General features: G+C 37.4%; 110 protein-coding genes, 6 pseudogenes and 2 riboswitches (2 of these 118 only partly in view). Of the genes and pseudogenes, 42 read left to right on the top strand and 74 right to left on the bottom strand.

Going from position 1 to position 115343, the window contains the following annotated elements:
* The 4 genes from NSU19_RS16265 to NSU19_RS16280 all read left to right on the top strand — a co-directional run.
* On the top strand, window positions 1–835 hold the 3' portion of the coding sequence (locus tag NSU19_RS16265) for an alpha-glucoside-specific PTS transporter subunit IIBC (protein ID WP_130157209.1). 782 nt of this gene lie to the left of the window's left edge; the window shows 835 of its 1617 coding nt (coding positions 783–1617); its start codon lies off the left edge, out of view; it ends in the stop codon at window positions 833–835.
* 188 nt (window positions 836–1023) lie between these two features.
* A complete protein-coding gene (locus tag NSU19_RS16270; RefSeq protein WP_066250754.1) occupies window positions 1024–2382 on the top strand; it encodes a 6-phospho-alpha-glucosidase in 1359 nt (452 codons plus the stop codon).
* A 404-nt stretch (window positions 2383–2786) separates the two neighbouring features.
* Window positions 2787–3578 (top strand): MurR/RpiR family transcriptional regulator, encoded by a 792-nt coding sequence (locus NSU19_RS16275; RefSeq protein ID WP_094244504.1) that lies wholly within the window; start codon window positions 2787–2789, stop codon window positions 3576–3578.
* Window positions 3579–4104: 526 nt separating this feature from the next.
* Window positions 4105–4605: a PTS glucose transporter subunit IIA gene (locus NSU19_RS16280; RefSeq protein WP_066250760.1), complete on the top strand. Its 501-nt coding sequence runs from the start codon at window positions 4105–4107 to the stop codon at window positions 4603–4605.
* Between the two features lie 310 nt (window positions 4606–4915).
* On the opposite strand, the gene NSU19_RS16285 is transcribed toward NSU19_RS16280, so the two are convergent.
* The 5 genes and pseudogenes from NSU19_RS16285 to NSU19_RS16305 all read right to left on the bottom strand — a co-directional run bounded on the left by NSU19_RS16285 (window position 4916) and on the right by NSU19_RS16305 (window position 10281).
* A protein-coding gene (locus NSU19_RS16285; RefSeq protein WP_339200035.1) for an IS3 family transposase occupies window positions 4916–6090 on the bottom strand; the annotation gives its coding sequence in 2 pieces (ribosomal slippage) (window positions 4916–5823 and window positions 5823–6090; 1176 coding nt in all).
* 406 nt (window positions 6091–6496) lie between these two features.
* Window positions 6497–7102 carry an IS1634 family transposase gene (locus NSU19_RS16290; protein ID WP_094244503.1) on the bottom strand — a complete coding sequence of 202 codons (606 nt, stop codon included), beginning with the start codon at window positions 7100–7102 and terminating at the stop codon, window positions 6497–6499.
* Between the two features lie 224 nt (window positions 7103–7326).
* Window positions 7327–7787, bottom strand: a pseudogene (locus NSU19_RS16295) (transposase); the annotation flags it as partial.
* A 764-nt stretch (window positions 7788–8551) separates the two neighbouring features.
* The gene (locus NSU19_RS16300) at window positions 8552–9040 is read right to left on the bottom strand and encodes a hypothetical protein (protein WP_062678576.1); all 489 of its coding nucleotides are present in this window, start codon (window positions 9038–9040) and stop codon (window positions 8552–8554) included.
* Between the two features lie 83 nt (window positions 9041–9123).
* Complete coding sequence (locus NSU19_RS16305) at window positions 9124–10281, bottom strand: S8 family peptidase (RefSeq protein WP_066251638.1); 1158 nt, start codon at window positions 10279–10281, stop codon at window positions 9124–9126.
* Between the two features lie 102 nt (window positions 10282–10383).
* On the opposite strand from NSU19_RS16305, the gene NSU19_RS16310 reads away from it, so the two are divergent.
* From NSU19_RS16310 to NSU19_RS16335, 6 genes and pseudogenes are all read left to right on the top strand, one after another.
* On the top strand, window positions 10384–10623 hold the full coding sequence (locus NSU19_RS16310; RefSeq protein WP_062678573.1) for a hypothetical protein: 240 nt from the start codon (window positions 10384–10386) through the stop codon (window positions 10621–10623).
* A gap of 190 nt (window positions 10624–10813) precedes the next feature.
* Window positions 10814–12357: pseudogene (locus NSU19_RS16315) on the top strand (transposase).
* Window positions 12350–13153 (top strand): AAA family ATPase, encoded by an 804-nt coding sequence (locus tag NSU19_RS16320; protein WP_044748971.1) that lies wholly within the window; start codon window positions 12350–12352, stop codon window positions 13151–13153. The pseudogene NSU19_RS16315 and the gene NSU19_RS16320 overlap by 8 nt, the downstream one beginning before the upstream one ends.
* A gap of 84 nt (window positions 13154–13237) precedes the next feature.
* Window positions 13238–13558 carry a hypothetical protein gene (locus NSU19_RS16325; RefSeq protein ID WP_003352856.1) on the top strand — a complete coding sequence of 107 codons (321 nt, stop codon included), beginning with the start codon at window positions 13238–13240 and terminating at the stop codon, window positions 13556–13558.
* Window positions 13552–13908, top strand: coding sequence for an IS66 family insertion sequence element accessory protein TnpB (gene tnpB, locus NSU19_RS16330; RefSeq protein ID WP_003352857.1), 357 nt, complete (start codon window positions 13552–13554; stop codon window positions 13906–13908). The genes NSU19_RS16325 and tnpB overlap by 7 nt, the downstream gene beginning before the upstream one ends.
* Before the next feature lie 61 nt (window positions 13909–13969).
* On the top strand, window positions 13970–15547 hold the full coding sequence (locus NSU19_RS16335; protein ID WP_094245431.1) for an IS66 family transposase: 1578 nt from the start codon (window positions 13970–13972) through the stop codon (window positions 15545–15547).
* 555 nt (window positions 15548–16102) lie between these two features.
* On the opposite strand, the gene NSU19_RS16340 is transcribed toward NSU19_RS16335, so the two are convergent.
* The 22 genes from NSU19_RS16340 to NSU19_RS16445 all read right to left on the bottom strand — a co-directional run bounded on the left by NSU19_RS16340 (window position 16103) and on the right by NSU19_RS16445 (window position 39294).
* Window positions 16103–16273, bottom strand: coding sequence for a hypothetical protein (locus tag NSU19_RS16340; RefSeq protein WP_157727863.1), 171 nt, complete (start codon window positions 16271–16273; stop codon window positions 16103–16105).
* Window positions 16274–16449: 176 nt separating this feature from the next.
* On the bottom strand, window positions 16450–16806 hold the full coding sequence (locus NSU19_RS16345) for a hypothetical protein (protein WP_094244501.1): 357 nt from the start codon (window positions 16804–16806) through the stop codon (window positions 16450–16452).
* A gap of 402 nt (window positions 16807–17208) precedes the next feature.
* Entirely contained in the window at window positions 17209–17850 is a 642-nt protein-coding gene (locus NSU19_RS16350; protein WP_066251020.1) for a hypothetical protein, read from the bottom strand.
* Window positions 17847–18569: a TNT domain-containing protein gene (locus NSU19_RS16355; RefSeq protein ID WP_066251017.1), complete on the bottom strand. Its 723-nt coding sequence runs from the start codon at window positions 18567–18569 to the stop codon at window positions 17847–17849. The genes NSU19_RS16350 and NSU19_RS16355 overlap by 4 nt, the downstream gene beginning before the upstream one ends.
* Before the next feature lie 54 nt (window positions 18570–18623).
* Complete coding sequence (locus NSU19_RS16360) at window positions 18624–19028, bottom strand: hypothetical protein (RefSeq protein WP_066251015.1); 405 nt, start codon at window positions 19026–19028, stop codon at window positions 18624–18626.
* A gap of 17 nt (window positions 19029–19045) precedes the next feature.
* On the bottom strand, window positions 19046–19183 hold the full coding sequence (locus tag NSU19_RS16365) for a hypothetical protein (RefSeq protein WP_158640224.1): 138 nt from the start codon (window positions 19181–19183) through the stop codon (window positions 19046–19048).
* Window positions 19184–19851: 668 nt separating this feature from the next.
* The gene (locus NSU19_RS16370; RefSeq protein ID WP_066251013.1) at window positions 19852–20091 is read right to left on the bottom strand and encodes a hypothetical protein; all 240 of its coding nucleotides are present in this window, start codon (window positions 20089–20091) and stop codon (window positions 19852–19854) included.
* 3 nt (window positions 20092–20094) lie between these two features.
* Entirely contained in the window at window positions 20095–22236 is a 2142-nt protein-coding gene (locus NSU19_RS16375) for a hypothetical protein (RefSeq protein WP_339197405.1), read from the bottom strand.
* A 4-nt stretch (window positions 22237–22240) separates the two neighbouring features.
* A complete protein-coding gene (locus tag NSU19_RS16380) occupies window positions 22241–22570 on the bottom strand; it encodes a hypothetical protein (RefSeq protein ID WP_066249523.1) in 330 nt (109 codons plus the stop codon).
* Window positions 22563–23267: a DUF5081 family protein gene (locus NSU19_RS16385; protein WP_066249519.1), complete on the bottom strand. Its 705-nt coding sequence runs from the start codon at window positions 23265–23267 to the stop codon at window positions 22563–22565. The genes NSU19_RS16380 and NSU19_RS16385 overlap by 8 nt, the downstream gene beginning before the upstream one ends.
* Complete coding sequence (locus tag NSU19_RS16390; protein ID WP_066249517.1) at window positions 23264–23563, bottom strand: WXG100 family type VII secretion target; 300 nt, start codon at window positions 23561–23563, stop codon at window positions 23264–23266. The genes NSU19_RS16385 and NSU19_RS16390 overlap by 4 nt, the downstream gene beginning before the upstream one ends.
* The gene (locus NSU19_RS16395; protein WP_339193342.1) at window positions 23550–23942 is read right to left on the bottom strand and encodes a chorismate synthase; all 393 of its coding nucleotides are present in this window, start codon (window positions 23940–23942) and stop codon (window positions 23550–23552) included. Before NSU19_RS16395 ends, NSU19_RS16390 begins: the two co-directional genes overlap by 14 nt.
* Complete coding sequence (gene essC, locus NSU19_RS16400) at window positions 23935–28470, bottom strand: type VII secretion protein EssC (RefSeq protein ID WP_339197407.1); 4536 nt, start codon at window positions 28468–28470, stop codon at window positions 23935–23937. Before essC ends, NSU19_RS16395 begins: the two co-directional genes overlap by 8 nt.
* Before the next feature lie 160 nt (window positions 28471–28630).
* Window positions 28631–29953, bottom strand: a complete 1323-nt coding sequence (gene essB, locus NSU19_RS16405) for a type VII secretion protein EssB (RefSeq protein WP_339197410.1) — start codon at window positions 29951–29953, stop codon at window positions 28631–28633.
* A gap of 57 nt (window positions 29954–30010) precedes the next feature.
* Window positions 30011–30262 (bottom strand): EsaB/YukD family protein, encoded by a 252-nt coding sequence (locus NSU19_RS16410; protein ID WP_066249503.1) that lies wholly within the window; start codon window positions 30260–30262, stop codon window positions 30011–30013.
* A 14-nt stretch (window positions 30263–30276) separates the two neighbouring features.
* Window positions 30277–30789, bottom strand: coding sequence for a type VII secretion protein EssA (gene essA, locus NSU19_RS16415; protein WP_339197413.1), 513 nt, complete (start codon window positions 30787–30789; stop codon window positions 30277–30279).
* On the bottom strand, window positions 30767–34024 hold the full coding sequence (esaA, locus tag NSU19_RS16420) for a type VII secretion protein EsaA (protein WP_339197416.1): 3258 nt from the start codon (window positions 34022–34024) through the stop codon (window positions 30767–30769). Before esaA ends, essA begins: the two co-directional genes overlap by 23 nt.
* Window positions 34025–34265: 241 nt before the next feature.
* Window positions 34266–34562: a WXG100 family type VII secretion target gene (locus NSU19_RS16425; RefSeq protein ID WP_066249497.1), complete on the bottom strand. Its 297-nt coding sequence runs from the start codon at window positions 34560–34562 to the stop codon at window positions 34266–34268.
* Window positions 34563–35196: 634 nt separating this feature from the next.
* Window positions 35197–37347: an NEAT domain-containing protein gene (locus NSU19_RS16430; protein WP_339197418.1), complete on the bottom strand. Its 2151-nt coding sequence runs from the start codon at window positions 37345–37347 to the stop codon at window positions 35197–35199.
* Window positions 37348–37429: 82 nt separating this feature from the next.
* Window positions 37430–37831, bottom strand: coding sequence for a hypothetical protein (locus NSU19_RS16435; protein ID WP_066247764.1), 402 nt, complete (start codon window positions 37829–37831; stop codon window positions 37430–37432).
* Window positions 37832–38417: 586 nt separating this feature from the next.
* A complete protein-coding gene (locus NSU19_RS16440; protein ID WP_339197421.1) occupies window positions 38418–38960 on the bottom strand; it encodes a hypothetical protein in 543 nt (180 codons plus the stop codon).
* Window positions 38961–39039: 79 nt separating this feature from the next.
* Window positions 39040–39294 carry a hypothetical protein gene (locus NSU19_RS16445; RefSeq protein ID WP_094244488.1) on the bottom strand — a complete coding sequence of 85 codons (255 nt, stop codon included), beginning with the start codon at window positions 39292–39294 and terminating at the stop codon, window positions 39040–39042.
* 613 nt (window positions 39295–39907) lie between these two features.
* Here NSU19_RS16445 and NSU19_RS16450 point away from each other — a divergent pair.
* Together NSU19_RS16450 and NSU19_RS16455 are read left to right on the top strand one after the other, a co-directional pair.
* Window positions 39908–40372: pseudogene (locus NSU19_RS16450) on the top strand (transposase); the annotation flags it as partial.
* 184 nt (window positions 40373–40556) lie between these two features.
* The gene (locus NSU19_RS16455) at window positions 40557–40913 is read left to right on the top strand and encodes a cupin domain-containing protein (RefSeq protein WP_339197425.1); all 357 of its coding nucleotides are present in this window, start codon (window positions 40557–40559) and stop codon (window positions 40911–40913) included.
* A 363-nt stretch (window positions 40914–41276) separates the two neighbouring features.
* Here NSU19_RS16455 and NSU19_RS16460 read toward each other — a convergent pair whose 3' ends face one another.
* The 3 genes and pseudogenes from NSU19_RS16460 to NSU19_RS16470 form a co-directional block, all read right to left on the bottom strand.
* Entirely contained in the window at window positions 41277–41672 is a 396-nt protein-coding gene (locus NSU19_RS16460; RefSeq protein ID WP_063389150.1) for an HI0074 family nucleotidyltransferase substrate-binding subunit, read from the bottom strand.
* Entirely contained in the window at window positions 41660–41971 is a 312-nt protein-coding gene (locus tag NSU19_RS16465) for a nucleotidyltransferase domain-containing protein (protein WP_130158900.1), read from the bottom strand. The genes NSU19_RS16460 and NSU19_RS16465 overlap by 13 nt, the downstream gene beginning before the upstream one ends.
* 313 nt (window positions 41972–42284) lie before the next feature.
* Window positions 42285–43453 (bottom strand): annotated as a pseudogene (locus tag NSU19_RS16470) (IS3 family transposase).
* Between the two features lie 442 nt (window positions 43454–43895).
* On the opposite strand from NSU19_RS16470, the gene NSU19_RS16475 reads away from it, so the two are divergent.
* The 4 genes and pseudogenes from NSU19_RS16475 to NSU19_RS16490 form a co-directional block, all read left to right on the top strand.
* Window positions 43896–44720 carry a S8 family serine peptidase gene (locus NSU19_RS16475; RefSeq protein ID WP_157727859.1) on the top strand — a complete coding sequence of 275 codons (825 nt, stop codon included), beginning with the start codon at window positions 43896–43898 and terminating at the stop codon, window positions 44718–44720.
* A 1-nt stretch (window position 44721) separates the two neighbouring features.
* Window positions 44722–45639, top strand: coding sequence for an SAR2788 family putative toxin (locus tag NSU19_RS16480; protein WP_063388929.1), 918 nt, complete (start codon window positions 44722–44724; stop codon window positions 45637–45639).
* A 327-nt stretch (window positions 45640–45966) separates the two neighbouring features.
* Window positions 45967–46443, top strand: a complete 477-nt coding sequence (locus NSU19_RS16485) for a hypothetical protein (RefSeq protein WP_066247761.1) — start codon at window positions 45967–45969, stop codon at window positions 46441–46443.
* A gap of 146 nt (window positions 46444–46589) precedes the next feature.
* A pseudogene (locus tag NSU19_RS16490) lies at window positions 46590–46935 on the top strand (transposase); the annotation flags it as partial.
* 234 nt (window positions 46936–47169) lie between these two features.
* On the opposite strand, the gene NSU19_RS16495 reads toward NSU19_RS16490, so the two are convergent.
* The 6 genes from NSU19_RS16495 to NSU19_RS16520 form a co-directional block, all read right to left on the bottom strand.
* The gene (locus NSU19_RS16495; protein ID WP_339197429.1) at window positions 47170–47724 is read right to left on the bottom strand and encodes a hypothetical protein; all 555 of its coding nucleotides are present in this window, start codon (window positions 47722–47724) and stop codon (window positions 47170–47172) included.
* Between the two features lie 374 nt (window positions 47725–48098).
* Window positions 48099–49211: an SEC-C domain-containing protein gene (locus NSU19_RS16500; protein WP_095309790.1), complete on the bottom strand. Its 1113-nt coding sequence runs from the start codon at window positions 49209–49211 to the stop codon at window positions 48099–48101.
* A 648-nt stretch (window positions 49212–49859) separates the two neighbouring features.
* Complete coding sequence (locus NSU19_RS16505) at window positions 49860–51563, bottom strand: DUF2326 domain-containing protein (RefSeq protein ID WP_339197435.1); 1704 nt, start codon at window positions 51561–51563, stop codon at window positions 49860–49862.
* The gene (locus tag NSU19_RS16510; RefSeq protein WP_095309794.1) at window positions 51550–51792 is read right to left on the bottom strand and encodes an ABC-three component system middle component 6; all 243 of its coding nucleotides are present in this window, start codon (window positions 51790–51792) and stop codon (window positions 51550–51552) included. Before NSU19_RS16510 ends, NSU19_RS16505 begins: the two co-directional genes overlap by 14 nt.
* Entirely contained in the window at window positions 51789–52388 is a 600-nt protein-coding gene (locus NSU19_RS16515; protein WP_095309797.1) for an ABC-three component system protein, read from the bottom strand. The genes NSU19_RS16510 and NSU19_RS16515 overlap by 4 nt, the downstream gene beginning before the upstream one ends.
* On the bottom strand, window positions 52378–52617 hold the full coding sequence (locus NSU19_RS16520; RefSeq protein WP_095309799.1) for a hypothetical protein: 240 nt from the start codon (window positions 52615–52617) through the stop codon (window positions 52378–52380). The genes NSU19_RS16515 and NSU19_RS16520 overlap by 11 nt, the downstream gene beginning before the upstream one ends.
* A 616-nt stretch (window positions 52618–53233) precedes the next feature.
* On the opposite strand from NSU19_RS16520, the gene NSU19_RS16525 reads away from it, so the two are divergent.
* From NSU19_RS16525 to NSU19_RS16535, 3 genes are read left to right on the top strand one after another with little or no spacing between them, the layout of a single operon-like run.
* Window positions 53234–53368: a hypothetical protein gene (locus NSU19_RS16525; RefSeq protein ID WP_263061633.1), complete on the top strand. Its 135-nt coding sequence runs from the start codon at window positions 53234–53236 to the stop codon at window positions 53366–53368.
* Window positions 53369–53427: 59 nt separating this feature from the next.
* Window positions 53428–53598 carry a hypothetical protein gene (locus tag NSU19_RS16530; RefSeq protein ID WP_216408873.1) on the top strand — a complete coding sequence of 57 codons (171 nt, stop codon included), beginning with the start codon at window positions 53428–53430 and terminating at the stop codon, window positions 53596–53598.
* Window positions 53599–53604: 6 nt separating this feature from the next.
* Window positions 53605–54282, top strand: a complete 678-nt coding sequence (locus NSU19_RS16535; RefSeq protein ID WP_339197447.1) for a recombinase family protein — start codon at window positions 53605–53607, stop codon at window positions 54280–54282.
* A 236-nt stretch (window positions 54283–54518) separates the two neighbouring features.
* On the opposite strand, the gene NSU19_RS16540 is transcribed toward NSU19_RS16535, so the two are convergent.
* The 5 genes from NSU19_RS16540 to NSU19_RS16560 are packed head-to-tail and all read right to left on the bottom strand — an operon-like array spanning window position 54519 to window position 58741.
* Window positions 54519–56096, bottom strand: a complete 1578-nt coding sequence (locus NSU19_RS16540; protein WP_034770137.1) for a hypothetical protein — start codon at window positions 56094–56096, stop codon at window positions 54519–54521.
* Between the two features lie 4 nt (window positions 56097–56100).
* Window positions 56101–56784, bottom strand: a complete 684-nt coding sequence (locus NSU19_RS16545) for an ABC transporter ATP-binding protein (protein ID WP_052514553.1) — start codon at window positions 56782–56784, stop codon at window positions 56101–56103.
* Between the two features lie 33 nt (window positions 56785–56817).
* Window positions 56818–57606, bottom strand: a complete 789-nt coding sequence (locus NSU19_RS16550) for an ABC transporter permease (protein WP_034770142.1) — start codon at window positions 57604–57606, stop codon at window positions 56818–56820.
* Window positions 57603–58508 carry an ABC transporter ATP-binding protein gene (locus NSU19_RS16555; RefSeq protein ID WP_034770145.1) on the bottom strand — a complete coding sequence of 302 codons (906 nt, stop codon included), beginning with the start codon at window positions 58506–58508 and terminating at the stop codon, window positions 57603–57605. Before NSU19_RS16555 ends, NSU19_RS16550 begins: the two co-directional genes overlap by 4 nt.
* Window positions 58505–58741 (bottom strand): PLD nuclease N-terminal domain-containing protein, encoded by a 237-nt coding sequence (locus NSU19_RS16560; protein ID WP_173659802.1) that lies wholly within the window; start codon window positions 58739–58741, stop codon window positions 58505–58507. The genes NSU19_RS16555 and NSU19_RS16560 overlap by 4 nt, the downstream gene beginning before the upstream one ends.
* A gap of 100 nt (window positions 58742–58841) precedes the next feature.
* On the opposite strand from NSU19_RS16560, the gene NSU19_RS16565 reads away from it, so the two are divergent.
* Both NSU19_RS16565 and NSU19_RS16570 read left to right on the top strand, forming a co-directional pair.
* A complete protein-coding gene (locus NSU19_RS16565) occupies window positions 58842–59387 on the top strand; it encodes a helix-turn-helix domain-containing protein (protein ID WP_339197459.1) in 546 nt (181 codons plus the stop codon).
* Between the two features lie 644 nt (window positions 59388–60031).
* Complete coding sequence (locus NSU19_RS16570; RefSeq protein ID WP_339196453.1) at window positions 60032–60910, top strand: IS982 family transposase; 879 nt, start codon at window positions 60032–60034, stop codon at window positions 60908–60910.
* Window positions 60911–60942: 32 nt separating this feature from the next.
* On the opposite strand, the gene NSU19_RS16575 is transcribed toward NSU19_RS16570, so the two are convergent.
* From NSU19_RS16575 to NSU19_RS16590, 4 genes are all read right to left on the bottom strand, one after another.
* On the bottom strand, window positions 60943–61650 hold the full coding sequence (locus tag NSU19_RS16575) for a lantibiotic protection ABC transporter ATP-binding protein (protein WP_339197462.1): 708 nt from the start codon (window positions 61648–61650) through the stop codon (window positions 60943–60945).
* Window positions 61651–62196: 546 nt separating this feature from the next.
* Complete coding sequence (locus NSU19_RS16580; protein WP_339197465.1) at window positions 62197–63762, bottom strand: recombinase family protein; 1566 nt, start codon at window positions 63760–63762, stop codon at window positions 62197–62199.
* A 3-nt stretch (window positions 63763–63765) separates the two neighbouring features.
* On the bottom strand, window positions 63766–64179 hold the full coding sequence (locus NSU19_RS16585) for a recombinase family protein (protein ID WP_339197468.1): 414 nt from the start codon (window positions 64177–64179) through the stop codon (window positions 63766–63768).
* Entirely contained in the window at window positions 64180–65313 is a 1134-nt protein-coding gene (locus tag NSU19_RS16590) for a recombinase family protein (protein ID WP_339197470.1), read from the bottom strand. It abuts the gene before it with no gap.
* Window positions 65314–65360: 47 nt separating this feature from the next.
* Here NSU19_RS16590 and NSU19_RS16595 point away from each other — a divergent pair, with 47 nt between their 5' ends.
* From NSU19_RS16595 to NSU19_RS16605, 3 genes are all read left to right on the top strand, one after another.
* Window positions 65361–67019 carry a DEAD/DEAH box helicase family protein gene (locus NSU19_RS16595; RefSeq protein WP_339197472.1) on the top strand — a complete coding sequence of 553 codons (1659 nt, stop codon included), beginning with the start codon at window positions 65361–65363 and terminating at the stop codon, window positions 67017–67019.
* 63 nt (window positions 67020–67082) lie between these two features.
* A complete protein-coding gene (locus NSU19_RS16600; RefSeq protein WP_339197474.1) occupies window positions 67083–67580 on the top strand; it encodes a hypothetical protein in 498 nt (165 codons plus the stop codon).
* Between the two features lie 26 nt (window positions 67581–67606).
* Window positions 67607–68506 carry a GIY-YIG nuclease family protein gene (locus NSU19_RS16605; protein WP_339197476.1) on the top strand — a complete coding sequence of 300 codons (900 nt, stop codon included), beginning with the start codon at window positions 67607–67609 and terminating at the stop codon, window positions 68504–68506.
* Window positions 68507–68717: 211 nt separating this feature from the next.
* Here the strand turns inward: NSU19_RS16605 and rlmD are convergent, their stop codons facing one another.
* From rlmD to NSU19_RS16630, 5 genes are all read right to left on the bottom strand, one after another.
* Complete coding sequence (gene rlmD / locus NSU19_RS16610; protein ID WP_339197478.1) at window positions 68718–70112, bottom strand: 23S rRNA (uracil(1939)-C(5))-methyltransferase RlmD; 1395 nt, start codon at window positions 70110–70112, stop codon at window positions 68718–68720.
* A complete protein-coding gene (locus NSU19_RS16615; RefSeq protein ID WP_339197481.1) occupies window positions 70109–70999 on the bottom strand; it encodes a DNA-3-methyladenine glycosylase in 891 nt (296 codons plus the stop codon). The genes rlmD and NSU19_RS16615 overlap by 4 nt, the downstream gene beginning before the upstream one ends.
* 59 nt (window positions 71000–71058) lie before the next feature.
* Window positions 71059–71856: a delta-lactam-biosynthetic de-N-acetylase gene (gene pdaA, locus NSU19_RS16620; RefSeq protein WP_232515601.1), complete on the bottom strand. Its 798-nt coding sequence runs from the start codon at window positions 71854–71856 to the stop codon at window positions 71059–71061.
* 123 nt (window positions 71857–71979) lie between these two features.
* Window positions 71980–73524, bottom strand: a complete 1545-nt coding sequence (locus NSU19_RS16625) for a fumarate hydratase (RefSeq protein WP_327863747.1) — start codon at window positions 73522–73524, stop codon at window positions 71980–71982.
* A gap of 147 nt (window positions 73525–73671) precedes the next feature.
* On the bottom strand, window positions 73672–74835 hold the full coding sequence (locus NSU19_RS16630; RefSeq protein WP_339197483.1) for a pyridoxal phosphate-dependent aminotransferase: 1164 nt from the start codon (window positions 74833–74835) through the stop codon (window positions 73672–73674).
* Between the two features lie 87 nt (window positions 74836–74922).
* Here NSU19_RS16630 and NSU19_RS16635 point away from each other — a divergent pair, with 87 nt between their 5' ends.
* Window positions 74923–75705 carry a carbon-nitrogen family hydrolase gene (locus NSU19_RS16635; protein ID WP_311066503.1) on the top strand — a complete coding sequence of 261 codons (783 nt, stop codon included), beginning with the start codon at window positions 74923–74925 and terminating at the stop codon, window positions 75703–75705.
* 66 nt (window positions 75706–75771) lie between these two features.
* On the opposite strand, the gene mtnA is transcribed toward NSU19_RS16635, so the two are convergent.
* From mtnA to NSU19_RS16665, 6 genes are all read right to left on the bottom strand, one after another.
* On the bottom strand, window positions 75772–76833 hold the full coding sequence (gene mtnA / locus NSU19_RS16640) for an S-methyl-5-thioribose-1-phosphate isomerase (protein WP_063386758.1): 1062 nt from the start codon (window positions 76831–76833) through the stop codon (window positions 75772–75774).
* Window positions 76793–78070, bottom strand: a complete 1278-nt coding sequence (mtnK, locus tag NSU19_RS16645) for an S-methyl-5-thioribose kinase (RefSeq protein WP_144598482.1) — start codon at window positions 78068–78070, stop codon at window positions 76793–76795. Before mtnK ends, mtnA begins: the two co-directional genes overlap by 41 nt.
* A 671-nt stretch (window positions 78071–78741) precedes the next feature.
* Window positions 78742–79272, bottom strand: coding sequence for a cupin domain-containing protein (locus NSU19_RS16650; protein WP_063386759.1), 531 nt, complete (start codon window positions 79270–79272; stop codon window positions 78742–78744).
* Window positions 79273–79294: 22 nt separating this feature from the next.
* Window positions 79295–79942: a methylthioribulose 1-phosphate dehydratase gene (locus tag NSU19_RS16655; protein ID WP_339197486.1), complete on the bottom strand. Its 648-nt coding sequence runs from the start codon at window positions 79940–79942 to the stop codon at window positions 79295–79297.
* Entirely contained in the window at window positions 79939–80649 is a 711-nt protein-coding gene (locus NSU19_RS16660; RefSeq protein WP_063386761.1) for a 2-hydroxy-3-keto-5-methylthiopentenyl-1-phosphate phosphatase, read from the bottom strand. The genes NSU19_RS16655 and NSU19_RS16660 overlap by 4 nt, the downstream gene beginning before the upstream one ends.
* Window positions 80625–81848, bottom strand: a complete 1224-nt coding sequence (locus NSU19_RS16665) for a 2,3-diketo-5-methylthiopentyl-1-phosphate enolase (protein ID WP_339197488.1) — start codon at window positions 81846–81848, stop codon at window positions 80625–80627. Before NSU19_RS16665 ends, NSU19_RS16660 begins: the two co-directional genes overlap by 25 nt.
* 78 nt (window positions 81849–81926) lie before the next feature.
* Window positions 81927–82032, bottom strand: a riboswitch (SAM riboswitch).
* Window positions 82033–82396: 364 nt separating this feature from the next.
* Between NSU19_RS16665 and NSU19_RS16670 the strand changes: the two genes are divergently transcribed.
* Entirely contained in the window at window positions 82397–82939 is a 543-nt protein-coding gene (locus tag NSU19_RS16670) for a hypothetical protein (protein ID WP_339193357.1), read from the top strand.
* Window positions 82940–82965: 26 nt separating this feature from the next.
* Entirely contained in the window at window positions 82966–83337 is a 372-nt protein-coding gene (locus NSU19_RS16675; RefSeq protein WP_094244471.1) for a hypothetical protein, read from the top strand.
* A gap of 21 nt (window positions 83338–83358) precedes the next feature.
* On the opposite strand, the gene NSU19_RS16680 is transcribed toward NSU19_RS16675, so the two are convergent.
* Window positions 83359–83949, bottom strand: a complete 591-nt coding sequence (locus tag NSU19_RS16680; RefSeq protein ID WP_157727857.1) for a UPF0236 family protein — start codon at window positions 83947–83949, stop codon at window positions 83359–83361.
* A 915-nt stretch (window positions 83950–84864) separates the two neighbouring features.
* On the opposite strand from NSU19_RS16680, the gene yfkAB reads away from it, so the two are divergent.
* Complete coding sequence (gene yfkAB / locus NSU19_RS16685; protein ID WP_063386763.1) at window positions 84865–85986, top strand: radical SAM/CxCxxxxC motif protein YfkAB; 1122 nt, start codon at window positions 84865–84867, stop codon at window positions 85984–85986.
* Between the two features lie 56 nt (window positions 85987–86042).
* Here the strand turns inward: yfkAB and NSU19_RS16690 are convergent, their stop codons facing one another.
* A complete protein-coding gene (locus NSU19_RS16690; RefSeq protein ID WP_339197491.1) occupies window positions 86043–86825 on the bottom strand; it encodes a YfkD family protein in 783 nt (260 codons plus the stop codon).
* 75 nt (window positions 86826–86900) lie between these two features.
* On the bottom strand, window positions 86901–87956 hold the full coding sequence (cax, locus tag NSU19_RS16695; RefSeq protein WP_130156871.1) for a calcium/proton exchanger: 1056 nt from the start codon (window positions 87954–87956) through the stop codon (window positions 86901–86903).
* A 399-nt stretch (window positions 87957–88355) separates the two neighbouring features.
* Between cax and NSU19_RS16700 the strand changes: the two genes are divergently transcribed.
* Together NSU19_RS16700 and NSU19_RS16705 are read left to right on the top strand one after the other, a co-directional pair.
* Window positions 88356–88484 carry a hypothetical protein gene (locus NSU19_RS16700; protein WP_277874815.1) on the top strand — a complete coding sequence of 43 codons (129 nt, stop codon included), beginning with the start codon at window positions 88356–88358 and terminating at the stop codon, window positions 88482–88484.
* 400 nt (window positions 88485–88884) lie between these two features.
* On the top strand, window positions 88885–89157 hold the full coding sequence (locus tag NSU19_RS16705; protein WP_339197495.1) for a hypothetical protein: 273 nt from the start codon (window positions 88885–88887) through the stop codon (window positions 89155–89157).
* Between the two features lie 475 nt (window positions 89158–89632).
* Here NSU19_RS16705 and NSU19_RS16710 read toward each other — a convergent pair.
* Window positions 89633–90970, bottom strand: a pseudogene (locus NSU19_RS16710) (transposase).
* Between the two features lie 318 nt (window positions 90971–91288).
* Between NSU19_RS16710 and NSU19_RS16715 the strand changes: the two are divergent.
* Window positions 91289–91861, top strand: coding sequence for a TetR/AcrR family transcriptional regulator (locus NSU19_RS16715; RefSeq protein WP_066247743.1), 573 nt, complete (start codon window positions 91289–91291; stop codon window positions 91859–91861).
* A gap of 77 nt (window positions 91862–91938) precedes the next feature.
* A complete protein-coding gene (locus NSU19_RS16720) occupies window positions 91939–94314 on the top strand; it encodes a YhgE/Pip domain-containing protein (RefSeq protein ID WP_327848585.1) in 2376 nt (791 codons plus the stop codon).
* A 174-nt stretch (window positions 94315–94488) separates the two neighbouring features.
* Here the strand turns inward: NSU19_RS16720 and NSU19_RS16725 are convergent, their stop codons facing one another.
* Window positions 94489–95079 (bottom strand): nitroreductase family protein, encoded by a 591-nt coding sequence (locus tag NSU19_RS16725; RefSeq protein WP_063386768.1) that lies wholly within the window; start codon window positions 95077–95079, stop codon window positions 94489–94491.
* 90 nt (window positions 95080–95169) lie between these two features.
* On the bottom strand, window positions 95170–95556 hold the full coding sequence (locus NSU19_RS16730) for an OsmC family protein (RefSeq protein WP_063386769.1): 387 nt from the start codon (window positions 95554–95556) through the stop codon (window positions 95170–95172).
* A gap of 185 nt (window positions 95557–95741) precedes the next feature.
* On the opposite strand from NSU19_RS16730, the gene NSU19_RS16735 reads away from it, so the two are divergent.
* On the top strand, window positions 95742–95888 hold the full coding sequence (locus NSU19_RS16735; RefSeq protein WP_063386837.1) for a BH0509 family protein: 147 nt from the start codon (window positions 95742–95744) through the stop codon (window positions 95886–95888).
* 424 nt (window positions 95889–96312) lie between these two features.
* On the opposite strand, the gene NSU19_RS16740 is transcribed toward NSU19_RS16735, so the two are convergent.
* Genes NSU19_RS16740 through NSU19_RS16750 form a run of 3 tightly spaced genes read right to left on the bottom strand, consistent with a single transcriptional unit; the run spans window position 96313 to window position 97983 of the window.
* Window positions 96313–97140, bottom strand: coding sequence for a YihY/virulence factor BrkB family protein (locus tag NSU19_RS16740; protein WP_063386771.1), 828 nt, complete (start codon window positions 97138–97140; stop codon window positions 96313–96315).
* Window positions 97141–97169: 29 nt separating this feature from the next.
* Entirely contained in the window at window positions 97170–97493 is a 324-nt protein-coding gene (locus NSU19_RS16745; protein WP_063386772.1) for a YtxH domain-containing protein, read from the bottom strand.
* Between the two features lie 16 nt (window positions 97494–97509).
* Window positions 97510–97983: a low molecular weight protein-tyrosine-phosphatase gene (locus tag NSU19_RS16750; RefSeq protein WP_130156865.1), complete on the bottom strand. Its 474-nt coding sequence runs from the start codon at window positions 97981–97983 to the stop codon at window positions 97510–97512.
* Window positions 97984–98133: 150 nt separating this feature from the next.
* Between NSU19_RS16750 and NSU19_RS16755 the strand changes: the two genes are divergently transcribed.
* Together NSU19_RS16755 and NSU19_RS16760 are read left to right on the top strand one after the other, a co-directional pair.
* Entirely contained in the window at window positions 98134–98364 is a 231-nt protein-coding gene (locus NSU19_RS16755; protein ID WP_063386774.1) for a DUF1128 domain-containing protein, read from the top strand.
* 508 nt (window positions 98365–98872) lie between these two features.
* Window positions 98873–99055, top strand: a complete 183-nt coding sequence (locus NSU19_RS16760) for a hypothetical protein (protein ID WP_063386775.1) — start codon at window positions 98873–98875, stop codon at window positions 99053–99055.
* A 41-nt stretch (window positions 99056–99096) separates the two neighbouring features.
* Here the strand turns inward: NSU19_RS16760 and NSU19_RS16765 are convergent, their stop codons facing one another.
* The 3 genes from NSU19_RS16765 to NSU19_RS16775 form a co-directional block, all read right to left on the bottom strand.
* The gene (locus NSU19_RS16765; protein ID WP_339193364.1) at window positions 99097–99468 is read right to left on the bottom strand and encodes a DUF1992 domain-containing protein; all 372 of its coding nucleotides are present in this window, start codon (window positions 99466–99468) and stop codon (window positions 99097–99099) included.
* Window positions 99469–99489: 21 nt separating this feature from the next.
* Entirely contained in the window at window positions 99490–100035 is a 546-nt protein-coding gene (locus tag NSU19_RS16770) for a DUF2179 domain-containing protein (RefSeq protein ID WP_327863655.1), read from the bottom strand.
* Between the two features lie 103 nt (window positions 100036–100138).
* Entirely contained in the window at window positions 100139–101374 is a 1236-nt protein-coding gene (locus NSU19_RS16775) for a DUF418 domain-containing protein (protein WP_339197498.1), read from the bottom strand.
* Between the two features lie 172 nt (window positions 101375–101546).
* Window positions 101547–101650: riboswitch (TPP riboswitch) on the top strand.
* A gap of 69 nt (window positions 101651–101719) precedes the next feature.
* Here NSU19_RS16775 and thiT point away from each other — a divergent pair.
* A complete protein-coding gene (thiT, locus tag NSU19_RS16780) occupies window positions 101720–102280 on the top strand; it encodes an energy-coupled thiamine transporter ThiT (protein ID WP_066247732.1) in 561 nt (186 codons plus the stop codon).
* A 41-nt stretch (window positions 102281–102321) separates the two neighbouring features.
* Here thiT and menC read toward each other — a convergent pair whose 3' ends face one another.
* A complete protein-coding gene (menC, locus tag NSU19_RS16785; protein ID WP_327873290.1) occupies window positions 102322–103431 on the bottom strand; it encodes an o-succinylbenzoate synthase in 1110 nt (369 codons plus the stop codon).
* Between the two features lie 264 nt (window positions 103432–103695).
* Window positions 103696–104652 carry a carbon-nitrogen hydrolase family protein gene (locus NSU19_RS16790; protein ID WP_063386780.1) on the bottom strand — a complete coding sequence of 319 codons (957 nt, stop codon included), beginning with the start codon at window positions 104650–104652 and terminating at the stop codon, window positions 103696–103698.
* Window positions 104653–105510: 858 nt separating this feature from the next.
* On the opposite strand from NSU19_RS16790, the gene NSU19_RS16795 reads away from it, so the two are divergent.
* The 4 genes from NSU19_RS16795 to NSU19_RS16810 all read left to right on the top strand — a co-directional run bounded on the left by NSU19_RS16795 (window position 105511) and on the right by NSU19_RS16810 (window position 108539).
* A complete protein-coding gene (locus tag NSU19_RS16795) occupies window positions 105511–106950 on the top strand; it encodes a PLP-dependent aminotransferase family protein (protein WP_339197502.1) in 1440 nt (479 codons plus the stop codon).
* A gap of 65 nt (window positions 106951–107015) precedes the next feature.
* Window positions 107016–107264, top strand: coding sequence for a hypothetical protein (locus NSU19_RS16800; protein ID WP_339197505.1), 249 nt, complete (start codon window positions 107016–107018; stop codon window positions 107262–107264).
* Window positions 107265–107513: 249 nt separating this feature from the next.
* Window positions 107514–108356, top strand: a complete 843-nt coding sequence (locus NSU19_RS16805) for an SPFH domain-containing protein (protein WP_339197507.1) — start codon at window positions 107514–107516, stop codon at window positions 108354–108356.
* 15 nt (window positions 108357–108371) lie between these two features.
* Window positions 108372–108539, top strand: coding sequence for an Arc family DNA-binding protein (locus tag NSU19_RS16810; RefSeq protein WP_065095528.1), 168 nt, complete (start codon window positions 108372–108374; stop codon window positions 108537–108539).
* A 169-nt stretch (window positions 108540–108708) separates the two neighbouring features.
* Here NSU19_RS16810 and NSU19_RS16815 read toward each other — a convergent pair whose 3' ends face one another.
* Together NSU19_RS16815 and NSU19_RS16820 are read right to left on the bottom strand one after the other, a co-directional pair.
* The gene (locus NSU19_RS16815; RefSeq protein WP_311066519.1) at window positions 108709–109764 is read right to left on the bottom strand and encodes an acyl-CoA dehydrogenase family protein; all 1056 of its coding nucleotides are present in this window, start codon (window positions 109762–109764) and stop codon (window positions 108709–108711) included.
* Window positions 109765–110788: 1024 nt separating this feature from the next.
* A complete protein-coding gene (locus tag NSU19_RS16820; RefSeq protein WP_063386785.1) occupies window positions 110789–111322 on the bottom strand; it encodes a DUF4242 domain-containing protein in 534 nt (177 codons plus the stop codon).
* A 126-nt stretch (window positions 111323–111448) separates the two neighbouring features.
* Here NSU19_RS16820 and NSU19_RS16825 point away from each other — a divergent pair, with 126 nt between their 5' ends.
* The gene (locus tag NSU19_RS16825; RefSeq protein ID WP_066247718.1) at window positions 111449–111895 is read left to right on the top strand and encodes a helix-turn-helix domain-containing protein; all 447 of its coding nucleotides are present in this window, start codon (window positions 111449–111451) and stop codon (window positions 111893–111895) included.
* A 621-nt stretch (window positions 111896–112516) separates the two neighbouring features.
* Window positions 112517–113707 carry an ISL3 family transposase gene (locus NSU19_RS16830; RefSeq protein ID WP_339197512.1) on the top strand — a complete coding sequence of 397 codons (1191 nt, stop codon included), beginning with the start codon at window positions 112517–112519 and terminating at the stop codon, window positions 113705–113707.
* A gap of 242 nt (window positions 113708–113949) precedes the next feature.
* Here NSU19_RS16830 and NSU19_RS16835 read toward each other — a convergent pair whose 3' ends face one another.
* Complete coding sequence (locus tag NSU19_RS16835) at window positions 113950–114237, bottom strand: diguanylate cyclase (RefSeq protein WP_048622530.1); 288 nt, start codon at window positions 114235–114237, stop codon at window positions 113950–113952.
* Between the two features lie 340 nt (window positions 114238–114577).
* Window positions 114578–115343, bottom strand: partial view of a BCCT family transporter gene (locus NSU19_RS16840; RefSeq protein ID WP_339197516.1) — the 3' portion only. 830 nt of this gene lie beyond the right edge of the window; only the last 766 of its 1596 coding nucleotides appear in the window; the start codon falls outside the window, past its right edge; it ends in the stop codon at window positions 114578–114580.

The raw sequence follows: 115343 nt of genomic DNA on the forward strand, positions 1-115343 counted from the left end.
AACAAGTGCTCATTCATTAAAAGAAATGTTCCCGGAAGGCGGTTTTGCTTTGCATGGTATGCCCAAAATTTTTGGAATCCCTGGCATTGCATTAGCGATATACGTAACAGCAAAACCTGAGAAAAAGAAAATCGTATCAGGTATGTTGATTGCAGCAACTTTAACATCTGTTGTAGCTGGGATCACAGAACCGATAGAGTTCACATTTTTATTTGTTGCTCCTCTTCTATTTGCTGTACATGCATTTTTAGCAGCTTCTATGGCTGCGGTGATGTATGCGTTTGGTGCAGTTGGTAATATGGGTGGTGGATTGTTAGAAATTGCCAGCTCTAACTGGATTCCGTTATTCAAATACCATACTTCCACTTATATCACTCAGTGGATAATTGGATTGGCATTTACGGTTATCTATTTTTTCACGTTTCGTTATTTAATTGTAAAGCTAAATGTAGCTACCCCAGGTCGTGAAGCAGATGACCAAAAAGAAGTAAAACTGTATACAAAAGCAGACTACAAAGCTAAAAAGCAAGCAGAAAATAAAAATAGTGCAAATAAAGAAAATGCTTATTTTGTTCAAGCTAGTGAATTTTTAGAAGCTCTAGGCGGATCTTCTAATATTGCCGATGTAACAAACTGTGCTACAAGACTCCGCGTAACAGTAGTAGATGAATCAAAAATAGCGCCTGATAGCCGATTTAGATCAGCTGGAGCCCACGGAATTGTTAAGAATGGGAAAGCAATTCAAGTGATAGTCGGTTTATCGGTTCCACAAGTAAGGGAACAATTTGAGAATTTATTGAGTGATTCTAGCAAAAAACAATATAAAGAAAACTGAAAGGCTCCACATTTACTTGCAAATTCTAAAATGTTGTTTATTTGACAAGCGGGAAAATTCCCTTCTTATGGGAAATAGAACTGAACTTGAGATAGCGACCAGAATGGTTAAGAAATATTGTTTTCATACAAATGAATTGTTATAACTTGGATGAAAGAGGATATTGCATTAAAGGAGGAAACCTAAAAATGAAAAAATTCTCGGTATTAATTGCAGGCGGGGGAAGTACTTTTACTCCAGGGATTGTTTTGATGTTATTAGATAATTTATATAAGTTTCCAATTCGGAAATTAAAACTTTATGATAATGATGAGGAACGTCAAGCAACAATTGCAGGAGCTTGCGAAATAATTCTCAAAGAAAGAGCTCCGGAAATAGAATTTTTGGCAACAACAAATCCTGAAGAAGCCTTTACAGATGTTGATTTTGTCATGGCGCATATTCGTGTAGGAAAATATGCAATGCGTGAATTAGATGAAAAAATACCTTTGAAACATGGTGTAGTTGGTCAAGAAACATGCGGGCCAGGTGGAATTGCATATGGAATGCGTTCTATTGGAGGAGTATTAGAATTAATTGATTATATGGAAAAATACTCTCCTAATGCATGGATGCTCAATTATTCCAACCCAGCAGCGATTGTAGCTGAAGCGACGCGCCGTCTCCGTCCTCATTCGAAAGTACTTAACATTTGTGATATGCCTGTCGGGATTGAAGAACGTATGGCGCGAATTTTAGGGTTAAAATCTCGCAAAGAAATGACGGTAAGATATTATGGATTGAACCATTTTGGATGGTGGACGGATATTCGCGACAAAGAAGGAAATGATTTAATGCCTAAATTAAAGGAGCATGTTGCAAAGTACGGGTATGTTGTCAATGATAGCGGAGACAATCAGCATGTTGATGCTAGCTGGCAAGATACATTCTTAAAAGCGAGAGACGTATATGCATTAGACCCAGATACGTTGCCAAACACATATTTAAAATACTATTTATTCCCGGATGAAGTAGTGGCAAATTCTAACCCGAATTATACAAGAGCAAATGAAGTAATGGAAGGCCGTGAAAAATTTGTTTTCGGCGAATGTAGAAAAATAATTGAAAATCAATCCACAGAAGGCAGTAAACTTCATATAGATGAACATGCAGCATATATTGTAGATTTGGCGCGTGCCATTGCTTATAACACTCATGAAAGAATGTTGCTTATTGTAGAAAATAAAGGGGCTATTTCCAATTTTGATCCGACCGCAATGGTGGAAATTCCATGCATTGTCGGCAGCAATGGTCCTGAACCGCTATCGATCGGGGAAATCCCGCAATTCCAAAAAGGATTAATGGAACAACAAGTATCTGTGGAAAAGCTAGTGGTAGAAGCATGGATAACAAGGTCTTACCAAAAATTATGGCAAGCAATAACATTATCAAAAACAGTACCGAGTGCAAAAGTTGCTAAAGAAATATTGGATGATTTAATTGAAGCAAATAAAGATTTCTGGCCTGAACTTCATAAAGATGATGTGGTAGTGAGCGAATTTTTTTAAGATGATCGATTTTATCAAATAAAAAGGGGCTGTCCAGAAAGTCAGATCCCCATTGAAAACAAAAAATCATAAACACCGATATATCAACGTTTCTAAAACATTAATGGGGGCGTCAATAAGCCGTAAAAACGAATTATTAGACACCCCCTTTTTTTGTTTCACTCCTCCTTCTGTTAATGAAAAATTATTTTTTGCCAAGCAGCAGACTTACACCTTTTTTTCCTTTAAACTAAGTATTGTAGTGTTCTGGCATTACATTTGGCTGCTTCCGAAGGAATGTAAAGGATAATAATCCAGTACAGTTCCATATAGTTCTGCCAGCGAATTTATTCGCAGTTAACGGCACGGCCATTTGGAGATGACAAGAGCAAACATAAATTATTTATTGAAGGAGGGGATATGGCTTGAGATTAGAAGAACTTATTAATAAACATTATAAAAAATTAAATGAGACAGATTTACACATCTTAAAGTACATTATGAATAATAAAAATACTTGTTATTCGTTAGGGATTAATAATCTAGCTGAAAAATGCAATGTTTCCCGCTCTTCAATATTGCGGTTGGCACAGAAATTGGAATTTAGTGGATATAGTGAATTCCGAGTGTTCTTAAAATGGCAAGGTCGAGAGGATCCGGTAGAAGAAAAAAGCGGTGTAGAAATTTTGCAGGAAGATCTTCATGAAACAATCAAATATATTCAAACCAAAGATTTTTCGGATGTTTGTGAATTGATATATAATGCCAATCAAGTATTTGTTTTTGGGACGGGCACTGCACAATTACATTGTGCATTAGAGTTGCAAAGAATGTTTCTGCCGCTTCAAAAGTATTTGAATGTTATCCACTCTCAATTGGAGTTTGAAATAATTGTAAAGGATTTGCAGAAAAACGATGTTGTGATCATTTTTTCTTTATCAGGAGATACACCAACAATTTTTCCTGCAGTGCAAAATTTAGTTGCCAAAGGAATTCCTTTTATCTCTATAACAAATTTAGTAAATAATCGTTTGGCTAGAATGACTCCGTATAATTTATATGCCAGGAGTTCAAATCTCGCAAGCCATAACGGAACAAAATTGAAAACATTTGCCCCTTTTTTTATTATTGGAGAAGCTATTTTTAGCCATTATGTTGACTACCTGAAAGAGAAAAAAGAAACAATTGAAAGGGCGGGAAAAGATGAAGACGCATAATACAACGTGCCAACAAAAACATTCGAATGATTCCCCTTCCATATTACAAAGTTTGCGCATTTTTAAAATATCGGTCATCTTTTTTATACGTCCCATTTCTCTTTCTTAATTATTTATATATAATGTCGCTGCAGGCAAACCAACCTTTTTTTGCTCAAGTAAAAGAGGATCCTTTCATTAAAATTTGTTTGTGTTTGCCATGTTAAATCTTTTTTTGGTGTATTGACAAGAATGGTGTTGTCAGATTTATAAAACAGATCCAGTTAGAAATAGGAAGGTTGGCGATTTCATTATTGCTGGTTGAAATATATTTGGCAGTATGTTGCTTCTTTTAGCTATTAGCAAATACCGGAAAGCACATAAAGAATTCATAAAAAATAGTACGTTGAACCGGAAGGAAAAAGGAGCAAATTTAAGATTTGTCGGAAGTACCATTATTGTTGGATTGCTGTCTGTTCTTTGTCTTGTCTTTATTATTAAAATACAATTTTCATAAAATTATTATAGATAGAAAGAAGGAATTAGTATGTTAAAAAAAATATTTGCGAAAAATCCCAAAACTATTATAGAAGAAATTTTTTCACCTATGTATGGCGAAGTAATTTCATTATCAGAAGTACCGGATCCCGTGTTTGCCCAAAAGATGATGGGGGATGGGATAGCGGTTATTCCTAAAGACGGAAAGGTGGTGTCCCCTGTAAAAGGACAAATTATTCAAGTATTTCCTACTAAGCACGCAATAGGTATTCGAACAAAACATGGGTTAGAAGTATTAATTCACGTTGGACTAGATACGGTTGAATTAAATGGTGAAGGTTATGAAGTAACTGTGAGTGAAGGGCAAAAAGTAAAAATTGGAGATCCCATAATGAATGTTGATATAGAATTTATTGAAAAAAATAATAAAGAAATCGTAACGCCAATTATTATTACAAATAGCGCTGAAAAGACTGAGAAAATAGTTGTGCGGGAAGCTGGTGAAATACAAAGGGGAGAGTATATATTGAAATGCTATGTTGTAAATTAGGGCAATTTCATTCTAACATCCGAAATACCGCGAAAAATTTTGCGAATCCCCTAGATGATGCACATTCTTACCAAGCATTTGTGCATTTTCCAATGGATTTAAGTCAATATTTTGGACACCAATAAGTGAAATTTAATTTTGATCTCATGCCATATTTTTCATGACATCGCTGGTCGCTTGACATGGAGCCTCTGCGGGCGTGGTGTTATGCGAAGGGCGAAAGGGGCAATGATTTCTTTCGCATGGCAAACAAGCCTACCACGCCCCGCCACTCCATGTAAAGCGGATGCTTGTAAAATTGTGAAGAGCACTACGCTGCCCCTTTGATACTGTCTTCTGTTTCTTGTGGCGTCATATAGCCCAGGCAGCTATGAATCCGTTTCCGATTGTACCAGCCTTCTATAAATTCGAATAAGGCTCTTCTGGCAGCTTGAAAGTTCAAATAGTTGACTCTGTAGATCTCTTCCTTTTTCAGAATTGCATGGAAAGACTCCATGCAGGCGTTATCGTATGGGCAACCTTTTTTACTGAAGGAGTGTTTGAACTGCTTCTTTTCCATGTATTCTGCAAATTTCTCGCTTGTATACTGGGATCCCAAATCAGAATGCAAGATCAATCCCGGACCTGGACGTTGTGCCTGATAAGCGTTTTCTACTGCCTTTAAAGCCAGTTCAGTCGTCATGTGGCGGTCAAAAGCGTAACCGACAATCTTTCTGGAATGTAAATCCATTACGGAAGCCAGGTAGCACCAACCGTCTCTCAAAGTATGAATGTACGTAATATCCGTAACCCATTTCTCGTTGATGGTTGTCGTTGAGAAGTCCTGGTTCAGCAGGTTATCGTGTTCTTCCATCTTGCCCTTATTGGAATGGGGGCGGTACTTTTTTCTGATAATGGAATAAATGCCTGCAGCCTTCATCAAACGCTGAACCCGTTTCAGGCTGACTTTGAGCCCTTCTTTTTCAAGCATATGGTGGATCTTCGGTGCTCCGTATCTCTGCTTGCTTTCCGTATGGATTTTTCGTATTCTGTCTGTCAGCTCCCGGTTTTCCCGTTTTGTTTTTGACTCTGTTTTTTGTTTGGATTGATAGTAGGTACTTCTCGGCACGCCAAGGACCGTACACATGGTTTTAAGGTCATAATGGTGTTTGGCTCTTATCTCGTCAATCATGGATATAACAGTGGTTTGATCTACTTCTTTGCGAATATGGCCATAGCTTTTTTTAAGATTTCGTTTTCCTCTTTCAGCCGGTGCAATTCTTTTTGCAGGTTCAGAAATTCTTCCGGGGTAAAAGAGCCCCCGTCATCCACCTTAACCGGTTTTTGTTTTCTGATCCATTTGTAGAATGTCGTTTCAGACAGGCCATATTCGATCAAGATCTGTTTTACTAGTGTTCCAGTTTGATAAAGCTCAACCACCATTTCCTTAAATTCAGCATGATAACGTTTACGTTTTTCGCTTGTGTTACCTATATCAGGACACATCCCTTCGTTAATATTATATTTCACTAAAGGGTGTCCATGAAACTATACTAGCATCACCAAATATATTTCTGTAAAATGATGCAAGGTATTTTCTGCAAGAAGAAAATTCAGAGTGTTGCAGTATACCTTTATCAAATTTTTGTATAAATATACATATATGTGATCTATCCATCAAGGGCTTGACATGGATCTTCTGTAGCCATGATTCTTTAGCCAAGCGCCAGCTTCAACAGTTTTGGCAAAACCAAAAAAGGTTATCATGGCTCCTCCTCCATGTAAAGCTCCTTTGCATATCACTGCATAAGGATTTTGCAATTCTCTGCACTTTTATTTTCAAAAAACAATCCTATTGTAATTAAGTTTATTATAATCTCCCTGTTCTCCGTGTCTAATTTTTAGACTAACATCACTCTTGGGCTTTCTTCGACTTTCGTAATTTGACACCCACAATATATTCCATGCCCAGTTCACGAATTTGATCTAAGTTGGCTTCACTAACCATTCCGCGGTCTCCCACTAGAATGACTTTCTGAATAGGATAGCGCTTCTTCAGATCTCCAACCACCATGCCAAATGTCTTCGTATCATGCATGTTTCCAGGGAAGACTTGATGCCCAATCGGAATCCCTGTTTTGGTCATTAATAAGCCAATCACGACTTGTTTTCGATCTCCACGATGATCTTTGGAGTAACCATAGTGAGCCAGCAGTTCGTCTGCTTCCTCTCCTTCGAAATAGGTGCTTGTCGTGTCGTAAAACACGATATCTACTTCTAATGAGGTTAAATCGGTTAAATGTCCATAAAGTTGTTCCTCAATTTTTTCTTTTTGTTCACTTAAGAAGTCTAATGCACGATAGTAGTGATGGAGTTGAATGTCTGAAAGACCTTCTGCATAAATCGTGTCGATCCATTGTTTGAAGATATAATGCTTACTATTGGGATCCATGAGACGGTTTAACACCATAGCAAAAATGGCTTCGTCATACTGAGAAGCAGCCTCGGAATCATCCATGATTTTACGTAATAGCCGACCAAGCCCTAACTTTTCCCATACCTTTCGGAACAGATAAACCGGCCCAAACTCTTTTGTCCAAAGCACGGAGACAGAAGAGGAAGAGCCTTGCCCGTGAATTCGGTCAAAGTAACGCTCTGAAAATTTGGCTAATCCCTCGATTATGTTATCGACAGAGCCATTCTCTAATAAATGTTCTAACCTCCCTAGATTACTAATTCATGTTTGATTTTACGTGTACCATAGTTTTTGCGGCTTTTCTGGAAAATTTCCAGAATGGCAGCTGTCAGTTCATCTTCTGCATTACTTTTTTCTTTTACTTCGTAATAATAGGTACTTCTTGGAAGTTGTAGGACATCGCACATTGCTGATATCGAGTATTTGTGTCTGTTATTCTTGATCACATTTACTTTTGTCCTAGTATCAGCGCGGCTTGCTTTAAACTATCATTCTCCATCAATAAACGCTTGTTTTCTTTTCGAAGCTGGATCAATTCATTTTCTTCTGGAGAACGATTGTCCTTTTCCTTAAATGAACCGGATGTTTTGCTTTGTTTGATCCATTTGTCCAAGGCTGAAGGCGTTAAATCATATTCACGAATAATATCTTTTCTTGGTTTCCCATTTTCATAAAGCTTGACCATTTGAGCCTTGAATTCTACAGTGAATGTTCGTCTGTTTCTCATTTTTAAACTCTCCTTAACTGTGGTAGTGTTGAAGTAGACCACCAAAACAGTGGGTTTGCGACGAAACTTGACATGGAGCCTCTGCGGGCATGCTTTCCCAGCCAAGAAGTCAGATGATGTGTTCATCTGTCTCGCCGACAAGGCTAGCATACCCGCCACTCCAAGTAAAGTTTCTAGTACGGATCCTTTATGTTTAATAAGCAGTATACCCAAATTTGGTGTTTAGTCTACTTGACCTTAATTTTATTGTCCAGTTAAGTGTAGCCGATTCAATCAATTATAATTCTTTTTAGAGTATTACTTAACCAAGTTGTGTCCATAAATCTATACTACAACTACTTAGTTATATTATTTCGGTATTTATTGTTTTACTTATATAATAAAACCAAGTCTTATATCTTCAGATGATTATGTAAATGCTTTAGAAATGGGTATTCAACCAGAGGAAGGTAGTCAATATAATGTTGCACCATTTATAAAAAACTTTATAGATACTTATGTATTAAAATTACATCCTGAAATAAAAGTGTTTTTAAAAGATCAAGTGTATATGAATTTTGATTGAGTGAATAAATATTTTAATTTAAATACCATCATTAGATTAGTGTTTCCAACAGCCAATGGACCAACTAGCAGTTGTTCTAGATGCATTGCTAAATGTGGCACTTGCTGACCTAGATAAATAAAAATGGAGAAAAGAGAATCGGTGTGAATTCAAATTCTCTTTTCTCCTTATTTTTAAACTAGTTTTGTCCGAACAATTCCTAAATTAAAAACATAACTGCAGCTGCAATCGCATCTCCGATTGGAACAGCATATGATTTTGGAACTCCCATATTAGAAAGTGATTGTTGAAGTATTGCACTTAAACGGGATTGTGTATAATCCTCAAGTTCGTTAATTTTCTTTTGTGCATCTGCAATACCTTTTGCGATTTTACTGCTATTATTCTTTAAATATTTCGCTGTATCAGCATCAAGATATTTTGTGATTTTTGATAATGCAGAACCACCATATCTTACAATTTGTTCGGCTACTTCTAAGCCCATTTTAATTAGCCATCCTGTTTTTCCTGCAGCTTCAACCTCATCCCCAATTTCATCGTCAGTAGTTACTGAATTTTGGATGTATTCTTCAGTAACAACTGAATTATTACTTTGTTGACTTTTTGGAGCTGCAAGACTAGCACTTGGAAGAGTGAATGTTACTAGTAGTGAAAATACTAATAAACATGCAAGAAATTTTCTTGACATTAAAACCACCCCTTCAAGATTATTACAAGATTATTAAATTATGAGTTTATAATCCCATAATTTGTATTATTTGTAAACTATTTTTAATTTTTACTAAATTTAATTGCCTTCGGAACATCAATAATCCCTTTGCCATAAAGTTTAGGGTTTCCAAAAGGTTTTTTAGATTTTAATAATATTTTTCTTAACTCCTCTACATCAAGATTAGGTTGACACTCCAATACTAATGCAGCGACACCACTAACATGTGGAGCAGCCATAGAAGTTCCGGTAGCTAAAAAATATAATCCACTTTGAACAGTTGTATAAACGTAATCTCCAGGAGCTGATATATCTATTCGTTTTCCTGTACTAGAATAAGACGCCCTTTCTCCATTCTTATCTACTGCCGCTACAGCAATTACCTCGTCATATGCTGCTGGATACGTAACAGTATCCACTTTTTTTGTTCCTCCCATATTCCCCGCAGAAGCAACCAACAATATATTATTTTCATATGCTTTTTGAATAGCATTTCTTAATACACTATTATCTATTGTTGTTTGTAAGCTAAAGTTTAGTATATCTATATCATTTTCAATAGCCCATTCTATACCAGCTACTACATCGCTTATTGACCCTTTTCCGTTTGATTTCAAAACTTTAATTGAATATAATTCCACATCTGGTGCAACACCTATAATTCCATAAGAATTATCTAAAGCTGCTATAATTCCAGCGACTTTAGTGCCGTGTCCATAGTCATCATAATAATTCCCATTATTACCCACTATGTTGATTCCACCGCTAACTTTCAAATCTTTATGAGGATTTATCCCTGAATCTATAATGCCGACTTTAACATTTTTACCAGTAATATCTATTTGATGAGCATAAGTAGAACCGATATAATCAATATTCCAAGGAATCAATTGTTCTTGAGGATCAATATCAATGAGCCCCCAATCAGTTTCATAAGCTTCATCAATTTCCACTTCGACATCTAACTCTATACTTACGATCTCGTTATTATCTTTAATTCTTTGTATAGTTTCTGAAGAAGCCTCTATTAATACTGAAGATGAAGTATTAAACTGCCGAATAATTTTTCCCTCTTTTTCTTTAATGTAATCCGTATCCACTTCTTCTTTAAAAGTCACAAAATATCGTTGCTCATGGTTATTATCAGCAAATGTTTTGGGTATATTAAAAGTAAAAAATATTAGTGACATTATAATTACAAGTAGCATCTTATTATTCATTTTTTACATCCCTTCCAATTTAATGTAAAAGTAGTATATCGTTACAGTTTTTTTGTTATATAATAATAACCGATAAAAGAAAAAAATTAAAGGAGGAGTATGATGTTTGAAAATAAATTAGCCGATGAAAATGCGGTAAAGCAATATGATGAAGTTTTAAAAAGTATTGATTCTTTGACAGAAGATGAGGCTAAAACTGTATTAAAACAGATTTATATGAGATTAGATATTGTTAAGAACGGAAACAAAGAATATAAAAGCGAACAATGTGTAAAAGATTTAATATCCCAATTTAAAGATTTTGTTAGAATTGAAAAAATAAAAAAAGAAAATAATAAATAAAACAAATAAAATTCGCATAATTTAATAACTCAGCTTTCGCAGTCCAAAATCTTGTTTAAATGCTTGATGTAAATGGTTTTGGGAAGTACAAAATTATCATTTGACATTTTTTAAAACATAAAGAAAGACACCTATTCTTTTGGTAAAATATTGGTGACGAAACCAAATCCAAAAGAAAGGTGTCACCACTATGATAACGAATAAAGACTACTTTGCGCAATTACCAAAAGAAATTAAACAAGGATTTTCCGAATTAAATATTGGATATCATTTAAGAAAAGCGAATATTACGAAACTTTCCGGGTATTCTTGTCTTACTGTTTTCAAACTGATTTTTCTTTTAGTCTTCCAATATAAGAACTGGTTTCGTGCTTTTATGAGTAAACGATCTCAGGATCTGCCCGGAAAGGATACAGTCTATCGCTTTTTAAATACACCAACCTATCATTGGAGAAAGTTTCTGCTTTCATTAAGCAGTGAAATGATCCGTCTGCTTCAACCATTAACTTCAAAAGATCGTGTCACAGCTTTTGTGATTGATGATTCTGTCTTTTCAAGAAACCGTAGTAAGTCGGTTGAACTGTTGGCTAAGGTTTTTGATCACTCTACCCATCAGTACTTGAAAGGGTTTCAAATGCTTACCCTTGGCTGGACCGATAGTTTTACTTTTATTCCCGTTGATTTTGCTCTTCTAAGTTCACCGAAAAAGGAAAATCGCCTGCAAGAAATCAATACCAATATTGATAAACGAACATCTGGCTATAAGCGTCGCCAGGAAGCTCTGAAATCAAAACCGGACGTGGCTTCAGCTTTACTTGATCATGCGCTTGAAAAAGGGATTATAGCTGACTATGTTCTCATGGATTCCTGGTTTACACAAGCGCCTTTAATTGAAATTTTACCGATGCCGGAGAGAAAACGTTTTGCGCATGATCAAGTGAACGCCTTATGGCAAGGAGACCTTTCTTACGGTCCGTATGTTCCAATCAATGGGAAGAAGAAAAGAACGTTTCTCATCGCTTACATCGATGATTGTTCACGCATCGTGCCATACGCTCAATTTTTCTCTTCCGAGAAATTTGATGGGCTGCGAGTCGTCACCAAAGAAGCGCTCATTCGGTATGGAAAGCCGAAAATGATTTACTCGGATAACGGAAAGATTTATCGTTCCGAAACTCTTCAGTATGCGTGTGCACAGTTAGGAATCACCCTCGTTCATACGCAGCCATATGACCCGCAAAGCAAGGGCAAAATTGAGCGCTTTTTCAAGACGGTGCAGACGCGTTTTTATCCGTTATTGGACATGAATCCGGTTCATTCACTCGAAGAGTTGAATGAACGATTTTGGAGATGGCTGGAGGAAGATTATCATCGTAACCCCCATGCATCGCTCAATGGAAAAACGCCTCATGAAATCTTTCTGTCTCAAAACCATACGGTTCAATTTCTAGAAGATCCGACGGTGTTGGATTCAATGTTTCTGAAACGCGAGTTTCGGAAAGTGAAGGCCGATGGAACGATTTCGCTCAACAATTGTACGAAGTGCCTCCTCGTTTCATTGGCCAATCCGTCGATATTCGTTACGATGACCATGGTGTATATGTATATGAAGATGGCAAGGAAGTCGCTCAAGCCAAACCTGTATGCCTGCATGATAACGCCCATGTGAAACGAAATCGGTCCCCGTTTTCGTTGAATACAGAATGGGCAAAGGGGGAAGAAGATCATGTATAAAACCTTCTACTCCCTTTCTCATGAACCCTTTTCGAAAGAAATGAAGCCGTCGGATGCCTATCTCGCTACTTCGTATCGAGAAGCATTGGCGGGATTGGATTATATCAAACGAACGAGAGGAATCGGTCTATTCATTGGTGAACCTGGATCTGGAAAAACGTTTACGTTACGAACGTTTAAAGAGTCGTTGAATCCATCGTTGTATCATGTCGTCTATTTTCCTCTTTCCACAGGAGGAGTGATGGATTTTTACCGAGGGCTTGCACTTGGGTTGGGAGAAGAGCCAAAATACCGGAAGGTCGATTTGTTTTATCAAATTCAGCAAGGAATCGAACGATTGTACACCGAACGAAGAATCACTCCTGTCTTGATTTTGGATGAGATGCATCTGGCTAAAGATGCCTTTCTGCAAGATCTTGCGATTTTGTTTAATTTTCAAATGGATTCGACGAATCCATTTGTCTTGATTTTAGCTGGCCTTCCGCATTTACAAACGCGACTTCGGCTCAACCAGCATCGGCCGTTGAATCAACGTATCATCATGCGATATCAAATGGGGCCATTGACGAAAGAAGAAGTTGGTCAATATATAGAACAGCGAATGAAAATGGCGGGAGCGAAGATTCCGATTTTTACTCCAGCAGCGCTAGAGGCCATCGCTTTACAATCTCAAGGATGGCCAAGAGTGATCAATACCCTAGCCACGACTTGCCTCTTGTATGGATACCAAATGAAAAAAGAACAGATCGATGAAGAAATCGTTCGAATGGCGGCAGAGGAACATCATCTTTACTAAGTAAGCGTCAAATCTTGCACACCTTCTTGATGTGCTAATTTCATGAGATAATCTCCTCAAGATGAAATTGAAGGAGGTTTTTTTATGCCTAAGAATCCTGAATTACGAAAGGTTTGGGAACAACGAATCGCTGACTATCGTAAAAGCGGTCAAACTCAAGTAAACTGGTGCAAGGAAAATCAATGGAGTATTCACCAGTTTAAATACTGGTTAAGAAAAATTGAAAATCCAATAAAAAATCAAGGAAAGTCTACAAAATGGGCATCCGTTACCCTAGAAGATCATTCACAAACAGTTGAAAATTCATTACGGATTGAAATTAGTGGGATTTCAATTGAAGTAAAACCTGGTTTCGATCCGGCCTTTCTTTCAGAAGTGGTTAGGACGTTGAAATCAACATGTTAGTTGGTACAAGAGCTGAACGAGTTTACTTGGCAAAAGGAAGTACTGATTTGAGAAAATCCATTGATGGATTAGCTGCTTTGGTGAAAGAGGGATTTGATTTAGATCCCTTTTCATCAAGCTATTTTGTGTTCTGTAATCGAAAGCGAGATAAATTAAAAATTCTTCACTGGGACTATAATGGTTTTTGGCTTTATTATCGTCGATTGGAAAAAGGAAAATTTCAATGGCCAAATGAAAATGACACTGGAACGATACAAATTAGTTATCGGCAATTACGCTGGTTATTGGATGGTCTTGCAATGGAGCAAAAGAAAGCACACCCAGAAGTAAAGGCTAGAACAGTTATATGAATTTTTTACTTTTAACAAAAACCTTGGAGGAAAATAGCTAAAACCGTCGAATTATTACTACATGATGAAAAATTTAAAGAATCCTAACCAAAACCCATTTGAATTAATTGAAAAACTTCAACAGCAAATCGTTGAATTGACGGCGAAATTACAATGGTATGAAGAACAGTATCGTCTTAGTCAAAAACGAAAATTTGGCTCTTCAAGCGAAAAAACAAATCCTAATCAATTAGAACTACCTTTATTCAATGAAGCAGAGGTAGAGTCTAATGTAAAAGCCGAAGAGCCAACTGTTGAAACAATTACATATCGTCGTAAAAAGAAACGTGGTCAACGTCAAGCTACGTTTGAAAACCTGCCTATGGAAACGATTGAATATCGTTTACCCGAAGAAGAGCAGGTCTGTTCGTGTTGCGGTGAAAAAACACACGAAATGAGCACAGAAGTACGACAAGAATTAGTGATTATTCCGGCTCAAGTCAAAGTTTTAAAACACGTTCGATATGTCTATGGATGCCGTCATTGTGAGCGTAATGAAATAGAGACACCAATCGTTACAGCACCTGCCCCAAAATCTGTGTATCCAAAAAGTTTAGCTTCACCGTCAAGCATGGCATATATTATGAATCAAAAATATGTAGAGGGGCTACCTCTATATCGCCAAGAACAACAGTTCAAACGATTAGGTGTGATCTTATCCAGGCAAACCATGGCCAATTGGATGCTTTATGGTGCCGAAAAATGGCTTGCGCCAATTTATCAACGAATGAAAGAGCATCTCCTCTCTAAAGACATTCTACATGCGGATGAAACAACTGTTCAGGTTTTACATGAACCTGGAAGGTCAAGCACATCGAAATCTTACATGTGGCTTTATCGGACTGGAAGAGAGGATCCACCACTTGTCCTTTATGACTATCAGGAAACTAGAGCAGGAGAACATGCCAAAGAATTCCTAAAAGGGTTTAAAGGATACCTGCATGTCGATGGATATGCAGGATACCATAAGGTATCCGGCGTAACATTAGTTGGATGTTGGGCTCATGCCCGCAGAAAGTTCGATGAGGCTTTAAACGTACTTCCTGAATCCAAACGTCATTCAGCAGTCACAGCTCGGGAAGGACTCAATTTCTGTAATCAGCTATTTGCCATCGAGCGTGATTTGAAAGAATGTACACCAGAAGAACGATATAAAAAACGACTTAAACACAGCCAACCATTGTTGGAGGCTTTTTCAGCATGGCTAAAAACAGAGAAAAGCAATGTTTTACCAAAGAGTCTATTAGGTCAAGCCATTACATACTGCCTCAACCAATGGGAAAAACTCGTGGCATTTTTAGAGGATGGACGATTAGAAATCGATAATAATCGAAGTGAACGATCCATTAAACCATTTGTGATCGGAAGGAAGAACTGGATTTTTAGCAATACTCCGAAAGGAGCTAAGGCCAGCTCAATCATTTACAGTATTGTGGAGACAGCAAAAGAGAATAAATTAAATCCATTTTATTATCTTCGCTACTTATTTGAAAGGCTTCCCAATATGGATATAAGCAATATGGATGAGCTTGATCAACTACTTCCTTGGTCCAAAACAATTCCTTTGAATTGTCGGGTTTTTAATAACTTATCACAATAATAGTATTTAATCCCTATCATTAAAAGGTGGGGATTATTTTACGCTTACTTTACTAAGCGATCGGAGCTCTTTGTACGGAGGGTTCCATTTTTTTCGAAGAGGGGCGGAAAAATCATCGAAAAACGACCGGAAAAATGTGCAAAGAACCTGGGGAAAATCGCAAAATCTAAAATAATCCGCAAAAAAAATTGCACATTATTTCAGAAAACGAACCAAAATAATTTGAAAAAGTCAGCCTGAAATAATGTGCAAATTTACATGTACAGGTAAAACTTATAAAAATCAGGTTGCTTAACCATGCCCTTCATCAGCTTTCCGCATTGTAGTTGGTAGAATGAAATCCGTCAAGGAAAGCACTTGACCGCTTCCATCTACCAACTTAGTGGTCTGCAAGCTGACGAAGGAGCTACTCTAGATTGAGTATCAATCTCGCTAACTTATTTCCGGAATTGTGTGAACATCACAGAATATGGTGATGAGACTAACAATATTCAATTCTTCCAAATCTATGCCTAACTCTTTTATTTTATTTTCATATTCAGTTCGTGTCATTTTTTACCAACCTCCTTTATTTTGTAATATACCGATATCCTCTAAAGCTTTCACATTTATTGGAGTGTTAATTTGTTTCGCACCACCCGTAGTTATTATTTCACCGTTTTTTTCCCATGGAGCTGCTTCCCCCATAACACCATATGTTGAGTCTATTTCTTTTTCTTTACACAAAGCTACCAATTTAGGATTTGATTGAAAAGCTTTATATTGAGAATACCAATTGGCAATAACATTTTCAGTAATATGAGGATTATTTGTTCCATTCTTTATATTTAATTTATCAATAATAGAATTTATTTTGTTAACAGAATATTCTGGATGGTCAATACTAAAATTTTTAATAGCATCTATTGCATCTTTATAGTACGTTTTATCAAAATAATAGGTGTTCCTCGCATACTCATTTCAATATAACAAATAGAACGTTCACTTTGTGTACTATGATAACCATTTTCTACCACACCTAAATTGTTGCCAAAAGGACTTCCAATTCTATCTAGTTCACTTGGAATTAATATTTCTCCAGTTTCTTTATTAAATACACCAATTGCAGTATCTTTATTCAAATCTGGAAAACTTGGCCAGTCAATATCTGGCCATTCTCCCCAATTAGAATAATCAGCATTTTTTATCACTCTAACATCATTTAAAACATTAAAATTTATTTTTTGTTCCGGTGTTAACTTATTGAAGTTAGCTTTCATAATTTCAATCTTTTCAGCATTAGATAACGTTTCATTACACCAAACATTATCTCTGAGATATTTATTGAAATTATCTTGTGCCTCTTTCCCTATACCTTCAAATGATTCACAAACATATTTTTCTAATTTAGGATCTATAGTACTTTCGCCTTTTCCCGTACCCTTAATGTTATATTCGAAGCCATCGTTGTTAACTTTATTCCCCCCAACATTTTTTACAAAGAAGTGCTATTTTTCAAAGTCTTTCGTTGCTCATTCCGTCATCAACCCTTAGACCGATTGGGACCGGCCCATGTCGAGATACCGCGATAATAAAGAAAAAGCTGAGGTTCTATGAATTAAGACTTCATATTTTAGTGTTTATGATAAATTAAATCAGTTTCGTAACTATCACCGCTGTAATTATTTTTTTAAATACAATCTCTTTAATTCTTCTGTTTCTTCTTTCTTTAATTTTAAATTGTAATGTGAAATGATCTTTTTCATTAAGGAGTCAAATTGCTTTAAATAAAAGCCATAATTATAAATTATCACAAATGCACTTGTCAATCTTTTGTTTCGGACAATTGGGATTATATTATTCTCAAGAGACAAGTAAAAAACATCACAACGATCGTCATTTATTTTATCAATATTTATTTTTCCAATTTCTTTTCTATACAAAGAAAAATAATTTTTCCCTATATGATCTTCAAGGATTTTATTTGCTTTATTAACATCTTCTCCTATATTTCGCAGCATTTTTCTTACGCTATTACTTGGTTTATCTTGATTAAAGTAACTATACACAACTATATAAAATGCCAATTGGCCAAATTCCGAATCGGCATATTGTCCAATCAAAAATTCTTTATTTCTTTGGACTTCATATAATCTCATTTTTTTGTTGACAATATCAGTTTTACATCTTATAGACATATCGAAATACACATTGTCTTTATCATAATTTTTTTGATAGACAGAAACTTCTTTTAACGATTGGTTATCATTTTCAACGATAAAAAGATTAGGATCCTTCTTTAAGAGTTCAAGCACATTCATCATGGACTCCACTTCCTTACAGAAACAAGTTCAATTAAATCTTCTTCAATTAATTCATTAATTGTATAAGGTTTCCCATTTTCATGGTATTTTACAAATTGTGTTCCCCCGCCTGGTCTGCCAAACCAAGGCGCAGCTTTACCAGATTTAACACTAAAGTCTTCCAATACTCTATAAACGTAATAGTTTGCTTCGTCACTATGCAATGCGAGCGCTCTCTCTTCATACGGAACACCCTTTGGAGAAAAGAAGCCTCCAGTTGGTTCTCCATATCTATCTATTAACATTCCTTCTTTCAGGATTGTGTCAACCGGTTCTTCTGCGAATCCATCATTTGGAGGCCATATTACTTCTCCAGTTTCTTGATTATAATATTTTGGATTATCATATACATCTTTATATTTAAGGTACTTTTCCTCACTGGGTGGATACATCCATTTTTCAATTTTCGCTTTATCACCTGGACTTAAACCTTTTGAATTATCTTTAATTTCTTTTATGTCCTCCAAATTCACCCCATCGACCTTGCTCAAGTATGCCCGGATTTTGTTTTCCACCGCATGCGTATTTTCCGCCGGAACCTTAACATCCCCAACCCCTTCCATGGCGAATCCCATTTGCCGGTCAGGGATCGCATTTTTCAGATTTGTTATGGCGTTGTCTACGAATCGGCCGACTTGCAACGCACCGTTTGCTGCGCCGATTTTCAAATGCTGCGGCACTTCTAATTCATTAGCCTCCTACTCGATGTTTAGTAAATTCCCACCTTGTGAAAATCAGAGTATGACTGATTTCTTATGTGTTATAGTTTTAACTCTACTTTTTGGCACCCAATCCATAAATGTATCTCGATCTTTTCTGTCTAGATCTAACTCAACTCCTATTGTAACATCAGATGTAGCAACAAGATATTCATTAACATTTTCATTTAATATTTGCACCTCTAGTCCATCAATCACTCCAATAAGTTCTATTTCATAAATATCTTCTATCTCATTCTGTTCAACTTCTTTAATATACACTCTAGGGAGATTACTAATGTCATAATTATCTGGATATTTTTTTTCGTTAAACCCCTTATCTAAATTTGTTGCATTATAGCTAATTAACCTAACTTTATTCTCTATTAATCTAGCCTTATAGTCCTCACCTTTATATTTGGCATATAATCCTTTTTTCAAAATAATCCCTCCAGTAATTATTGTATCGGAACAAATCTACCAACGTCTTCATCATATATAGCGCGTAAAAATTCTTTTCCATTGATTACTTCATACAATTCAGCCCCATCTTTTGGAGCAAAGTAACCTTTAAATTTCCATTCAGGAACTCTCATTTATCCACAAATCCCAACTTTAACGATTCTGGATCCTACTTATTATTATTAGATTTCCATCCATATTACGAGTCATTTCATATTCTTTTCCCTTATAAGTGGCGAAACGGCCTTTTCTGATCATGTTTATTCACCTCGGTAATTTGATAGGATTGTCTATTTATGGAAAAAAGGGGTGTCTAATAAGTCGTTTTTACGGCTTATTGACACCCCCATTAATGTTTTAGAAAAGTTGATATATCGGTGTTTATGATTTTTTGTTTTCAATGGCGATTTGACTTTCTGGACAGCCCTTCAAAAATTCTGTCGATCCCTCTATTAAAAAATTTTATGCTCTACCACATTTATTGACAGAAAATATTTTATGTTTCTATTACTTAAATACCTTATTGTTCTTGCTAATCTTAAAATAACAACTTTACTGTTATAAACCTTTTTATAAAGTTATCAAGGGCATCACTTTCATTATTAAATATTACTTCCGAACCTGTTACAATATTGGCTCTTTATTATCATGGATAACATAAAAAGGATTCAAAAGCCCCTCTTCTCTGAACCATTTATTACGGTCAAATTTAATTTCCATTAATTATTAATTTTATTTCAACGACATGGAATAGCTTAGAAGCTTTGGATAAGTAGTGCGGTCAAATTAAAATGTTTATTTTCTATCTACCTATTTTTCCCATCGTTATCATATATAAAAATTTGAAAATTTGATTCTCATTTCCCCTTTCGATAATTGAAAAATTTTGTCTTTCATCCACATTATATAAGATCCAATTATCACCTTCTAAGTAGCAACCTGTTGAAAATGGTACATTGGTTTTTCTACCAATAACAATATTCAATTCTTCCAAATCTATGCCTAACTCTTTTATTTTATTTTCATATTCAGTTCGTGTCATTTTTTACCAACCTCCTTTATTTTGTAATATACCGATATCCTCTAAAGCTTTCACATTTATTGGAGTGTTAATTTGTTTCGCACCACCCGTAGTTATTATTTCACCGTTTTTTTCCCATGGAGCTGCTTCCCCCATAACACCATATGTTGAGTCTATTTCTTTTTCTTTACACAAAGCTACCAATTCAGGATTTGATTGAAAAGCTTTATATTGAGAATACCAATTGGCAATAACATTTTCAGTAATATGAGGATTATTTGTTCCATTCTTTATATTTAATTTATCAATAATAGAATTTATTTTGTTAACAGAATATTCTGGATGGTCAATACTAAAATTTTTAATAGCATCTATTGCATCTTTATAGTACGTTTTATCAAAATAATAGGTGTTCCTCGCATACTCATTTTCAATATAACAAATAGAACGTTCACTTTGTGTACTATGATAACCATTTTCTACCACACCTAAATTGTTACCAAAAGGACTTCCAATTCTATCTAATTCACTTGGAATTAATATTTCTCCAGTTTCTTTATTAAATACACCAATTGCAGTATCTTTATTCAAACCTGGAAAACTTGGCCAGTCAATATCTGGCCATTCTCCCCAATTAGAATAATCAGCATTTTTTATCACTCTAACATCATTTAAAACATTAAAATTTATTTTTTGTTCCGGTGTTAACTTATTAAAGTTAGCTTTCATAATTTCAATCTTTTCAGCATTAGATAACGTTTCATCACACCAAACATTATCTCTGAGATATTTATTGAAATTATCTTGTGCCTCTTTCCCTATACCTTCAAATGATTCACAAACATATTTTTCTAATTTAGGATCTATAGTACTTTCGCCTGTTCCCATATCCTTAATGTTATATTCGAAGCCATCGTTGTTAACTTTATTCCCCCCAACATTCACCCCATCGACCTTACTCAAGTATGCCCGGATTTTATTCTCCACCGCATGCGTATTTTCCGCCGGAACCTTAACATCCCCAACCCCTTCCATGGCGAATCCCATTTGCCGGTCAGGGATCGCATTTTTCAGATTTGTTATGGCGTTGTCTACGAATCGGCCGACTTGCAACGCACCGTTTGCTGCGCCGGTTTTCAAATGCTGAGGCATTTCCTTCGCCCATGCTTTCGCATTTCGAATGCGGGCAACGATGTCTTTTTCAGCATGGACAACCATGTCGCAGGCACGTAGTGATTTTTGCTGGAAGCCCGTTTTTAACCCCGTTAATAATTGAAGATCACTTGCTTCTCTTAGAGGTGAAAAGCGGGCGGCGCTGCTGAATCTAGAAAGCGCGCTGACGCCAGGGACGATATCCAATGGAGCGAGGACACCACGGAATACTCTTTCGCCTGTTTCTAGTTCCCTCCCTGAAATCCAGTCTTTTCCGGAAACGGCCGAGCTTAATTCCAGTGTACCATAGGCCATGCCCAATGCCATCCCTGCTGGCGGACAAATAAATGAGACGCCGACAATCACGACGAGCGCCGCTATTTGCCCCCAGAATTCTTTGTTCATTTGCCCGTCTTTGATCGATTCATACTGAAAGGCGTAGGAATTCAATGCATTCTTTATGTATTCTTTTTCCGAAAAGTCCTGGTGGGGATTCAGTTCTTTCCATGAGGCGTATTCCCGTTCCATCAGCCTGGCATAGTAGTTGCTGCCGCTGAACAGATCTTCTAGTCCGACCTCGGCTTTTGGCACTTCGATCGTCTCTTGTGTGCCATAAGTTCCTGGAACGACGATTATTTCTTTAACACCGATGTGGTTTTTCGTCTTGATCTCTGATATCGATAAGTTGCGCATCGCTTCGACAAAAGCATCGATATCTTGATAAAACGGCTCATCGATCGTACGGTCGACAATATCTCCGACACGGCCGCTAAAGCGGTGCAGGACGAGATAATCTTCATATAATTGTTGATATTGGCTTTTGCGGTCCGTGTGGGTGAAAGAGATGACACCGTCGCTATCATATTTGGCGATGTCTGATTGGGCGTCTTCCAAAAGATCACTGATATCTTTTAAGTTGTCGATCATGCCTTTTCCCCATGCACCGAGGCCGATCAGATCGCCAATGCCTTTCTTGGTCCTTTCCCATTCGGAAGGTATATATTTGACATCCATCCGATTATACCTCCAATTTTGCTATAATCTGTTCCGCAATTTGTTGGTCCACTTCCATCATGGTTAATAAAATGTCCATTACTAACGTTGCTGCACGACTGTAATGATCGTACAAATCCATGATCTTTTCATTCGCTTCATCGTATACAGCCATCGCTTTCATCGCTTTGCCCGCCGTATAGTAATCAAGGCTGCTTAGTTTTTTTATATTGGGAATTGCCGTTTCCTCTAATTCCGAAAGAATTCTGTTCAAATAATTAAAAACAGTCGTGATTTCATCCGGATTGACATCAATGGTGCCGGATCCTCCTCCGCCCATATTCGCGTTAGCCATGCGCTTTTGCCTCCTTATAAGGAAATTCCAATTCGTCAAAGAGCAGTTTCAGAAACCAATATTGGCTTGCATGGTAGTATTTCTTTTGTGGGATATCCACCATAATCAGATTTTGATCTTTCGTAAAAATCATCCACTGCTGATAGAATTTCGGATTGTCAGGCTCCATCGGCCGTTCAGTCATATGAAAGAATTCAAGATTCATAAACATTTTTTCCGGTTCAAAACTTTCTACTTCTCGCCTTTCTTCATGGGTTAGTTCACGCTTTAAAAAAGTTTTTTCAAGCGGCGCCGGTTCTCTTGACATTAACGGAAACTGTTCGCTTAGCAATTTGAGAACAAAAGCTTTGGCCATGATCCTTAATTGGTATAAGTTATTTTCTAGTTCCACCAAAACGATCAGCTTGTCATTTGTTTTCTCGAAGAAAGCAAACATTAAATTATTAATTCGCACATATTTTTCACTTTGAGCATAATGTTCCAGTGCTTGAATGACCAAGGCCCCCGCCTCTGTGATTTTGCCGGCAGAATCTAATATTTGTTTTTCTTTTAAGCGTTCGTGAGCTTCTTTAAAAACTTCTTCTCCCTTTAATTGGTAAATTTGTTTATCCGGGAGGCCGAATATCGTATTGCATCCAAAAGCCGCAGCCAACAAATATAATTCCGGTACGTTAAAAGCATCGCGAGCAACGTTCATAAGTTTCTCACTTCTTTAACTGATGGATCGTTCAAAAAGTCATGGAAATAACTTTCCAAATTATTCAGGGCTTTTGTCTGTTTCGCTGCAGCCTTTTCCATCTCTTGATGATATTTGTGTATAATCTCGAGATAGGTAAGAAATGCGTCTCGTGATTTTCCACTCCACCCCGCCGAGTGAATATAGGAAATTAATTGGCTGCATGTGTTCTTCGTGTTTCTAATCGACTCTTCAAGCGCTTTTGCCGTTTCTTTCGCTTCATTTACTTTGGCACCGTTGATTTTAACGCTTCCCATATAACCGCTCCATCCTTTCTTTCCGTTCTCTTTCCTCTCTTTCCGCTCTCTCCCTCGCTTCTTTAATGGCTAAGTTTTTATAGTAAATGTATCTTTCGTATGCCTTATTTTTGGCGGACACAAGAGAGCTTCTTTTCTGCTTTTCCAGTTGGAAATATTTATTCAGCTTCTGATTGAGTTCTTGCCGCTTAGGTTCGAAGTCGTTTGATGGAATGTCTGAGATGGATAAATGAGCTGCTTTTCCTACATAGCTTTCGTAGATTCCTTCTGCTTCCAAAACATTTTGATCATAATCCGAAAGTGCATCATGAAGTTTTTCGTAAAGCTTATGGTAATCATCTCTTTTTTTCTCCGTCGCCGTTTTGAACCAATCAAACATGTTCGCTCACTTCCTCCTTTGTACGATATGGCGCGGCGATTTTAATTTTTACCGCTTTTCCATATCGGATATAATAAGCTTCGTAAGGCGGCAGGTTCTTTTCCTTATACGGCCGATTCATCACTTCCAAAATATTTTGGTCGGCAACCCTGCCAATCAACACACCCGTTTTTTGTTTTTTGATCATAGTGGAAATGTCATCATACATTCTTTCAATTCTTCCCGGGATTCCGCCAATAATGAAATAGATTCCAAGTCTTGCTCCCGTTTCCATCAGCTTTGCAAGCGTTGACTGCGACAGCGCCGACATCGTTTCAACGACAAAGGAGGCATCGGTGATTAAAACAACGAGCGGACGGATTTGGTTCTTAAAATCGCGTATGGTCGCTCGCCCGTTTGTTTCCAACTGGATTTGGCGAAATGCGTCTTCCCTTGCCTCGTATAGTTCTTGAATTTTGGCTACAAACAAATCCATTGAAGCTCCATTATCCGCATACAAATTGACATGGTTTTGATACAATTGGAATGCTGCTGCAGCATTATCCAACAAACCGACATCAATGTGCTCATTGAGCGAAATGCTGGATAGAAGAGTTAAATACGTTTGTTCCACTGCATCAGCCATTTCTCCTAAAATTAATGTATTTTGGTCTTCAACAACCTGTAGTGCTACAGGCTCTACTTCTTCAAAATCCACCGCAAATGGAATGCCTCCTGACGCCAACATATCTTTTGCCTTCGGATGTTTAATGAATACAGAAAATTCAACCACTTCTGGAACCATTGGAATTGGAGCCGGCGTTTTGCCTTTCCACGCTTCACGCATACCTTTGCTCTCCGTTTGGATTCCCTCAATGATTTGCAGCGTATCTTCGCCTTTTACAGGCAAAGCTGTTTGAAAAGCAGTTGGCTGATCCAATTTGATTAGGCCGCGGCCTGGTATTTCCTCAATCGATAAATCCGTTCTCCCTACAATATTGCGAACTTCTGTAGCATCTATCATAAACAAGGCAATCTGATGTTTAATATTGGCGAGGAGAGGCGCTCTTAACGCGCTTTGCCTTCCTGCGCTGATGGCAAGATGTATACCGACGCTGACGCCTTCCCTTGCAACTTGCGCGACCATATTCTCAAAATCATCCTTATAAGAAGAGTCTAAAACGGAATCATACGTATCGATTATGAGTAGAATCGCCGGAACGTTTTCGCCGATTGCCTTTTCGTACATGCGAATGTTGGCAACTCCGTATTTACTTAATTTCTGCTTGCGCTCCTTCATCTCGTTTCGTAAGCGGCGAATAAGCTTAGCCATTTTCACTTCGTCATCTGCCATAATGGTGTCGGCGACATGGGGCAAATCTTTCAATGGCAACAAACCGTTAGTTCCTAAATCGATTAAATACATATGAACTCTTTCGGGGTTATACTGTCTGGCAATATCCACTGCCAAAGTCTGCAAAAAGGTTGATTTCCCATAGCCTGGGCTGGAATAAACAGCTAAATGTCCATCCTTCTCCAAATTCAAGGTTAATGGCTTTTGCTCTTGCATTTCCGGCAAATCTAAAAAGCCGATGGTCGCTTCAAGCCCTTGCTTCTCTTGATACCAAGCTTCTGTATATTCTACTTGATGCAGCTCCGTTAAATAGATCTTCTCTTCTAACGGCGGCAGCCACGGTCTTGGCAATTCTTCCACACCGATTTTTTCAGCGTAGGCGTTGATCCAGTCGACGACAGCTTCGAGTTCAGTCGGGACTTTTACTATTTCTTTGCGGTTGGAAAGGCCGCTTAAATCCTGAGAAATCGGCTCATATTGGCCAAGCTCGTTTATCGCGTAAATCGTCGTGTCCAAAAGGTCTTGGTCCTCCTGATCCGGAACATAATTTGCGCCGCTCCATGCGCTTTGAAATAGTTCGTAAATTTCATTGTTGCCGACTTGCAGGTAGGCGCGTCCCGGCAAGGTGATTTCAGCGGCGTCCGGTGTTTTTAAAATTTCCATCGAGTCGCTTGTGTTTTGGACTTTGAGTGCCAGTTTAAATTTCGAGTTGGACCAAATTTGATCGTCGACAACCCCGCTCGGTTTTTGCGTTGCCAATATCAGATGGATGCCGAGCGAACGACCGATGCGGGCGGTCGAGACAAGTTCTTTCATGAAATCCGGCTGCTCCGCTTTCAGTTCGGCAAATTCGTCTGAGATCAGGAATAAATGCGGCATCGGCTCTTTCGCTTCGCCCGTTTTATATAACTTCTGGTATTGGTTGATATGGTTGACGTTATGCTCTCCAAACAAGCGCTGGCGCTTCTTTAGTTCGGCTTTGATCGAGGCAAGCGCGCGCATCGACTGGACACCGTCAAGGTTTGTGATGGTGCCGAGCAGGTGCGGCAGCTTCCGGAACAGATTCGCCATCCCGCCGCCTTTATAGTCGATCAGCAAAAATGCAACTTCATGCGGATGGAAATTAACGGCAAGCGAGAGAATATAAGATTGAATGATTTCAGATTTCCCCGAACCCGTCGTCCCGGCGATCAGCCCGTGCGGTCCGTGCGCTTTTTCATGGAGGTTCAACTGGACAATATCCTCTTTTCCCCGCAGTCCGATCGGTACTGCCAGGCTTTTATATGCTTCGTTTCGTGCCCAGCGTTCTTCAATCCCGAGCTCCTCAACCTTTTCCACGCCGTACATTTCAAGGAAAGTCACGCTTTCCGGAATGGAATTTTTCAAGTTTTGCAGGTGGTTTAAAGGAGCCAAAGCACGGGAAATGTCTTCTTTGTTAAAACCGTCCGGGAAGTGATCTGGAACAAACCGTTTGTTTACCAATTCGCCGTTTTCGATAATGATGTTGCCATAGTGGGCATCGCGTATATCAATCACCGTTTTTACATGCTCAGGCAATGACTGCATGACATCTTCCACAAACACGAGCGAAACACCAAGTTCGATTGGATCTTCATTAAAAAACTCCATGATCGTATGGTCTAAAATCAGCTTTTCATCTGTAATAAAAATGACAAAATGCGGTGAAAAATAGATATTCTCATTTTTGTTCGCTTTCTCATCAATTGTTAATTTTCTTTCCTTTAAAATTTGATAGAGCGAATTGAGAACCTGGTCGCGAGATCGCTCGTGGTATATAAAACCTCTAATATTTAAATCACGCAAACTGGCATGCGGCAGCCAGCGCATCCAAGCCCATTGTTGCTTTTCTTCCTCCGGGAATATCGTCACAAATTGAACATCGTGATAACTGTGAAATAAGGCTGTTTGCATGACGAGCATTTGCAGCTGTTCCAACACAAGACGGCGCTGACCAATATATCCCACTGGCCCATTTAACAAGGACGTTACAATCGGAACATCATGCAATTTTAAAAATTGTGATCGAAGGCTGCGCGCCTCCTCGACCAGTTCATCTTTATCCTGTGTAAATTCTTCCATGCTGAATTCGATGTCAAAGCTGGCATCCACTGTCCCTGTTCCAACGCGATACATTAAAAAGTCATGGTGAAACCTCGTCTTTTCGTAAATCCGCGAGTCCACCCTTAAGGCCATATCACGGATTTGCTCCACACTTGGGTAGTGATAGTTTAAGGCATGGCGCTGTTCTTCACTTGCTTGATACAATTCATGTGTTTTTTGCTTCAAATAATCCCGGTAGCTCTCCTCCCGTTCTTTCATATCCAATCGATATTGCCGCAAGCTTTTCACATAAGAGGTGATGGAAAAAATAACTGTGACAATCGTCATAGACAGCATCACAATTAAATAAATGCCGCTTCGCTGAAAAAAGGAAACGAGTACGAAGGCTGCAATCATGACTAGCGGCGGAACAATGACACGGGCAAGTTGTTCACTCGGTTTGCTTGGCTTGCTGGATGGTTTAGCAATTTTCCGTTTATCTTCCGGAACACGGTAAATAATGCGCGGTGAACGGTGATAATCAGGATAATCCGCGTTATACTTGCTTTGTGCGCTATATAATGGCACCAATTTAGATATATAGGGTTCGGAGGCCAATATCTCCAAACGATCTCTGGTCACTCTGACCATTACACCGGCAAAAAAAAGCTCATCCCCCGCTTCAATCTTCACTTCTTCTCCATCCACAAATGTATAGTTATGATAGACAGTGCCCTGATAGACAGCCATTTGAAAAGAGTCTCCCAATTGATCACGGAACAATACGAAATCAATAGCAGTATTGGGAATCTGCACATCATCATACGTATTTTTGCCAAAGGTAATGTTCAATTTATTGGAAATGTCATAGTAGTGCCAATCATTATGCTCCGTAAGGTATATTTCCAGCGGAATATTGTTTATCTGTAATGAAATGGCACCATTTATCAATGATTTATTTTCAACCTTGCATGTTTCACCATCCCAATCCACCCAAATGGTGTCGGATAAACCGCGAAAGGTAATAGTGTCAGACCATTGGCCGCCGATTGATACTCTTTTCGGTTCATGGTCATGTAAATGGCATTTATGCAATTGTTTATCATAACTCACCAGTAATAATCGTTGTGCCATCTCTTTCTCCCTCTCTACATGCAATTAAGAAAGACGCATGCCTTTTTTTCCAGTAAGCGAAATGATTGGGGTACATGAATCGTAACGTTTAATTCTTTAAAACTAAAAATCAGCTGAACTATTAAAATGATAGCCGCTCATAAATGCAGGCAAGATCCCCTCATTTCGTTTCTTCTGTTTGGTTTTGTTCAGGAACCTTTTTCTCCGTTCGATCTGTCTGTGTCCCCTTTGCTTGATCGGTTACTTGTTGTTCTGCAGCTGCCGGCGCGGATCCACCCGTTTCTTCAGTTGGATTGGCTTTCTCCGGATCCGTCACAAACAAAGATTCCAGACCATATTTTTCTCCATACGATTTTAACTTCTCTTCATATTGTTGCACCTGGTTTTGCCGTTCGGTTCCACTTAAGTTTGGATCATTTTTTGCCTTCTCAATTTTTTTAATATAGCCGTACATGATTAACACCGGATCATCGAGATACATCGCTAAATCAAGTGATTTATCCAAATCTCCGCGGCCATTGTAAATCCAATACAATAAGTAGTTAGGATCGCTTTTTAAGCTAATATTATTCATAATGGTGTCTTTTTCTTCATCGCCCAGATTTTCGGATTTAACATATGAATAGGCCAATATATATTTTCCCGAATCTGGCAATTTTTCAGGATTGACACTTTCGAGATCTGAAATGACTTCTGAATAATCCTTGGATAAAAAAGCCCTATGCGCTTCCAAAAGGTGCTGCTGAAACGGCAGCTTAAAAAAGCCGAAGTATACAACAGGAACAGCCAAAATGACTGCAGCTGCGATCATGGCAATGGATAAACGTTTAAATAGCTGAAATCTTTTTTTTGGAACGATTTGCATATTTTTCTCTGTTTCGCGCTTTTCCTTGCGATACTGATTGTGTAAAAATTCAACAAAGTCATCAAAATGATCAATTTCACTGATTTGACGTTCAAACTCGGTATCTTTTGCATTTTTCCATGAACCTGCATATAGTTCATCGAAATTATATTTTTTTGAAAATAGGGCGATACTCAAGCATTTATATTGCAGCAGGAAGGTTTCGTCGTTGATCTCATAGGGGGGTAGCACCTGTCGAATGCCTCTGTAAACCAAAAAAGGTATAAGATTATCGTCAAATATGAGATTATGTGGATGCAGGAAGAACGTAATTCGCGTATCTAAAATTTTTCTGAAACGGGCCAGATTGCACAGCAATCGCAACTTGTCACTTCGCCCCAAGCTTTGAATGGTTTCCCAATGGTTCATATTGGAATCAACTATAAATTGGAAAGTGAGAACCTCTTCCCCGTCCTCCACTTCTACCGGAACAAACTGGTCTGTATTCTCCTTCATCAGAGCCAATTCACGAATATCTTTCACGCGGGTCTGCGATTTTGCCAGTTCTAATTTCCATTGATTGTTTTCAATAAAAAAATGATAAGACACGGAATCCATTTTAATTGTTTTTTCCTTCATGATTTCTGACTCCTTTTCAACGTTACACAGGCTATAATAAAAAGCATGGTTCTTGTTCTATAAAACAAGTAAAATATCTCCATTCGCCACTGGGAACTCGCTAATCTGGTCGTCATCCGCCAGTAAAAGTTCTTTAGTCGGGATTTTTACCGCAAAAAGGGAATAATTAGGGAGTTCGAGCCTTAAAGATTCATTCAAGTTCGACAGCAGCTGTTTTATCGGCTGATGTGCCGGTATCCTCACATCATATCGGCCTTTCCCCCATTTACTAAAATCAACGGTCACATTGATATGCGTTTCAACGGGCATTCCTGATCTCCCCTTTACTCCATTATTTTTCTTATAAGAGCCAAAATTCCGCCGACCAACATAACAGCAAATCCGCTCAGAAATCCAATGGCTATCTGATTTACCCTTTCCTTCTTCTCTGCATGATCCGCAGTGCTTTGGCTAGCGGGAGAAGAATGCTGCGTAAAAAAATGTTGTGAAAATAATGTCTTTTTCGCATCGTAAAAGCTTGTTTTTGCATCGCTCGCCACCGAATCGGCAAAAATTTCTTCTTTTAGATGATTCACTGCATGATCCAGCTCTTTTTGCTTTTTCTGGACCGCAGCCCGAGTTTGTTTTTTAAACAAACCGGGCGCGATTTTTTCCAGTTCAGTTTCACTCTCACTTTGGGATTCTTGTGTTTTTATGTCATCGCTGATACGGTCTACTTGTAAATCAAGCTTCCCACTGTGATCCAAATGTTCATCTGCCAACGAATGTGCAGAAAGCAAAGGCTGGACGCCTATAGCTGCAGCAACTAAAATACTAATTCGGATTAGCTGCTTCATCCCTTGCCTCCTTATTTTGTGTAAACCCATTTATCACAAATAAATGTCCGACAAGACTTAAAAATGCTGTCCCCACTAATATGGTGATGATCAATGGATCGTACTTTGTATCGTCAACAAAACCTAATAGCAGTTTCTCAATATATTGCAGTGGCGACAATTCTTGCAATGTAGATGCTAAAGACTGTTTGTCGAAATTCAGCCCAAGAGTTTCTGTCAACAATACATAAAGGCTTAACATGCCAAGAAGCAAAAACATCCCGATCATTTTAAGCTGTCTTAGCAAATAAGCTCCTGCCAGCACCATGGTGAACATAATCAGGGAGATCAGGCCAATCCATTGAAAATATTTTTCTTGTGGAATATCGATAAAAGAACCTGACAGCAAACCGATGATGATTCCTTCGATAACGCCAATTCCTGCTGTCACCCATGTGATCGGAGTATTTTTCCAAACCAATGTTCTGTTTTCTGAGAAATCATCCTTTATCAATCTTTTTCTTTCAGACGTTGCAATGACGTATGCAGTAAATAAAGCCAAAATAAAACAGATTAACACCAAATAATAAGGGATAAAGGTATCTTTAACTACTTTCACTTCGCTGTTTTTTGTCTGCACCGGATTTGATAGAAAATTCAACAAGTTTTCATTTGGACGGTCGCCTATGCGGCTGTTGGCTAACACTTGTCCAAAGTTATCAGCAAACTCTTGATCCTTCAGCAGCTTATTGGTCAAATCATTTGAAAGCTTTTGAGCCTTTTTCACTAATGTGTCGCCGCTGTTTACAATATTGTCAGCCTGTTTATCAATCGCATCAAAAGTTTTATAGACGCTGTCTGTTGAAATCAATACATTTTCAGATTGATCTGCCAAGGATTGGCTTGTAACCAGCAATGTTTGAAGTTGATCGTCTAAGGACAGAACAGCGCTTTGTTCTTTATTTTGACCGGCTTGTATCTCACTATTTGCGTTTTGCAGCTTCAAACTGGCTTCCCGCCATGCTTCCAACCGCTGTAATGTATTGGTAATGCCATGATTCAATTCTTCTGCTTGTATCGTCGCTTGTTGGACTAATAAAGCCATTTCGTCAGAATGATTTTGAGTTTTCTGAACTAGCTGCTTATAACCTGCTATCTTATTTTTAAGGTCTTCCGTTTCAGCTCTGACATCCTCAGTTATTTTCCCGGCCATATAGTCGGATATGGCTTCTACAATATCTTGTTTATGGAACAGGTAATAAAGAGAATCCTCTGCAGCCATATCCCCCAAGCTACGTTGTTCCAATCCATTGGCTAAATCGGAAATACTTTTCCCAAAATATAATTCATATAACATCGCTGTTTTTTGATAATCTCTGATACTTTCATTAAGGCTTTTCATGAAAGTATTAGCCGGATCACTTATCAGCTGAGACATTACTTTATGATAGATAACATTGTTAATATCTTCTCTTTCAACAGGAGGTTCATTTGTATTCTCATCATTTGAATCGTCCTGTTTCGATTCGGAATTACTGTTTTCATTCATATTTAGAGCTTCAGGATCAGGCTGTTGCTCTTCTGGCGGCAATGGATCAGATGGATCAGACGGCTCTGGCGCCTCTGTATTTTTATGCTTTTGAATAATCTTCCATTCCCATGCAACAGGCTGAAATAAATCAATTTTCGCATTTTCGTCCTTCAAGCTTATTTTTATGTTGACTGTAATATTTCCTTTTTCAGTGACAGGAAGATCAAATGTAACGTTGTTCTGATCTCCATCCACTTTAAAAACATTTGTTTGCCCATTAGGAAGAGTCAATGTCACTTCATGAATACGAAAAAGTTCAGGAACTGCCGCATTTATATTTTGACTCTCAATATTTCCGCCTAGAATAGCTGCATTGTCTGAAAAAACGGTCCCTGATTCCGTTAAATCCTTTTTCACTTTGTTTATTAAATTTGCTAAAGGAAGCCCCGTACCGTTGGATGGTTGTGGCTGATATTGAAATTCCCGATTAAATTGGTTTGTCACCTTGATAACCATTTTGATGTCGCTCTTCACCGACTCATCGATGTTTAAATCATCAATTTCTTCCCGTTTTAACGTTTGAAGTTTATCAATTTGGCTTTTAATCGTTTTTTGGACAATTTTATCGGGAGTATCAAATATTTGATTTAACGAAACGTAACTGTTTCCGACACCATCTTTCATTTGTTTTGCCAGTTTTTTCGCAATATTTTCCTCTGTTTCATTTTCTAGCTTTTTCGATAATTCTTGCTCATAGCTGTCTATTGTTTCCAATGTTGATTTTAACGACATCTTCAGCGCTTCAGACTTCAAGAAAATATTTTGGTTCTCCATGGAATTGAAATGGAACTGATTATAAATTGCCTGATTGGTTTCAACCAGTCGGTTAATATTTTGCTGAACGTCTGCAGCGTTTAGACTGCTGTCGAATGCTGTTAGCTGATCTGCAAAACCTTTTGCCAAAGTTTCATGAGCATTTTTCATTTGTTGGAAATCTAAAAAATTTGTTTGATAAGCATTTGTTGCTTTTGCCCCTTCAACAAAGGAGCTCTGGTAATTTTGCAAGATATCCTCCAGACCTTTGAAAGCATCGGTTGATACCTTTGTTTGATCCTTTACTGTCGCAAACTGATTAGTGAAACCAGATAATGGTTGATGAATATCATGATTATATATATTGGTATGATTCCGTTCCTCCCTGACAAGTTCAGCAACATTGTCTTGGGCCTTTTGTAAGTTTCCTATTACACTAGCGAAGTAAACATCAATAATTCGACGATTAAAATCCTCTAAAATTGAACTAGCCGTTTTTTCTGCCCGGGCTTTCATGCTGCTGTTGCCCGATGCATTAATCTTATAGTTTAAAGTGATTTTCTCCGGATTTTTATCATTCATTGATAGTGCTTTTTCTGTAAAATCATTTGGAATGATAATAATCATGTTGTACAAATTGTTTTTAAAGCCGCTTTCAGCAACACCACGGCTGACAATATACCAATCATGTTCATTATCTTTTTCAATACTTTTCACAAATTCATTGCCAAATGCGTATTTTTTGCCATTAAAGGTGCCGCCTTGATCTTCATTTACTAAAGCAACAGTCATTTTTTGCTCATCATCATTTGTACTTTTCGATACTTGGTTTAATGCTAAGTAGGAACTTCCTGAGGAAAGCATGAGCACCAGTCCAAGAAACAAGAAAGAATTGAGCACAAATCTCTTCATTCCATTCACCTCCTTTTATGTGAATGACATACAGATATGTTGGGATGAAAACCAAACATGACAAACATCCTCAAAGGCACTGCCTTCTTGCCAACGCCTCATTTTTCCTTGCACATCCATTCCGAAAATATTTATGTATTAAGAAAAAAGCCACACAACATCGTCGCGTGGCTTTTTTGACAACACGGAAGTCGTCCAACCATCTAAGCCTGGTATTAGACATGAAGTCAACGCGGATTGATTATTGAAGCCCAAAATTGCGTGATAGCTGCTCATCATGTTGAGCTACTGCTTCCGCTGTTCTATTCAATTGCGTATTAATATCATGCATAAGCTGGGCAAAGTTTTGCACCTTCGGTTTTAGTTGATTAAATTGATCATCGAATCCTTGGAAAGCACGGCCTTCCCACTCAGCACGAAGTTCATTTTGTAAATTTGTTAAATCTCTTAAAATTTGCTCAATTTGCAAACCAGCTTGCCCATAACGCTGAGCCTTCGCTTTTAGCTCCTCTGGGGTCATTCGAATTTGTCCTGCCAAAATATCCATCTCCTTCAAAATAGTTTTGTGGCATTCGTTTCTTTAAATAATATCGAATGCTTAATAAATATTTTCCTATAAATGTATTTATCAATAGTTGGAAAAACAGTCAAACGCCCGATGAAAGATGTCAAATTTCACACAGTACTTTTTGCCCAAAATTATCTCGAACCTATGATTTTTTCTAAAAACAATTGATGGCATACAATTCCATTTAACCAGTAATTCGGAATTCTAAAATTGGTTATTTGTGGTTTTTATGTTACATTTTATGGTGCATATAACTTATTTTTTGTAAAAAAATCTAGGTAATGGAAATTGTTTATATTGCGCTTTCATAATTGAGGATTTTTTGTTAGGAGGATGCCGATTGTAGTTAAAAATGCTGTCTTTTTTTGAAATTTTGATAACCCTAAGGACCTGTTCTTTGATGCAAACGCGGAAAAGTATGCTTACAACAGTTAATCCCGTATAACATCTAATACCCTTGCCTATATTGGCAAGAAAAAAGGAAGCAATTACCTCTAAATAAGACAATTACTTCCGGGATTTTTCTTCATTTCTACTTTTTTTGGACTAGACCATTGCAAGGCAAGGCTATCAATTTTTTGGATCTTCACTTGGCATTCTCTTTTTAGTTATATTTTTTTCTTACAACAGCAAAACATATACTCCCCATTCCAAGTAAAATAATGCCAATCAGTAGGAAATTAAATTGATTGGTAGCTGTATTTGGCAATTTTTTACCTTCTAGTTCCTTCTTTTCTTCTGCTAACTGTTCAGATTTTGTTGGTTGTCCGATTTTTTCTTCCGGCTGTTCAGGTTCTGCTGGTTGCTCAGGATCTTCTCCCGGCTGTTCAGGCTCTGCTGGTTGCTCAGGATTTTCTCCCGGCTGTTCAGGCTCTGCTGGTTGTTCAGGATTTTCTCCCGGCTGTTCAGGTTCTGCTGGTTGTTCAGGATTTTCTCCCGGCTGTTCAGGTTCTGCTGGTTGCTCAGGATCTTCTCCCGGCTGTTCAGGTTCTGCTGGTTGCTCAGGATTTTCTCCCGGCTGTTCAGGCTCTGCTGGTTGCTCAGGATTTCCTCCCGGCTGTTCAGGCTCTGCTAACAATTCGGCTGTGATAAGCGCAAAATATACAGAGTAAGCAGCAGTTTCCCCATTATTTGAAATCTCTATAGTATACGGTATGGATGGATCAATATCTTTAAAAATATGTGAAGAATCAGCTGCTATTTCCTCACCCGTTTCTTGATTTTGTAAGCTAACTTCGACATTAGCTTTCGGAATGATTTGTAAGCTTAATTGACCATTTTCATCAACAATTAAATGGCTTTTTTCAACAAAATTCGCAAAATCCGCTCCAAAATCTGCTAAACTGAGAACATATGTGCCTGCATCATAGTGTTTCGTTTTTAGAATATTTGTTACTGCTTCTTTCAATGCTTGCGTAGCAGATAAAATTTCCACTCTTGTTGCGGCTAATTTGTTACTAACCTTCTCAGCTTCATTAAGTGACGTTTGAAAAGTATTCACATGCTCCCCATCAGCTTCCAATTTACTTGGATCGATTTTCTTTGCAAGTTCAACGAAATCTTTTAAGTCTTCTTGGATATTGACATTAAAGTTTAAATATACTTCTTTTTCCACACCATCCGTATTATATTTCACATAAGAAATGCCTTTCCAAACATCGTCTCCAGCATCCTTGTGCCTAATGTTTATTTGATAAATATTAGTATCATTTTTCGCTTCTACAAAATACACTTTAGACATAGCACTTGAAAAACCGCCATTTGCAGTATCTGCGGCTTTATAAATTTGTAAAGTTTCTTTTGGTAAATGAACAGGAATATTAGCAACAGTTTGATATGTTCCAAATTGCTTTAATACTGCTGTTGTTTCTTCGCCGAAATCACCTGCATGCTCGGACAGTTCTGCATCATCACCAATAGAGTTTAAAACTCTAAATCTTAAAGGCTCTATCTTAAAGAATTGATCCCTCTTTACAGAATCCATTGCAAATTTTAGACTTTCTATTGCTGCATCAACCTCTGTTTGTGTAGCATTTGGATTATTATAAACGTTTTCAGCGTTGGCAAGCCTTCTTTGAATTTCGGGGACAGCATAGCCATGTTCTCCTTCAGAATAAACATATGGAATCAAAGTCCCTCTAGGATGCACTGTATTAAAGAGGTGTCTTGCCTCCTCAAGCACTTTTTCCAATTCAGATTTATCCGTTTCAACATCAATCGGTAGAGTACTTGTATCTAATTGTAATTGAACATTGTACCAATTATCATATATGCCACCAGACATACCAGGGACATTTTCCATATGCACATGCATTAAAATATCTAAAGCTTTTGTTACATCCTCCATTTTATAACGAATCACATAATTCCCATTATCTTTTCGTTCTGGCTGAACTTGCTGATACCCATCCATACCAGATATGTTATCACCTGAAATAACAGCCTTTGGCTTACCTGGCAGTCGATAACCAATATAAGGTAAATAATCTTTGTTTACTGCTGTAATTTCATGCTCAAATATTATCGTATCATCTTCTATAATCAATCTTCCTGAATTAGCAACATACAAATAACCATGAGCTGCTGATGTTTCCGCAGTTCCATCTTTTAAATAACGATAATCAACTCCTTCATATGTTCCATTTACTAATCCTGCCCCTTCCGCATGAACATTATGAAATATTGGAAGGATAGGTGATAAAGTCAACAGGAATATTGCAATACCTATCCATAATAACCTACTTTTCCTCTTCAAGCTGATCTCTCCCTAATCACAAAATTTTTCCAATGGAGAGTGAATGGAAAAACCCCGCCACTCTCCAAATATTCTGAAAATATCAAAGCCATTGAATAAATAGAGGAATATATCCACTATGCGGACCAGCGTTTACATATAATTGAACAGCTAAATTTACATCGAAATCATAGACGTCAAAAGTAAATTGAACATTTCCATCCGCATCAACTGTCCGATTGGCGGAAACATAATCACTGCCATCCCATACTAATAAATCACCAATATAACTAGCATCCTTCAATGTAATAGTTGCAGAATTACCATCGATAACGGCATCACCAACAATAAACGAACTCGCGTGACTAGAATAATTCCCATTAGAATCTAAAAACTGATAATTTAATGTTGCGGCAGATACAGATACAGCAATCGCTATGGATAGCAATAATACACTTATGAACATCGCAACAGTTCTTTTATAGCTTAGATTAGTTTGAATCATTCTCTACCATTCTCCTTCATTTCTTGGTATTACATCCATTCTCATAAACCCTGCCATTACTTATTAAATCAATTGCGTTTACTTACTCCTCCCTCCTTTATGTTTTTATATGCCAGGGCATTTAATGGTAACGATAATCATTCTCAATATATGACGTAAAAAAACACCATTGATTATGATTGTGTTTCAATAATGATAATCATTATCAATGGTGCGCGAAAAAAAAATGCCCTGCTTAATGAGCGGCATCTTGATGTAGTAAATAAAATGTTTGCCTATCAAGTATAGTTTTACCATTTACATGTATAATTGTCAACTTTTTTTGTATTGGTATGTCAACACTAAACTAGACAATTTTTTTGAGGTGTTTCTCTTTGTACTCCACCGGGCTTAAATACCCAAGTGTTCCATTACACTTTAAAAACCCTGAGATCCATTGTATGCAAGGATTTCAGGGTTTTTCAATTCTTCTGATGATACATAAAATCATGTATTATTTTGGGAGCGATGTCTTTTTGGATAGATTTTTTCAAAACCTTACTTTTATGCTGTTGTCTTTTGGAAAGTGAAGAAACACTTCCTGCCTTCATCCTTTGATCTTTTCGTATTCTTCCAAAGCGTTTGAATATAGGCTTTCTTTTGAGAAAACAAGATTCGGCTGCCGGCAAAACCCGATAAACTTGACAAAATTTTTGCGGACTGCCTCCTTTAATTTTTCCGCTGGTTTTGTAAATGTATCCGCCGGTCCTTGTTTTCTCTTTTGTAATGTAATTACATAATTGCCGGATTCTTTTTTGATTATGGCATTCCCATCGGCATTATCAAGGAAGCATATTTCAAATTCTTTATCTTCTTCCTCTCTTAAAATTCTTGCCAAATCCAGCCACGTTGTTAACAAACATTCGGTTTCCGTTCTTTCCTCCGTGAAAACAGGCTTTCCATCATAACTTAAAAATATATAGCCTGCCAAGTAATCCAAGTTATTCTCTTCCAATATTTTCTTGGCGGCAATCCCGGCCAGAGGGTCATCAATCGACAAAAATTTAGTCTTTTTTACCGTATAATATTCCTCAAGTTCATGGCTGTAATTATATACGAAAGTTTTTATCATAACGTCATTTTCAATCATACCTGTTCACCTCATTTTCTCGGAAATGCTGTAGATACATAGCCATTAGAATTTATTCTTACTTCATATGTTACTCCCCTTATTTTTTTGTAACATTTACTCCTCGTTTTTTCTTAAGTGCAGAACTTATTTTTGATTTATTAGAATTTATAACATTTGCTACTATATTTTTAATATCATTAACTGTAAAATCCGGATCAAAAAAGTCTTTATTCTTTTTTCCAGTCCAATATCTTGGATGGTGATTCTTCAGGATATGCTCCATCTTGGCTTTTGTAAAAATTACTTTTTTTCCACCACCAACGTTATAATAAACATTCCTAAATGTTTTCACTGCGTTTTTTGCTGCACTGCTTGACTTTTTCAGGAAAGTCTTTTTTCCAATTTTATAAAACGGTTTTACTACCTATTTTTTTAATACTATATCTTAAAACAGCACCTCCGAGTAAGTAAACAAAATACTGCACAGCAGAAGCCTGTAATTTAGTAGTGTTATATTCGTATTGTTCACCTGTCTTTAGATCGGTGAATATTGCAATAAAAGAATCCCCTTCAGACTCAAGAACACTCACATTGAATTTATTTTCTTGAAAAACCCCATCTTCTTCCGCTTCACTTGAAATTTATATTTTTTCAAACTGTACTTGAGCAAATTTACTAACATAAATTTACAAATAAACATAAAAAGAGACATGAACCGATTCCTTGGTTAGAATAGATGTGCTATCAAACTACCCAAACAAGGAGGTTCATGTCTCTCGTATGGATACGATTAGCACATTATCAAGAAATTTACAATACATGATCTTCTCTCGGATTAAAACTTTATTATTCCAAGTCTGTGATGAACCATCTCGTCCACCTCATAGATGGAATGCTCACAAAAGGATGTTCTGGTACTCTGACGGATCTCCATCAGTGAGTTATCATCCGAAACACCGAATTCCGATACCCACCTCGTGACCGTGGGAGGCGAAACGTATCGAATGTATCGCTACGAAGGGGCATTGAACGACATTCCAAATGCGGTGGTATTGTTTTGTTGGAAAACCATCAACCGATGACGAGCGAGCATTTGCGTTGTTTTTTGAGTACAGACACAAAAACTGAGCGATCAGGCTATTCTTGAATACTATGCGAAACGCTGGTCGATCGAAAGCTACTTTCGGCAAACGAAAGAAACATTAGGTTTCGATCGATATCGAATCCGACATGAGCGAGCCATTAAACGATTTTGGGTCATCGTACAATTTACGTATATCTATTGCATGACAGAACATTCCAGTGATTTTTCAACCGGTCTTGCGAGTGTGAGATCGAGAAAAATTCACAATCTCATTGAGTTTATTTATTACGAAGCCCAACGAGGAGTGCCACTAGATTCCATTAAAAACCAGTTACGAGTGGCATAAGGGTATCTTTGTTTGCTTTTTGAAGATAATAATAAGTGTATCAGAGCAACTCCTACTGGACGAGATTTTTGCATTCGTCCCTTTTTTCATATTCGAAGAAAGAAGTTTAAACTGAGAAACAGGCGCCAAAAACAAAAGAAACATTAGAACTATCAAAAAAGAGGGGGGAAAACTTTGTCAATTCGTGAAGGAAATAAGCGAACAAATTAAGAAATCGCCCGAAAAGACGACAAGGCAATATTTTGTCGGCCAATTATCACGCCCGCAAACACTTCCATTTATAGAAGGCGACAAACTGGAAATCGGAATCACTTCATACGGTGATTTTAAGGGTGAATTGCCGCATTACCACACGCAAGCTTATGAATATCAATACATTATCAGCGGAAAAACGGAATATTTAGATGTGGAAACAGGAGAACTATACACCTTTCAAAAAGGCGATTTCTATGTAACTCCCCCAGGCATTAAATATGCTCAACGGTCACAACCCGGCACAGTTATTTTTTTATTAAAGCGCCCCCGGGGAATGATAAAGTGAATGTGGAACCGATGGCTGAAATCGGGAATTGGCTTAATCAAAAAACAAAATAAAGCAAAAACCGGATCCTTATTGTCAGCCGATCCTTCAGACCCGGCCGGTAGAGCCGTTTTTCCGCTTTTCTCCCGAATACCGCCGGTACCGATGAAGCAAATTTCATTTACACAAGTCAATACCGAATGCATGTATTCGGTATTGACGATAAACAATCGATTGTTTGAGAAAAGATAGGGAAAATCTGTTCAATATAAAACGATGTTCATAATTCTTTCCAGGCGTAGAAAATTGAGTGGGCGAACTGCAAATGCCAATCTTAAAAAACAACGATACATCGTTAACGGAATTTTACTCTTCCAACTATATTTAATATTCTCTCTTCTCTATACGGATAATCCAGTTATAGAGAAGTTGATAATATTTATGGAGATTGCCAAAAATTTCAACAGCTAGCTCTTCATTGTATGTATGAACTGTCAAATTCCGATCATCTACCATTTTTAATGCAATGATCGTTTCCTCATCAGATAAAATTCCAATTTCCCTGCTTGAACGAATTACTCCTTTAGGTGAACCGACATCAATTCCTTCTTTATCATATAAAAATTGTTTTACTGCTTTCCAACAAGCTTCAAAACTAAACTCAAATCGCTGAATAGCTGCATCCCGTTCAACTTCCGTTGGATTCTCTAGGAGCAAAACCTCTTGGAAAGCACGAAGAGCTTTTAAAGCAAGTTGAATACGTTCCTTTAACCGTTCCATAAAATTCCTTCCTTTTTCACTTTTTCTTTCATAGCCTGATCGGCTTTAGATAAATCGACAAGATCTACTCTGTACGGTAATGGCGATTCCTCTATTCGTTCACGAAGTTCCACCCACTTAGAAATCGGAATAGCTGAATCTGCAGAAAGAGCGATGTCAATATCGGATGTCCTCTTTTCCTCTTTACGAGCCCACGAACCAAACAGATAGACTTTTACTGATTGATCATGTAATGTTTCAACAATTATTTTTTTCAAAAACGACAGTATCTGTTCCCGATCAGCCGAATTTAAATCCATTTTTTATCAAACCCTTTTTTGAATTTGAAAATGATTATACCATAAAATGTATCATAAAAATGATTTCCATAAGATAAAGCGAAGTATTAATTTTCATCTTTCGTTGCCGCTACTTCAATATATGAAGTATTATTTTCCTTTTTACCGTATATAATCTGTTCAATTATTCCTCTCCACTCTGGATTAATATCTTCCCATTTCTTCCCCCAGTTGGAATTTATAAAATGGTAAGCTTTATATGGTTTATCGGAACTTGAAGATTTGGTGTTATGTCAAGAAAACGGACACGTTAAACAGAGAGAAATAGCTGAATTTATGCAGCTACTTTTCTCTGGTTAGCGTAATATGCAGCTTCAAATTCACATGGCGATACATAGCCAAGGGCTGAATGACTTCTTTTGCGGTTGTAGAAGCATTCGATGTACTCAAAAATGGCTTGTTTCGCTTCTTTTCGCGTGCGGAATCGATTCAGATAAATACACTCTTTCTTGATGAGGCTATGAAACGACTCCATACAAGCGTTGTCGTAACAGTTCCCACGTCTCGACATGCTCACTTGAAAATGATGTTCCTGTAAAAGTTGCTGATAGTCATTCGAAGCATACTGGCTTCCACGATCCGAATGATGAATCACTCGTCCCGTTGGTTTTTCGCTGTTTAGAGCCCGTTGTAACGCTTTGATGACTAACTCTTTCGTCATTCGTGTATCGATATACCATCCTACAATCTTACGAGTATATAAATCCATGATACTCGCTAAATACAACCAGCCTTCGTCGGTAGGAATGTACGTAATATCTGCCATCCATACTTCATTTGGAACCGTTGCTTGGAAGTTTTGTTTCAATAGATTAGAATATACGTTGTAAGGATGGTTACTGTTCGTGTGGCTTTGAATTTACGGACAGTAATGCATCTCAAGCCTTCTTCGCTCATGATGCGAGCGACCGTCTTTTGAGACACACGAATCCCTTGTTTGCGTAGTTCTTGCGTAATTTTTGGGCTTCCGTAAATCTTACGGGACTTTAGATACTCATTTCGAATTTGTGGAGTGAGTTGTTCTTTTCGTTTGTTCTGTTTACTTTTCGCACGCTTGAGCCAGTCGTAATACCCACTTCTTGAAACACCGAAAACTTGGCACATCTTCACAACAAGAAATTCATTTCGGTGTTGAAAAATGAAGGCGTAAATTACTTCTGGTTTCTGGTGAAGATGCCTAACGCTTTTTTTAGGATCGCTAATTCCTCCTCCAACTCTTGATTGCGGCGGCGTAATTCGATGATTTCTTGATTTTGTGGCTTGATATGGCCTGAACCCACAAAACTCTTTCCGTTGCTTTCTTTATATTCTTTGACCCAACGATGAAGAGTGTTGTAAGCCAAACCTAGTTCTTTTACCACTTGGGCGATGGACTTGTCCCCCCTCCAAGCATAACTCAGCAGCTTGAATCTTGTATTCTTGATCAAATGTTCTCTTTTTCATGATTGGACACCTCTAACCTATTGTAATTAAGTTTATTATAATCTCCCTGTTCTCCGTGTCCAATTTTTAGACTAACATCAATTATTACTATAATAATCTGTGTCTACTTTTTCTGTCCAATTGGATTACTTCTTTATCTCGTTATATCAAGGACTGTCTGCATATTTCTTCGATCGAAAATTTAGTAAATTTATAATATTTACAACAATTTAATCATTTGCTATATTTCTATATGATTATAATTTGTAGAATTACTGTTTAAACGAAAAAAAGAAAAATCTTCTAATTAAGCAACTGGGTGGTATTTGCGATTCTGAGGATTTATAACGCCCAAATATTAGCCTTTCTCAAATTATAAGACTTTGTGCAGATACGATATCAGCCCTTTAATAGGGGGGAGAAATCTATAAAGAAAATATTTCTTCTGAATGCAAGTATTTTATTGGTATTCGGTACTTATACACTTTACGTATCCAATAAAACAAATTGGGCATTACAAGTAATTGACTTTCAAAACATTGAAGGAACAGCTAGTAAACGCCCTATAAAAATAGCTCTTATTGATAGTGGTATTCAAGCTGAAAAAGCTAATGTGACAGTTGCGGAAACTTTTAATGGAAACGGTTCAAATGATTCTTACGGTCATGGTACTGCTATTGCAAGTATTATTGGCGCCAAAAAAAGTTTATTGAATCCTGTAGAAGGTGTATTTAAGAATGTTGTTTTTTATGATGCTAATGTTTTAGATGAAAATGGAAATGCTTCAATTTCAGATATTGTTGCTGCAATTGATTGGGCAATAAAGCATGAAGTGGATATTATCAATATGAGTTTTGGCATTCAAAAGGATGATCCAGCATTACACGAGGCAATCAAGAAAGGCTATGAACAGAACATTATTTTTGTTGCAGCTGCTGGAAATAACCTTGGATTTGAAGCGGACTATCCAGCTCGCTATCATGAGGTATTATCTATTAGCTCGATTGACAAAAACTTAAAACGAGATCCAACGGCTGCAAAAAATAAAGTTGACTATGTTACTCCTGGTATAAACGTACAAGCTGTAAAAATTAATAAAATGAGAGATAAAAGTCTTGATGGAACATCATATGCAACAGCTTATGCAACGGGAATTATTGCACAACTCTTAAGCGAGCAAAAAATAGATCGAACTTCTTATTTCAAGCATTTAAAAGACTACGCAAAACCTTTGGGCAAACAATCAGAATACGGAAATGGATTATTAACATTAAAAAAAGGGGATTAGAGTGAAAAAACTATTGATTATCTCATTATGTTTTACTTTAAGTTTTTTAAGTATTGGACCAACTGCAAGTAATGTATATGCTGCTACCTCTGAAAATGAAGTTCCTGCATCTGTAGAAAGTAATATTCAAGAAGTTTTTAACTATGCAGCAGACGAAACAGAAGAAATTGTCCAAGAACTTGAAGAAGAGTTTAATACTGCTGAGGATACTGAACTAGAAGTTTCTAACTTAAATGTTCAGAATGATAGGATTATTATAGAAAGTAAAGTTTCAACATATAACTATGATGTGGATACTACTTTAGAAATACAACCTGAAGAGAATACTGCCCAGTATAACATTACATATGAAGAAAATGGGGATTTAATTGAAAAAGAGTATGATTTAAATATTAATGTTATAGATGATGAAAATTTTATTATAGAGTTTATTGATAAAGAAACTGGTGAAATCACAATTTATGATTCTTCAGTTGTATCTGCCTCAGCGGTTCCTTATGTTGCATATATTATAGGTTCTCAAGTTGTTCGTTTAGCAATTAAAGGTCTCGCGAAAAAATCTATTAAAGTTGCCAGTAACATGGGGAAAATTCTAAAGCACAATAGTCGAGGCGTTCTATTTGAAGGTAATGCTAGCAAAGGATGGAAACATATAAAGAATGGACATATTTTGGGCAAAGGTGCTAAAAAGGGCGATACATTATTCCCCAAAAACTTATCTGAATCTCAAATTAAAAATATTATTATGGAATCTTTACAAAAAGGTACTTATAAAGGTCAAGCAGCTAATGGTTATAAATCTTATGAATATAACCTAAATAAGTATGGTATAAATAAAATGAAAGTCATTGTTGATAAAGATGGTATGATTGTCACTGCGTACCCGTTGTCCGGAAAAAGTGTGATAAAAGTTAAATAATAAGGAGCAATCCTGTTAGAAGGATTTTCGGGGTCTTGAAAAAATAAAAGCCCTCTAGTATGATGCATGAGTGTCGACGCTCATTGACCCATCATCACACAGAGGACTCTATCATATGAATTTTAGTACAAACCATAAAATTAATCAAGTTCTTGAAAACACGTTAGTAATTGGCAGCGATATTGTCAAGCAGAAGCGTATCCTCAAACTGTAAATCAATAAAGTAATGTAAAATACTAAAATATATATCAGTAAAAATATTTTTTTAATAAGGTATAAACGGGTTAAACCGTTGATATCTCAACATTTAAAGAGGGAGTTATTATAATGAAAATATCTTTTTTTGTTGAATTATATGATGAAATGATTGGACAACCTTTTAATATAGATGACTATTTAGCCTGTCGTTTATCTATTTTTGTGCAGCAAAATGGGGAAAAAAAAGAACTTTGTAATTCCACTTTCCATGACGCCTTGCTTTTAGGTATGGGGAAAATTCTTTTGGAATTAAAAGAAAACCATACATCTTTTTCTAATGGATTTGAAACCTATGAAAATGCAATGGAATATACTTTAAACAAAACTGGTAAATTGCTTATTATTAAAGCCTACAGTGAATACGACAATACAACAGAAATCGCCTTTCAAGGTGAGTTTGAAGATTTTCTTACAGCTTTCTTTAAAGAATATGAACGCTACTTTAAAGGACTTCTTCAGAAGGATCCAAATGCCATTCAACACGATTCTGTTGAAATGATGGAGCAACAATTAAAAGCCTATAAAGAACTAAAAAACAAATATTAACTTACAATATTTAAAGGGAGTATGATTTAAAAAAGTTTTTGGGAGTATGAAATATTTTGTGTAAATGAATAGAATGATAAAAAAGGAAGACCTTTTCTTGATAGAATTGAGTTATCGCAAAAAATTCACAGAAAAGAGGTCTCCCTATGAATCAGTTTACAACAGAGCTTGTCGATGCACTAGTCAAAAAAACAAGATATCACCGAGGTTTTCCGTACGCATTTAGAAACGGCAGTGAATACGTTACTTGCGACAGAACTAACATTCTTTTTAGACTTTGAAAAGTACGATCGTACCGGCTTTAACTCAGGTAATTCGCGCAATGGTTCTTATTCTCGTAAGTTACACAACGATTTTGGTGACCTAAATATCCGACACGTGATCTAATGGCGAGTTTAAACAACAACCGTGGCTCCATATAAGTGCTCAAACGATACGCTTGGAGCAACCGTCATTCTTTTGTTTCAAAAAGACATCACAATGACTGAAATTTTATATTTGCCTCATTTTGGGAAATCCTTAATAACACCATTTTTTAATCGAATAAATAATAATTTTGTTTATCTTGCTCATGATGATGGATGGTTTTGTAAATTATATTGTAATGACATTCTATAGTAATAAAAGGTCCATGGACATGTTTCCCAAACAGGCAAATTAGGCAGACATCAAATCTATCAACTCGAGCCATGTTGAATGTGTGTCGCAGATAGTTTTGAGGGAAAATTAAGCAGAAGGAGCCGAAAATCTGTAAAAGATTTTCGGTGTTCCATCTGCTTTTATTTCAATTCTTCTAACAAATCGGTGTAGCATTCCCTCTGTTAAATCATTGAACAAAAGGTATTTGTCTAACTCGGCTTTTAGCTTAGCAATTTCCTCATGGATATTTTTACTTTCCAATGAGTGTTGTAATTCAGTCTTTTGAGCAGACAGTCTTTTCAATTCTCTATTGATTTCTTCAATAGCCCGTTGATAATCAGCTTTAGTAATGATTTCATTTGCTAACAGGTTGAGAAATTTACTTTTTCTTTCAACTAGCCGTTTCATTTCCCTTTCAATGCTAGCTAGCTTTTTGTTCGTCGTTTTCTCGGCTCTCACCGTTTGTTGTTCTAGTTTCTTTATTAAACCTTCTTTACTGATTTCCCTTGCGTATTTTTTTAGATCAGAAAGGATAATTGATTTAAGGCCACTTTCTTTAATAGCATGGTGACTACATTTTTTGCTTCCATGCCTACCGTATCCCCCACATATATATCCCTTTCGATTTTGTCTGTACCACATGCCTGTTCCACAGTCTGCACAAAAAGCAATATTAGTAAATAAATGCTTTTTAGGAGCAGTTATGTCCTCTTTCTAATTTTCATTTGTGCTTGTACAGCTTCAAAATCTGCTCTAGAGATAATAGCAGGGTGGGAGTTTGATACAATTACTTGATTTTCAGCAGACACTTTCTTTCTCCCTTTTATTGAACGGATAGAAGTAGATAACAACCAAAATGTTAAAATTTACTACAAGTTTGCGCCGATTGAGTGTGTAAAAGTTTAAACACGCTCAATCATTTTTTAACACTAGCCGTGAAACACACTCCACATGGCTTGATTGGTAATCGCAGACATCTTGATGTAGTAGTGTTTGCCTTAAATTAAAAATTCCTATTATTGTTCGATATATTTATCAAGGTAAATATACCCAAGTTCAAATAAATTATTACCATTAGCAATAGGAAATTGGTTAACCTTATGCAATGAGATCGTACTATTTAATTTCCACCCATCCTCATATTGCTCAATTGGTAAATTAGTATCAGGTTTAACTGCAATTCTAAATATATGTGGGTGAAAAAATTCAATAAATTGATTTCCATCCTGTTCGTGATATATAGCAGGTACTGGAACAAGCATCTTAATATCAATATAAAAAATTAATCTTCTTTCTCTTTTATAAGATGGCTGTGCATATATATCTACATATTCAAACTGTGATTCATCATCTGTTCGAAAAACTGCACGTCCTTTTTCTCGCATCGCAACATTAAATAAGTCACTTTCATATTTCAGCTCAGGGATATCTGTAAAATATCCAAAGTTTACCCTCTTTAATTGTCTTTTACTACCTTGAAGATCATAAGGTGAAGGCCAAAACTCTTTACTACTAATAATTCCACTATTCCCTTTAATTGATGTATGATGAAATAGTCTTAGATATCGATTCTCTATAATTCTAATATTTGGAACTTCAATCTTATAAATCGGTTCGGAGATTGATATATTACATTCTTCAATTTGTATTTCATCCCTTGGCAATTTATTAGAACTTTTTAAGTTAATAATAGCTCCCGTATAATAATCGAGATTACACTTAATCTGCCAGATAGTATAATTATCAGATTGCATTTCAAGAACAAAATCTAGTGTTTTAGGTCTAAAAAAACGACCATTTATTTCCAATCCATACACATAAAAACTTCTAAAAATCTTCCAATATTTTGTTTCAGTTGATAAAATACAAAAATAAATTTTCCCTCTATATTCTTTACTGTATCTATTGTTTTTTACAAAAAACTGACTATTTTTAATTGATGGACTTAATCTTTGAGAAGAAGCAAGGTATGAACCACAACAATCATACGGATGTAAATCACTTCCACATATACATGCAACTTGTGGATCCCTTGAAAGTTCCGTTACTGGCTTAATACTACCATGGCACTTTTTATATTTTTTTCCGCTCCCACATGGACATAAGCAATTTCTCTTTATTTTTGACACAAACTCTTTCTCCTTTTAAATCTTTTTAAATACTAAACTAATAATGAATTAACTGTAAATCTAATTCATTCGAATTTCATTACTTTTTAGATAAGATAGGTAGGCATTAATAGATAAATTTTTACTTTCATAAAAGATACATTACGAATGCCTGCTACTCTATATTAATGGCCTAGTGTATAGATTGTAAAAATAGTCACTTCACCACATTCCAAGTAAAAGAGCAGTTCAATGGCAACAAAAGCATTTAATACTTAGTGTGAAGCTAATTTATTTAGCAGAAGAGTTGAATAAAATCAATAATTAGAACAGTTCATTTATATTCAAAAATCACAAATAAGAGAAGGTAACGGCTGTGATAACCACCAAGAAAGATAAATTCTAATAAAAGTGTAAATTTCTTTAATATAGGGGAGAAATTACTGCTACCTGTTTTCTTTTAAAATATGGTATTACCTTCTATTAAGAATAAGTTGTGGGATACACTTCAGTGGCCTTGAAGGTACCCATAGTAATAAATAAATGTGGCAATGTTTGCTGTTAAGTCAAAATCTTAGCTCTTTCCAATTTAAATTATTTTTATCAAATAAAATAATTTCTAAAAGTAAATCTTAAAAATCCCAAGTAAATTACATATATTCTTACTGTTTATATTCTAAAAAATTTATCGCTCTGCGATAGCTCAATTATCTTTGATTTTTCGATTATATCATCATGAATTCCTTTTACTCTTTCCCTTAATATAGGAAAAATTAATTGCCCATCTATTTCATTTGATAGCTCTATAATTGTATCCAATTGATTTATATGTGTATTTTCAAGTTGGTCATAAATTAAAAATCGAGGTGATACAATCCCTTTTGATTTAGCATATGTTAGGTAAGCCATATCAAAGGCAATTATTAACCCTCTCTTGTTACCAGTCCCGATATTTCCCATTAAATTACCTATGCTAAAAGGTCTTCCACCTTTTTTATCTCTCCATTTACTATCATAGTAAAGAATATATTTTTCTCCATACAATTTATCGGAATATTCTTTAAATACATCATTAAACTCTTTCAATGGTAATAAATGGTCATCGTCTTGAGTATCCGAGTTAATTCTTTCCAACTCTTTATTAATCGTTTCGAATTCAGTCTTTAAACCTTCTTGGATCTCCTTTGCCTTTAATAACTCACCTTTCTTAATATTCAAGTTTTCTATTTCAACGTTAATATTATTTAATTCTTTTAATAAGCCTTCATCTATTAGTTCAATACTTTGGGATTTTTTTAATTCAATTAGATCTGCTTGCTCTTTTTTAAGTGTTTCCAACTTAGCTTCTGCTTTTTTAAGCTGTTTTTCGACAAACTTACTACGGTTTTCAACCATTTGATTATGGAAATTCAGTACATCTTCAAATTGCTTATTTAATTTATCATTAAATGCCTTCGCATCTAAATATATTTGTTTAATAATATCTATATCTATATTTGATTTACTTTCATTTATCATGGTTAAGCTTTTCTTAATCGTATTTCTCTCAAATTCTATTAATTTTATTTCACTTAGTAAATTATCTAATTTACTATTTATCTCACTATTTTTTTCTAATTCATTTTTATATAACTCTAAGTAATCAATTTGATTTCTTTTCTCCAATAAATCTTGTATTTCTGATTCTATGTACATCAACCCTTGTTCTATTTGATCTAAAGATGGAATACTTGGATCATTTTGGTAAATAGTTGATTTGGCTTCTAATTTTGCTAGCTGTTCCTCTAATTTTTGCCTTTCACTAATAATACTCTCATCATTTATACCTAACAAAAATAAGTAAATGGCTTCGTATACAATGTAACTTGTTGATGTTAAATAATATATTATGTTATTAAGTTGGATTTCATCTGTTCTAACAAACTTCGAAATTAACTGTCTAAAAGTTGGTTTGTCTTCCTTAGAATTAAAAAGAAGTTCTTTTAAAAAACTCTCATATTCACTTTCTTTTACCCTTTCATTATTAATTAATCTTGGACCCCTTTTATAGAGGCTCCTAGTAAAGCTATAAATTTTACCATTATGAATTATTTCTAGAGTAGCCTGAACTTTGTTTTCCTCTAATAAATTTTTTAACTTTATATTTTCTCCTTGAGCATCTCTATTTTTATATAGCTTAGTTAAACTACTAGAATTTAGACAAATATCAATAATATGTATGACTGTCGACTTACCAACACTATTCCCCGAATCTTGTTTAACTTCTGTTGTATTATCTACAATTAGATTTAAACCATTAATTTTAAAATCAATTTGTCTAATTATTTCTATATGTGGAACTGTTTTATAAACTTCTAATTTATTTAACCGCAATTTCAATATCCCCTTCGTCAGATAATTTTATTGCATCTAGTAAATATAACCAATCCAATGTATATAATATTTGGTTAATTGATAATGAAGGGAAAGAATTATTTACTAATGAGATCAAATATTCTAGATTTATTGTAGAATTTTTTTGCTTCTTTATAACATCTAAAAATACAGCGCCCAAATAATATATATTACTATGAGGTTTAACATCACTTCTAATGATAATCATATTTTCTTTTCTGGCCTTTCTAAAATTTTACATTCACCTAACGCATAACAAACAAAAATATTTAAACATATAACGAGATCTTGTTCATTAAACGCTTCACCATCATAAGAATTTACAATTCTACTTTTTATTTTATCTTGGACCTTTTTAATAATATTGTCTGCATTTTTTCTGATTAATTTCTTTAGCTCCTCAAGCGGATTCTCAAATTTGCTACATTGATCCATATATTCTAATTTAATTCCTCTATATATTTCATTAATGTCCGTTAATATTTTTTTCTTCGAATTCTCGTCAATATGACGTAAAGATTCGAAAGAACTTTCACAAATAGGATAATAAATATAATATTCTTCTATAATCTCCCTGTATAAAATGATATCGTTGTAATCAATTTTTTCTTCAATTGTATAAGGTTGGGTATTAAGGATTTCAGTTTCCCTATCCAACGTGGAGTTTTGATATAAGTTAGTCAATACTTCTATAAATTTTGGTAAAAGGGAAGGTATGCGCTTTCTTTTTTCTATATTTAAATGAATACCACCATTAACAGTATTAGCAATAATACCACTATTGGAATCAAAATTATTTTCCAATATGAACTCCTCCGTTTACTTCTTGCGCCATTACTCCTGAATTTGTTCCTCTATTAGTAATAGTAGTTTTATTCTGCTCTAAATTCTGAACCATACTTAAAGTTTCCAGTTTAATATTGTTTATCTCATTTCTTATTTCTTTACATTTTCTAACTTGAATAAATGCTATAATAGTTGATATTACTGTCGCTACCATGGCAATTAGACTTATAATTGTATTAATATCCATATTTGTTATCACTCCTTTTTATTAATAGATCCGATGATTAATGTTGCTTACCTATAAGGAAATTCATCATTTGAGGATTAGTTACTAACTAGGAAAAATTCCTATATGTGAACACAATATCCCAAGTCTTCATAAACATTCTTCCGAACAAGTTAATGTTTTATTATTATTTTACAACAATTCACAAGTTTATCCAATATTCAACAAATTTTTTAGAGTTAAATTACGTTATTTCCAATATTTTTGGATAAAATATTAAATGTTAGTGCAATTTGTAGTTCAGACATGGAAGAAATGCTCCTTCTTTTTTTATTAAACTTTTTACCATTTACTCTTCAAATGGCGAATAATGAAGCTATAATGTTTTCTGATTAACCGATTTGTTCAAAAGTAAATAAAAGTAACCATAATAAGCGAAAACCGCGGTTATATGATGCTATCTTTCAGTGATAGTATCATGTGCCGCGTTTTTTATTGGAGGGATATTCTATAAGTAAACAAGAAAGCCAAAAGCAATTTTTCAAAAAGATTTTAGATAGCTGTGAAAAGGTTGGAATCTCTAAAACCGTCATTGAACGATTTATCTTGTTCTATGGAAAGGAGGTTTCCGAGAACAATGTCAAACCTGCTCGATCTGCTGAAAGAGTTAGGGGTTCCCATTAAGACAAAAGTGTTCATTGAATCACCGAAACAAACAAATTACGAATATCAATTGCAAATGGATTTAGATTTGGATAAACACATCAAGTAGTTTAAAACCTTTTCCTTCCGTCAATCCTTATAAAAAAGGCTTTGACGGGAGGAGTAATTATGTCTCGAAAAGATATAGTAAAAGTTTCATTTAATGAAGATTTACAAGAGGAATCTTATTATTTTATGAAACGGCTAATTGAAAAAGTTTTAATCGATCAGCTTGAATTACAGCCAAAAATGAAGGGTTTCCTTCTTGAAGAAAGTAATAAAATTGTAGAAAAGGAGTAGACTCTCATGGAATCACACCAATATTATGAACCCAATAAATACTATGAAGATTTTATTGCGGTTTATAGCAGGGTAAGTACAGCTCAGCAGGACATTCAAAAGCAGATTCTACTTGCTGAATCTTATATTCATAATAATCGGATTGATTTAGATAAAGTGATTTGGTTAAAAGATGATAATGTTTCAGCCAATAAATTAGCCATTGAGGATCGGCCAGATTTACAAAAGTTACGATTACTTATTCAACAGAAAAAAGTAAAAACAGTCATTGTATACAGTCGTGATCGTTTAGCTCGAAATTTTTATGAATACGTTGCAATAGTTAAAGAGTTTTATAAATACGGTATCAAGGTGATTTTTACATCAACGAAACAACCACCGTTCTCTCCTAAACTGTCGATCGAAGCACTATACGGAATTTTCGCACAAGTCGAGGGCCAGAATATTTCCGGTAGAAGAAAGGATACTATGAAACAATTTCCTTCTTCTATATTTGGATATAAACGGATTGGAAAAAGAAAGGATGTTAAGTATATCCCGAATCCAGAAGTGGTTAATGAATTAAAATCTTTTTTCTATGAAGTGGCTGAAACCAATGAAGCAGATGATTTGTTCAATATTATAATGAAATACAAAAAGATATTAAAAAACAAAAGGTACGAGGATTTATTAAGTTTGCTCTAGCAACAATTTCGGAAGACTGGGACATAACATAATCGAAAGAATAAAATCCGAACAATCTACATTGGGTCAGTCGAATCCACCTGTTTTATTAGTTTAGTTCATAACTCTCAGGTCTTCAGTAATTAAAAAAGAAATAGTGGGTAAAATCATACACCGATGATCTTACCCACCACTCTGAATGAAGCAAAGCCGAATAGTCGCTTCAAATGTCGGAAATCGTTGACTCTTAACAATAATTATATTAAAACCTTTTTTAACCGATTGAGCAATAAAACAATTGTAATTACAACCATCAGCAAAACAATAACAGTCGCCAATAGCGATTGGACATTCAACCAAATTAGCCCAAAATGAATGGCAGCAATAATAAGTAAGATGGGCAATCCATAAATCAAGCTAATTAATACATTCGTGTTAGATTTCGCAGCTACGGATGGATTTTCCCACTCCGTCAGTGGATTTCTCATGTCATAGACTGGAGTTAACAAGTTATAGCAAATAATCAATCCAGAAATAATCATGAACAGTAACAAATGTTCGACTTCCCAAAACCCAAAAATTGCAAACAGAAGAAAACTTAGAAGCAAAGCAATAATACCCATTGTTGATGAAATGATCACCTTGGAAAAATATACGAGATTAGAATCAAGTGGAGTACACTTTAATAAATAATGGTATTTCCCTTCTCTGGAATAAGGTGTTCCACTTACATTATTCATACAACAAAAAAATAAGACGAGATATGAAAAATAAATATCAAATGTTTCGTCTTTCGTGACGTTCAAAAAATCCGGCAATGCATCAAAATGCAATAACGTCAGTAAAATAGCTGAGATAATTGGTGCTAATAAAACCCCAAGTAATACTTGCATTTTAAAGTATGCCTCAGATTGAATCACCCATATTTCCCTTTGCAAATAATTACTCCATTTATTTTTAGAAATATAAACTCTTGAACCTTTCCATTGTGATTTATTATTTTCCAATAAGGCATTTTTAAAATAATTGACGGAAATGTTTTCAATTGTAAAATATGAAAGCAAAAGAGTGGTTATAATTAATACTACATAAACCAGAATTAAATGTAGGCTGACTTTATTTGATACAAAGAATTCAACGATCGAGTCTATCCAAGGCATTAAACTAGCAGTTTCAAAAAGCTGGATCAGTATATATTTTGCAGCATTTATGAATCCATCTTTGTAAGTATGATTCAAAAGACCTGATTCTATTACAAAATATGCTATAAATATAATAGGGATTAGCAACATGGTAACAACATTCAACAGTAAATAAGAAACTCTACTTTTAAATTTTGCATAAAACCTATGGATACAAGATAGGACGAATAACAAAAACATGGCAATTAATCCAATAAGGACTGGTAAAAATATGATTAACTTAAGCGCTTCAATAAACTTAAAATCAATGAGTAAAAATCCTATAGTCGGCAGCTGGAGGATCATCGTCAAGAAGATTGGTACAAATAGACTACTCACTACTTTAGCTGTTGAAATTTTTCTATATGATAAGGGTAGAGATGCTAACATCTTAAATTCACTAAATGCAAAAGCTTGTGTTGTCGATAAATAACAAGTCAAAATATAAACTAGAAGGATCGAGAAAGCCAAGTTATAAAAAATTAATAGTTGAGAATCCATAAAGTAATAAACCAGGAAATTTATGACAGTCAGTTGGAATAAAACATAAATTATCGCAATAATTAATACTACCTGTTGAATCTGCTGCTTTGGTTTCTTGTAAAAGGAAGAAATAAAAAACTTAGTTAACTGGAATTGAAGGTTTTCTTTCATAAACTTACGCCTCCATGAATATTGATTCCAATGATTTACTACCTGTTATATTCTTTATCTCATCATGTAGAATAATTTTGCCTCCTTTTAAAATGGCAACCGTAGTACAAATTTTTTCCGCGATATCCAAAAGATGTGTTGAAAAGATTACAGTTCCCCCCTGATCGACATAGGATTTTATTAAATCCTTAAAAACAACCACTGCATTAGGATCAAGACCATTTAATGGCTCATCCATAATAATGATTGGTGGATTAATTGTAAAGGCTGCAATCAGAGACATTTTATGCAACATCCCATAAGAGTAGGTTCCAATGGGTTTATCAATGGATTCCTGCATTTGGAATACTTGTACATACTCCTCTAACTTATTATTTTCTTCTATTTCATACAAATTCATTAAAAAATGTATCCAGTCTAATCCTGAAACATTTTTAAACACATTTACAGTATCCGGTATGAAAAAATATTGCTTTTTATAATCTAATCCTGCTGTTTGGTTTAACCCATTAATTTCCACTACTCCACTCTCATAATCCAACATACCGGTAATGATATTTAATGTGGTTGTTTTCCCAGCACCATTTGCCCCGACAAAACCTAAAATTTCCCCTTTTTTAACATTCAAGTTCACACCTTTTAAAACCTGCTTTTCCGAATAACTCTTTTTTAAATTGGAAATATTCAACAAATGAATCACCCTTTCCTTACTTTAAACGGATTAATCAATATTATATTTTTTATTAGCAATCCACATCTTCGCGAAATTCATTACGATTGCTGACAATAATAAAGTTATCAATACACTCCATACAACACTCATATCGATATCAGCAAAAACCAGAGCTTCCTTCGCATATTCACTCATACTCGCTGGATTCAAACGATCAAGCAAAGGGTTAAGGCCGACGATCATTCTAATTCCTAAAAGAACAGCAATAGAAATTAATGCTATAACACCTTGGCTGTTAAAGAAAGTACTAACCATAGTTGTAAATGATACAACAAATAAAACCCACAACAAATAAAATAATAATGCAACTATTAAACTGGTAAAAGGTATACTTGTAAACAAGAAATTGGTGTATATATAAGAAACAACATACCCCAATGCTACACTGCCAGCAACGAACATATAGTTGGAAAAAATTTTACTACTAATATAAGATTCGACTTTAACTGGTCTTGTCAGAATAAAACCTAGCATTCCATTTGCTTTATCTGATTGTACCACTCCCATCATTGAGATAACGATGATGATGACACCAAGTTGATCGAACTGCGATTCCAATGTACTGGCAAGTATTTCATTCCCCGCTATATCTTTCATACTTGAATCAATGATAATCCCCTGGCCTCCACCAAACGCTTCTAATATATAGGGTAAATAATAGGTTACAACTGGTTGTGTGATTCCCAAAAATATAAAAGCTAATGGTAGCCATACAATTTTAAGTTCTCTTATGAACTGTAAGGTTTCCTTTTTAGTTAAGATTGCAAATTGCTTCACTTTTCCACCACCATTTTTAAGAATATTTCTTCAAGTGTGTCATTAGCTATTTCAAATTTAACGATATCAACATGGTGTTTTAATGCATTTTCCAATAACATCCTTTTGTTTACTTTAATGTTTTCTACCTCTACTTTTAATTTATTTCCTGTCAACTCAACATCTTTCACATAATCCAAATTCTTGATGTGTTCAATCCAATCCTCACGATCATTAGATAATTCAATACGTATTTTATTTTGACTATTTCTATTCAATAATCCTATCATAGTTGTATCTTCTATTTTTTTACCGTTTTTCACGATGACAAGTCGCTCACAGATTTCTTCCACGTCTCCTAAAATATGAGAAGATAATAAAATGGTTGTATCTTTCTTTATTTCATCGATAATGTTCAACACTTCTCTGCGGCCTATCGGATCCAATGCTGAAACAGGTTCATCCATCAATATTAAAGAGGGTTTATGTAACAGTGCTTGTGCTATGCCTAATCGCTGTTTCATTCCACCAGAAAATGTACTGACCCTTGAATTCTCTTCTCCACTTAAACCCACTTTTGATAAAATTTTCGGAATAGAAGTTTTCAATTCTTTTTTATCAAGACCGGATAACTGTCCCATAAAGAAAAGCGTTTCAGTTGCAGTCATCCATTGAAAAAAATTCGGATATTGTGGCAAGTAACCAATTTGTTTTTTCATGTCAGATATTTTTTTTCCATCCAATAATACTTCACCCGAAGTGGGATTCATAATATCCGAGATGATCTTAATCAACGTGGTTTTCCCTGCTCCATTTGGTCCAATTAATCCTACACATTCCCCAGAGTTGATAGCTATTGAAAAATCATTGACAGCAATTTTCTCATTAAATTTTTTAGTGACGTTTTTAACTTCCAATTTCATCGTTTGTCACTATCCTTTCTCCCTATAATAAAGTAAAGTATGGGTCCTAGTGGAATAACTAAAATGATAACAATGGTCCATACAAGTACATTTTTTCTCCTACTTTTGTTTCGGTATAGATCCACTAATGCAAAGATGATGAACAACAAAATGATTACGATGATTGGCAATATCACTGGAGAAAGAATGTCGAAATCCATATTATTTAGGTCAAGATTCGGTTTTATTTTAATCACCTCCACTAATTATCGTTATTGATAATGATAACATGGTTAAAAGTGAATTGCAATAATTATTTTCATTATTTATAATGATAATGAAAGAGGTGATAAGATGGATAATAAAATGGAGATTCTAATGCATCCCGTAAGAATGAAAATTTGTCTTGCTTTAATGGGGAATAAAGAGAATGGCCTAACTCCTCTGGAGATGGTAAAAGTCATAAAAGATGTACCACAAGCAACATTGTATAGACACATACAATCTATGGTGGAGGCTGATGTCATTCAAGTGTTAAAGGAAAAAAAGGTTAAATCAGTGACTGAAAAGTATTATGTGTTAAATGAAGATTATGCAACATTGGATAAGAATGAGTGGGGAAAGGTCTCTGCAAAGGAGAAGCTTGATTATATATCTTATTATCAATTATTTCTTTTATCCAAATATCAGCTTTATCTACAAAAGCTGGAAGGGGAAAATCGTACGGACGATAATTCTACATTTTCTGTAGTGGAATTTCAATTGGATGAAGAACATTTCACACAGTTCCAAAATGAATTAAACAAACTGGTAACTAAATATTACCACGCTTCCAGTAAGAAAAAGGAAAAAAGTACCCCTACCCAAACCATCGGTATTACTATTATTCCGGATAGTTAAATACCTTGTTACGGTGCCATAAACCGCACGTTGTGGCGAGGGTCAAAGGTTCTTGTTTAAGGATTTCATATAACTAAATTTCAAATCCACACTTGAAATATAAGGACACCTTTTTTATAGATAAATTTTAAAAGGTGTCCGTTTTTGTGCACTTAAACATTGGTGAGTCTGAAATATATTTTTGTACATCTAATCGAGACGCATGGATGATATGTCAACATTAAACCAAACAATAAAGAAAAGGACAAAGAAATAATTGCACCATTACATATAAATTAGAACGTACTTAATAACGTCAATAAATATGACAGCATTAATATTTATTTTTTTCTATTTTTTCTTCATTAGGACACACATGAAAAACTCATTTATATTTTCAGTAATTGGTGGCCTGTTAAAGACAATGTTGAAAATATACATTTCATATCCCTTTACAACATCTAAATCCCAAAATTCCTCTTCAGGTTCTAGTTCAAGTGTAGAAAGATTCAGGAGTATATCAATTACATAGGCTTGATACAAAAAATAATTATATAAAGATAACCTGTGGTGCTAGATAAAGATCACAGGATATAAAAATAGCCCTTGCATGGAAAATTCCTTTAAAATGAAAGTGCTACCAAACATTTAAAAGGAGAAGTCCCATGCAAGAGCACTTTCATTTTACAACAGACGAAGCGAAAATTCAAAAACAATATGCAGCGATTTTGTTCTTTGTATCTGGACAATTGTCTTTGATTCAGATGTATTTACAACGCCGAAATCACCATTTGTTGAAGCAAGAAGATGAAGTCATCATCGCCGTCCATGTTCTTGGAAAGTTGTTAGGTTTTACATCCGAACGAGCTTGGCACCGATTTGTGATCGGAAACTTATTTTCGAAAGATTTATTTCCTGAACGTTCTCGATATAACCGCCGTTGTCGAAATCTTGGCTTTGCCGTCAAATGGATACGATATCAACTAGCCAAACGTGGGCAACATCACGCTTATGCGGTAGTGGATAGCTTACCTATTGAACTCTGCCACCACGCACGAATGTATCGCGTCAAACGGTTTCAAGGAATCGCAGATATCGGGTATTGTGCATCCAAAAAGATGGCTTACTATGGGTTTAAGCTTCATCTCCAGATCACTGACCAAGCGCTTCCGATGGGATATGTCGTCACCGAAGCATCCTGTCACGACCGGACAGCTGCGGAAACCGTGATGGCCCAACTTCCTCATCCGTATACACTTGGTGACAAAGGATATGTGAGCCAAGACTTGCAAAAGAAGCTGTATGATGAATACAAGATCACTTTTTGGACGCCCGTTCGGAAAAACCAGAAAATCCATCAATCGAAAGCATGGAAACGATGGATGAAACGAAAACGCAAAATCGTCGAAACCGCGTTCTCGGTTTTAGTGGATTCATTTCGGATCACGAAAATTCGCGCCAATTCGATCTCTGGATTTGAAACGGCGCTTGATGCCATTTTGTTGGCCTATTCGCTCGTTGTTCTTGGGCTAGTTGAGCGTTGACGCTCAACTAGCACCATGGGTAATACATCATGTTAATCACCCGCCTTTTTGCTGTTTGCAACAACCTGCATAAACAGTGATTCCAAATCTTCTCCGGGGTTTATTTTAGCTTCGTAGCCCAATATCCCATTGCTGATAATGCCAATATGATCGGCAATCAGTTCCACTTCAGAGAGAATATGACTTGACAGGAGCACCGTGATTCCCTGTTCAGGAAAAGACCTGATGAGCCCTCTCAGATCCTGAATGCCGATTGGATCCAGGCCATTGGTCGGTTCATCCAGGATCAGCAGTTTCGGATGGTTCAGTAATGCAATTGCAATGCCAAGACGCTGCTTCATTCCCATAGAAAACTGTCCAACACATTTTTTTCCTGTATTCGTCAAATCAACAATTTTCAGGACCTCGTCGATTCGGTCATCTGGTAACCCCAAAAGAAGTGTGCGAACCTTCAGATTTTCCCTTGCGGTCAGATTCTCATAAAGTGGAGGAGCTTCAATCAGAGCACCTATATCTGTAAGGTCGTTCCGGCTCCATGGGTGTCCTTCAAATATTATTTTTCCCGAAGTCGGATGGAGCATCCCAGCAATCATCTTTAAGGTGGTCGATTTCCCTGCTCCGTTCGGCCCCAGTAAACCATAAATAGAATTTTTCATTACAGACAGCGATATGTTGTTGACTACACGTTGCTTTTTAAAGTCTTTACATAAGTCTTTTGTTTGCAAAATATACGAATTCATAGACATCTTCCTTTCTTTTGTTTGATATTTACTATAAAGAAGAAGTTTAAAGAATCCTTAAAGAGATCAAAATTTTTTTGCCCTAAAAATAGAACGGTCTACACTCAGAGATCATTGAAAAAGTCCACTTCATAAGCAAAAGGAGTCTACCGCCTACTATATATAGGCAGTGGACTCCTTTCTGTTTTTCAACATATTGATAAAGTATGTGTTATTTTATAAAAAAACAATCACTTTTTCAGTGCCCTCCTACACCTATGCGGTCTTTTTACAAGCAGGCAGTTCAATGCTGTAATAGCCACTTTTGTCAGATACATTATTAGATACAATTCTTAACTTTTATATCTGCAATCAGCCCCCTAAATTTCCTTCAAAAATCCTTTCATTCAATCGATAATATCATCATTCTTATCTTCTGTTGGTTTATTGCTTTTTTGTGAACCTTTTTTAATGTAAGATTATATAATATCCTTAGAGTCTACAAAGCTTATATTTTCGGATGAGTTGCTGAGGATAACTTGTGCATCTATGAACTCACCCATATATTCATACATCTATTTTAACACCAGACTTAAACTCAATAGTAAGCCTATCATCATGCACCGTTACCTTTTCTATAATTCGCCTTACCAATTGCTCATCATATTCCTCCTGCTCGCAGGACTGCTCATTCAAGAAATCAGTCATTTCAGCGATTCGTTGCCTTTTTCCTTCACGCTCTGCATTCTCAACCAGTGCATTTTGCTTCTGCTCCCGCAAACGGTATATCTCTTCCGCCACTTCCTCATAATCTGTTTTGGAATTGGCAAGCCGCAAAAGTTCGTTTTGCAGTTCTTCCAGCTTGGCGTCAATATCAACGGTAACTTTGTCGTGTTCTTCATTTAAAACTGTCTCGATATTGGCCTGTAAAGTGGAGAGAAAGGTATCCTTACTGGCCAGCAACTCATTGATGGCTTTTACAACTGCTCCCTGTAGCACTTCCTCATTAACTGTAGGGGATGTGCAATCAGACCCTTTTTCCTCAAGGCGGCTGACGCATCGCCAGACAATAGACCTGCAACCTCGATTGTTCCAGTGGACTCTTCTATATATATCACCACATTCTGAGCAGTAGACAATGCTGGACAGAGCATACTTACTGCTATAAACCCGCTTCTTACCATTCTTTCCAGTATAAAGGTTAGCTCGCCTTACCAGTTCTTCTTGCACCTGCATAAAAAGTTCTCGTGGAATGATAGGCTCATGGCTGTTTTCTACATAATACTGTGGAACGATGCTGTTATTCTTGACTCGCTTTTTAGAAAGGAAATCAACCGTATAAGTTTTTTGTAAAAGGGCATCACCAATGTACTTTTCATTCTGAAGTATTTTTTTCAGTGTTTCTGGTCTCCATTTTGCTTTTCCTGCTGCTGTAAGAATACCGTCTGCTTCTAGTCCTCTAGCTATTTGTAATAGGCTAGCCCCTTCAAGGTACTCTCTGTAAATCCGTTTAACAACCTCAGCACCCTTTGGGTCAATCACTAGTTGCTTGTTTTCATCTTTGGTGTATCCTAGGAAACGCTTATGGTTGACTTGAATTTCACCTTGCTGATAGCGATATTGAATACCTAGCTTTACGTTTTGGCTTAAGGACTGGCTTTCCTGTTGGGCAAGGGATGCCATAATGGTCAGCATGATTTCGCCCTTAGAATCCATGGTGTTAATATTCTCTTTTTCAAAGAATACAGCGATGTTTTTATCCTTTAACTGACGGATGTATTTAAGGCAATCCAACGTGTTTCTAGCAAATCGGCTAATGGATTTTGTAATGATCATGTCAATATTTCCAGCCATGCACTCTTCAATCATGCGGTTGAATTCTTCACGCTTTTTTGTATTTGTGCCTGTGATACCGTCATCCGCAAAAATCCCTGCCAATTCCCATTCCTTGTTCCTCTTAATATAGTTTGTATAATGCTCAATCTGAATGTCATAGCTTGAAGCCTGCTCCTCACTATCCGTTGAAACACGGCAGTAAGCAGCCACTCGTATTTTGGGTTTGCTTTCACTACTTTTATTATTTCCGACTCGTTTAATTGCCGGATTCACTGTTACATTCCTACTAACTGCCAATAGTTACACCTCACTTTCTATCAAACTGTAGGCATATTCTGCCTGCTTGTATAGGTCTTCATATTTTTGCACCAGAGGTTTTGCTTTGAACTTTACAGGATAATCCTTTTCTGGTGCATCTTTAGGTTCCCATATCCTTCCGAGCTTTTCTGCTCGTTTTCGTTTTTCCACCGCGGCTTTTTCAAAGGTCTCCTCATCAATAATTGGAGGGTAGAATTCATCTCCAAGGTAGCGCTTATTCTGTAACATCTTTCCTGCAGTGGCATGGTAGCAGTCTATCCCAGCTTTTATAGCAGCATTCTTCAAGGAAAGTCCTGCCAAGTAACCTGAAAATAATTCTTTTACTTGTTCTGCTGCTATATCGTCCACAACAGCCTTTCCGTCTTCAATTCTATACCCAAAGGGTGTGTGACCCATCTAATTCACCAACCTTTCCTTCAGTGTGATTCCACATTTTAATACAAACCCAACTACCTCCCGTGAAAATACAATAATCTTCTCTACATAATTTTCAAACAGCTCATCCTCATAGGCTGTGAGCATTTTGGACTTAGTCGTAAACTTAAGCAGTCGGTCAACTTCCTCTACTTTTGTAAAATTTCCGTTGACAGAATGGGTAAATTGTTCCTTTTCCGCAAAAAGACTTTCTCTTTCTGCTTCCAATGAATTCTTTTCTTTATTAAACAGAGCAGGTTCCAGATATCCTTTGGCCATTAAGCCCGTCAGCATCTGACTTTGCTCAATGTTGTTTTCAATCTTGGTTTCCAACTCTTCGATTCTACGAAAACTCTCTGCATTATTCTGGCTGCGTAACCCATTCAAAAGTGGCCTTAATATGAACTTGTGACCAAAAATGAGTTTATTCATCATCGTAACAAATGCAGTCTTTATATCTTCATCTCGTATGAACTGCATGGAACATTCCGTTATTTGGCTTATATGCTTACTACAGCACCAAGCAATGTACTTTCTTCTTCCAGATGAATGAATCCGTCTTTTATAGGTACTGCCACATTCCGAGCAAATAATCTTACCTGAAAAAGAATATCGGTTTAGATATTTACTATTGCGCTTTTCGATTCCTTTTTCCTTTGCCCTCTGATTGAGAATAGCTTCCACAGCTTCAAAATCTTCATGGCTGATAATCGCCTCATGATGATTTTCTACTAGATACATATTTTTCTCACCGTAATTGGTGTGCCTGTTAAAACGGCTGTCAGTATAGGTCTTTTGCAAAATAACATCGCCAGTATATTTTTCATTGGTCAAGATTCCACGAATGGTAGTAGCCGTCCAACGACCACCTCTTTTTGAAGGGATACCCTTTCGATTAAGATCATCTGCAATTTTCTGTGTACCTTTGCCTGATAATACTTCTGCAAAAATATACTTCGATCTCACTAGATAGCTTCTTATCAACATGGTACGGCTTCTATTTTTACAGCCCTTAGAAATAACACCAATCGTTCCAGGATGCTCAAGTACACCTCCCGGAGCTGCTCCATTTAAGCTCCAAACCATGCACCGCTTACCTTTTAGGTAATCAATCAATAGGCTGATACTTCATCCCTTCCTCAAGCACTGCCACACGATGTGCTTTGGAAACCAGTTTTTCGGAAAAAGTAGACCAGGAAACAAAAAAGAAAACATACACGCAGATTTTCCCACGTTACCATCAACTGTCTGCTGTTGAAAGCCTTCTTACAGATGTACGCCACAATGGTGTTGGCCAGAGATACCTAATACAACACAGTGCCGGTAGTGGAAAATCAAATTCTATTGCATGGCTGGCCCATCAACTCGTAGGACTCGAAAAGAATGGCAAAGCCATCATTGACTCTGTGGTAGTTGTTACAGACCGTGTAATACTTGATAAACAAATTCGGGATACGATAAAACAGTTTATGCAGGTTTCTAGCACAGTAGCATGGGCAGAACACTCTGATGATTTAAGGAAAGCAATCAATGGCGGTAAGAAGATTATAATAACTACTGTACATAAGTTCCCTATTATTCTTGATAGCATTGGCTCAGAACACAAAGGGCGCTCTTTCGCCATAATTATTGACGAGGCCCATTCATCACAAAGCGGTAACATGTCGGCTAAGATGAATATTGTATTATCAGGTGAAGTTACTGGAGAAGAGGAAGATTTTGAAGATAAAATCAACCGTATTATGGAAGGGCGCAAAATGCTGAAGAACGCCAGCTATTTTGCATTTACCGCTACTCCTAAAAACAAAACCCTTGAAATGTTTGGTATCCCATACCAAGACGGAGATGAAATTAAACATCGTCCGTTCCATGTATATACAATGAAGCAAGCAATTCAAGAAGGTTTTATTTTAGATGTACTTAAATACTATACCCCTGTAGACAGTTATTACAGGCTTGCTAAAACCATTGAAGATGATCCTTTATTTGACAAGAAAAAAGCACAAAAGAAACTCCGTCAATTTGTAGAAAGTAATAAGTTTGCCATATCACAAAAAGCAGAAATCATGGTGAACCACTTTCATGATCAGGTTATTTCAAAAGGGAAAATCGGAGGAAAAGCACGAGCTATGGTGGTTACGAGTAGTATAGAGCGCTGTATCGAATACTATTACGCAATTAATAAATGCCTTGCTGACAGGCGTAGTCCTTATAAAGCTATTATTGCTTTTTCCGGGGAAAAAGAATATGGTGGTAAAACTTTAACCTCTGCAGCAATTAATGGCTTCCCAGATAATACAATTGAGAAGGTGTTCCGTAAGGATCCATATCGATTTCTTATAGTGGCTGATATGTTCCAAACGGGTTATGATGAACCACTACTCCATACAATGTACGTTGATAAAATGCTATCTGATATAAAGGCTGTTCAGACTCTATCTCGGCTGAACCGCTCTCATCCGCAGAAACATGATACTTTTGTACTTGATTTTGCAAATAAAACAGAGACCATTGAAGCAGCATTCTCAAAATATTATCGGACAACTATTCTGTCTAATGAAACTGATCCGAACAAGCTTTATGATCTCATAGCAATTATGGAAGCCCATCAAGTATACGAAAATGGGCATGTTGATTCGCTTGTTGAACTTTACTTAAATGGTGCAGATCGCGATAGGTTAGATCCTATCCTCGATGCATGTACTGCTATTTACAAAGAGCTTGATGACGAAGGGAAAATTGAATTCAAAAGTGCAGCAAAAGCATTTGTTCGAACATACGGCTTTCTTGGAGCTATTCTTCCTTACGGTAATGCAGAATAGGAAAAGCTATTAATATTTTTAAATTTATTAATACCTAAACTTCCTTCTCCCAAAGAAGATGATTTGTCTCAAGGAATACTAGATTCAATTGATTTAGATAGTTACCGAGTCGAAGCTCGTGATTCTATGTCTCTTGTATTAGATGATGCTGACGCTGAGATTGGCCCTGTACCTGCTGGTCGTGTAGGCGGCATAGTGGAGCCAGAAATGGATTTGCTTTCTAGCATTCTTTCATCATTTAATGACTTGTTCGGCAATATAGACTGGAACGATGCTGATAATGTTCGCCGCCAAATTCTAGAAATACCAGGAATGGTTACAAAAGACGAGCGTTATATTAACGCAATGAAAAATTCAGACAAGCAAAATGCGCGTATGGAAAGTGAACGTGCCCTTCAGTCTGTTATATTTAGTATAATGGCGGATAATATGGAGTTATTTAAGCAGTTTAATGATAATCCTTCGTTTAAGAAATGGCTGTCGGATCTTGTTTTCAATTTAACGTATAACCCTGAAGGAAAGCCATTTGAAACTCCTTCCAATGATTCAAATAACAAATAAGCTGTTACGGAGGGAGGTAAAGGATTATGGCTAAACGAGGAAAAAGTATAAATCTGTTTTTGATGGATGGCACACCAAATGGGAGAATAAAGTGTACTTTGGCTAATTGGACTGGCGTTGCTTACAAGATACCTCGCACTGAACTAGATAAATGCAAAGGACGCGAAGATTTATCCCAGAGCGGCGTTTACTTTTTATTTGGCACTTCAGATCAAACAGATGACAATATGGTATATATTGGGCAAGCCGGTGTTCGGAAAAACGGAGAGGGTCTTCTTTGTCGGTTAATAGAACACAAGCGAAATCCAGATAAGGATTATTGGACAGAAGCTGTTGTATTTACTACGTCCAATAACTCCTTTGGTCCCACAGAGATAAGTTATCTTGAGAATCGTTTTTGTGGGCTTGCAGTAGAGGCAAACCGGTATGTGGTTAAGAACGGAAACGACCCTACTCCAGGAAATATAACCGAGGAAAAAGAAAGTGAGCTCGAAGAATTCATTGATTACGCTAAAATTATAATGGGTGCTCTTGGGCATAAATTATTCGAACCACTGACAGATAAACCTAAACCAGCTAATACAGTAGAATCTGCTGAAGAGGAATTACTTCTCTTTATGAAGCGAAAAAGTCGTAAGAGCGGACAAGTAATTGAAGCAAGCTGTAAGCAAACGAACGAAGGTTTTGTCGTCTTACAAGGCAGTCATATTGAAACGATAGATTCTGAAAGTATTCCGTCTGGAATTAAAGACCGCAGACAAAAAGCCAAAATAGATGAAAATGGCATACTTCAAGAAAATATCTTATTCCGTAGTCCATCATATGCTGCTGCTTTTGTCATTGGCGGCCACGTAAATGGACTGGTAGAATGGAAAACTAAAGACGGGGTATCATTGAAAGAAATAGAAAACAGTGAAGAAAATTAAGCAGAAGTTTACATCTATCCTGTCTCCTCAACCCCTACAAAAATAAGCGTTATCTAACCTGTCAACTCAACCCTATTACTTTCAGGGCAGTTGATATGTTCCCGCAAACAATAAAAAATGAGGGTCTCCAGATATTGTCACCTCCGGCAAAGTAGCCTACAGAAAAGTTCAATATCTGGAAACCCTTTATTTATAGGCATTTACAGCCCTTCTATTTATCAACCCTTGACATCAATACCACGCACTCCACATGCGCCGTATGAGGGAACATGTCGACGGGCTGGATGTATTCGACTTTGTACAAGCTGGAAAGAAATTGAATGTCTTTTGCCAGGGTGGACGGATTGCATGAGACGTAAACGAATCGTTTTGGCTTCACTTTTTTGATTGTTTTGAGAAACGCTCGGTCGCAGCCGGTGCGGGGAGGATCGACGACGACAACATCTGGGCGCCAGCCTTCTTTTGCCCATTTTGGCATCCATGTTTCTGCTTTGCCTGTGACATATGTTGCATTTTTGATCCCGTGTTTTTCGGCGTTTTTTTTCGCGTCGCGGATGGATTCTTCAATGACATCCATTCCTCTGATTTCTGCTGCATCCTTTGCCAGCCACAAGCCGATCGTGCCGACGCCGCAATAGGCATCAACGATTTTTTCGCTTCCTGTTAAACCTGCTGCTTTTTTGACTTCGTCATAAAGTTTGACCGTTTGCACCGGGTTAAGCTGGAAAAAAGCGCGGGCGGATAGTTCAAAGGAAAGGTCGCCCAATGTTTCTTGGATGACTTCTTCACCTTTTAACAAAACCGTTTTGTCGCCGAAAATCAGCGATGTTTTGCTTCCATTTATATTTTGCATGACTGATTTTACTTCCGGCGCGCGCTTCATGATCTCCGCTGCAATCAGTTCTTTTCGCGGCAATTCTTCCGTTTTTGTAATGAGGACGACTTGCACATGGTTCGTCTGAACTCCGGCGCGTACGACGATTGTGCGAACGATGCCCGTCCGTTTTCGCTCATGGTAAATCGGGATGTGAAAATCCTCCAGTACTTGTTTTACCGTTTGGGTAATTTTATCTGTCAGCGGGTGCTGGACCATGCAAGAGTGAATTGGAACAAGCTTGTGTGAATTCGCACCATACAGGCCTGCTATCACTTGCTGTTTTTCATTTCCGAGCTGAAATTGACTTTTATTGCGGTAATGCCAAGGGTCGTCCATACCGATTGTCGGACGGATGTCGAGGGCGTCAACCTCGAGGTTCGTATGGCGCTCAAGCGCTTGAATGACAATGTCCCGTTTGGCAGCAAGCTGCTGTTCATATTGCAAATGCTGCAATTGGCAGCCTCCGCATCGGTCATAATAGATGCAGGGCGGTTTCACACGATGAGGGGATTTTTTCCGTATTTTTTTAATAACGGCTTCTGCATAATTTGGTTGAATATTCTCTGCTTGAACGACCACTTCTTCCCCGGGCAAAGCTCCCGGGACAAAGACGACTTGTTTCTTAAAATACCCAACACCTTCTCCGTTAATGCCAAGCCGCTTAATGGTCAGCGGAAATTGCTGTCCCTTTTGAATCGTCACAGATGCCGATCTATTTTTTATCTTCATTTCGCTTCTCCCCGTCTCTTTTCGATGCTTCGCCATAAATAAAAAGCTGCATAGCTTAAATAAGGAGCCCACTCGCGGCTGTAGTTTTCCATTTCTTCTTTTGTCGGTTTCTTTTCCAGTTGAAAATAATGCTTGATCGCATTTTGCAAGCCGATATCAGCAGCAGGAAACAGATTCGGCCTGCCCAGCCCAAATAAAAGAAAATTTTGCACCGTCCACGGGCCGATGCCGCGCACTTGAACCAATTTTTTCATAATGTCATCATCGCTCCATTCATGGAAGGCCTGAATCGGCAGTGCTCCTTCTGCAATCAGTCTGGAGGTATCAATAACATATTCCGCTTTTCTCATGCTGAATTTCAGCGCCCGCAAATTCTCATAATTCAATTTGGCTACTGTTTCTGGTTTGGGATAAAACCATACATTATCTACTTGAAAACCAAAAGTTTGCACAAAAGCGGTCGTCAACTGATAGGCAAATGATAAATTTAATTGCTGATGAATAATGCATTTCATTAAACAAGCATACGGATGAAAATCTAACACGAGCGGCGTCCCTTCATGCTCTTGAAAAAGCGGAGCAAGGTTGGTTTGCAGGAAATGATCTTGAATGGTTTTAAGCGAATTCTTCCATTGAAATATGCGTGTCAGCTCATGGATGGCTCGTTCTTTTTGTTCATCCTGTTCCCCTGATATTTCAAATACTGGGTTTTCCTTCGATCCGATTGCTTTTACAGCGGCAACAAAAGGTTCTTCTTTTTCACTATAAAGAGGAACAAGGACGGTTCGCTTGTGCACGTCCACCTTGTTCAACGGATCAAGTGAAAGGCGCTCTAACACGCGGTCGAAGTCATACGGCGGCGCCGCTTTTATCGTCACATTCCACATGTTTTTACCGACCTTTATCGTATTTTTTCGGAGCTATTATATCACATAATCCGCTTCTATTAATAAAGAAATGGACTTTCAAACATTTTCTCCATCACTAGATCGTCTAAACTTTTAAAAGTATAGCCTTGCTGTTTTAAAGTTTTAATCGCTTCATCAAGCGCATCAGCGTTGTCTTTTGATACGGTGTGCAGCAAAATGATCGCGCCCGGATGAATTTGATTGATAATGTTGTCGTATGCATATCGCCAGCCTTTTTGTTCATTCACCTTCCAGTCGACAAATGCAAGCGACCAAAAAATATTGCGATAACCGTATTTTTCGGACAATGCAAGTGTGCGTTCGCTAAAAATGCCCCTTGGCGGTCTCACATATACTGTTCCATCTTGGCCTGTAAGCTCCTTTACTTTGTCGCTGACGGCATCAAGCTCCTTCTTTATTTTATCAGCACTTATTGTCGTCATATCAGGGTGGCTCCATGAATGATTGCCGACAATATGCCCTTCTTTCACCATTCTCTTTACAAGATCAGGGGCTGTTTTTAAATAATGGCCTGTTACAAAAAACGTCGCATGTACATCGTGCTTTTTCAGTACGTCCAAAATTTTCGATGTATAGCCGTTTTCATAGCCATTATCAAACGTTAAATAAATCTCTTTTTTGCTGGGATCTCCTAAATAAAACGCTCCATATTTATTTAAAAGTTCATTCCATTCTTTCCCGGCATCAGGAGGCTGATGATTATTGTTTTTTTGAAAACCCCAATGAATCGGGTGATTGCTGACAGCAGCAGAGGCGCAGCTAAAAAAAGAAAAAAATAACAAGACAGAGCAATATAAAATCCGGAAATAATTCAAGCTGTGAATCTCCTTTCCATTATTTTTACTATTAGTCTTTATCCGTTTTTAGGAATTATGCTCCATCTTGATTTCAAAAAAATACCATAGCCAATCATCTGGCTATGGCATTGAGTTTAATATTTAGCTAAATACCGGCTCTTTAAATTGAGAAAGCTTTTCTAATGACGATTTTTCAATGTCTTCATGCAGGCTGTTGCCGTGTGAATCCATTGTGACAACGGCCGTGAAGTCTTTTACGCGCAAATGCCACATAGCTTCTGGAATTCCAAACTCCAGCAAGTCAACACCTTCAACCGCTTCGATGCAATCCGCATAATATTGAGCAGCACCGCCAATCGCATTCAAGTATACTCCGCCATGCTCTTTTAAAGCTTGCAGCGTTTTTTGCCCCATGCCGCCTTTGCCCATTACCGCACGGATGCCAAATTTTTTCATAATATCCCCTTGATAAGGCTCTTCGCGAATGGAAGTGGTCGGCCCAGCCGCTTTCACTTCCCAATTGCCGTTTTCATCTTTTAACATGACAGGTCCACAGTGGTAAATAATTTGACCGTTTAAATCAACCGGCGCATCATGATCCATTAAATATTTATGGATGGCATCCCTTCCTGTGTAAATGATTCCGTTGATGCGAACAACGTCGCCGACTTTCAGCTCGCGGATTTGTTCTTCTGTAATTGGCGCTTGCAGCGTGATGACACGTCTTTCAGAGTCCGTTGATGCTGCATGTTCTTCTTGTGCAGCATTTTCTTGAAAATCAACATCTTCTCCATCTTGATAAAGCCATTTTATGATTTCACCCGTATTTGGATCGATATGCACACCTAAACGGCGGAATGCCCAGCAGTTGTATGCAACAGAAACAAAAAAGCTTGCAGGGATTCTGTGCATTGCGCCGACTTTGCAGCCTAATAAAGTGGTTTCCCCGCCAAATCCCATCGTTCCGATGCCAAGCTTGTTCGCATTTTCCATAATATATTCTTCCAATTGGCGCAATTCTTCGTTCGGATTTACGTCATCGACTTCGCGGAATAATTGTTCTTTCGCTAAATCGTACCCCGCTGAACGGTCTCCGCCAATTCCAACTCCAATGAATCCTGCGCTGCATCCTTGGCCCTGTGCTTGATATACCGCATGCAAAATACATTTGCGGATTCCATCCAAATCTCTGCCGGCTCTTCCCAATCCTTCTAGTTCGCACGGCAGGCTGTATTGAATATTTTTGTTTTCGCAGCCGCCGCCTTTTAATATTAAGCGAACATCCATATAATCTTTTTCCCATTGTTCAAATTTTACGACTGGAAGCCCTTCGCCCAAGTTATCGCCGGAATTTTCTCCAGTGAGTGAATCGACCGAGTTCGGGCGAAGCTTCCCGTCCTTCGTCGCTTGAGCGATCGCTTTTTTTATTGTTTCCTTTATTTGAATTTGATTGATACCGACTGGCACTTTAATTTTAAATGTCGGCAATCCGGTATCTTGGCAGATCGGCGATACATTTTCATCTGCCATTTTAATATTTTCGGTTATCGTGGCAAGCGACATCGCAGCTCTTGTACCAGCATTTTCACGCTGCTTCGCCTTCAAAATAGCGCGGCGGACATCCTTCGGCAATTTTGTAGACGTTTCCACAATTAATTGATACATACTCTCATATAATTTTTCCATCCCGCTTATCCCCCTTACATTCAGTCAAAAGACTCCCACTTAACACAATTTTTATTATACTTCTTTTAATTTTGATTGGAAAGGCATTCACGTGCTGATCATTTTTTTAGGGGGATAAGGAGAGTGTTTCAACATTCATTGCAGCAGTTAAAAAAGGTTCAGCTTGCGAATTCTATCAACCGCTTCTAAAAGCCTGCTCTCATCAACTAATAAACCAACGCGTATGTATCCTTCTCCATATTGCCCGAAGCCGTTTCCTGGCGCAACGGCGACATCTGCTTTTTCAAGCAAATAATCGGCAAACTCTTCGCTAGTAAAACCTTTCGGTACAGGGAGCCAGGCAAAAAATGATCCTTTCGGAGCTTGGGCGTTCCAGCCAATTTGCCGAATAGCATTGATAAACGTATTTCGCCGTTTTTCATAAAGGGAGACAAGCTCCTCTACACACGACTGATCGCCTGTTAATGCGGCAGCTGCTGCTAATTGTATTGCTGGAAAAAGGCTGCAATATAAGTGATCTTGAATAAGATTAATACTTTCAATGATATTCTGGTTCCCTACAGCAAATCCAACGCGCCAGCCGGCCATATTGTAGGTTTTCGACAATGTGTACATTTCAATGCCGATGTCCTTAGCTCCTTCCGCTTCAAGAAGGCTGGTCGGTTTTTTGCCGTCAAAGCCGATCGCACCGTACGCAAAATCATGGACAACGGAAATTCGATGCTTCTTTGCAAACGTAACCGTTTCCTCAAAAAACTTAAGATCGGCCGTTGCTCCTGTCGGATTGTTCGGGTAGTTTAAATACATCAATTTTGCCGCTTCTTTATCCTCCAACGAAATGGCGTTGTAATCAGGTAAAAACTGATTTTCTGCCAACAGCGGGAACGTTTTAAATTGAGCCCCGGCTAAAACAACGCCTGATAAATAGTCTGGATAACCCGGGTCGGGCAATAGCATTAGATCTCCTTCATTTAATAGGCACATCGGCAATTCAACAAGTCCAGTTTTCGTACCGAATAAAATCGCCACTTCTTTTTCTGGATCTATATCGACTCCGTATTGTTTCTTATAATATTCACTAGCCGCATGTTTTAGCTCGATCAGACCTGAAAATGGTGAATATCTATGTGTTTTCGGGTCTTCTGCTGCGGTTTGCAGCGCTTTGACGATATGCGGGGGAGTCGGCTGGTCAGGATTTCCTTGTCCTAAATTAATAATATCTCTTCCTTCGGCTACAGCGTTATTCACTTTTTTCACAAGGGCAGAGAAAAATTGTGTTGGAAGCTTTTTTAAACGTTCTGAAATCTCCACTCTAATCCACCTTTTTTTATAAAAATAGTTGAAATTATCATAAAAATTCTATAGTCTTTATATAAAAATGTCTAGGGGCTGAAAATCATGAAAGTTGCTTGTATACAAATGAATATCATTTTAGGCGAACCGGACCAAAACTATGAAATCGCTCAAAAAAATATAATAGAAGCAGCAAGCCATCAAGCGGATACAATTGTTTTGCCTGAAATGTGGAATACAGGATACGCCCTTGATCAGCTTGATGAGCTTGCAGACAAAAATGGAGAAAAAACAATTGAGCTGCTGACATCCCTTGCTAAAACATATCATGTCAATATTGTCGGCGGTTCAGTTGCAACGAAAAAAAACGGACAATTTTTTAATACCATGTACGTTGTCGACCGATTCGGAAATATCACCGCTGAATACGACAAAGCCCATCTGTTTAAATTGATGGATGAGCATAAATTTATGAGTGCCGGTCAAAAAGTAAATATATTTGAGCTGGACGGCATCACTTGCGGTGGTGTTATTTGTTATGATTTGCGTTTTCCGGAATGGATTCGCACCCATGCATTAAAAGGTGCAAACATTATGTTCATTCCTGCCGAATGGCCGAAAAAGCGAATTGACCATTGGCAATTGCTTCTCCAAGCACGGGCAATTGAAAATCAAATGTTTGTTGTAGCAGTAAACCGGGTCGGAGCGGATCAAAATAATGAATTTAATGGACACTCAATGGTCATTGCCCCTTGGGGCGAGCTTCTTGTTCATGATCAAACAGATGCAGGAATTTTTTACGCCCAACTGGATCTTCAAGAAATTGACCGTGTAAGAAAAACCATTCCTATTTTTCAAGACAGACGTCCGGAATTATATTTCGAATAAAATTTTACACCCCTTAAAAGAATGTGAAAGCATTCCCTTTTAAGGGGTTTTTGTATGAAAAGGCAATTAAACGCTTTTCATGTGTTTTAAACTTTTTGTAAAGGGTGGATAGGCAATCCCTTTTTCTGTAATAATTGCCGTAATGAGTTCATGATCGGTCACGTCGAATGCCGGATTATATGTTTGCACATTTTCCGGCGCCATCGGTTTTTCATACCATTTTGTCGTGATCTCCTCTGCTTTTCTCACTTCGATCGGTATATGTTCCCCTGTCGGACAATCTAAATCGATTGTTGAAAGCGGAGCACAAACATAAAACGGGATTCCATAATATTTTGCTAAGATTGCCACTCCGGAAGTTCCAATTTTATTGGCAGTATCTCCGTTTGCGGCAACTCGATCACACCCGACTAAAACCGCTTGTACTTTTCCCTCCTTCATCACAATGGATGCCATGTTGTCACAAATTAACGTTACATCCACACCAGCTTCCTGCAATTCCCATGCAGTTAGACGTGCACCTTGAAGAAGCGGTCTTGTTTCATCTGCAAAAACTTTGAAATGGTAGCCTCTTTCTTGGCCTAAGTAGATGGGAGCTAACGCAGTCCCATACCTCGCCGTCGCAATTGTTCCTGCATTGCAATGGGTCAGAAGACCCCAGCCGGGTTTTAATAATGACAGGGCATGCTCCCCGATCGAATAACAGACTTGCTCATCCTCATTACGGATATGTTCTGCTTCTTCCTTCAGTGCGTTTTTAATTTCCTCGATGCTTTTGTCTTTTTCTACTTTGAGTCTATCCTCCATGCGATCTAAAGCCCAAAATAAATTCACTGCAGTCGGCCGCGATGAAGCCAAATACTGTTTGATTTTTTGAAAATCATCCAAAAGCTGTTCATAAGTCGACGCTTTTGATTGCTTCGTGCCTAAATAAACACCGAATGCAGCAGCAATTCCGATCGCAGGTGCTCCTCTAACCTTCAGATGGTAAATGGCCTCCCATATTTCTTCTGGAGTAGAAAGATGCAGAAATACTTTCTCATTCGGCAATAGCGTTTGGTCGAGTATGATCACCGTATTGTTTTCATCATCCAGTTGTACGGATTGAATGGCTTTTACTGCTGTCATAAAACTTTTCCCCTTCAATAAATTTGCGGACACTTTGTAATAAAACATTCACAAAGTCGTCGCCTGTACGAATGTTTGCACGTTCAAGAATAAAGGTTTTACCAGCTGTTAAACAAATTTTTTCAGCCAAAGCTCGGGATTCTTTATTTTCAATTGACGTGATGTCTTTTACATGGGCGATCCCAATAATTCTTCTGCATAATTCAAGTCCGGCAGCGGCTGAGGCATCCTCAAGGATGGAATTTAAATACCATTCTTTAAAACTAGGTGCACTTGCAGTTCTTTCTTTTATATTCTCATCCCAAGCATGTAAAAATTTTTTTGTAAACAGCTCTATTACGTCTGAGATTGTTTGTTGAATATATTGCAAGTAGTCTTCCTTTGTTTCTTGATCTTCAATTGTAAAGCTTGCATTTACATAGGCGAAAATAAGGTTTGCAATCACATTCCCAATATCGAACCCAGCAGGTCCATAAAAAGCAAACTCAGGATCGATTATTTTTGTTGAATCTTCCTTTATAAAAATGGAACCGGTATGAAGGTCGCCGTGGAGGAGGGACTGTGCTTTTGTCATAAAATCAAACTTCAGTTTAGCTGTTTCCAATGCAAGCTTTGAATCATTCCAAATTTCTTCACGGATGAATTCTCTCGTTTCTGGAAATACATCATTTTGCTCACAATCGTAAAAAGGTTCTGTATACACGAGATCTTCTGTTATTTCACATAATTCTGGGTTTGTAAATTTTTGCACCAATGCTTTCTTCTCTTTATGATCGATAACGGCATCTGAAGTAAGCAATAAGGTGTTGACAAGAAACGTTGTAATATGGTCGGCAAACAAAGGAAATTTTTTATGTTTTAAAAGAGCTGTCCTCATAATTTCATGGTCAGATAGATCATCCATCACACAACAATTCATAATCGGATCATACGAATAAACCTTAGGTACAAATCCAGGCGCTAATTCCCCTTGCAGCTTCAATGCTTCGCTTTCAATCCGATTGCGATCTGGCGAAACTTTAAAGGCGTCTGAAATACGCGCAACCGGACCAGCTTGTTTAATAATGACAGACTGGCCGCTATTTTGATCAACGACACGAAATACATAATTTAAGTTGCCATCGCCAATCTCTCGACATTCCAATTCTGCGTTTTGTTCAAAAATATCGAGTTTTTTCTGTACATATTCGATGACATCTTGCTCAGTCATCGTAAAATATGTTGTAAAATCCTTCAAAAAAATTCCCTCCTCTATCTTTGTTTGTCATAAAGTGAAAAAAGAGTCTTTCATAATATCCATTCACAATATGGGGACGACATTATTACAAGACCACTTCGTCACCTGCTTGTAAAAGCTGATTTCGGCAAATGCTCCAAATGGATTCGGATTTCTAGATCCAAAGCAGCCGCCGCATCCATTAAATAGAGGGGGCTGTCTAATAAGTCGATTTTCCGGCTTATAGACGCCCCTTTAATGTTTTAGAAACGTTGATATATCAATGCTTATGATGTTTCGTTTTCAGTGGATTTTGACTTTTGAAGACAGCCCCTTCCTAAAAATATAAATCTGCATCATTTATTCTTGATTTTCCCCATCCCGCCATAATACTTGATAAATTATCTGTGTTTACTTGGTTTTCAAGTGAAACTATATCCTCTTGTAACATAAGACAAGCCTATTTTTGTGGTGCTCTTTTAGCTGCAAGCTTCTTCGCAAAAATGTGTAAACCTATTAAAACCGGGTCAGCAGCCGCTGTGGTATTTTCATAGTTTCTTTGCATTCAGGAACATTGTTCACTGAGCTGGATGAATTGTGTATCCGAAGAGCAGCCAGTTATATGAAAAAGATGATGTTAAGCTTGCAGCTGTGAATGTTTAAAGCCGCTTTTTCATAAATTTTTTGTAAACTTAATTTACTTCTTCTTTTTCGTAAACTGGCACCCAGCCTTCTTCTGTCACAAAGATGCGGATCGCAACAACTTTTCGGTCATCAGCTAATGTGAAATAGTGGCGTCTGCCCTCTGGAACAGAAATAAGGTCTCCCGGATTAAGATGCACTTCAAAAAATTTTCCGTCCTGTCCTTGAATAACAAAAATTCCATGGCCGCTTACAATAAAGCGCACTTCATCATCTGTATGATGATGTTCACGCTGAAAATTTTTCAGCAGCTCTTCAAGGTTTGGCGTATGATCTGCTAAAGAAATGACATCCCAAGCTTTGTAGCCGCGTCTTGCTGAAATATCTTTAATTTCATTTTCAAAAGATTGTAAAATCGTTTGTTTTTCCTCATCATTTAAAAGATATTTCTCTTTTAAATGCTCTGGTAATTTGGCAATATCCCATTGCTCGTAAATAACACCTTGTTGATTTAAAAATGAAATCACTTCCTCTTGATTGCTGATAACTTCGTTTGTTCCTTGAATTTTAATCGTTGTCATGTAAAATACCTCCTTAAAATGTTTAATTATTTAAAGCTCCTGTACTCGCAAGGAGACCGGCTTTTGCTTGAATAAGAGCAAGCTGATACTGAAATAAAAATTCACAAGCTTCTAAAATTTTCTTTGCTTCAAAGCCATCTTTTCCCCATACAGTAATTCCGTGGTTGCGAATAAGAACTGCCCCTTTATCCTCCTCCACGAAATCGCCCAAAGTGCTTGCTAATGTAGGAATATGGGCATAATTATAAATAATCGGAATCTGTAATTCTGCATCTTCCTCCCAGCGGTCAAACGCTTTTATCAGTTCTTGTCCTTGAAATACAATTTTCCCAGCGTCACCATAAAGTTCAGAGATGACATTATTTGCAACCGTATGTACATGCAGGCTGCAGCCGGCTTTGCTTCTTTTATATATTTCGCAATGCAACAGCGTTTCTGCCGAAGGCTTCAGCTGTGTTGCGCCTACAGGATTTCCTTCTCCATCAACAAGCAAAAAATCTTCCTTCGTTTTTTTTCGTTTATCTTTGCCGCTTGCGGTCACAAGAAACTGAAGCGGGGAATCTTGAACTTTTATGGCTAAATTGCCGCTTGTCCCCATAAACCAATCCCTCGCAGCAAGCTCCTCTTTAATCTCCGCAAGCTCATGAACACGAGTTAAAACGACACTCATTTTGCGCCACCTTTTTCTTCTATGAAATTTGTTTTGTTTATTGTCTTCTCTAAAATGTCAATACAGTCGTAAAAGGTTTCGAAAGATTGATAAGGAATAGAAAATTCTTGACATTTTTTTGATAAATAATCACGTGCAATAACTGTATCTGCAATCTTCGCGGCTTCTAAATCTGTGACGGAATCCCCGATGATGATGGAATGAGTGTCAGCATTTGCAATTTGCCGAATAATTGTCGGTTTGCAGCACCCACAATTTTGGTTGGGACACTTTTCATCACACGTATAAGGCCAATGAATGGTGATCGTTTCTCCGCTAAAATCCGCTTTATTGCAAAACAGTGCGGTAATAGAATCAAAAGGCTGCAACAGCGGTTTAATAAAAAAATCGATTCCGCCGCTGACAATGTATAAAGGAATGTTCATGTTTTTCGCATAATGAACAAAGTCGCGAAATCCTTCCCTTATTTCTGCAGTTTCTAAAATATAGTGAATGATGTCACCCTTTAAAGAAGATGGAAGAAGTGCAAACATCTTGCCGACTCCTTCCTGAATACTAATCGACTGGGAAAGGACGCCATCCTTCAATTGCTCCCACTCTTTTGGAGCGAAACGCTTCATGATGCTAACGATGTTATCTTTTTTTGTCACCGTTCCATCAAAATCACAAAATATTACTGGCTTCAATTGGACGGTGCCTCCTTCCATCCCCAGAGCCGAATTGCTTCTTGTAATTCTATGTCTTCAGCTGCTTCATTAAGGGGAACACCCCGGGAAACAGCGTCAACTGCCTGACGGAAAGCTTTTCCTCCACCCTGAGCACCTTGCGGGTGACCGTGAACACCGCCTCCTGCATTAATGACACAATCTTTTCCAAAATCATGAATTAAAATGGGAACAAGACCCGGGTGAATGCCAGCAGATGGAACAGGAAAAACTGGTTTTAAAACTGATTCCTTCACCAATTCTTCTTTCACTTTTAAAACTTTGTCACGCTCCAATGCAACGCTGCCATATGGTGAAGGGAACAACGAAAAATCTGCTCCAGCAATTCTTATCAATTTTCCAAGCAATAAGGAATGAGAGAGCCCATATTTTTCGGATGAAGTAAACGATCCGCTAAACGCCGGATGAGCCATAATTGGGAGGGCGATTTCATCATCTTCCCTTAATGCTTGCAGCACATCGAGTCCATATGTAAAAACATTAAATAGCAAAATATCGGCACCTAATTCTTTTGCTTTTCTTGCCTTATCTTTCAATTCAAATGTTTTTCCCGTCAAATTGACCGCATACAAAGTTCGGTGTCCCTTTTCTTGATACACGTTATCAAGAACTTTTTTGCCTTCCTTTATTCTTGTTTCAAATGATGTGAGCGAATTTTCAAAAAGTATTTCATCATCCTTTACTAAGTCGACGCCCCCGAGAGCCTGCTCCCGCAATTGGGCAAGAAGGTAATCCATATCACGTCCAATTACACCTTTAAAGATGCTCATCACTAACGGTCTGTCGTAAACGCCAAGTTTTTCTCGTAACCCCTGAATTCCAAATCGAGGACCTGGAAAATACCGAAAGATCTCATCGTCAAACTGCAAATCTAGTAATTTTATTTCTCCATCTAGTGATAATTTTCCAAAAGTTGTCGTTAAGATGGCAGGAATGTCTTTAGAAAAGTTTTCTCCCGGAAAGCGAATGTGAAGCTGTGCAATCGTTTTGCCGGAGGATGGATCCTCGCCTGTTTCTTTTATCTCAACCACTTGTCCTTTATGCTTTTTTAACTGCTCTTGCACTAAAAGAGGAAGGTCAGTCCACGAACCTACCGTTAATCCAAGAGCAATGTCTTCTGCTTTTTTTTCTAAATCTTCTCGTTTCGCAATGATTTGGTATACTGCTGTTACGTGACCCATTTTTTCAATCCTCTTCATTCAGATTTTTTTATATAAATAAAACCTCTTCAATAAGAAGAGGTTTTTTGTCAAAACAACTTCTTATCTTTCAACATCTCTGTTGGGAGAATTAGCACCGTGCTCATCATATGAGTCGGTTGCCGGGCTTCATTGGGCTCATCCCTCCACCTGCTCTTGATAAGAGTTTTATTATTAACTTTATAATTCTTATTCGTTTACTTGGATTATGCCACTATCCTTCCCCTCTGTCAACACTTTTTTACATCATATTCGATTCAAATTCGCTTACATTTTTCTGATGGCATGCTACAATTATTTAATGGTGCAGTTTACAATTTGAGGTATTTACCGGAACTTGAGGTTGAGCCAAAACAGGAAAGCCTAAAAAAAGAGGACGAAAAAAGAAGGTACAACATCTTTTTAACGTCTTCCGATCGCATCATGCTAGATTACTAGACTTAGAAAAACTGGTTGAATTACGCAATTATAACGTTACTGGTTATCGTGAGACAATTTGTTTCTTGTACCGTTATTGGTTATGTTGCTTTTTGAATGATCCAGAAGAAGCCTTAAAACAAACGCTAACGTTTAATTTACAGTTTAATGAGCCTTTAAGAAGATCCACCAGAAGCGCTGAAAAGGCCTATTATGCACGGAATAACGAAGAAGCAAACCGAATAGCCAGAGAAAAAGGGTATCCTGGCGCTGGATATAATATCAGCAATAAAAAATTAATTGAATGGTTAGATATAACAGAGGACGAACAACGCCATTTAAGCACGATTATAGATGCGAATGAAAAGCGGAGAAGGAAACAAAAACGCCGGGAAATGGGCGTAAAAAGCCGTGAGGAGTATTTAAAAGAACAGCGCAATAAAACGGATAAGAACTTAGAAAAACTTAGACAAGCAATTGAGTTGAATCCTGATTTCTCGAATTACAAATTAGCTAAATTGCTAGGAATAAGTGAATCGTATGTAAGGAAAGGATGTTATATGTTATTTACTGGAACGGATGATTTAATTAAAAACGAGGATCGATCAATTAAAGAACATGATGTTTTATATTCTAGAATTAAACCTGAAAATTAAACATTTGATAGGAGGAACCTATTTTTATGATTAATTTTTGGAATAAAGTTACTAAATACAAAGAAGCACGTTATGCTGCAGGAATGAATTTTGATCTTGAAGAGATAGAACCCTTTTTAAACCATTTATCAAACTCAATTTTAGATTCAGGCTTGACTCAAGAAGAAATCAACATGATTCTATCTGAAATAGATAAAATGAATGAAGACAATGAGATCAAAGAGTTTGGAACTTTCGATGTTATCTATAAAGGAAAGCCATCAAAAATAAGGGTTCAAGCTGAAATCCACATTGAAGATGGGGATAAAGAGTTAGTGCTATATATGTATAGTACTAAAAAATTGGTAGACGTTATAGAAAAGGAAATGCTAAAGGTGGAAGAGCAAAGGGAATTTTAAAGGTGGAAACAATTAAATTTGTTAATTAAAATCTGGATTTAATTTTAGGCTGTCGAGTTTTTCTTGACAGCCCTCCCTCTTGCCCTCATGGACGTAATGGCGCTGATTCACGAATTCGATCCGTAAGCCGTTGCGCTTCCACCCTTCGTGAACGATCAGGATTTGTCTTCCTTGGCCCGTTTTCTCTTCCCTTGGCGAGAGACAAACAGTCCATCGGCCTCCCACAAACAGCATCCGTCCATATTGCTGGTCAACCGGGCAGTGCAGCGGAGCTTCGGCTTCGAGCACCAACTGGCGGATCGCCTCATGGCTTATCACCGGATACCCGACCATCTGGGCAAGCGTACAAGCCGCTTTGCGATAAGAAGAGCACTCCACAACCAATCCCACCGCCGTTTCTTCTAGACAAGGACTGATTGACTGCGATCCATCAAACGCTAGAAGGGAGTCAAGCAAAAACGTGTAACGGTTTTGTTCTCGGTCTAAATAGTAGTTTCGCTCAAAGGTGACTTCGCCAAACAGGGTTTGAATCGTGGAGCGTCGTTTGTCTTTCAAGTGGTACCGGCGCTTGTCCCGGGTTTCCGCCAATTGTCGGTCGATGTCCTCCAACAAAGCCGTAAACAGCTCGGCGAAGGCGTTTTGCAGGGCCGAAACAAATCAAGTTCGATCTCTTTCCATGTCAACGAATTTGTGGTAAGATGTTGTTGAATATTCATGGGACTCTCTCCTCCTGTTTGATAGTGTGGTCAATAATCATCTTATCAGGGAGAGAGTCCTTTTTTCATGTTCCTGCTTGGGATCCTACCGCGCTTTCGCTTGGTGACCCCGATGAGGGGATTACGAACCTACGTTCCTACCCCCCTCATCGGGAATTCTAAGAATTTCTCCCACAAACATTTTACGCACACCAGAAAATATTTATGGAAAATGCAAAAAGGCTAGATAACGCTAGATACCATGCATGGTTTCATCATCATAACTCTGATTGATGGATTACTGTTGCAAAGAAAAAAGAAGGTAAATTCATCCAATATCATTACAAACCACAGGAATTGGCTGAAAAACTAACCGAATGGCTCGAAGAGGATGTTTATTTTAGCTAGAATACAATTTTATAAGCCTAGCCGACAAATTACGAATATAAGGCAATTAAAGTCGTTATATGTTGATTTAGATTTTTATTTGTTTAATTATAATTCGAACTGGATCATCGGCAAATTAGAATACGATTATTTTGGCCAATCGATTCCAGAGCCGAATATAATCATTTTTAGCGGTCAAGAAATGGTTTTAATTTGGCTTAAAGAGCCTGTTCCTTACAAAGCTTCACCGTTATGGCAAGCGGTACAAAATCACTTCTTAGAACAATTAAAAGAGCTAGGGGGCGACTCTAGGGCGGTTGATGCTTCAAGGGTATTCCGCATTGCTGGAAGCATTAATTCAAAAAACGGTGTAGAGGTAACAGGGCAATATCGTCATAAGGAACGTTATGTCTTGAGAACGTTAATTAAAGGAGAAATGATTTTTATGGAAACTTATACAACCCTCAAAAAGATTACTCCTTCCTATGACCCTTGGGAAGCTTATTTAGATATGAAGGAATACGGTGAATTAACATTATCAAATATAGAATTTACCACCACCACAATCTGCAATATGCGATGTGAGCATTGCGCTGTAGGATACACTTTATCTCCGAAAGATCCGGAAGGGCTGCCGCTCGATTTACTTTTAAAAAGGCTAGACGAAGTGCCGACATTGCGATCCCTTTCGATTACCGGCGGGGAGCCGATGCTTTCGATAAAATCTGTGGAAAATTATGTCGTTCCCATTTTAAAATACGCACATGAACGCGGGATACGAACCCAAATCAATTCCAATTTAACATTGGACTTGAAACGCTATGAAAAAATTATCCCGTATTTAGATGTTTTGCATATTTCCCATAACTGGGGAACGGTCGATGATTTTGTTGAAGCCGGATTTGCAATGATGAAAAAGAAGCCTCCATATAAAGAACGTGCAAAATATTTTGAACGAATCATTGAAAACTCTAGAGCTCTGGCTGAAGCGGGAGTAATTGTTTCAGCGGAGACGATGCTGAATAAACGGACGGTTCCTCATCTTGAAAAAATCCATAGACAAATTGTAGACGAAATGAAATGTCAACGCCATGAGGTGCATCCAATGTATCCAAGTGATTTCGCTAGCAATCTTGAAACGCTCAGCTTGGATGAGATACGCGAAGCAATTCATAAGCTCTTGGATATCCGCGACGAATCAGTGTGGATGCTGTTTGGAACACTCCCGTTTTACGCTTGCAGCGACAATGAGGAAGATTTAGCATTGCTGAAGCGATTGAGAGAAAGCAAAAACGTGACTGTTCGAAATGACCCTGACGGCAGATCCCGTCTCAATGTCAATATTTTTACAGGGGACATTATTGTGACAGATTTCGGCGATGTACCGCCGCTTGGAAACATCAAAAAAGATACTCTTTTATCAGCCTATGAAAAATGGATGCAATCCCCGATTGCCCAACAGCTGAATTGCCATTGTCCAAACGTAGCGTGTCTTGGACCGAATCTTTTAGTGAAAAATAGTTATTACCGAGACTTAGATTTTACAAAAAGAAAAGCGCGCATATAATAAAAGGGCTTGGGCTTCTTTCGGCAATATATTTGCCTTTCGCCCGCCCTTTTCTATTATCTAGGCTGATTGGTAATAAGAAAGTGGAAGGATGCCCGATCCTGCACAGGAATCCATGCTCCAATGCCTTGTTGCGTAACATTTTTGACAACAATTTGCTTCTTGCTTCCCCTTAACATTAAATACACTTCTCCGTAAGTGACTTTTCCTTTTTCGTTGACAGCGGGAACGTATGCGTATAAATACCCCATTTTTTTCGGCGGGATATTATATACTTGATTTTTTTTCGTCCCGAAGCCGACAATTGTTTCAAATGCTAGCGGCATTTTCGATTTCTTTGCCGCCTTCATCAGCATCAATTTTTTGACATCTTTATGATCAGAAATTCTAGCGGTTAATCCTCCTTTTACCCGTTTTTGCGCCTCCTGTTTATAGCTAATTTGAACGGGCGACTTACCGCCTCGATTGTCAAAAAAGTTTGTATTGATTTTTTGATACTCCCAATTGACTGTTGTTTCCTCAGATTCATAATTCAATGCCCACCGTCCCAAGTAAATGGCGGCTCTATATCCTATGGCGGTTGGAGAAGGTGTAATGGAAGACTCATTTAACATTTTAATTAAAACAGGATTTTCAATCGGGACGTTGGATGTTTTGATTAACTCTTTTGTTAATTCACTTGGCTGTAAATAAGGAAGATTTTGCCTCGGATTTGGATACGTATTTTCTTTTGAAATATCCATCACCGATTTGGGGATAGTTGGTGCTTCAGCGAAGCTTAAGCTTGAAAAAACCGATGCAAGCATGACTGAAATAAATAACGTCATTAGCTGTTTCATGTGGTTATCTCCTTTCAAGTAGCCTTTGCTTGTAGTTTTTTCAAGCTATTTGTATTTTATCCGCAAAATATCTTCCTATAATAGATAGAAGCCTATCCCCATGATGACATAAGCAGCAAGCAAAGTAGCCCCTTCAAACCAGTTCGTATCGCCGTCATTGGAAATTACAATCATGAGCAGTACTCCTGTCGCCATGGCAATCAACTCAGGAAGCGTAAAGACGAGCGGCATTTTTTCTGAAAACAGAAGCGAAATTAATACAAGCAAAGGCGCAACAAACATGGCGATCTGCAAGGTTGATCCGATGGCGATTTCAACCGCTACATCCATTTTATTTTTGTAAGCCATAATAATCGCAGACGCATGCTCCGCTGCATTTCCAACAATGGCAACGACAATTACCCCAATAAATAATTCACTCCAGCCAAGTTCATGTGCGACCGTTTCAAACGTATGTACAAGATTTTCCGAAACATATGCAACCGCAATTGTTGCCAAAAACAAAATGATGGTTGCGATCTTGCCAGACCATTCCGGGCTTTCGTGTTCTTCGATCTGCTCCTCTTTTTTCTGATAAACTCCCCGATGGGTTACCAATTTAAAAAACAACGCGGCTAAATAGAGCCCGATCATAATGATGGAAATGCCAATGCTTAACGTCAATGTGTCCGTATCATTCATTGTTTGTGCAAACACTTCTGGAATGACAAAGGCAACAATGACCGCAAACATTAACAATCCAGAATTATGTCTTGCGTCGTATTCATTAAACTTCTGCCGCTTGTACTTTAATCCACCGACAAAAAACGATAAACCTGCAACAAGCAGCAAGTTGCCGATTACAGAACCTGTGAGAGATGCTAAAACAACTGAAATTAAACCTGCTTTTAACGCAAAGATTGAAATAATGAGCTCAACAGCGTTCCCAAAAGTCGCATTCAACAGTCCGCCAATTCGTGGACCTGCCACAATCGCCAAGCTTTCTGTCGCTCTTCCCATAAAACTGGCGAGTCCGATAATCGTTAAACAATAAATTGCAAATAGAAGCAGTGCATTCCAATGCATCAAACTGCCAATAACGGACAACGGCAATCCAACAACAACCAAGATCGATAATATACGATTGAACATAAAGCTCACCACCCATATTTAGCAATAATTTTCCCGAAAACTTTGCTTACTTATTTTAACAAAAGTTGTTTAAAATAAACACTTCCTTCTAAAAAAGGCCGTTTACAATTATGGAAAAAATTTGTCCGTAAAAATTATTTTTATTTTCTGACATAAACAATATATTTTGATAAATCGAGCATTTTGCAAAGAGTCAGTCAAGACTTTGAGGGAACTTTTTTGATTCGCTGAAAACAGATGTAAGTCATAGGTTAGCGAACCATTTTTTTGAATTTCATCTGTAAGCGCTTTGGGACTATCATCCCTTGCCATGACAGACCGATATGCATACCTTTTTTTACCATCCCTTGAATTCAGACAGGGCATGATAGATCGGTGTCCCGGACGATTGCTGTAAATATGGAAAAATTAGAAAAGGCCATTCAAAAGATTAAAAATGAGATGAGACGTTGCAAAGAAGCGGGTTTTGTAGATGGTATTCCATTTTGGGAACAAGCGTTAAGTAATCTACTGAAAGAGAAAAAATAAAGGTCACTTATCCATTAAGGCATTGTAATTAGTTTCATTCTTTTAAGGATTTTCGAGTTTGTTGGTATTTAGTCTACCAGTAATAAAGTTCTAGAATACTTTATTTAATGGTATTTTTATGTCAAAAAATGAAATATGTGGAACTATATTGATAAAATTAACGTCTATAAGGTGTGATAGAAATTAATATACTAAGGAGGTAATTTAATATGCGTAAAAAAATTTTACTAGGGACTTTAAGTTTATCTTTGTTAGGAAGTACATTACCATCATACTCAGCGTTTGCGGCAGAAAAACAAGAACATTAAACGTCTATTCTCAAGGATATAATGTATCGTTATCAGAAAATCTAATTCAAACAGCTGATCAATATGTTGTTGTCGAAGAAAATAAATTTGTATTGAAAGATGAGAAAAAGTTAAAGGAGATTCTTTCTGAAAGAGATTTTGAGATTGTTAACAATTTAGTATCTCAAGCTAATAATAATTTAGAGACCATCAGTGGAGCTAATACAGCGGTAGTAAGAAATATTGTTGTTGTAATGCCTAAAGACGTTTCAGCTAAAACTATTAGTTACGCTAAAGCTTCTGAAGGAAAAAGAGCAATTAAATTTCATTGGTGGGGAATCGAACTGTGGTTGACTAAGACTCTAAGACTGATGTTCGAGCCATAGTAAAAGGTGGAATTTCTGGTGGTGCAGCATATCTAGGTAGTATATTTGGAATAGCTGGCGCAGTTGCAGGAGCTGTTGTAGGAGCCATAATATCTGAGTATATAACAGGTGTCCCGATTTATGTTAAATATACTTATGGTAATAAATATCCTCCTATTGTCTTATCTCAATAAAAAGGGTTGAAAATTATGAAAAAAGCTATTATATCTGCAATTTTTGCAGGATTAGTCGTTTTAATAGGTGAGTATATATTCACAAATAGCTTAATTAAGTTATCGGTTCAAATACCCGTGTTATTAATTGGTATTGTGCTGATATATAGGCTACTGGGAAAATAGATTGATACACATTTTCGCTGTATAAAATCTTTACAACATTCCCCTGTACTGTTTTAAGTGCAGGGGAATGAAGATAATTGCTAGTAATAGTCATATCCATTTTCTCCTTTATTTTTGATTTTATTTTAATTACTAACTCAACTTTCGCAGATAGAAATTGGCAAATAAGCCTTGATATAACTAGGAAGGCCTGCAATCCATTGCTGTAGTTGACTTTCAATGATTTTTTTGTCATTTTATTTATCTTTTTTAGGGTATCTTGAAGAAGCTCGATCAACTGCTGTAAAGCTACAGCCCAATCCAGTTCATTGATTTCATCGCATAGTTCATAAAAGAGACCGCCAATGGTCCGATCATCCGTGTTACATTGATTTTGCCACGAGAGAACGATGTAACGAGTAAACACAATGTTGGTATGGCTGATAAGCAAGTCGAAAGAACGGCCTTGGAATTCTTCCTGAAGGCGCAACAGTGACTTAGTCGTCTTGAAAAATACTTCGATGTCCCAGCGTATTCCATAGATGCGCACGATTTTTTGTTCTGTCAGGGTACAATCGGTGCTAAGAATGGTCACCCATTCGTTTTTCTTGTTTCGGTTTTGAATGAAGACCACTTTAACTGGTATTCCATTTGCCATCACCGTGTGAATGGAACGAAGGATTCCTTTCTTTCCTTGAACCGGATTAGACAATCGATAGAGTTCTTTTAAAGAGACGGCTCTGCCCCCTACGAGATAGTGTTGATTGGTCGCTTTCACCATGCCGATCACATCAAGTCCCTGTTCCACGATTGCTTGAATGAGAGGTTGTTGAGTAAACCATGTATCCATCAAGACGTAACGAGCTCCAACCCTGCGGTCAAGGCAGTATAGCAGGGATTTGTTCTGGTGCTGTCTGTAATGCCTCAACACAGCATTTATCCCCTGATGTACGCTTATCTATTTTTTCTGAAATCCCATTGATTTGAGCCTTTTTGGAGCTCAATAAAGAAAAGTCAATCGGCATAAAGGAGTAGCCGTCAGACCAGCCTAAAGTAAGCATACGAAAGCCTTTATAGAATCGCTTCCGGAGCGACGAGTGATCCATACAACGTGCAAGCAGTTCCACTTTCTTACTGCGATTCCGTCCAAACATCGAATCATCAATAATGAATACTTTTACCCGGTATTTATCTGTTAGGCTACTAACCTTGGCAATGACCGAGGAACTAAAGGAAAGTAGAACGGCGCCATGGTTGAGGAAACGGTAGACCGCATCCTTGACTGGCAGCTGATCCGCTTTTTTAGAGTCCAAAAGCCGGAACCAGTTCTTCTGTTGGAAAATGAGGCAAAACACCAGTTGAAACAAATAAGAACAGGTGAATCAGAGATTTTTTTGGATGTTTGCCTTTCGAAGATGTTTCAAGATTTCTAATTCGTTGAAAACGGATTTTAGTTTATTTGGTAATTGATTATTTTGTTCCTTCTGCTCTATCATTTAGAGGACACCATGTGCAAAATACTCAAATCTAAAAAATACAACAACAAGAAAAAAATGATGTCTGAAGCAGAAGCCTTTTGCCGATTACAGCTTCGGATGATTGACGGTATACTATAACGTGGTGGTTTTTGCAAACATTTCACAACGTTACCGTGCTTGGACCTTCTTCCCTTTTTAAAAATGAGGACAGCCGCATGTGTAAAGCCTGTCGATCATTTTGTAAAAAAACCCCTTTATTTTAATCAGGCAATATAGTATGATAATTTTAACGAAATGACCAAAATGTCCATTTAGTCAATCAAGAGGATGAGGAGCATGGCTATCGATCGAAAACAAAATATTATTGATGCGGCGACAAAATCTTTTTCCTTATTCGGGTATAAGGCAACGACGATAGAACAAGTGGCGAAACTCGCGAATGTAGGCAAAGGAACAATTTATACGTTTTTTAAAAGCAAAGAGGATTTGTTAGACGAAATTATTTCCTCAGTTATTGTAGAAATAAAAGAAACGGCAGAGCATGCAATGGACCCCGATCGTCCATTTCTTGAAAACGCCCATCGCGCTTTATATCGCATTGCAGAGTTTCGAAAGCAACATCCACTAACAATTAAGCTTCTCCAAGAAATTCGGGATATCGGGACTCCGGCCGTTCAAGAAGTGATGAAAAGATTGGATCGGGCGATTATCGCCTTTATCCGCGAAAAAATTGACAACGCCATAAAAAAAGGAGAAATTCGCAACTGTGATTCCGAAATCACCGCCTTTTTAATGTTAAAAATGTATATCGCCCTAAACTTTGATTGGGAAAAGGAACATGAGCCGCTGCCAAAGGAGAAAATCGCAGAATTATTTGAGCTGTATTTTTTAAAAGGATTGTCGAAATAGATAGTCCTTCTTCTTTTATCATAAAATGACTAAATGAGCAAAATGGTCAAAAGTACGAAAAAGGAAGGAGATAACCGTTGCGTGGAATCTCATTATTTTTACATGAGCTAAAAATGATTGTAGCGAATCGGAAAATTTTGATTCCTGTTATCGCTATTTTATTTATCCCCATTATGTATAGCGGAATGTTTATATGGGGATTTGGAGATCCGTATGGCCACTTAGAGAGATTGCCGGTCGCTGTAGTCAATCAAGACAAAGGGGCAACATTGAATGGGGAAAAGTTAAAGATCGGCGACGATCTAGTGGAAAATCTAAAAAAGAAAAAGCAGCTTTCTTGGGAATTTGTTGACGAGAAAGAAGCGGAAAACGGATTAAAAAACCGGAAATATTATCTAGTTATCAAAATTCCAGAAAACTTTTCAAAGCATGCAACTACGATAAAGGACGAACACCCTCAAAAAATGGAGCTCATTTATATGCCGAATGAGAGCATGAACTTTTTCGCAGCACAAATCGGGGATAAAACCATTGAAAAACTGAAAGAAGAAGTTGGTGATACATTAACGGAAACATATGCCGAAACGATGTTCCAAAATATTAAGAAGCTGGCAGAAGGGCTCGAATCGGCAAGCGAAGGAGCAAAGAAACTGCATGATGGCATTGATTCAGCAAAACAAGGAGCAATAAAGCTGAAGGACGGGGTTGATTCGGCCAAAGATGGTTCACAAGAGCTGTACAACGGCGCGCTCTCTGCGGAACAAGGAGTTCAAGAAATATATGGACATTTAAAAACGATGGCTGAAAAATCATTGATATTTAAAAATGGGCTGCAATCCGCTAGTTCCGGAGCCGAGCGTCTGAACAGCGGAATGAACCGTTTTAATTCCGGTCTTGACCAATTGATTGCAGCCCAAGAGAAATTGCTCGATGGTGCAGAAAAGGCAAGAAATGGTTCTCAGCAGCTGGCGGATGGATTAAAGCAATCACTTCATGGAATGAAACAAATAAATGAAAAAGCTCCTCAGCTCGCAAACGGAGCCGAGCAAGTACGAAGCGGAGCCAGCAATCTGTCGTCATCACTCGGACAATGGGCTAAGGGAGCAGAACAAACGAAAACGGGAGCGGCACAGGTGAGTGCCGGACTGGAACAGCTGACAGCCCGGCTTGATGCTATGATCGCTCAAACGTCTGATCCGCAGCAAAAAACGGCACTCAAAGAACTGCGTGCAAGTGTAGGGCAGCTGGCGGATGGAAGCAAACAAGTAACAAGCGGTATCAGCCAGCTTTCCGAAAATGCTGCAGCATTGAAAGATGGAGCTGATCAGCTTTCTTCTGGATCAGCGCAATTGCATAGCGGAACAGTCGCTTTAAGCGACGGTCTCAAACGACTAGTAGCAGGGCAGGAGCAGCTCGCCGCAGGTGCCGAATCATTAGCTGGCGGACAGAAGGAGCTCTCCCAAGGATTATCGACATTCGGTGAAAAAATGAATGAAGCGAAAAGCGGAATAACCCAGCTGATGGAAGGAAGCGGACAATTATCAGCCGGCTTGCATGATCTCGCTTCCGGTTCTGATCAACTGCAAGATGGCACTAATCAGCTTGCTGCTGGTTCCGGCGAATTAGCAAACGGAATGGAAAAACTCACAAATGGGTTAGGAAACTTTTCACACGGAATCGAGCAGCTTTCTAACGGGTCTGGTCAATTGACGGAAGGAATGACGACGCTGGATAAAGGTTCTAATGAATTGGCAGAAAAATTGCACGATGGAGCCAAAGATGCCAGCAACGTCAAAGCGGACAAAGAAATATACGATATGTTTGCAAAACCTATTAAAATTAAAAACGAAAAATTAAACGAAGTTCCTAACTATGGAACGGGGATTGCTCCGTACTTCTTATCGCTGGGATTGTTTGTCGGCGCCTTGCTCGTAACAATTGTGTACCCTCTTCGTGAACCAGCAACTACACCTAAAACGGGAATGAGTTGGTTTTTTAGCAAGTTTGGTGTTCTCGTTATGATCAGCGTCATGCAATCGTTGATAGCCGATACAATTTTACTAGCAGGAGTAGGCATTGAAGTGCAAAGTATTGCGAGATTTATCGTATTTACGATCATCACAAGCTTAACGTTCATGACGTTAATTCAGCTGCTTGTCACAACGTTAAGTGATCCGGGAAGATTTTTAGCAATCATTATCTTAATCTTACAATTAACTACAAGCGCCGGTACCTTCCCGTTAGAGTTAATCCCAACAGCGTTGCAGCCGCTCCACAACTGGCTGCCAATGACATATTCCGTAGCCGGCTTCCGTTCAGTCATTTCGAGCGGCGATTATGCGTTTATGTGGCAAAATGCATTTATTTTGCTCACTTTTATGATCGTGTTTGTTCTCGCAACGATCACCTACTTTACAATCCAACATAAACGCCGTTTTAGCGAGGCCGTATAACTTTTTGTTTTTGAATTTGCCGGACGAACTTTTACACCTTCGACTCTAGCGTAATAACTGAAAGGAAATTTTTCAGAACTAAATGTGGTAAATCGGCAATGCCACAATTCCTCTTCATAAAAATGAAATAGAAGCAGATCTCTATCATCTGCTTCTATTTTTTTGTTGAAACTTTTATTCATTCAGCGATTCGCCAAAAAGGCCTTCAAAAATGGATTCTTTTATAGGACGACGAGGGGTTGGTGCCTCTCTTTCCTGCAGGCTTTCCGGCAGAGCTTCTTTTTCCCCTTGATAGCCAATTGCAATGAGCGCATTGATTGCATACTCTTCAGGGATGTTTAAAACTTGACGTGCTTTTTCAAAGTCTATGCCTGTCATCGGATGCGTAATCAAGCCTTTTCTTGTTGCTTCTAATGATAAATAGCCCCAAGCTGCACCTGCATCAAAGGCGTGGGAGCCGATTTCCCCCCGCTCGCTAGTCTTTTTAGAAATAATCAAGGCAAAAACCGGGACGTTTTTGCACCAAATTTGATTAAACTCGCCAATGAATGACATAAATCTTTTGCGGTCTTCCTCTGTGCGAGCGATAATAAAACGCCATGGCTGGAAATTGAAAGCAGAAGGCGCCCAGCGTGCTGCTTCAAAAAGGCTTAGTAACACATCCTCCGGGACCTCTTTAGTTAAAAACGAACGCGGAGACCAGCGTTTTAAATAAATAGAATCAATTTCATATTCGGCCTGGCGGGCAAGCTTCGTTTGTGTCATCACATTACCTCCTAGAAATCAGATCGGAATTATACACATTTATTGTATTACATTTTTTTCTAAAAACAATTTTTTTGCTCATAAAAGCTTTTATTTTAGTTCAAATGTTTCCGTAATGTTGATGCTGCCTTCTACTGATTGAACCATTGGACAATTTTTGTGCGCCAGCTCCAAGCATTTTTGAATTTGCTCACGGTCCAAATCCTCGCTGGAACTTGAAATGATGAAATGAAGATGAATTTTTTCAATTCTGTTCGCTTTTTCTTCGTTCCGTTCAACTTCAGCTTGAATCGTAATATCGTCATAAACGATTCTTTTTTTATCTAAAATTTTTCTGAAAACACTTCCGCTGCAGCCAGCAATGGCGGAAACCATCAATTGAAATGGACGGAATCCGTATGTAACATCACCTGCCACATGCAGTTCTCCGTATTCAAAAGTTGTTTTATATCCAATTTCCTTCATTTGAAATTCCATGCTGTATCATCTCCTCCATTAATATCTACAATTTTATTGTAATTGATTAATTTTTTTATTTGCAATTAATACAAATTGCGGGAAAAAAATTAAAAAATAAGTTGAACATCTACTCCATCTGTTATATAATAGTTTCAAAATAAAAAAAACTGTATCATAACATTATAGAGGAGAGGGGAAAAATGATGAAACGGCAGGAAAGAAAAAATATGATTGATTTTATTGAAAAAATAGGAAATATTGATCGGGAAACGCTTATGTACATGACGGATGCGGACATTGAACACATTTATGCTTCTATTTATGATCGATATTTAGAAATGGCTGAGTAGAAAACGCAAAAGAAGCCTTCCGCCGCCGGAGGTCCGATGCGAACATTCCCGCAAAAAAAAGAAGCTTCAACACGCAGACACTCACCTATTGCCGAACTTTATTTAATATAAAATTAAAGCTCTGAACTCATGGCAAACATAGCTAAATTCTTGCTGAATACAAAAACCCGGGCTGTCGAAAAAGTCGACAGCCCGAGGAATGCGCTTGATAATATCTCTTTTAATGGTAGCCGTTTTGACCGTTCGCACTTCCGCTTGTTTTATGCTTCGGCTTGGATTTTGAGTTTTGCTTGTTGTGTTGACCGCCTTTTTTTGATTGCTTTGCCACTCGTATGTCCTCCTGTTTACGTCAATTTTTTCAGCCTCATTTTTAATATGACCATGTGAAATGAAAAAAAGTCTTCGAAATAAATGGCGGCCTTTATTAATTATTGGAATTTTTTGATAAAATTGCATTGATCTCCCCGCCTAATATAATAATAACCGCGGAAAGATAAAACCAAATTAGAAGAATGATCACCCCGCCGAGGCTTCCATATGTCACGCTGAAATTCCCAAAATTTCCGACATAGTAAGAAAAAAGAAGAGAAACAACAATCCAGCCAACGGTAGCAAATAAAGCGCCTGGATATGCTTCAGAAATTTTCATCCGTTTATTTGGCGCAATAAAATACAGTCCTGTAAAAACGATGCACAAAATAACAGCACTTAATAACCATCTTATCGTATTCCATATCGTTAAAAACACTTCTGTAAATCCGAACGCCCGAAATATAAACAAGCCTATCTCTCTGCCAAACACCGGAAGCAGCAGTGCAACTAAAATGACTAAAATCATGGCAAAAGTCAACAAAATAGACATCAAGCGAGCTACAAGGAAATGACGGTTTTCTTCCACTTGATATGCTTTATTAAAAGCTCTGACAATCGCATTAATCCCATTTGAGGCAGACCAAATTGTTCCAATGACTCCGAACGACAAAAGGGTCACATTTTGAGTTTCAATAATATGCCTCACATTGTTTTCGATCAATTTCATTGTATTTCCCGGTGCATATTGTGCGACAAAATCAAGAACAACATCTGAAGAGAGGGGCAAATATGCAAGGAGATTCATTAAAAAAATAAGGAATGGAAAAAGAGACAAAAGAAAGAAGTAGGCTAACTCCGCAGCTAAACTTGATATTTCATCTTCTTTAAACCGTTTAAAAAGCTCTTTAGCGATTTGAAGAAGGTTGATGTGGTCATCCATCTTGGCACCTCATTTCAAACTAGTTTCTGTCAAAGGCGCTCCTTCCATTTCTCTTTTGCTTCTTTCATTATTTCCATTACTTTCGGTGTCGTTTCTTTTAATTCTTTCACTTTTTCAGAAACAAATTCAATATCTTCGATTGTTTGCTCGATTGTTCTTTTGACAGAGTTCATTTTTTCCTTTGTTTTATCAGCAATCTCCATCGGATTTTCTGCGCACTGCTTGATTTTGCTAAAAGCTGATCTGCTTTTGCTGATTACATCGTCCCTTGTTTTTTTATCCAATAAAGAAAGCGCTGCGCCTGCGATCGCTCCGATGAACAGCCCTTTTAACAATTTATTTTGCGATTTCATTTGACTTTCACCTCTTCTACGAAAGATGGTGTTCTTCTTTGATCTTCTGGAGCAGCCCTTTGCAGCCTTTGACAACCATGTCATAAACCTCTTCAAAGTTCCCAGTATAATACGGATCAGGGACGTCCAAAATATCAGCATCTGGTACGAAATCCATTAAACGACTGATTTCACCCGTATTGTTATATCCTGCCATCCGGCGCAAATTTCCTAAGTTTTCTCCATCCATGGCAATAATATAATCAAAATCTGATAAATCATTCTTATGAATTTGACGTGCTTTTAAACCTTCATAAGAAATTTGGTAACGGTCTAATATTTCTCGAGTCCCTCTATGCGGCGGGCTTCCTACATGCCAGCCTCCCGTTCCCGCTGAATCGACAAAAATTTTATCTTCCAGACCTTCCCGTTTAACTAAATCACGAAAAACCGCCTCAGCCATTGGCGAACGGCATATATTTCCTAAACAAACAAAAAGTACTTTTATCATTGCTGAAACCTCCTGAAACCATTGCTTCAATCGTTTTTTCATAAGCTGCAAAGAATAGTTTGGAAAGATCAATTTTTTTGATCATAATATTCAATCTTTCATAATACATGATACAATGAAACAAATAAAAAAACGAGAGGATGAAATCAATTGAATTTATGTGAAAAATCAGCAGAAAATATGGAATACATGATTAAAAAAATTACAGAAAAATTGAATATGATCAACATCAGTGCAGTTCAACCAACACATTTTAATGTAAATATGTATGAAGACCTAAAAGAAATTTATGACCATGTAATGAAAAAAAATACTTTCAGCCCCAGCGAAATGCAAGCAATTGCAGAGGAATTGGGGAACCTACGAAAGAGCACTCTTTAAGTGAATTGAGCTTTCTGCTGCTCGTTGCGAATGGGCTTGTGCAAATGACGGCAATTAGTGTTTAACTTAGCGATGTTGAAGTGTTGTGAAAACTCGCAGCTGCTGTCCTCATCAGCTTGCTTCAGTTGATTTGTTATATGTGGTTCTATACGCTTCTCAAAACGATGTTCGAGTCACATTAGGAACCGCCCAATCTGCCATCCATCAGAGGTTTAGCTTGGATTCTAAAGCAGGCGAATCGTGTACGCGCTCCATTTTCATCATTCTCTTTTTCTTTTGCAGGAGAAAAATAAAGATAGACCTCCTTGTTGTTTAGATGCCAGATTTCAGAAGAAATCGTTTTTACTTTAAAGCAGCTTTATAAATTCAGTATAAGCTGCTTTTTGTATAATAACTTTTTGTCAAAACGGTGTCTATTTTTTGAACAAAATGTGAATTTTTTGTTTCGTTTTTGTGACAAATGATTTATAATAAAAGAAAACGTTTTCTTTGTTTGGGGGTCAAAAAAATGGTCGTGACACTTATGAAATATTTTTATTTATTCGTTGCTCTCTTCTGTTTATTGTCTGGAATTTTGGTCGGTTTTGCAAAGGAGCTGCCGCTTTCGGTGATAGTCATTTTCTTAGGTTTTTTCAATCTTGCTTTATATTATGTCTTCCATAGAGAAGCCTTGAAAAAACAGCAAATTTAAAAGAATGGCGAAAATAAAGGCACCATTCTTTTTCGAAAACGTCAAATAAGCTTTTTATAAACTTTATCTTTATAAAATTGAGATGCAGGTGTGTTGAATATATTCCTTTTCTTCACGATTCGTTCCAATGCTAATTGTTTTTCCGACAGCTTTTGTTGTAATTTTTTCCTTTCGGCTTCATCTTCACAGCATTTTAGTAAATCTTGAATAGTTAATAGTTCCTTTTTCAAGTCATTTTCTTGATCGACCATTCCGGCGTTTCTCAAAAGACGATAAGCCATTCGGAGTTCTTCCGGAATATCAGACAAATCGTCATGCGGGAGAGGCTTCCCCATCCCGGGAAGTTCTTTAAACTCTCCCTCTTCATATGCCTTTTTGATCCGATCCTCAGCAATTTTTGCAAATATATCCACGCTTCACCCTCCCTTCGACCGTTATGTTCGTCCTTTTTCTAAACGCTTTACCCGCTTTTTCATCGCTTTTGTTAAATATCCACCTTTAAAAGAACGAATTTCATACGAGCTTAAAAACGCTTTTGGTTCTATTTCATTGACAAGGTTTAAAAATTCTTCCTCCCGAGAGCGTTGAGCAACAACTTCCAAACGATACCTAATCGAATTCATTCCTTCTCCTTGAAAGACCGTAACCCCAAAACCAGCCTCCCTCAATTTTTTGACTAATCCGGAATTTTTATCCATTAAATTCACATTGTATGTTACATATCCAAAAGCCAGCTTTTTCTCCAGTTCACCGCCCAACAACAGCCCTGCACCAAAACCGATAATATATGCACTAATATTGTAAATATTAGATAAATCTTGAAAAACTATTCCTAAAGCGACAATATAAATCGCTGCTTCTAGCAAACCTATACCAGCAGCAGCCTTTGTTTGATTTTTCACTAACAAAATAGTTCGGATCGTCAATACTGGTACATACAATAATTGCAGCAAAAAAATAAAAATTGCTTGTAGAAACATGTTGCCTAGACACTCCTTTGTTCCATCATACTATAAATTATTTTCAAAAAGAAAGAGCTATCATAAACTCAAAATCTGAGATTTGAAACTACATTTTTACAATTCATCTTGATCTGTTATTATGCTTCGAAACTTCCTTTTTCATGCGAATAGGCTGGCGCTTGAAATACATCGCTGTTCTCCATACCCACTCCAACGGCCCTAATTGAAAATATTTAAACCAAATATGGCTGATGATAAGCTGCACGGCAAAAATTGCGAGTGCAAGCCAAAAACCGGCGAAGGGGTATACTTTACCGTACAATCCCAATCCGTAATGATAAAAAAGATATGTACAAATAACAGATTGCATGATGTAATTTGTCAATGACATGCGTCCAACAGGCGCAATCTTCTTAACAATTTGCCGACAGATTGGGTGAAAATATAAAAATATGAGAGAGATCACATAAAACAACATGAGAAATGGTGCACCGAACACCATGTAAAAACTATTTTTAGCGGTGACCGCAAAAATATTTAACGGAAGCCCAATGATAAGCCCGAAAAACCAGATGGCTGTTAATAACCTTCGATGCTTCTCCGGTTCTTGAAAAAGCTTTTGTTTCGCAAATATCATGCCAACTAAAAACATGCTGATATATGGGAGCATGTTTATTATATAGACAAGCGGTTGAAAAGGCCACAAGCCAGACATAGACATGTAAAAAAGCCGATCATGAATACGCTGATGGAAAATATCAGTAAAACTTCCGTTTTGATATGAATGGATTGCGTTTCTTGCCTCCTCTTCCAATAAGGCAGCCTGCTCTCTTTTTTGGACTAAAGCATCCTCACCATTGGATACAGCCGTCATCAAACCAATAAGGAGCAAATATAAACTAAATAAACATACAGTCCATACCAAAAGGGTTTTCCAGGAACACTTCCGGAAAAAAAGGAGAAGAAACCCCAGCACAGCATAATCCATTAAAATGTCTCCATCCCAAATGAAAAATGAATGAATTAGTCCAAATACAAAAAGCACCACCAGTCTGCGTATATATATAGAAACAAAGTTCCTGCCGTTTCCTAAAGCCCGTTCCTCCATGATGATGATTCCAAATCCGAACAATAATGAGAACATTGTAATAAACTTCATTTGTACAAATATTTCCAAAATATTTTTCGTTAGAAAATCCCATGTTCTCCATGTTTCAGTAAAAAAATTTTCGCTGCCTATTTGGTATAAATATACATCTGGATAGCTGAAATGCGCCATATTCACAAGTAAAATGCCAAATATCGCAGCCCCCCGCACCACATCCACTACTTCATAACGCTCACGTTTAAGATTCAAACCAAAACCCCCATTCTGAAAAAAGTTCTTATTGTTAACGCCCTTTTTTCATTACTTTTTGTCCAAAGGCTGCATTTCAGCTTTATCGTGTTTAAATTTATTTGAATATAGCGAAAAAAGAATGACAATTTTCTTATAGTCTATTATGATAGACATAAGATTCGAATATCAACAGATCCACAAGGGGAGCTATATGCTGAGAGTGGACGGATATTTCGTCCAGACCCTTTGAACCTGTTAGTTAATGCTAGCGTAGGGATGTGGAAGTATACTGATCCATGATACAGCCTTTTTCCCCCTTATGGATATTTGTTGATAGCAAATAATATACAGGGGGTTTTATTTTTGGAAAAAAATCGCTTATTACTATTAATAGAAGCAGCAATCTTTGCAGCATTGGCAGTTATACTTGATCTTCTCCCTTCCATTCAATTATCATCAGCCATTTCTATATCCATTGCCATGGTGCCTGTACTCATATTATCGTTTCGATCCGGTGCAAAGATTGGCTTCATTTCCGGCTTTTTATGGGGATTATTGCAAATTGTATTAGGTGATGCATACATCCTGACGCCTGTTCAAGGCTTCATCGACTATTTTCTAGCTTTTTCCTTTATCGGTTTAGCCGGTCTTTTCAGCAAAACTATTCAAAATAAGCTGAAAGATGGAAAGAAAAGCTCTGCTCTTGTTTTCATCATCTTTGGCGTCTTCATCGGAGCTTTTGCACGTTATTTTTGGCATTTTATCAGCGGTGTCTTTTTCTTCGGAGAATATGCACCAGAAGGAATGTCAGCGGTCGTTTATTCTTTGATCGTAAACGGCATTACGATGATAGGAGCCTTTGTATTATGCGCTGTCGTTACTGTTATTCTCATTATGGCGGCGCCAAGATTGGTTGTAAAATAAACAAAATCATCCTCTGCAAAACATGCAGAGGATAATTTTGTTTATAGGGTAAATACTTTCGTTTCAACAGTGTATTTTTTTAATTTTTCACGGCTTACATGAAAACCGATCCCCGGGTTATCAGGCAAGGCAATTTTTCCATTATAAACCGATATTTCCGGTTCAATAATATCTTCTTCCCAATACTTAGATGAACTGGATATATCTCCTGGCAGTGTGAATTGTTCAAGTGTCGCTAAGGCTATATTATGGGCCCGTCCAATCCCTGATTCAAGCATCCCTCCGCACCAAACTGGAACATTTTGCTCTTTGCAAAAATCATGGATTTTTTTTGCTTCTGTCAAACCGCCAACACGGCCGATTTTTATATTCATAATTTTGCAGCTTCGAAGTTCAACAGCCTTTCGAGCATCTTCGAAGGAACAAATACTTTCATCTAAACAGATCGGTGTGTCCAATTCTTTTTGAAGTTTGCTATGATCCACAATATCATCGTGCGCAAGAGGCTGCTCAATCATCATTAATTGAAACTCATCCAATTGTTTTAGATGATTTATATCTTTTAATGTATAGGCACTGTTCGCATCAGCCATTAAATCCAAGTTCGGAAAATGCTTCCGTATTTCCTTAACTACTTCAATATCCCAACCTGGTTTAATCTTTATTTTTACTCTCTTGTATCCTTCCTCCTGATATTGTTCAATAAGACTGATTAAATCTTTTATTGTTGGCTGAATACCGATGCTCACCCCAGCTTCAACTTCTTTTTTCATTCCCCCGAGAGCTTGTGAAAGAGGTATATTTTGCTGTTTTGCATATAGATCCCACACGGCACCTTCCAAAGCCGCTTTTGCCATATAATTTCTGCGAATAAAACGAAACGATTCAGCCAACTCACGAGGATGATGAAACGACGTCTTTGATAAAATCGGAATGAGGAAATCTTCGATCATGTGCACAGTTGTTTTCACGGTTTCTTCTGTATACCATGGAATGGAAAAAGCAACCCCTTCTCCAAAACCGGCTGCACCATCATCATCCTTTACTTCTACGATCAACAATTCGCGATCGTGAATGTCTCCATAGCTAGTAGAAAATGGGGCTTTCAAACGCATCTGTAATATATGCAAAACAATTTTCTTAATTTTTATCAATTAAGAGCATCTCCTTTTTTAAACAAGCTCTCAGCTAAGTTCGACAAAATCATTCCCATTCGCCAGAGGGCTCGATATTTCCCGGAAAATATTTCTTAAAATAGCGAATCCACTCGAACGTTTGTTTTACACTAATTATAAAATAAACGCTTTCTTAATGTAAAGGAGCAAGGGATTTCTTTATTTCCCTTATTGTTTATTGAACTGCAAAATCTCAAATAAATAATGAGATCAATCGTAGAAACGAGTCTCATCATGAGATTAATTTTTCCACTCAATAGTTGTCTTCTTCTCTTTGTTGACTAGCAATTTAAAAACATCAGGTCTTGCATAATGCCCAACAGGATCAAAATCAAACTGGCTATAGGCGATTTGTTTCATATCCAGTTCTGCAATGATGATGTCTTCCTTGCCAAATACGGGCTCTGCCACATATTCGCCCAACGGTCCAACAATCGCGCTACCACCTCTGCTCATTACTTCAGGTGAAGAAGCAAGTTCATCATAACAAGCCAAATCTTTCGGATACATATCTTTTGTCACATATTGATTGGCAGACAAAACAAAGCATCTCCCCTCCAAAGCAATGTGGCGGATTGTTGACTGCCAAGTTTCCCTTGCATCAGCCGTTGGGGCAATATAAATTTGAATTCCTTGTGCATACATCGCAGCCCTTGCTAACGGCATATAATTTTCCCAGCAGATTAGCGCCCCTATTCTTCCATAAGGGGTGTCAAACACTGGTAATGTGCTTCCATCCCCTTCCCCCCAAACAATCCGTTCTGCTGCAGTCGGTTTTAATTTGCGGTGTTTTCCTAACAACTGTCCGTCAGAATCGAAAAATAAAACAGAACAGTAAAGAGTCCCGCCGCTAAATTCATTATCCCTTTCTGTAACGCCTATCACAAGGTAGACACCTGCTTTTCGAGCCGCTTCGCCCAGTTGTTCCGTCGTTTCGTCCGGAACAGCTACAGAATTGCTCCAGTATCTATACCAATCCTTCCTCCCTTCAGCCGAACGGCTCCCAATCGTTGTACCGAAAGATAAGCCTCTAGGATAAGCGGGAATAAAAGCTTCAGGAAATACAACAATCTTTGCTCCTTTTTCAGCAGCTTGATGTATGAGGCTAACCGCCTTTTTTGTCGTGGCGTCCCGGTCCATAATAACAGATGAGGCTTGTATAACAGCAACTTTAACCTTTTGTGCTCTGTTCGACATATTCTTCCCCTCCACCAAATTGAAAAATCTAAAGCCATCTTAAATGCCGAAGCTCATGAACCTTCAAAGTCAATAACCTTCGGAAGTTGCCCCCTATTCATCTTCCATAAAAAAATCTGCACAGGAAGGAAAACACTTTGAATAATCCTCTTTTTAAGCATAGAAGGGCCGGCCCATGTATTAGAGTTCAAAATAATTGGATTATGTTTTTCCATGAGAGCTTTTCATGTGATATCTCATCTGAAGTAATTTAATGGTAATTTCTTAGCATGCTCCTTTGTACAATACAGCTGTGGCTGAGTGTCGAACTAACTATCAACACTTAATTCTATAGAAGCATTAAGCGTAAAATATGAGAAACGGTTTGAATTGGAGTATATTATTCATAATAAAAATGTTCAAAAATTTTTGGACCATCCAATCAAAGACTTTGTCAATCATCCAATTTCAATACTGCAACAGCCATTTATCCAAGATGAACCATAAAGTGAAATAAATTTGCCGAAAATCGCACATCTATTTTAAGGGTTTTCAACTTCAAGTAAAGAAAAAATCGGGCAGGACAGCTTTAAGCATTGCGTCCATGTTACAAAAGATAATGATTTTTCAGCAGCGTTCAAATCATGTGCTAAAAACTCCAAGTTAAAATAAAAGTGGATGGGTAAAATGTTACTGAATTGGATGGGCATTATTCTTTCATCTAGCGTTATAATTAATGTTTGAACAGGTTCAAATTTTGATGGATATAACAACATTTTCGATTATGTTCAATAGGAACATTCTATAGATAAATAACAAAGAACCTGGTTAACTTGCCATATAGCAGGAAGTGCCAAGCAAATCTAAAGGGTGAAGCATATGGACTGGAAACCGGATCGAAATGCAAAAAAGCCTATATATAAACAACTGGCCGAATATATTGAAAATGGAATTGCGGATGGCACATTTCCCCCTGATAAACCGCTGCCTTCTGAACGGTTTTTGGCCAATAAGCTGCAAATAAACAGAAGCACAGTTGTGGCTGCATATGACGAATTAGAATCAAACGGACTTATCGAGAGAAAGAGAGGAAGCGGAACAACAATCAGCAAAGATATATGGGGCATGACAAAGAAGCGTGTACCAAGCTGGAATCGGTATATTGAGGCAGGATCGTTCTTGCCGAATTTACCTGTGACCCAGAGAATACGCAAAGAGATGGAAGAGCATAAACTAATCAATTTAGCTAGCGGTGAATTGTCGGAAGATCTTTTTCCAATCGACTCCTTGCGAGAAATCATTTCGACAAGGTCATTTATCGGAAGCCTAGGATATGATCATCCTCAAGGGAATGAGATATTAAGAAAAACTATCACAAAGCATGTGAAACGATATCGGAGAATTGAGACAAATCCGTCTTCCATTCTCATCACATCAGGAGCGCAGCAAGCTTTATATTTAATCGTCCAATGCTTATTAAAGCCGGGTGATGCGATAGCATTAGAAGAACCTTCGTATTATTACAGTCTCCCGGTCTTTAAATCAACCGGAATAAGACCTTTCTATTTACCAGTTGACAAAGACGGTATAAACCCGGATGATTTGCTTCAATTGCATAAAAAACATCGAATCAGGATGATCTTTTTAAATCCTGCTTTCCAAAATCCATCAGGTGCTTTCCTTCATAAAAACCGGCGGGAAAAAATATTGGAAATATCGTCTGAGTATGGAATACCGATTGTTGAAGACGATCCTTACAGTTTAACGTCCTTTAATGGGGGAGAGACCTACCCGCTAAAATCAATGGATGAGCATGGAAATGTCTTATATATCAGCTCATTGTCGAAAATTGTTGCTTCTGGTTTGCGAATTGGTTGGATTATTGGACCAAAGCCTGTGATTGAAAGATTGTCTGATGCCAAACAGCAAGTGGATTTCGGTCATGCCAGCTTTACTCAATGGATTGCCAATGATTTTCTGGAATCTGACGACTTCGATGCCCATATCAACTGCTTAGTCAAACGGCTCGAAAACAGAAGGGATCAAATTGTCAAAAGCCTTCGATTCTACTTAAAAGACGATGTTGATTTTTATATCCCGCAAGGAGGCATTCATTTATGGTGCAAAATAAAGAAAGACTTTAATGAGATCCAGCTGCTAGAAGAGTCGATCAAGCGCGGGGTTATTTATGTTCCGGGCTCAACGCTTGGATCAAGTACAAAATATGTCCGTTTTACCTTCGCAAGAGAAAATGAAGAAAATATAAATGAAGGAATAAAAAGATTTGCTGATGCATTTTATAATATTCAGCATAAATAAATTCCTATTTTCAGGTGATTATCAAAATTCTCTACCACAATGTAAAGAGACAGGGAGATGGTTTTATGTATAGTATGTTATTGACCGTAGGCATTATTATTTGTGTACTTGCACTCATTTTAACTGCGTTTATCGGAAAAGAAGTAGGAAAAAAAATAGAAACATATAAAGCGATCGGGAACAGTCCCCATGATGAACTTACAAGGTCAAGGGAATATGAAACAAGCTCCTTTCGCAATGTTCGCTCGTTGACATGGATTTATACCTTATTGTTCATTGTCATCCTCATTGTATGTCTTATTTTTCTGTTTTAATGCTAAAGAAACGAACCTATGCAAACAATAATGAACTAAATATATTTAAACCTAAATCCTCGACTAACCCTTGCTAACGAAATGACGTTTAGCATGGTTGTTAGTTGAGGTTTTTTATTTTGGTTTTCATTGAATTTTCATAGCTCCAAAAACGTTTTTCGCCAAAATTTTTTGACAATATATATTTACATTTATTTCAAAAAGTGATATCATTTTAATATAAAAATAATATGAGAGGGGCAATGAAAGTTGAAAGAAAAAAAGGCATGGTTTATTGACGGGTTTATTGGAATTGTATTAATCGTTGCACTTTTGCTCGGAGCAGCTTTTACATTTATCCAGGAGTTTATTGTTCTTGCAATTGTATTGGTTGTTCTTGCCGTACTGCTTGGAAGCGGTCTTACCATTGTACAGCCGAATCAAGCAAACGTTGTCATTTTCTTCGGACGTTATTTAGGAAGCATTCGGAAAAGTGGCCTTGCCTTAACGGTTCCATTAACTATTAGACAAAAGGTGTCCCTTCGCGTTCGAAATTTTAACAGCAAAAAGCTAAAAGTAAACGATGTGGAAGGGAATCCGATTGAAATTGCTTCGGTCATCGTCTTTAAAGTAATCGATTCCGCAAAAGCAACTTTTGATGTGGATGATTATGAAGAATTCGTGGAAATCCAAAGCGAGGCTGCCATTCGTCATGTAGCAACGAAATATCCTTACGATACGTTTGATGACCACAATATTACATTAAGAGGCAACGCCGATGTTGTTTCAAAAGAGCTGGCAGATGAATTGCAAGAACGGTTGAACGTCGCTGGAGTTGAAGTAATAGAAGCTAGACTGACTCATTTAGCTTACTCGACTGAAATTGCCAGCGCCATGCTTCAGCGCCAGCAGGCAGCCGCCGTTTTATCTGCGAGAAAAAAGATTGTCGAAGGAGCCGTCAGTATGGCCCAAATGGCTGTCGAGCAGCTGGCTAGCGACGGAACGATTGAGCTTGATGAAGAAAGAAAGGTTAACATGGTGAATAATTTAATGGTTGCGATCATCTCCGATCGCGGCACCCAGCCGGTCATAAATACCGGAAGTCTATATTAATGGTTGTGTCGCACCATGGCAAAAAAGAAAAATTTCCCTTTAAGAATCGATCCTGAATTGTATGCCGTTATTGAACGTTGGGCGCAAGAGGAATTCCGCAGCGTCAATTCCCATATTGAATTTTTATTGCGGGACGCTGCTCGACGCGAAGGAAGGTTAAAGAAAAAAAAGGAGAAAGAATAAAACATCGATCATCTTTTCCGCAAGTCGAAAATTGGCTGCTGACTTCCTTCAGATCTTGGCGCCCTAGACACCCTTGTCTTAAACAAAATGCTGCTGCTTTAAAGCTTGGCGAATGTACAGATGCCCAGCACATACAAAAAATCCCTTATGGAGAACCATGAGGGATTTTTTATGAGTGAAGAACTTTTTCTAAATGTTTCACTGTTGGTGTTAAATTAGCAAAGAAATACGCTTCGCGGAGTCTGCGGGAAGGTGCACTATGCATGAGATATCCGGCACTTCCGTGATGAAGCATGTTTGCCTGTACAGCTTCAAGGGTTAAATAAGCAGCTTCCAAACGTATCTTTGCAATTTCTTTCCAGTCGAGTCTTTGATCGCTGAACAATGCATGAATGTCATCTTGAATTTTGCGCTCTTGTGTTTTCAATTGACCCGGCTGTATTTTCAAAAAGCTGTTGCAGCCATTTTGTTTATTAATAACCTTTTCAATGGAGGCGATGGAAGATCGTATAACACCTAAACCAAGAGGTATTTGATATAAAATGAAAACCGGGCGGATTTTCTCCACAAAAAGATCCGCATCGTCAGATAAAACCCACTGATTCGGGACAAAAACATCTTGAAAAGTACAAGAATATGTTGCGCTTCCATTTAAACCTAGAAAATCATTTTTTTCCTTTAATATTAATCCTTCTGCATTGCTCGGAATGAAGCACATGATTCGTTTGTGTTCATCCACCTCAGCAATCACACCGAACCAATGATTGTCACCTAGATTGGATACATTCGGCAAAACACCTGAAAGTATATAACCATCTTCTTTAGGTTTTGCCTTTAAGTGCAATTTTTCAAGTCCTGCATAATATTTCATCGGATTCGATAAGCCTGTTGCACCTAAAATTTTTCCACTCTCCAACAAAGGGAGCAATTTATTTTTTAATGAAAGATTATTGGAATTTCGCACATAAGTTAAAGCGGCCAGATGGCACCATAGGCAAAATGCAGTCGTCATACACCATTTTGCTGTTTCTTCTACTACTTTCATTTCTTGTAAAATATATTCCTTTTGCGACTTATGATTCGTAGAGAAAAATCCAGCTTTCCCTAGCTCCCGCAAATATTGCTCCTGATAAAAACCTTCCGCATCAATTTTTTTTACATATGGTTTCAATTCTTTTTCAATTAACTGCTCCAACGTTTCAACTTTTTCGTCCAAACTATTCATTTCAATCATCACCCGCGTTCATAATGTCCGAAATCAGGCATTCCAATTATTATTAAATAAATAATTCCTACGTGTTTAGTCGGTTTAAAGTTATTTTATTATATTAGGTTCAAAAAATCAATCTTTATTTTGCCGCCTCTCCTATTTTTTTGATAAAGATGAACCTGTATATGTATTTCAAAAGAGCTTTGAAAAAAAGACAATAAACCAATGCTTGGCTTATTACAACTTCCTGAAAGTAGCCGGCATCCGCAAGCTACTTTCAGATAAAAATCGAAAAAATATAAATCGAGTAGGAGGGAGCGATTAACTCCCGTCCTCTCACACCACCGTACGTACGGTTCCGTATACGGCGGTTCAATTAAGATAATTGACGCAAGTCTTTATAACTTCCGTGAATAGCTGTTCTCTTTATGCCAGTGGTCACTCCACCCTCCAAGAGATCTCCCACGGGATTCACCGCTTCCTCCCTCAAGTGAGGTACTACGTTTTCTGTGTTCATCATGACTCACTGAATGCCAAGGGCTATTCTCTCTTAATTGTTCGGTCCTTCTTAGTTGTTCTAGACCAACTAATACTATGACCTCTGCTGACTTCTGACTGTTCAGCTATCTATCACTAGATAGGTTACCAAGGTTACTTGGCGTGCCAGCCAGACCTCCCCGGGTAAGAGTGTAATCTTTCCTTCCATCCATCTGCTTCATTTACTCTGTATCACCTTCGGCAGAAAGGGCTTTGTTTTGTCTTGCAAACTCACCCAGTGATACCTAGCCTCATATGAAGTTCGTGTTCCTCAGACCGGAAGTTTGCCGCTCGCTTCCTTCAGATTCCGCGTCACCACGGACACCCTTGCGTTAAGCTAACTGCTACTTCTGCCTTCGCAGCTCGGGACTTTCACCCTATAGATTACACCCATGCCGGGCGCACAAGCAAGTGGAGAGAAACGCATTGTTTTTCTCCACTTGCTTCATTTTAGGGACTTATCGGACAGCCCCGCCTCTTAAAAAAAGGTGATTAAAATTGATTATTTATCTGCCAATATTTCCGTAATGGAGTCAATTGGTGTTTTTACTGCGTTGCGGGCACGCTTAACAGCCTCTTCATCTGGTGCATCGTAGAAGCAAAGGCATTTTGTCATATCTTCACAAACATAAGTTCTCGAAAATGTTACTTCAGGAACTTCTTGATAATGTACAGAGTTTTTCTTCTTTCTCTCCAAATATTGTTCCATTGTCAAATCTTCTGGTAAATTCCATTCAACCAAATAATTGACAACTTCATTATTTTTCTTTACATCTTCGAGTTCTTTTCCAACAAGACGAACTTGTTTTACTAGATGAATAGGTATCTGAATATCTTTTAACGTTTCAGTGGCAGCTTTTTGATTTTCTGCTTCAACAATAAAGAATGCGCGTGAGAAATCCTTTGATACTTGAAGTTCAATTAATGATGCCTGATTTTCGTTTAATTTTCCTTGAAGCTCTGAAACTTTTTGATCTAATTCCTCTTTTGCTGATACAATACCATTTAAGGATGATTCAATTAAGTATAGCGCCATATTTTTATCCCCCACTTTTTTATTATCATAAAGTCATTTTAATATACTTAGTTCAAAAAATCAACTTAATCACTTTTAAATTATTTTATGTTAAAATGGATTGTAACAAATGGAGGAGATTAGTTTATGAAAATAAGATATGATATCCCTTGCAACATCGCGCAATCACTTAATATCATTGGAGATCGTTGGACACTGTTAATTATTCATGAAATTTTAAACGGAAATGCACTTTTTAATGAAATTAAAAAAGCTTTACCGGGAATTTCTTCTAATTTGCTTTCGGAACGTCTCAGATATTTAGAAGAAGAAGGCCTCGTTCAATCAGAGCTTTATTCACAGCATCCACCTCGATACCGCTATGTATTAACACAAAGCGGAAAAGATTTAGAGCATGTTTTCAATGCACTTATTATTTGGGGAAGCAAACATTTAAAAAAATGTTATAAAAAACTAATTGACCCGGCTACAGGTGATGAGGTGGACATTGCCTATTATTCCAAAAAAACAGGCGAACTTGTCCAAAATGTTGAAGTTATTTCTATTGAAAGTGAGCTTCAAAATATTAAATAAAAATGCTGTCAGGTCTTCTAAGACTAGTTTAAGGATAGGCGTGCTGGAAGCTCCGGCAATTGCCTTTCAGGAGGGGTTTTTCCACGCGTCTAGCCTCTTAGATACCAATTTTTACATAAATTCATTTCCCTTTGTCAATAACGAATACGAAATCCATATTATAAATCCCCTATTCCAGGTTATCATCATTCCCTTGTTCTCCTTTTTCAACACCTTCCGTAAAATCCAGTATGCTTGAATCACCTACCTATTCTTAAAGCATCACTTTAAAAATCCCGCTTACAGCTTTAAATGTTTCCCTGCCTCCGGCTTCAAAAATGCCATCCGCAAACGTCCTTCATAATAAACATCTATAAAAACGCAATAACTAAGCTTATCCTCATTGAACTCCCATCACTTCTTCTACAAAACGTCCAGATACATCGGTGCAAACCGCTCACAATCAAAATAACACGATTCATTCTCAAAAATTAAAATCATTGACACTAAAAAATATTTTCTATATATAGTTGAAAAAAAGATTCATCACCACATTTTGTGATTTAACCCAAAAATAGGGAAAACACTCACGAATTCCTGGCAGTAATGTTAGCGTCACTTAACATAACAGGAGGTTCTAAAGTGTTTTCCGTATCACTAGATTTGCAATTTGAAGTTGTTAAACAAGTGTTTCTTGAAGATTGCAATTTGTTACATGTTGAGAAAAATACTACAGAAGAACGCTGTTCTTACTGCGGTTTTTTTTCTAGTCATGTCCATGACTGGCGGACAAGAAAGGTTCGTGACTTGTCCGTATTAGGTAAGCCCCTTTTCTTATTTGTCAGAGTGTATAGATACCGTTGTCACAACTGTAATGAGGTATTTTCACAAACATTTGAATCTATCAGTCCTAATAAGCATCAGACCAATCGGTACAGAGAATATCTGTACGAAATGTGCATTGGCTCTACTATCCAAGAAGTGAGTCGAAAGGAAAAAATACCTTATACAACCGTTGAAAGAATATTTTATTCCGTTGCTAAAGAAAAAGAGAAGGAGCATGTAGAAACTCTTGAAAGTGTTTTAGAAAACAATGAATTAATCCTTAGCCTTGATGAGATCGCTGTCCGAAAGGGTCACCGATATGAAACAGTTCTTATGGATACCCAATCCGGGAGTGTGCTTGGTATGGAACATCAACGGAGTTATCGTTCAACTCAGATCTTACTTGCCAAGAAGATTCTGTCTGATAAATGCGTTCATACCGTTGTTATGGATATGTGGGATCCCTTCCATAAAGCTGTTAAATCTATATTCCCAGAGGCCTGTATCGTCATTGATAAATATCATGTGGTGCAAAAGGTGACACATGCACTTGACCAAGTTAGAAAGAAAACTCCTGGACTAAAAAAGGGACGGTTTAAACTCTTGAAAGGTTCTGAAAAGTTAACGGCTAATGAAAAACAACAATTAGACGAGATGCTCAAAGAGCATTCAGAATTGTCATATGCCTATTTTCTAAAAGAACTCTTTAGAGAAATATACCAAGTGAATGACTATGATACAGCTGATTCACTCTTAGAAGAATGGATTCAACTCGCATGGAGCAGCCCATTTCCTTCATTTCATCAAGTTGCCAAGACGATAGAAAATTGGAAGGCACAAATTTTACAATATTTTCTTACCCCTTTTACGAATGGCCGGATTGAAGGTACAAACCATAAGATTAAGAACATCAAAAGACGTGCTTTTGGCTTCAGAAACCTTGAAAGATTTCGACTACGTGTATTTTTGGAATGTACAGGTAAAACTTATAAAAATCAGGTTGCTTAACCATGCCCTTCATCAGCTTTCCGCATTGTAGTGGCTAGAATGGAAGCCGTCAAGGAAAGCGCTTGACCTCTTCCATTCTACCCACTTAGTGGTCTGCAAGCTGACGAAGGAGCTACTCTAGATTGAGTATCAATCTCGCTAACTTATTGCCGGAATTGTGTGAACATCACAGAATATGATGATGAGACCAAAAAAGTAACCAAGGTTTTCATTTAATCATCATATACTTCTATCGTCCTTATCTATAAATAAATCGAAAATTGATTTTTCCCTTTTTTCTTTGAATCATATAAAGCTTGATCGGCATGTTTATATAATGTTTCTACATCTTCGCCATGGTATGGTGCATAACGAAACTGATTTGTTGTTTTTTGAAAATCCCACTCGTCAACATTCGGCTTTTTTTCGTAATATTTAAGTAATCGATAGGTTGTTGACTCCATTCGATCAGCAGTTTCACTATCAAAATAGTAATATACTTTATCTAAATTTTCTAAAGCATAAAGAACCGTTTCTTCAATACGTTCCACTTGAAACTGATTATTCTCTTTTACAAGAGATTCAAGTTTAACATGATTGATCATCGCGAACGTATGGCGATGACCGATGCAAACATAATTATAATTGCAAATAAACGCAACCGAAAGTTCCCATTCACTTAGATCACCCTAGTAATGTAAATATGTATACATCTCTATTTTACAGCACTTTTATAATAGAGATAGAGAACTAAATTATTGCAATAATGAAACTTTATAAACAATCTAAGGGCTATCCTTACAAAATAAGAAAGCCGAGAAACTGTCGATGATAAAAAATCAATCCACAGATTCTCGGCTTGAATTTTGAAATTAAACGGCTACCTCATTTTCAGACAGAAAGCACATCTTGTTCTTTTTTCTTCTTCATTCCCGTTTTTACAGGTTTAACTTGTTTTTCTTTTACTTTGACCTTCTGTTTTTCTGCTTTTGGAGCAACTTCTTTTGAGACGACTTTAACGAGTGAAATCATCATAAAGACGATAATAACCGTAAATGGCAGAGCTGCAACAAGGGATGCTGACTGTAATCCTGTTAGGCCACTTGTCGATAATAATACTAATGCAATTGAACTGATTAGTACTCCCCAAACAATGCGCATACCAATTGGCGGATTGGTACTTCCATTTTCGGACATACTACTTAAAATATATGCTGCAGAGTCTGCAGATGTTATTAGAAACGTAAAGATTAATATAATGGTGACTACTGATAAAATTTCCGTAATTGGCAACGTTTCAAACAGTGTAAAAATCGCCAATGTAATATCATTATTGGTTACAGTCGCAATATTGGAACCTTTAAATAGATCCATATATAAAGATGTTCCACCAAAAACAGCCATCCACATCATCGAAAGTAATGCTGGTGCGACCATGACTCCGATTATAAATTCACGAATCGTCCGTCCTCGTGAAATACGTGCGAAGAAAGCTCCTACGAATGGCGACCAAGCAATGGTCCAAGCCCAATAAAAGATCGTCCATTCATGTACCCAATGCTCACCACTGTATGGTGTCATATTTAATGAATAACTAATGAAATTCGAAATATAATCTCCAATGGCAACTGTAAATGTCTCCATTATAAATACAGTT

The sequence above is a fragment of the Aeribacillus sp. FSL k6-2211 genome (genome assembly GCF_037966125.1).
GTDB lineage: Bacteria > Bacillota > Bacilli > Bacillales > Aeribacillaceae > Aeribacillus > Aeribacillus composti.

Excerpts from the sequence above, each read along its gene's own strand:
- NSU19_RS16270 (WP_066250754.1), top strand. The coding sequence starts at position 1,024 with ATGAAAAAATTCTCGGTATTAATTGCAGGCGGGGGAAGTACTTTTACT.
- NSU19_RS16280 (WP_066250760.1), top strand. The coding sequence starts at position 4,105 with ATGTTAAAAAAAATATTTGCGAAAAATCCCAAAACTATTATAGAAGAA.
- NSU19_RS16290 (WP_094244503.1), bottom strand. The coding sequence starts at position 7,102 with ATGGATGATTCCGAGGCTGCTTCTCAGTATGACGAAGCCATTTTTGCT.
- NSU19_RS16300 (WP_062678576.1), bottom strand. The coding sequence starts at position 9,040 with ATGTCAAGAAAATTTCTTGCATGTTTATTAGTATTTTCACTACTAGTA.
- NSU19_RS16305 (WP_066251638.1), bottom strand. The coding sequence starts at position 10,281 with ATGAATAATAAGATGCTACTTGTAATTATAATGTCACTAATATTTTTT.
- NSU19_RS16310 (WP_062678573.1), top strand. The coding sequence starts at position 10,384 with ATGTTTGAAAATAAATTAGCCGATGAAAATGCGGTAAAGCAATATGAT.
- NSU19_RS16320 (WP_044748971.1), top strand. The coding sequence starts at position 12,350 with ATGTATAAAACCTTCTACTCCCTTTCTCATGAACCCTTTTCGAAAGAA.
- NSU19_RS16325 (WP_003352856.1), top strand. The coding sequence starts at position 13,238 with ATGCCTAAGAATCCTGAATTACGAAAGGTTTGGGAACAACGAATCGCT.
- tnpB (WP_003352857.1), top strand. The coding sequence starts at position 13,552 with ATGTTAGTTGGTACAAGAGCTGAACGAGTTTACTTGGCAAAAGGAAGT.
- NSU19_RS16335 (WP_094245431.1), top strand. The coding sequence starts at position 13,970 with ATGATGAAAAATTTAAAGAATCCTAACCAAAACCCATTTGAATTAATT.
- NSU19_RS16345 (WP_094244501.1), bottom strand. The coding sequence starts at position 16,806 with ATGAAAGCTAACTTCAATAAGTTAACACCGGAACAAAAAATAAATTTT.
- NSU19_RS16350 (WP_066251020.1), bottom strand. The coding sequence starts at position 17,850 with ATGATGAATGTGCTTGAACTCTTAAAGAAGGATCCTAATCTTTTTATC.
- NSU19_RS16365 (WP_158640224.1), bottom strand. The coding sequence starts at position 19,183 with ATGAGAGTTCCTGAATGGAAATTTAAAGGTTACTTTGCTCCAAAAGAT.
- NSU19_RS16370 (WP_066251013.1), bottom strand. The coding sequence starts at position 20,091 with ATGACACGAACTGAATATGAAAATAAAATAAAAGAGTTAGGCATAGAT.
- NSU19_RS16375 (WP_339197405.1), bottom strand. The coding sequence starts at position 22,236 with ATGGATGTCAAATATATACCTTCCGAATGGGAAAGGACCAAGAAAGGC.
- NSU19_RS16380 (WP_066249523.1), bottom strand. The coding sequence starts at position 22,570 with ATGGCTAACGCGAATATGGGCGGAGGAGGATCCGGCACCATTGATGTC.
- NSU19_RS16385 (WP_066249519.1), bottom strand. The coding sequence starts at position 23,267 with ATGAACGTTGCTCGCGATGCTTTTAACGTACCGGAATTATATTTGTTG.
- NSU19_RS16390 (WP_066249517.1), bottom strand. The coding sequence starts at position 23,563 with ATGGGAAGCGTTAAAATCAACGGTGCCAAAGTAAATGAAGCGAAAGAA.
- NSU19_RS16395 (WP_339193342.1), bottom strand. The coding sequence starts at position 23,942 with ATGTTTGATTGGTTCAAAACGGCGACGGAGAAAAAAAGAGATGATTAC.
- essC (WP_339197407.1), bottom strand. The coding sequence starts at position 28,470 with ATGGCACAACGATTATTACTGGTGAGTTATGATAAACAATTGCATAAA.
- essB (WP_339197410.1), bottom strand. The coding sequence starts at position 29,953 with ATGAAGGAAAAAACAATTAAAATGGATTCCGTGTCTTATCATTTTTTT.
- NSU19_RS16410 (WP_066249503.1), bottom strand. The coding sequence starts at position 30,262 with ATGCCCGTTGAAACGCATATCAATGTGACCGTTGATTTTAGTAAATGG.
- essA (WP_339197413.1), bottom strand. The coding sequence starts at position 30,789 with ATGAAGCAGCTAATCCGAATTAGTATTTTAGTTGCTGCAGCTATAGGC.
- esaA (WP_339197416.1), bottom strand. The coding sequence starts at position 34,024 with ATGAAGAGATTTGTGCTCAATTCTTTCTTGTTTCTTGGACTGGTGCTC.
- NSU19_RS16435 (WP_066247764.1), bottom strand. The coding sequence starts at position 37,831 with ATGATTCAAACTAATCTAAGCTATAAAAGAACTGTTGCGATGTTCATA.
- NSU19_RS16440 (WP_339197421.1), bottom strand. The coding sequence starts at position 38,960 with ATGATTGAAAATGACGTTATGATAAAAACTTTCGTATATAATTACAGC.
- NSU19_RS16460 (WP_063389150.1), bottom strand. The coding sequence starts at position 41,672 with ATGGAACGGTTAAAGGAACGTATTCAACTTGCTTTAAAAGCTCTTCGT.
- NSU19_RS16465 (WP_130158900.1), bottom strand. The coding sequence starts at position 41,971 with ATGGATTTAAATTCGGCTGATCGGGAACAGATACTGTCGTTTTTGAAA.
- NSU19_RS16485 (WP_066247761.1), top strand. The coding sequence starts at position 45,967 with ATGAAAATATCTTTTTTTGTTGAATTATATGATGAAATGATTGGACAA.
- NSU19_RS16495 (WP_339197429.1), bottom strand. The coding sequence starts at position 47,724 with ATGTGGTACAGACAAAATCGAAAGGGATATATATGTGGGGGATACGGT.
- NSU19_RS16510 (WP_095309794.1), bottom strand. The coding sequence starts at position 51,792 with ATGATTATCATTAGAAGTGATGTTAAACCTCATAGTAATATATATTAT.
- NSU19_RS16520 (WP_095309799.1), bottom strand. The coding sequence starts at position 52,617 with ATGGATATTAATACAATTATAAGTCTAATTGCCATGGTAGCGACAGTA.
- NSU19_RS16525 (WP_263061633.1), top strand. The coding sequence starts at position 53,234 with ATGTCAAACCTGCTCGATCTGCTGAAAGAGTTAGGGGTTCCCATTAAG.
- NSU19_RS16530 (WP_216408873.1), top strand. The coding sequence starts at position 53,428 with ATGTCTCGAAAAGATATAGTAAAAGTTTCATTTAATGAAGATTTACAA.
- NSU19_RS16535 (WP_339197447.1), top strand. The coding sequence starts at position 53,605 with ATGGAATCACACCAATATTATGAACCCAATAAATACTATGAAGATTTT.
- NSU19_RS16540 (WP_034770137.1), bottom strand. The coding sequence starts at position 56,096 with ATGAAAGAAAACCTTCAATTCCAGTTAACTAAGTTTTTTATTTCTTCC.
- NSU19_RS16555 (WP_034770145.1), bottom strand. The coding sequence starts at position 58,508 with ATGAAATTGGAAGTTAAAAACGTCACTAAAAAATTTAATGAGAAAATT.
- NSU19_RS16565 (WP_339197459.1), top strand. The coding sequence starts at position 58,842 with ATGGATAATAAAATGGAGATTCTAATGCATCCCGTAAGAATGAAAATT.
- NSU19_RS16570 (WP_339196453.1), top strand. The coding sequence starts at position 60,032 with ATGCAAGAGCACTTTCATTTTACAACAGACGAAGCGAAAATTCAAAAA.
- NSU19_RS16575 (WP_339197462.1), bottom strand. The coding sequence starts at position 61,650 with ATGAATTCGTATATTTTGCAAACAAAAGACTTATGTAAAGACTTTAAA.
- NSU19_RS16585 (WP_339197468.1), bottom strand. The coding sequence starts at position 64,179 with ATGGGTCACACACCCTTTGGGTATAGAATTGAAGACGGAAAGGCTGTT.
- NSU19_RS16605 (WP_339197476.1), top strand. The coding sequence starts at position 67,607 with ATGGCTAAACGAGGAAAAAGTATAAATCTGTTTTTGATGGATGGCACA.
- rlmD (WP_339197478.1), bottom strand. The coding sequence starts at position 70,112 with ATGAAGATAAAAAATAGATCGGCATCTGTGACGATTCAAAAGGGACAG.
- NSU19_RS16615 (WP_339197481.1), bottom strand. The coding sequence starts at position 70,999 with ATGTGGAATGTGACGATAAAAGCGGCGCCGCCGTATGACTTCGACCGC.
- NSU19_RS16625 (WP_327863747.1), bottom strand. The coding sequence starts at position 73,524 with ATGGAAAAATTATATGAGAGTATGTATCAATTAATTGTGGAAACGTCT.
- NSU19_RS16635 (WP_311066503.1), top strand. The coding sequence starts at position 74,923 with ATGAAAGTTGCTTGTATACAAATGAATATCATTTTAGGCGAACCGGAC.
- mtnA (WP_063386758.1), bottom strand. The coding sequence starts at position 76,833 with ATGACAGCAGTAAAAGCCATTCAATCCGTACAACTGGATGATGAAAAC.
- NSU19_RS16650 (WP_063386759.1), bottom strand. The coding sequence starts at position 79,272 with ATGACAACGATTAAAATTCAAGGAACAAACGAAGTTATCAGCAATCAA.
- NSU19_RS16655 (WP_339197486.1), bottom strand. The coding sequence starts at position 79,942 with ATGAGTGTCGTTTTAACTCGTGTTCATGAGCTTGCGGAGATTAAAGAG.
- NSU19_RS16660 (WP_063386761.1), bottom strand. The coding sequence starts at position 80,649 with ATGGAAGGAGGCACCGTCCAATTGAAGCCAGTAATATTTTGTGATTTT.
- NSU19_RS16665 (WP_339197488.1), bottom strand. The coding sequence starts at position 81,848 with ATGGGTCACGTAACAGCAGTATACCAAATCATTGCGAAACGAGAAGAT.
- NSU19_RS16675 (WP_094244471.1), top strand. The coding sequence starts at position 82,966 with ATGATTAATTTTTGGAATAAAGTTACTAAATACAAAGAAGCACGTTAT.
- yfkAB (WP_063386763.1), top strand. The coding sequence starts at position 84,865 with ATGGAAACTTATACAACCCTCAAAAAGATTACTCCTTCCTATGACCCT.
- NSU19_RS16690 (WP_339197491.1), bottom strand. The coding sequence starts at position 86,825 with ATGAAACAGCTAATGACGTTATTTATTTCAGTCATGCTTGCATCGGTT.
- cax (WP_130156871.1), bottom strand. The coding sequence starts at position 87,956 with ATGTTCAATCGTATATTATCGATCTTGGTTGTTGTTGGATTGCCGTTG.
- NSU19_RS16700 (WP_277874815.1), top strand. The coding sequence starts at position 88,356 with ATGGAAAAATTAGAAAAGGCCATTCAAAAGATTAAAAATGAGATGAGA.
- NSU19_RS16715 (WP_066247743.1), top strand. The coding sequence starts at position 91,289 with ATGGCTATCGATCGAAAACAAAATATTATTGATGCGGCGACAAAATCT.
- NSU19_RS16725 (WP_063386768.1), bottom strand. The coding sequence starts at position 95,079 with ATGACACAAACGAAGCTTGCCCGCCAGGCCGAATATGAAATTGATTCT.
- NSU19_RS16730 (WP_063386769.1), bottom strand. The coding sequence starts at position 95,556 with ATGGAATTTCAAATGAAGGAAATTGGATATAAAACAACTTTTGAATAC.
- NSU19_RS16735 (WP_063386837.1), top strand. The coding sequence starts at position 95,742 with ATGAAACGGCAGGAAAGAAAAAATATGATTGATTTTATTGAAAAAATA.
- NSU19_RS16740 (WP_063386771.1), bottom strand. The coding sequence starts at position 97,140 with ATGGATGACCACATCAACCTTCTTCAAATCGCTAAAGAGCTTTTTAAA.
- NSU19_RS16745 (WP_063386772.1), bottom strand. The coding sequence starts at position 97,493 with ATGAAATCGCAAAATAAATTGTTAAAAGGGCTGTTCATCGGAGCGATC.
- NSU19_RS16750 (WP_130156865.1), bottom strand. The coding sequence starts at position 97,983 with ATGATAAAAGTACTTTTTGTTTGTTTAGGAAATATATGCCGTTCGCCA.
- NSU19_RS16760 (WP_063386775.1), top strand. The coding sequence starts at position 98,873 with ATGGTCGTGACACTTATGAAATATTTTTATTTATTCGTTGCTCTCTTC.
- NSU19_RS16770 (WP_327863655.1), bottom strand. The coding sequence starts at position 100,035 with ATGTTTCTACAAGCAATTTTTATTTTTTTGCTGCAATTATTGTATGTA.
- NSU19_RS16790 (WP_063386780.1), bottom strand. The coding sequence starts at position 104,652 with ATGTCGAACAGAGCACAAAAGGTTAAAGTTGCTGTTATACAAGCCTCA.
- NSU19_RS16795 (WP_339197502.1), top strand. The coding sequence starts at position 105,511 with ATGGACTGGAAACCGGATCGAAATGCAAAAAAGCCTATATATAAACAA.
- NSU19_RS16800 (WP_339197505.1), top strand. The coding sequence starts at position 107,016 with ATGTATAGTATGTTATTGACCGTAGGCATTATTATTTGTGTACTTGCA.
- NSU19_RS16810 (WP_065095528.1), top strand. The coding sequence starts at position 108,372 with ATGGCAAAAAAGAAAAATTTCCCTTTAAGAATCGATCCTGAATTGTAT.
- NSU19_RS16815 (WP_311066519.1), bottom strand. The coding sequence starts at position 109,764 with ATGAATAGTTTGGACGAAAAAGTTGAAACGTTGGAGCAGTTAATTGAA.
- NSU19_RS16820 (WP_063386785.1), bottom strand. The coding sequence starts at position 111,322 with ATGGCGCTATACTTAATTGAATCATCCTTAAATGGTATTGTATCAGCA.
- NSU19_RS16825 (WP_066247718.1), top strand. The coding sequence starts at position 111,449 with ATGAAAATAAGATATGATATCCCTTGCAACATCGCGCAATCACTTAAT.